This is a genomic window from Prevotella communis (genome assembly GCF_022024115.1).
Classification (GTDB): Bacteria; Bacteroidota; Bacteroidia; order Bacteroidales; family Bacteroidaceae; genus Prevotella; species Prevotella communis.
On record NZ_CP091792.1, the window covers coordinates 1 to 115,343 of the forward strand.

At 49.3% G+C, this 115,343-nt stretch carries 89 protein-coding genes, 2 pseudogenes and 1 riboswitch (1 of these 92 running past the window's edge); of the genes and pseudogenes, 49 read left to right on the forward strand and 42 right to left on the reverse strand.

What is annotated here, in order from left to right:
* Positions 1-587: 587 nt before the first annotated feature.
* The 3 genes from L6468_RS00005 (at position 588) to L6468_RS00015 (ending at position 3,697) form a co-directional block, all read left to right on the forward strand.
* Positions 588-1,670, forward strand: coding sequence for a hypothetical protein (locus L6468_RS00005; protein ID WP_237793895.1), 1,083 nt, complete (start codon positions 588-590; stop codon positions 1,668-1,670).
* Positions 1,671-2,024: 354 nt separating this feature from the next.
* Positions 2,025-2,627 (forward strand): DUF4254 domain-containing protein, encoded by a 603-nt coding sequence (locus L6468_RS00010; protein WP_091817679.1) that lies wholly within the window; start codon positions 2,025-2,027, stop codon positions 2,625-2,627.
* Positions 2,628-2,641: 14 nt separating this feature from the next.
* Positions 2,642-3,697: a glycosyltransferase family 9 protein gene (locus L6468_RS00015; protein ID WP_237793897.1), complete on the forward strand. Its 1,056-nt coding sequence runs from the start codon at positions 2,642-2,644 to the stop codon at positions 3,695-3,697.
* Here L6468_RS00015 and L6468_RS00020 read toward each other — a convergent pair.
* Positions 3,692-4,219 carry an RNA methyltransferase gene (locus tag L6468_RS00020; RefSeq protein ID WP_091817790.1) on the reverse strand — a complete coding sequence of 176 codons (528 nt, stop codon included), beginning with the start codon at positions 4,217-4,219 and terminating at the stop codon, positions 3,692-3,694. The genes L6468_RS00015 and L6468_RS00020 overlap by 6 nt on opposite strands.
* A gap of 433 nt (positions 4,220-4,652) precedes the next feature.
* Between L6468_RS00020 and nadA the strand changes: the two genes are divergently transcribed.
* Both nadA and L6468_RS14765 read left to right on the forward strand, forming a co-directional pair.
* Positions 4,653-5,645: a quinolinate synthase NadA gene (nadA, locus tag L6468_RS00025; protein ID WP_176756961.1), complete on the forward strand. Its 993-nt coding sequence runs from the start codon at positions 4,653-4,655 to the stop codon at positions 5,643-5,645.
* Between the two features lie 2 nt (positions 5,646-5,647).
* A complete protein-coding gene (locus L6468_RS14765; RefSeq protein ID WP_431356590.1) occupies positions 5,648-6,649 on the forward strand; it encodes an acyltransferase family protein in 1,002 nt (333 codons plus the stop codon).
* A gap of 16 nt (positions 6,650-6,665) precedes the next feature.
* Here the strand turns inward: L6468_RS14765 and porZ are convergent, their stop codons facing one another.
* Genes porZ through leuS form a run of 4 tightly spaced genes read right to left on the reverse strand, consistent with a single transcriptional unit; the run spans position 6,666 to position 13,193 of the window.
* Positions 6,666-8,708: a type IX secretion system anionic LPS delivery protein PorZ gene (gene porZ / locus L6468_RS00030; RefSeq protein WP_237793899.1), complete on the reverse strand. Its 2,043-nt coding sequence runs from the start codon at positions 8,706-8,708 to the stop codon at positions 6,666-6,668.
* Positions 8,709-8,717: 9 nt separating this feature from the next.
* Complete coding sequence (locus L6468_RS00035; RefSeq protein ID WP_237793901.1) at positions 8,718-9,338, reverse strand: non-canonical purine NTP diphosphatase; 621 nt, start codon at positions 9,336-9,338, stop codon at positions 8,718-8,720.
* A gap of 18 nt (positions 9,339-9,356) precedes the next feature.
* A complete protein-coding gene (locus L6468_RS00040) occupies positions 9,357-10,313 on the reverse strand; it encodes a YitT family protein (RefSeq protein ID WP_091817693.1) in 957 nt (318 codons plus the stop codon).
* A gap of 33 nt (positions 10,314-10,346) precedes the next feature.
* On the reverse strand, positions 10,347-13,193 hold the full coding sequence (leuS, locus tag L6468_RS00045) for a leucine--tRNA ligase (RefSeq protein ID WP_237793910.1): 2,847 nt from the start codon (positions 13,191-13,193) through the stop codon (positions 10,347-10,349).
* Positions 13,194-13,338: 145 nt separating this feature from the next.
* Between leuS and L6468_RS00050 the strand changes: the two genes are divergently transcribed.
* Together L6468_RS00050 and mutS are read left to right on the forward strand one after the other, a co-directional pair.
* Positions 13,339-14,922: a hypothetical protein gene (locus tag L6468_RS00050; protein WP_237793912.1), complete on the forward strand. Its 1,584-nt coding sequence runs from the start codon at positions 13,339-13,341 to the stop codon at positions 14,920-14,922.
* Positions 14,923-15,091: 169 nt separating this feature from the next.
* Positions 15,092-17,713, forward strand: coding sequence for a DNA mismatch repair protein MutS (gene mutS, locus L6468_RS00055; RefSeq protein WP_237793914.1), 2,622 nt, complete (start codon positions 15,092-15,094; stop codon positions 17,711-17,713).
* A 33-nt stretch (positions 17,714-17,746) separates the two neighbouring features.
* Here mutS and lgt read toward each other — a convergent pair whose 3' ends face one another.
* Positions 17,747-18,601, reverse strand: coding sequence for a prolipoprotein diacylglyceryl transferase (lgt, locus tag L6468_RS00060; RefSeq protein ID WP_237793923.1), 855 nt, complete (start codon positions 18,599-18,601; stop codon positions 17,747-17,749).
* A gap of 51 nt (positions 18,602-18,652) precedes the next feature.
* Positions 18,653-19,753 (reverse strand): redox-regulated ATPase YchF, encoded by a 1,101-nt coding sequence (gene ychF, locus L6468_RS00065; protein WP_091853341.1) that lies wholly within the window; start codon positions 19,751-19,753, stop codon positions 18,653-18,655.
* A 281-nt stretch (positions 19,754-20,034) separates the two neighbouring features.
* Between ychF and L6468_RS00070 the strand changes: the two genes are divergently transcribed.
* Positions 20,035-20,757 carry a hypothetical protein gene (locus tag L6468_RS00070; RefSeq protein ID WP_237793925.1) on the forward strand — a complete coding sequence of 241 codons (723 nt, stop codon included), beginning with the start codon at positions 20,035-20,037 and terminating at the stop codon, positions 20,755-20,757.
* 46 nt (positions 20,758-20,803) lie between these two features.
* Here the strand turns inward: L6468_RS00070 and polA are convergent, their stop codons facing one another.
* A complete protein-coding gene (polA, locus tag L6468_RS00075) occupies positions 20,804-23,572 on the reverse strand; it encodes a DNA polymerase I (RefSeq protein WP_237793927.1) in 2,769 nt (922 codons plus the stop codon).
* Between the two features lie 87 nt (positions 23,573-23,659).
* On the opposite strand from polA, the gene L6468_RS00080 reads away from it, so the two are divergent.
* Entirely contained in the window at positions 23,660-24,640 is a 981-nt protein-coding gene (locus L6468_RS00080) for a polyprenyl synthetase family protein (protein ID WP_091853337.1), read from the forward strand.
* 9 nt (positions 24,641-24,649) lie between these two features.
* Positions 24,650-25,261, forward strand: coding sequence for a hypothetical protein (locus L6468_RS00085; RefSeq protein ID WP_237793929.1), 612 nt, complete (start codon positions 24,650-24,652; stop codon positions 25,259-25,261).
* Between the two features lie 112 nt (positions 25,262-25,373).
* Here L6468_RS00085 and deoC read toward each other — a convergent pair whose 3' ends face one another.
* From deoC to mnmG, 6 genes are all read right to left on the reverse strand, one after another.
* The gene (gene deoC / locus L6468_RS00090; protein WP_431356524.1) at positions 25,374-26,255 is read right to left on the reverse strand and encodes a deoxyribose-phosphate aldolase; all 882 of its coding nucleotides are present in this window, start codon (positions 26,253-26,255) and stop codon (positions 25,374-25,376) included.
* Between the two features lie 27 nt (positions 26,256-26,282).
* Positions 26,283-26,627, reverse strand: coding sequence for a nucleotide pyrophosphohydrolase (locus tag L6468_RS00095; RefSeq protein WP_091853332.1), 345 nt, complete (start codon positions 26,625-26,627; stop codon positions 26,283-26,285).
* 48 nt (positions 26,628-26,675) lie between these two features.
* Positions 26,676-27,128 (reverse strand): D-aminoacyl-tRNA deacylase, encoded by a 453-nt coding sequence (gene dtd / locus L6468_RS00100; protein WP_237793938.1) that lies wholly within the window; start codon positions 27,126-27,128, stop codon positions 26,676-26,678.
* Positions 27,129-27,378: 250 nt separating this feature from the next.
* Complete coding sequence (uvrC, locus tag L6468_RS00105; RefSeq protein WP_237793940.1) at positions 27,379-29,229, reverse strand: excinuclease ABC subunit UvrC; 1,851 nt, start codon at positions 29,227-29,229, stop codon at positions 27,379-27,381.
* A gap of 86 nt (positions 29,230-29,315) precedes the next feature.
* Entirely contained in the window at positions 29,316-29,843 is a 528-nt protein-coding gene (locus L6468_RS00110; RefSeq protein ID WP_091817737.1) for an adenine phosphoribosyltransferase, read from the reverse strand.
* Positions 29,844-29,892: 49 nt separating this feature from the next.
* The gene (mnmG, locus tag L6468_RS00115; RefSeq protein WP_237793942.1) at positions 29,893-31,809 is read right to left on the reverse strand and encodes a tRNA uridine-5-carboxymethylaminomethyl(34) synthesis enzyme MnmG; all 1,917 of its coding nucleotides are present in this window, start codon (positions 31,807-31,809) and stop codon (positions 29,893-29,895) included.
* Between the two features lie 224 nt (positions 31,810-32,033).
* On the opposite strand from mnmG, the gene L6468_RS00120 reads away from it, so the two are divergent.
* The 14 genes from L6468_RS00120 to L6468_RS00185 all read left to right on the forward strand — a co-directional run bounded on the left by L6468_RS00120 (position 32,034) and on the right by L6468_RS00185 (position 52,371).
* Positions 32,034-32,573, forward strand: a complete 540-nt coding sequence (locus L6468_RS00120; RefSeq protein WP_091817742.1) for a hypothetical protein — start codon at positions 32,034-32,036, stop codon at positions 32,571-32,573.
* Between the two features lie 83 nt (positions 32,574-32,656).
* A complete protein-coding gene (gene ruvB, locus L6468_RS00125) occupies positions 32,657-33,697 on the forward strand; it encodes a Holliday junction branch migration DNA helicase RuvB (protein ID WP_091817744.1) in 1,041 nt (346 codons plus the stop codon).
* 78 nt (positions 33,698-33,775) lie between these two features.
* Positions 33,776-35,278, forward strand: a complete 1,503-nt coding sequence (locus L6468_RS00130; protein WP_237793944.1) for a HAMP domain-containing protein — start codon at positions 33,776-33,778, stop codon at positions 35,276-35,278.
* Positions 35,271-37,196, forward strand: coding sequence for a sensor histidine kinase (locus L6468_RS00135; RefSeq protein ID WP_237793954.1), 1,926 nt, complete (start codon positions 35,271-35,273; stop codon positions 37,194-37,196). Before L6468_RS00130 ends, L6468_RS00135 begins: the two co-directional genes overlap by 8 nt.
* Positions 37,197-37,260: 64 nt before the next feature.
* A complete protein-coding gene (gene coaD / locus L6468_RS00140; RefSeq protein WP_091853320.1) occupies positions 37,261-37,731 on the forward strand; it encodes a pantetheine-phosphate adenylyltransferase in 471 nt (156 codons plus the stop codon).
* 13 nt (positions 37,732-37,744) lie between these two features.
* Positions 37,745-38,155, forward strand: coding sequence for an rRNA maturation RNase YbeY (ybeY, locus tag L6468_RS00145; protein ID WP_237793962.1), 411 nt, complete (start codon positions 37,745-37,747; stop codon positions 38,153-38,155).
* Between the two features lie 40 nt (positions 38,156-38,195).
* Positions 38,196-39,815, forward strand: coding sequence for a tetratricopeptide repeat protein (locus tag L6468_RS00150; RefSeq protein ID WP_237793964.1), 1,620 nt, complete (start codon positions 38,196-38,198; stop codon positions 39,813-39,815).
* 468 nt (positions 39,816-40,283) lie between these two features.
* The gene (locus L6468_RS00155; RefSeq protein ID WP_237793966.1) at positions 40,284-42,263 is read left to right on the forward strand and encodes a hypothetical protein; all 1,980 of its coding nucleotides are present in this window, start codon (positions 40,284-40,286) and stop codon (positions 42,261-42,263) included.
* 53 nt (positions 42,264-42,316) lie between these two features.
* Positions 42,317-42,535: a hypothetical protein gene (locus tag L6468_RS00160; protein ID WP_237793968.1), complete on the forward strand. Its 219-nt coding sequence runs from the start codon at positions 42,317-42,319 to the stop codon at positions 42,533-42,535.
* Between the two features lie 477 nt (positions 42,536-43,012).
* Positions 43,013-44,407 (forward strand): hypothetical protein, encoded by a 1,395-nt coding sequence (locus L6468_RS00165; RefSeq protein WP_237793970.1) that lies wholly within the window; start codon positions 43,013-43,015, stop codon positions 44,405-44,407.
* A 59-nt stretch (positions 44,408-44,466) separates the two neighbouring features.
* Positions 44,467-46,152 (forward strand): InlB B-repeat-containing protein, encoded by a 1,686-nt coding sequence (locus tag L6468_RS00170; RefSeq protein WP_237793972.1) that lies wholly within the window; start codon positions 44,467-44,469, stop codon positions 46,150-46,152.
* A gap of 56 nt (positions 46,153-46,208) precedes the next feature.
* Positions 46,209-47,954, forward strand: coding sequence for a leucine-rich repeat domain-containing protein (locus tag L6468_RS00175; protein WP_237793973.1), 1,746 nt, complete (start codon positions 46,209-46,211; stop codon positions 47,952-47,954).
* A gap of 52 nt (positions 47,955-48,006) precedes the next feature.
* Entirely contained in the window at positions 48,007-49,461 is a 1,455-nt protein-coding gene (locus L6468_RS00180; protein ID WP_237793975.1) for a hypothetical protein, read from the forward strand.
* A gap of 210 nt (positions 49,462-49,671) precedes the next feature.
* Positions 49,672-52,371: an MBG domain-containing protein gene (locus L6468_RS00185; RefSeq protein ID WP_237793977.1), complete on the forward strand. Its 2,700-nt coding sequence runs from the start codon at positions 49,672-49,674 to the stop codon at positions 52,369-52,371.
* 123 nt (positions 52,372-52,494) lie between these two features.
* Here L6468_RS00185 and L6468_RS00190 read toward each other — a convergent pair whose 3' ends face one another.
* Positions 52,495-54,063, reverse strand: a complete 1,569-nt coding sequence (locus L6468_RS00190; RefSeq protein WP_237793979.1) for a S41 family peptidase — start codon at positions 54,061-54,063, stop codon at positions 52,495-52,497.
* A 197-nt stretch (positions 54,064-54,260) separates the two neighbouring features.
* Between L6468_RS00190 and L6468_RS00195 the strand changes: the two genes are divergently transcribed.
* The 4 genes from L6468_RS00195 to L6468_RS00210 are packed head-to-tail and all read left to right on the forward strand — an operon-like array spanning position 54,261 to position 60,646.
* Entirely contained in the window at positions 54,261-55,526 is a 1,266-nt protein-coding gene (locus L6468_RS00195) for an autotransporter outer membrane beta-barrel domain-containing protein (protein WP_237793981.1), read from the forward strand.
* 35 nt (positions 55,527-55,561) lie between these two features.
* Complete coding sequence (locus tag L6468_RS00200) at positions 55,562-56,815, forward strand: imelysin family protein (RefSeq protein WP_237793983.1); 1,254 nt, start codon at positions 55,562-55,564, stop codon at positions 56,813-56,815.
* 21 nt (positions 56,816-56,836) lie between these two features.
* Complete coding sequence (locus L6468_RS00205; protein WP_237793986.1) at positions 56,837-58,618, forward strand: di-heme oxidoredictase family protein; 1,782 nt, start codon at positions 56,837-56,839, stop codon at positions 58,616-58,618.
* Positions 58,619-58,627: 9 nt separating this feature from the next.
* Positions 58,628-60,646: a cytochrome c biogenesis protein CcsA gene (locus tag L6468_RS00210; protein WP_237793992.1), complete on the forward strand. Its 2,019-nt coding sequence runs from the start codon at positions 58,628-58,630 to the stop codon at positions 60,644-60,646.
* Positions 60,647-60,675: 29 nt separating this feature from the next.
* Here the strand turns inward: L6468_RS00210 and pnuC are convergent, their stop codons facing one another.
* From pnuC to L6468_RS00250, 9 genes and pseudogenes are all read right to left on the reverse strand, one after another.
* Entirely contained in the window at positions 60,676-61,257 is a 582-nt protein-coding gene (gene pnuC / locus L6468_RS00215; RefSeq protein WP_237793998.1) for a nicotinamide riboside transporter PnuC, read from the reverse strand.
* Positions 61,257-63,698 carry a TonB-dependent receptor gene (locus L6468_RS00220; RefSeq protein ID WP_431356690.1) on the reverse strand — a complete coding sequence of 814 codons (2,442 nt, stop codon included), beginning with the start codon at positions 63,696-63,698 and terminating at the stop codon, positions 61,257-61,259. The genes pnuC and L6468_RS00220 overlap by 1 nt, the downstream gene beginning before the upstream one ends.
* Before the next feature lie 44 nt (positions 63,699-63,742).
* Positions 63,743-63,837: riboswitch (TPP riboswitch) on the reverse strand.
* Positions 63,838-63,886: 49 nt separating this feature from the next.
* Positions 63,887-64,480: a TlpA family protein disulfide reductase gene (locus tag L6468_RS00225; protein WP_348535119.1), complete on the reverse strand. Its 594-nt coding sequence runs from the start codon at positions 64,478-64,480 to the stop codon at positions 63,887-63,889.
* A 45-nt stretch (positions 64,481-64,525) separates the two neighbouring features.
* A complete protein-coding gene (locus tag L6468_RS00230) occupies positions 64,526-65,305 on the reverse strand; it encodes a putative polyvalent protein kinase domain-containing protein (RefSeq protein WP_237794000.1) in 780 nt (259 codons plus the stop codon).
* A 65-nt stretch (positions 65,306-65,370) separates the two neighbouring features.
* On the reverse strand, positions 65,371-66,612 hold the full coding sequence (locus L6468_RS00235) for a S41 family peptidase (RefSeq protein WP_237794002.1): 1,242 nt from the start codon (positions 66,610-66,612) through the stop codon (positions 65,371-65,373).
* Between the two features lie 270 nt (positions 66,613-66,882).
* Positions 66,883-67,068: pseudogene (locus L6468_RS14770) on the reverse strand (L-serine ammonia-lyase, iron-sulfur-dependent, subunit alpha); the annotation flags it as partial.
* Between the two features lie 89 nt (positions 67,069-67,157).
* Positions 67,158-67,316: pseudogene (locus tag L6468_RS14775) on the reverse strand (serine dehydratase beta chain); the annotation flags it as partial.
* Positions 67,317-67,547: 231 nt separating this feature from the next.
* Positions 67,548-67,643 (reverse strand): smalltalk protein, encoded by a 96-nt coding sequence (locus L6468_RS00245; protein WP_237794004.1) that lies wholly within the window; start codon positions 67,641-67,643, stop codon positions 67,548-67,550.
* 223 nt (positions 67,644-67,866) lie between these two features.
* The gene (locus L6468_RS00250; RefSeq protein WP_237794006.1) at positions 67,867-68,418 is read right to left on the reverse strand and encodes an HU family DNA-binding protein; all 552 of its coding nucleotides are present in this window, start codon (positions 68,416-68,418) and stop codon (positions 67,867-67,869) included.
* Positions 68,419-69,038: 620 nt separating this feature from the next.
* Here L6468_RS00250 and L6468_RS00260 point away from each other — a divergent pair.
* Positions 69,039-69,278 carry a Rha family transcriptional regulator gene (locus L6468_RS00260; protein WP_237796692.1) on the forward strand — a complete coding sequence of 80 codons (240 nt, stop codon included), beginning with the start codon at positions 69,039-69,041 and terminating at the stop codon, positions 69,276-69,278.
* Positions 69,279-69,348: 70 nt separating this feature from the next.
* On the opposite strand, the gene L6468_RS00265 is transcribed toward L6468_RS00260, so the two are convergent.
* From L6468_RS00265 to L6468_RS00275, 3 genes are all read right to left on the reverse strand, one after another.
* Positions 69,349-71,373 carry a TonB-dependent receptor gene (locus L6468_RS00265; protein ID WP_237794008.1) on the reverse strand — a complete coding sequence of 675 codons (2,025 nt, stop codon included), beginning with the start codon at positions 71,371-71,373 and terminating at the stop codon, positions 69,349-69,351.
* 97 nt (positions 71,374-71,470) lie between these two features.
* Positions 71,471-72,136, reverse strand: a complete 666-nt coding sequence (locus L6468_RS00270; RefSeq protein WP_237794009.1) for a helix-turn-helix domain-containing protein — start codon at positions 72,134-72,136, stop codon at positions 71,471-71,473.
* Between the two features lie 64 nt (positions 72,137-72,200).
* Positions 72,201-73,673, reverse strand: coding sequence for an amidophosphoribosyltransferase (locus L6468_RS00275; protein ID WP_091853890.1), 1,473 nt, complete (start codon positions 73,671-73,673; stop codon positions 72,201-72,203).
* Between the two features lie 95 nt (positions 73,674-73,768).
* On the opposite strand from L6468_RS00275, the gene L6468_RS00280 reads away from it, so the two are divergent.
* Positions 73,769-74,959: an MFS transporter gene (locus tag L6468_RS00280; RefSeq protein ID WP_237794012.1), complete on the forward strand. Its 1,191-nt coding sequence runs from the start codon at positions 73,769-73,771 to the stop codon at positions 74,957-74,959.
* Positions 74,960-74,993: 34 nt separating this feature from the next.
* On the opposite strand, the gene L6468_RS00285 is transcribed toward L6468_RS00280, so the two are convergent.
* Entirely contained in the window at positions 74,994-75,965 is a 972-nt protein-coding gene (locus L6468_RS00285; protein WP_237794014.1) for a phosphatase PAP2 family protein, read from the reverse strand.
* Between the two features lie 39 nt (positions 75,966-76,004).
* On the reverse strand, positions 76,005-76,994 hold the full coding sequence (locus L6468_RS00290) for an NAD-dependent epimerase/dehydratase family protein (RefSeq protein ID WP_237794016.1): 990 nt from the start codon (positions 76,992-76,994) through the stop codon (positions 76,005-76,007).
* A 128-nt stretch (positions 76,995-77,122) separates the two neighbouring features.
* Between L6468_RS00290 and L6468_RS00295 the strand changes: the two genes are divergently transcribed.
* The gene (locus L6468_RS00295) at positions 77,123-78,124 is read left to right on the forward strand and encodes a leucine-rich repeat domain-containing protein (protein ID WP_237794019.1); all 1,002 of its coding nucleotides are present in this window, start codon (positions 77,123-77,125) and stop codon (positions 78,122-78,124) included.
* 32 nt (positions 78,125-78,156) lie between these two features.
* On the opposite strand, the gene L6468_RS00300 is transcribed toward L6468_RS00295, so the two are convergent.
* Positions 78,157-79,674 carry a sodium:solute symporter family transporter gene (locus L6468_RS00300; protein ID WP_091819149.1) on the reverse strand — a complete coding sequence of 506 codons (1,518 nt, stop codon included), beginning with the start codon at positions 79,672-79,674 and terminating at the stop codon, positions 78,157-78,159.
* Between the two features lie 30 nt (positions 79,675-79,704).
* Entirely contained in the window at positions 79,705-80,793 is a 1,089-nt protein-coding gene (locus L6468_RS00305) for an OprO/OprP family phosphate-selective porin (protein ID WP_237794021.1), read from the reverse strand.
* Positions 80,794-80,938: 145 nt separating this feature from the next.
* Between L6468_RS00305 and L6468_RS00310 the strand changes: the two genes are divergently transcribed.
* Positions 80,939-82,234, forward strand: coding sequence for a DUF2264 domain-containing protein (locus tag L6468_RS00310; RefSeq protein WP_237794023.1), 1,296 nt, complete (start codon positions 80,939-80,941; stop codon positions 82,232-82,234).
* 60 nt (positions 82,235-82,294) lie between these two features.
* Here L6468_RS00310 and L6468_RS00315 read toward each other — a convergent pair whose 3' ends face one another.
* The 4 genes from L6468_RS00315 to L6468_RS00330 all read right to left on the reverse strand — a co-directional run bounded on the left by L6468_RS00315 (position 82,295) and on the right by L6468_RS00330 (position 89,445).
* Complete coding sequence (locus tag L6468_RS00315; RefSeq protein WP_237794039.1) at positions 82,295-82,843, reverse strand: DUF3332 domain-containing protein; 549 nt, start codon at positions 82,841-82,843, stop codon at positions 82,295-82,297.
* 69 nt (positions 82,844-82,912) lie between these two features.
* On the reverse strand, positions 82,913-86,050 hold the full coding sequence (locus tag L6468_RS00320) for a DEAD/DEAH box helicase (protein ID WP_237794044.1): 3,138 nt from the start codon (positions 86,048-86,050) through the stop codon (positions 82,913-82,915).
* Complete coding sequence (locus tag L6468_RS00325; protein ID WP_237794052.1) at positions 86,047-87,924, reverse strand: AAA domain-containing protein; 1,878 nt, start codon at positions 87,922-87,924, stop codon at positions 86,047-86,049. Before L6468_RS00325 ends, L6468_RS00320 begins: the two co-directional genes overlap by 4 nt.
* A 3-nt stretch (positions 87,925-87,927) precedes the next feature.
* Positions 87,928-89,445, reverse strand: coding sequence for an RluA family pseudouridine synthase (locus L6468_RS00330; RefSeq protein WP_237794060.1), 1,518 nt, complete (start codon positions 89,443-89,445; stop codon positions 87,928-87,930).
* Positions 89,446-89,584: 139 nt separating this feature from the next.
* On the opposite strand from L6468_RS00330, the gene L6468_RS00335 reads away from it, so the two are divergent.
* Positions 89,585-90,415: an ABC transporter ATP-binding protein gene (locus L6468_RS00335; RefSeq protein WP_091853910.1), complete on the forward strand. Its 831-nt coding sequence runs from the start codon at positions 89,585-89,587 to the stop codon at positions 90,413-90,415.
* Between the two features lie 21 nt (positions 90,416-90,436).
* On the opposite strand, the gene trhA is transcribed toward L6468_RS00335, so the two are convergent.
* Together trhA and rnr are read right to left on the reverse strand one after the other, a co-directional pair.
* Positions 90,437-91,096, reverse strand: coding sequence for a PAQR family membrane homeostasis protein TrhA (gene trhA / locus L6468_RS00340; protein WP_091819157.1), 660 nt, complete (start codon positions 91,094-91,096; stop codon positions 90,437-90,439).
* Positions 91,097-91,124: 28 nt separating this feature from the next.
* Positions 91,125-93,305: a ribonuclease R gene (rnr, locus tag L6468_RS00345; protein WP_237794067.1), complete on the reverse strand. Its 2,181-nt coding sequence runs from the start codon at positions 93,303-93,305 to the stop codon at positions 91,125-91,127.
* Positions 93,306-93,416: 111 nt separating this feature from the next.
* Here rnr and dapB point away from each other — a divergent pair, with 111 nt between their 5' ends.
* The 7 genes from dapB to L6468_RS00380 all read left to right on the forward strand — a co-directional run bounded on the left by dapB (position 93,417) and on the right by L6468_RS00380 (position 101,233).
* Positions 93,417-94,130 carry a 4-hydroxy-tetrahydrodipicolinate reductase gene (gene dapB, locus L6468_RS00350; protein ID WP_091853915.1) on the forward strand — a complete coding sequence of 238 codons (714 nt, stop codon included), beginning with the start codon at positions 93,417-93,419 and terminating at the stop codon, positions 94,128-94,130.
* 31 nt (positions 94,131-94,161) lie between these two features.
* A complete protein-coding gene (lepB, locus tag L6468_RS00355; protein WP_091853917.1) occupies positions 94,162-95,676 on the forward strand; it encodes a signal peptidase I in 1,515 nt (504 codons plus the stop codon).
* A complete protein-coding gene (gene lepB / locus L6468_RS00360; RefSeq protein ID WP_091819161.1) occupies positions 95,677-96,198 on the forward strand; it encodes a signal peptidase I in 522 nt (173 codons plus the stop codon). It begins immediately after the preceding gene.
* Positions 96,195-96,818 carry a WbqC family protein gene (locus tag L6468_RS00365; protein ID WP_237794069.1) on the forward strand — a complete coding sequence of 208 codons (624 nt, stop codon included), beginning with the start codon at positions 96,195-96,197 and terminating at the stop codon, positions 96,816-96,818. The genes lepB (L6468_RS00360) and L6468_RS00365 overlap by 4 nt, the downstream gene beginning before the upstream one ends.
* 90 nt (positions 96,819-96,908) lie before the next feature.
* Positions 96,909-98,405, forward strand: a complete 1,497-nt coding sequence (locus tag L6468_RS00370; RefSeq protein WP_091819163.1) for a GH3 auxin-responsive promoter family protein — start codon at positions 96,909-96,911, stop codon at positions 98,403-98,405.
* A gap of 3 nt (positions 98,406-98,408) precedes the next feature.
* Positions 98,409-100,400, forward strand: a complete 1,992-nt coding sequence (locus L6468_RS00375) for an Ig-like domain-containing protein (RefSeq protein ID WP_237794078.1) — start codon at positions 98,409-98,411, stop codon at positions 100,398-100,400.
* A gap of 20 nt (positions 100,401-100,420) precedes the next feature.
* A complete protein-coding gene (locus L6468_RS00380; protein WP_371836499.1) occupies positions 100,421-101,233 on the forward strand; it encodes a DUF3108 domain-containing protein in 813 nt (270 codons plus the stop codon).
* Positions 101,234-101,282: 49 nt separating this feature from the next.
* Here L6468_RS00380 and L6468_RS00385 read toward each other — a convergent pair whose 3' ends face one another.
* Positions 101,283-103,295, reverse strand: a complete 2,013-nt coding sequence (locus L6468_RS00385; RefSeq protein WP_237794086.1) for a heavy metal translocating P-type ATPase — start codon at positions 103,293-103,295, stop codon at positions 101,283-101,285.
* Between the two features lie 120 nt (positions 103,296-103,415).
* Between L6468_RS00385 and L6468_RS00390 the strand changes: the two genes are divergently transcribed.
* Complete coding sequence (locus tag L6468_RS00390) at positions 103,416-103,838, forward strand: Fur family transcriptional regulator (protein ID WP_237794093.1); 423 nt, start codon at positions 103,416-103,418, stop codon at positions 103,836-103,838.
* On the opposite strand, the gene L6468_RS00395 is transcribed toward L6468_RS00390, so the two are convergent.
* Positions 103,835-104,299 (reverse strand): Lrp/AsnC family transcriptional regulator, encoded by a 465-nt coding sequence (locus tag L6468_RS00395; RefSeq protein WP_091819167.1) that lies wholly within the window; start codon positions 104,297-104,299, stop codon positions 103,835-103,837. The genes L6468_RS00390 and L6468_RS00395 overlap by 4 nt on opposite strands.
* A gap of 132 nt (positions 104,300-104,431) precedes the next feature.
* On the opposite strand from L6468_RS00395, the gene L6468_RS00400 reads away from it, so the two are divergent.
* The 7 genes from L6468_RS00400 (at position 104,432) to L6468_RS00430 (ending at position 112,015) form a co-directional block, all read left to right on the forward strand.
* The gene (locus L6468_RS00400; RefSeq protein ID WP_237794095.1) at positions 104,432-104,869 is read left to right on the forward strand and encodes a hypothetical protein; all 438 of its coding nucleotides are present in this window, start codon (positions 104,432-104,434) and stop codon (positions 104,867-104,869) included.
* 93 nt (positions 104,870-104,962) lie between these two features.
* A complete protein-coding gene (locus L6468_RS00405) occupies positions 104,963-106,978 on the forward strand; it encodes a TonB-dependent receptor plug domain-containing protein (RefSeq protein WP_237794102.1) in 2,016 nt (671 codons plus the stop codon).
* 21 nt (positions 106,979-106,999) lie between these two features.
* Entirely contained in the window at positions 107,000-107,338 is a 339-nt protein-coding gene (locus tag L6468_RS00410; protein WP_237794104.1) for a heavy-metal-associated domain-containing protein, read from the forward strand.
* 208 nt (positions 107,339-107,546) lie between these two features.
* Complete coding sequence (locus L6468_RS00415; RefSeq protein ID WP_237794106.1) at positions 107,547-108,842, forward strand: O-acetylhomoserine aminocarboxypropyltransferase/cysteine synthase family protein; 1,296 nt, start codon at positions 107,547-107,549, stop codon at positions 108,840-108,842.
* Between the two features lie 98 nt (positions 108,843-108,940).
* Positions 108,941-109,582 (forward strand): response regulator transcription factor, encoded by a 642-nt coding sequence (locus L6468_RS00420; RefSeq protein ID WP_237794108.1) that lies wholly within the window; start codon positions 108,941-108,943, stop codon positions 109,580-109,582.
* Positions 109,583-109,610: 28 nt separating this feature from the next.
* Positions 109,611-110,774, forward strand: a complete 1,164-nt coding sequence (locus L6468_RS00425) for a trans-sulfuration enzyme family protein (RefSeq protein WP_237794110.1) — start codon at positions 109,611-109,613, stop codon at positions 110,772-110,774.
* A gap of 41 nt (positions 110,775-110,815) precedes the next feature.
* Complete coding sequence (locus L6468_RS00430) at positions 110,816-112,015, forward strand: MalY/PatB family protein (RefSeq protein ID WP_237794118.1); 1,200 nt, start codon at positions 110,816-110,818, stop codon at positions 112,013-112,015.
* Here L6468_RS00430 and L6468_RS00435 read toward each other — a convergent pair.
* Positions 112,003-113,211 carry an anaerobic sulfatase-maturation protein gene (locus L6468_RS00435; protein WP_237794120.1) on the reverse strand — a complete coding sequence of 403 codons (1,209 nt, stop codon included), beginning with the start codon at positions 113,209-113,211 and terminating at the stop codon, positions 112,003-112,005. The two genes, L6468_RS00430 and L6468_RS00435, sit on opposite strands and share 13 nt — an antisense overlap.
* A gap of 178 nt (positions 113,212-113,389) precedes the next feature.
* On the opposite strand from L6468_RS00435, the gene L6468_RS00440 reads away from it, so the two are divergent.
* Positions 113,390-114,841 carry a CotH kinase family protein gene (locus L6468_RS00440; protein WP_237794122.1) on the forward strand — a complete coding sequence of 484 codons (1,452 nt, stop codon included), beginning with the start codon at positions 113,390-113,392 and terminating at the stop codon, positions 114,839-114,841.
* A 55-nt stretch (positions 114,842-114,896) separates the two neighbouring features.
* On the opposite strand, the gene L6468_RS00445 is transcribed toward L6468_RS00440, so the two are convergent.
* Positions 114,897-114,995: a smalltalk protein gene (locus L6468_RS00445; protein WP_176944347.1), complete on the reverse strand. Its 99-nt coding sequence runs from the start codon at positions 114,993-114,995 to the stop codon at positions 114,897-114,899.
* A 55-nt stretch (positions 114,996-115,050) separates the two neighbouring features.
* Positions 115,051-115,343: the 3' portion of an HU family DNA-binding protein gene (locus tag L6468_RS00450; RefSeq protein WP_237794130.1), read on the reverse strand. Its footprint extends 190 nt past the window's final position; 293 of the gene's 483 nt are visible here — the last part of the coding sequence; its start codon lies beyond the right edge, outside the window; it ends in the stop codon at positions 115,051-115,053.

A 115,343-nucleotide genomic window follows, 5' to 3' on the forward strand; every position in this document is an offset into this window, starting at 1 on the left:
TCTCAATCAGTAACTCGTCTATTTTCGACAAGAAAAAAAACGATTTACCCCCACCTCTCACTCCAAACGCCGGAAAAGCCCTACAGTAAAGGCTTTGAGACCAGTGAGAGGTGCTTTTGACATCTCACCCACCTCTCACTGACCTCTCACTCAGTAACTTTGAGATCGTATTTCAGGCATTTTGACCTCGTAACTCTATGATTTCCGTTTGCTAAACCATAGGTTTACGATGCCTTAGTCTATAAAATACGATGTCTTAACCTATGGTCTATCAGCCAGTACGTAGGGGACGTACTGAGAGTTCGCGGACGACGTACTAGGAGTACGTCAACGACGGATTTTTTTTCTCTCTAACTAGCCAGTAATTTTTCTCTAGTTAGCCAGTAAGAGAAACGTCGTATTGCTAATGGAGAAACGACGTATTGCCAATGGAGAAACGTCGAGTTGCTGATGGAGAAGTACACTCGATATTTATTCCTTTTCAAAGTTAATAATGTTAAATATCTTTCAACATTCAATAGTTTTATGTATATTTGCAGAAATTAATTAAGAACCAAAAACAGCAACTATTAAAAATGATAGCGACAATGAAAAATAAGTATTTGTTGATTGCCATCTCAGCATTCTTTCTGCTGACCTTTGCCACCTCTTGCAATAATTGTAAGGGTGCGAATGACAAGAGCGAAATCGAAGAGAATACAGAGAATTCGGACAAGGGTGATGCAGAAAAGAATGACTCGCTCATCCGCGATTTCATCACTAATATGTACGAGAACGAGCTCTACTACAATTATGATTTCTTAGAGGCACACTGTACAGCGAAGATGCTTAAATGCCTAAAAGATGAGTTTGAGTGTGAGTATGGTGGTGATGGCTATGCTGGCTATCTGTTCCGCACAGGTGCTCAGGATGACAAGCCTGGGGCAGAGGATATGAAGGATAAAGTGCTCAAAATCACCAAAGACAGCGAAGGCTGGTATCACTATACGTTTACTGATGGTGGCTGGCGTGGCGAGAACAAGATAAAGGTCCATGTGGAAAACGGCAAGGTGATGGTCGATGAAGTGGAGCGTGTCAATAACGAATATGCCGAAGCAGGTAATCGTGAATTTGAAGAAATAGAGTCATCGATGATTGATTCTTTATATTTTAATGAAAAAAGGGACCACGCATACATGATTGCCGATACCAAGAAAATTCCAGATATGGGAAACGGTCAGTATTCCGTTTGCTGGTATGTGGACACCGTAGAGTGGGGCTCTGACCTTAAGAAAAGTTACATCTATTCAAAAATTGAATTCAAGAAGGGCAATACTGTAATTGCATCATTCTGTGATGATGATGGATGGTCTTATATTATTGGTGATGAGAATTCCAAAGCAATAATGTTCAAATCATTTAAGCTTGATTCTAATCATACAGCCCTTGTGTTTAGGGGTGGTGTTTATTCTGACGGAGTGTCTACTTTGACAGTTTTCGTTTTGAGTGGCAATGAGGTAAAACTCGTATTTAACAAATTGTATGATATTGAGAAGATAGAAAAGGATAAGGTCTTTCTCGTTAGAGATAAATATGCTGAAAAGCCAATAAAATGTGGCTATCTGTCCTTCCTGGACGGACATATATCCATTGTATCAAAAGAGTATCCTAAAGGAAAAATAATCTTTTAAAATCCATGATTCTCTCAATGAATCAAAGGCCCTTTGATTTCTTGCGAAAAATTTCGTTGCGAAAAATTTCGCATTGATCCTTTCTTTAAAGAATGGATAATCAGAAATTGTAGATAAGCGAAAGCTCAAGATTTTAGAGCAGTGAGAGGTGAGTGAGAGGCGAGTGAGGGGTTGAAAGCACCTCTCACTGGTCTCAAAGCCTTTACTGTAGGGCTTTTCCGGCGTTTTGAGTGAGGGGTGGGATAAAACATTAATAAATGGTGAAAAATCTATAATTACAGGCAAAAAGTTGGCTATTTCAGAAAATCTGCGTATTTTTGCATGTTGAAAATAATACTTAGATCAATAGATTACATGGTTTTTACAGAAAAAGCAAACAAAATTTTCCAACAGGCTATCCGCGACTATCACTTGACTGATAATGTGGATACTGAGATGAAAAACCCGTACGACAGAGACAGCATTGAGTATAAACTCTATATGAAATGCTGGATTGACACTGTGCAGTGGCACTTGGAGGACTTGATTCGTGATCCGCATATCGACCTGAGCGATGCGCTGGCATTGAAGCGTCGTATTGACCACTCTAACCAGGACCGTACAGACCTGGTAGAGGAGATTGACACCTACTTCCGTCAGAAATATGCTGACATCACACCTATGGCCGATGCCCGTCTGAACACGGAGAGTCCTGCATGGGCTGTTGACCGTCTGTCTATTCTGGAGCTGAAGATCTGGCACATGCAGGAGCAGACAGAGCGTAAGGATGCCGATCAGGAACACCTGGCCCGCTGTCAGGCTAAGCTCGAAGTACTGTTGGAGCAGCGTGTAGACCTCTCTACAGCTATCGACCAGCTGCTGGAGGACTATCAGGCCGGACGCAAGGTGATGAAGGTATATCGTCAGATGAAGATGTACAACGATCCCAGCACAAACCCCGTACTTTACAAAAAGTAAAAAGATTAAAAAGGGTGAAGCATCAGCACATATTAGTAATACGATTCTCAGCAATAGGCGACGTCGCTATGACGGTGCCTATTGTCTGGGGTGTTGCCCAACAGTATCCTGATGTGAGAATCACGGTGCTGAGTCGTGCCTTTGCCCGTCCGTTCTTTGAGAACCTGGCTCCTAACGTGAACTTTATGGAGGCCGACCTGAAAGGTGAGTATCATGGTGTGAAAGGACTGAACAGACTTTACCGCCGACTGGCTGCAAAGCAGTTCACCCATGTGGCCGACCTGCACTCTGTGTTGCGTTCAAACTACCTGCGCCTGCGCTTTAACCTGAGTCATTTCAAGGTGGAGCATATCGACAAGCATCGCAAGATGCGCCACGCGCTGGTGAACAAGAACATGAAGAAAAAGGTGAAGCAGCAGTTGCCCACCTCTTTCGAAAACTATACGGAGGTATTTGCAAAACTGGGATTCCCCATAGAAAAAAACCTGTTCACCTCTATCTTCCCACCAGAAGGTGGCGACATGACACAACTGCCTGAGCTGTTCAGAGATAAAAAAGAGAATGAGAAATGGATAGGTGTTGCTCCCTTTGCTGCTCATCAGGGAAAGATCTATCCAAAGGAGCAGATGAAGGAAGTAGTACGTACAATGGTAGCCAACCATCCAGATTACAGCATCTTCCTCTTTGGTCGTGGTAAGGAAGAGGAAGAAACCTTTAATCAATGGACCAAGGAGATGCCACAATGCACCTTTGTATCGCAGCATATTGAAAACCTCCGTCAGGAATTGATACTGATGAGTCATCTGGACGTGATGGTATCAATGGACTCTGCCAATATGCATCTGGCATCATTAGTCAATACCCCCGTTGTCTCTATCTGGGGTGCCACACATCCTATGGCAGGTTTCCTGGGATGGAATCAGGATAAGGATAATACCATACAACTGGATATGGAATGTCGTCCATGCAGCATCTATGGTCAGAAACCCTGCATACATGGCGACTTCCCCTGTATGAAGAATATCCGTCCTGAAGTGATTATAGAGAAGATAGAAAAGGTTCTCCTATAATTGTGAATTCACAAAGTGCCAGATAACAATACCTGCCGTTACTGACACATTCATAGAATGCTTTGTACCATACTGAGGAATCTCCAGACAGCCATTGCTGGCATCTATGACTTCCTGGTGAACACCCTTCACCTCATTACCCATCACGATAGCATAAGGCTTGCCTGGTTCTGGTTTGAACTCAGGAAGTTTGGTACTGCCCTCAGCCTGCTCTATACTATAGACGGTGACTCCCCTACCCTTTAATTCCTCAACAGCCTCGAGTGCTGTCTTAAAATAGCGCCAGTCAACGCTATCCTCAGCACCAAGTGCCGTCTTGTGAATCTCTGCATGAGGAGGACAACCAGTGATGCCACACAGATAGACAGCCTCTAATCTGAAAGCATCGGCCGTGCGGAATACGCTACCCACGTTGTGCATAGATCGCACATCGTCCAATATTACTATCAACGGTGTCTTCTCGGCCTCATGATACTCCTCTACCGAGAGTCGTTTCATTTCTATAGTACGCAGTTTTCTCATAATCATTTCTATTGTTTTGCAAAGGTACAAATAAATCTTAAACCTCAAACCTCAAACCTCAAAATATTGTTGATAACTATGTGGAAAACCCTGTGGATAACTGTTGAATAACTATTGTATAATACACAGGCACCCCTCTGCAGGTGGATATCAACACCTTTATCCACGGCTTTTTTTGAAGATTTCCACACATTTTTGCTGAAAAAAGATATAAACTTTGTAATTTTGCACCGGATTTGGAAATTGTGGAAAACTATCGCACCTGTCTCATTTTCAATAAGAAAGAATTAACAGCAGTTGTGCATAACGTAAAACCACATGGGTATAACTAAATGAGCAAGGAAAAGACGTGTGAGTTTTGCACTTATCCACGCCACATCATACTACTCATTTTCTATTTTTAAAAAAGAAAAGAATAAAAAAATAAAATGATATGCTGTTGAAAACGGAATGGACAAAACAAGGATTTATTGATGAAGCAGTAGCCGAAGGTACTGACCTGAAGGCTGAGATTCGTAAACTTTGTAAGGAGAAAGGTGCTATAATCCTGGCCCACTATTATACTGTAGGAGATATTCAGGACATCGCCGACTTTGTAGGCGACTCGTTGGCTTTGGCTCGCAAAGCTGCAGAGACGGATGCTAAGATGATGGTGATGTGTGGTGTGCATTTCATGGCAGAGACGTGTAAGTTGCTCTCACCAGACAAGGTAGTGCTTTGTCCTGACCTGAATGCCGGTTGTTCGCTGGCTGACAGTTGTAAGGCTGAGGACCTGAAGAAATACAAGGATGAGCATCCTGGCTATCAGGTCATATCATATGTGAATACTACAGCAGCTGTGAAAGCATTGACAGATGTGGTAGTAACGAGTGGTAATGCCAAGAAAGTAGTAGATCAGTTGCCTAAGGATGGTAAATTCATCTTTGGTCCTGACTATAACCTGGGTAATTACATCAATGAAGTAACAGGCCGGCAGATGTTGCTCTGGAATGGTGGCTGTCATGTACACGAACGCTTCTCTGTGAATAAAATCCTGGAGTTGAAGAAACAGTATCCTGATGCCGTTGTGATGGCACATCTGGAGTGTAAGGGTCCTGTACTTGCTTTAGCTGATATAAAGGGCTCTACGGCCACAATGCTTACCTATGCACAGAATTCTTCAGAGAAGCAGTTTATCGTGGCTACAGAGGCCGGAATCCTGCACGAGATGCAGCGTAGCTGTCCTGACAAGGAATTTATCCCTGTACCGCCAGAAATAAGCGAGAGCGGCCTGGAATGCAGTTGTAACGAGTGTCAGTACATGAAGATGAACACGCTGCTGAAGATCTACAACACCCTGAAGTATGAATGGCCTCAGATTGAAGTGGATCCAAAGATAGCAAAAGATGCTGTGAAACCTATAGAGAGAATGCTGGAACTTAGCTAAGTATGTCTGTGCCTGTATCTAAAAGAGTTGAATGGCTCTCATTTCTTCGAGGACTTAATATTCTATTAGTTGTCATGTTTCATGTTCAACTAATAGATATGTCGACTGGACTAAATCATCAGTTTTGTAGCGATATATCGTATCCTTTTAATCCTTTAAGAATGCCATTGTTTATTTTCTGTTCAGGTGGATTACTATATCTTAGTAGAATATCAAAAAACTGGAGTGTAAAATCGTTGTATATTGATAAGGCAAAAAGAATTTTTATACCATTCATTTTCTTTTCTTTTATCTATTATTTTCTAAAATTACTAGTCAATAAATATGTAAAGACTCAGGTTGACTTTTCGCTTGGTAATTTCTTAGAGTCATTCATTATCTTCGAAGGTCATCCTACTGCTCCTTTATGGTTTCTCGCTACCTTAATGACGTTAATGCTGATGTATCCGCTTTTTCGTTTTTTATGTAATAAAGTTTTTTATGTAGTGTCTTTCTTTCTTTTTTGTGTAGTTTTTTATTATATTGACTTAACCTCACTTTTACCATATAATTTTTTCTATATTCTTAAAATAAACCATTATCTGATATATTTTTTCTTTGGAATTTTTTTCTTTAGGTTAAAAATCTATCAATTCATTGATAATTGGTATTATCTTTTTATTTTTATTACGCTTTATATTATTACTTATTATTATCATATAGATTTACTTTGTTCGATATTAGGCATTCTGTGGATGATATCCATGTCAATGATTGTTTCAGGGTATATTCCAAATTTGTTAAGTTCTTATAGGGAATACATTTATCAGATTTATCTGTTATCATTACCTTTTCAAGCTTTTGTAGAACTTATATTATGGAAAAAAATCTTTTATTGTGAATCTTTTTTCCTTGTTTTTTATATTCTTAGTATACTTATTGGTTTGTTTGTTCCTGTGCTTATTTCAAAAGCAGTAGAAAAAACAAATATAAAATATATGAAAATGTGTTTTGGTTTGAAATGATGCGTTTCATTTATAGTTAGTTGATGATGGCTAACTTACACACTATTCCTTTATTTCCATCGCTGGTCGCCGCAGCAACCATATAGACACCACTAGCCACTCGTTTACCTTGTTGGTCACATCCATCCCAAGTGAATGTGCCGCCATTAGAGCGTCCCTGAGCCACTAATCGGCCACTACTGGTGAGAATCTTCACGTCGGCATCGAAAGACAGTCCTACGACCGTTATAAGGCCTGTATAGCCTGGTTCTACAGGATTAGGATAGGCATAGACATTGTCTTTCTGCATATCATCGCTGGCAACAGTGGCATCGGCTATATAAGAACAGAGTCCTTTGTCTGTGAGGAAGAACACTTCGCCTGATGAATGATTGATAGATATGTATTGTACATTGTTTGACAACAAGGGGGAGTTCTCAGCGGTGAAATGCTGTAACTGCGTCATATTGTCTTCACTAACCAGAAAAACGCCGTTTCCGATGGTTGCAAACCATTTTCTGCCGCCACCATCAATGGCTATACCGTTGGTATGAATACCACTCAGCAGATAGTCGGCATAATTTGTACCATCATTACGGGGTACTTTTTCCTGATAGAGTGTCGCATTACTCTGACCTTTCTCTTCTTTTTTAATATAGAACGGTCCTTGATTTGTGGCTATCCAGATATTACCTTGATAGTCTTCTTGAATATCGTAAGGATAGCAGTTCTCATAGTTCGTACCATCTTGGTTGGTGAAGGAAGAGTATATGAGTACCTTATCCGTTGTCTTATCGTAACAGATGATGCAGGGAGAATTGAAATGTGTATTAATGAACCACAGTAATCCTTGACTATCAAATAATAGACAGCGCATAGTACTCATTGACGTATTATCCTTATAGCATAACTCATTCTTGTAGTGTGATATCCATTGCCCGCTTTTGGTAAATTCCAGCAGATTGACGTTATTTGCTTGACTATTCAGTACCCAAAGATTTCCATCGTTGTCGAACTTGATGCCATGAACAAGTGTATAGTCATCAGTAAGATATTTTCCTGTACTACTAGAAGTAACTGGACGTAGAGGGCTATTTTCTTTATAGTAGAAATTCTCTAGTACACCATTTTTGAATTCATAGAGTCCACAACGTCCTGCAGCCATTACACGACTATTATCTGTCGGGTCTATATCAACACAGTTGATATCCATATAGTTAAAGCCGGTTATCTCATTGATATTTGTTGGATAGATTGTCCAAGTATCAAAGTCATATTCCTGTATGATGCCAGGATTATTGAGTGCAATTTGTCCGGAACGGAATGCGCCACCCGTAGTATACAGTTTTCCATTGACGATTTTCGATTCGTAGAACTGGTTGTAGTATGGTCCATCTGGCTTCAGCGTCTTCACGATGTCGATATAGGCATCCCAGTCAGCTGTATCGGTAGTGAATGCGGGATAGGTATCCGTGGCGTTCCAGTTGGACTTGTCAATAAGGTTGGTACTCAGAAGAGCCGAATATACTGTACCCTGGTCGTTGCGCGCATAGATACTGGTATTGTCTATGGCAACAGCCTGGATATTTTGGTTCAGCATATAGGTCTCGCTAATCTCAGCACGCTCCATATTGACCTTGATCACACCAAAAGGCATACAGAGGTAGGCATACTGCTGATGGATATAGACGTTGTTGACAGTCTTGCTCTCTGTGAGTGTCTTGGTATAAAGGGAACTGATATTGGTAACGTTCTCCTGCAGGTCCATCAAGTCAATGTTGCCGTTCTGATAGACTATTATCAGTCGTTTGGCCTGCTGACTCCAGGCGATATAGGATATATAGGTATCGCTGAGTGGGTTGACCTTATCGTAGGTAGTGATGCTATGATCGTTGAGATGATAGCTGTAGAGACTGTTAGAAGCACGTACAAAGAGGGTGTTACTGCCTGCCTTGATAATCTGTTGGGGCTCGTAATACGACATGAAGGCCCTCCAGGTGCCTATCTGTGCAATTGACAATTGACAATTGATAATTGACAATTGTGCAATGAGAAATACTATGAGGGCCAGTCTCTTCATACCATATACTTATTTAAGGAGATAATCAGCCAGTTTCGCTGTAGCGCGTCCTCGATGACTGATACCGTTCTTTTGTTCGGCAGTCATATCGGCAAAGGTATGCTCAAAGCCATCAGGACGGAATATAGGGTCATAGCCAAAGCCCTCTGCCCCACTCCGCTCTGTGGTAATCTCACCATTGACGATACCTTCAAAGAGATGTTCCTGTTTGATGCTGCTGCAACCACAGGGACAGATATCTTTCTTCTGGATAAGGGCGATAACGGTGCGGAAGCGTGCCTTACGGTTATCTTTGTCCTTGAGCTCGCGCAACAGGCGCGCCATGTTGGCCTCGCTGTCATGACTGGCAGCACCAGATTCCATGCTGGCATAACGGGCGCTATAGATGCCAGGAGCACCATCTAAAGCCTCTACCTCAAGACCTGTGTCATCGGCAAAGCAGTCAATATGATAGTGGTCGTAGATATAACGGGCTTTCTGCAGGGCATTCTCTTCCAGTGTCTGGCCTGTCTCAGGGATATCCACGTCACAGCCAATATCCTTCAGGGAGAGCACCTCTACCCTATCGCCCAATATCTGACGTATCTCCTGCAGCTTATGCTGGTTGTTGGTGGCGAATACTATCTTCATACAGCGGTAGCAAATTTTTCACTTTTCACTTTTCACTAATTCCTTTTCGCTTTCCTTGATCTTCACGTTCATTTCGTCGAATCCCTCACCATAGACACCAATGACGGCACTCTGCGATACAAAGGCCTGAGGGTCTATCATCTTGATGAGACGGAAGATATTGGTGCTCTCGCGCTTTTTGGCGAGGATACAGAGCACCTTCATCTTGTTTCCAGTATACCAGCCGTGACCATCCAGGATAGTGACACCATGATTCATCTGCGTGCCGATGGCATTGGCTATCTCCTGCCATTTACGCGAGAAAATCATAAACTGCACAGACTGTCGGCTACGGTTCATCACATAGTCGAGCACGTAGTTCTCCATAGCCATCACGCAGAAACCAAAGGTCACCTTATGGGCACGCTCGATATAGTCGCCAAACTGCGGGAAGAACATACAGGAGCCAATGATACAGAAATCGACAGAAAAGAGCACGCTGCCAAGCGAGATATTGTTGTTATACTTATTCACGCTGGCAGCAATGATATCCGTACCACCCGTAGAGCCATTGTTATTGAAAACGGTGGCCAGGGCGATACCAGTGATGGTACAGCCGATAATCATTGAGATAAACTCCTGACCCTCGCCCATCAGTTTGAAAGGTAATCCGTTAGGCTGCTTTGGCAGTACATCCTGTGCAAATTTCAGCATCAGGGCAAGCATAAAGATAGCATAGATGGTCTTCATCAGGAACTTGTAGCCCAGTATTTTCAGGGCTACGATGAGCAACAGGCCGTTGATAATCAGATAGGTATTCTCCAAATGGAATCCTGTGGCATAATAGATGATAGCCGAAAGACCTGTCACACCACCAGCCACAATCTCATAGGGCATGAGAAAGACGGTGAAGGCGATGGTGTACATCAACAGACCAAGGGTGATGAACATATAGTCCTTGGTCTCGTTCCAAATGATTTTATGCTGTATAGTCATATATACTGGAAACTTTCAACAGTAAACCGTAAACTACTTAATCACGATATTCACCATGCGCTTTGGCACGATGATAACCTTTACTATCTGCTTGTCTTCTACGTACTTAGCCGTACGCTCGTCACCACGAACCAAAGCTTCGATAGAGGCGTTGTCGGCATCGGCAGAGACCTGAATCTCAAAGCGGGTCTTACCATTGAAGGCTACACCCATCTTTGCCTGACTCTCTACGAGGTACTGCTCATCCCATGTGGGCCACTGGGCGTCGCATACACTACCCTGCTCACCCAGCATCTCCCACAACTCTTCTGCAATATGGGGAGCGAAGGGTGCAATGAGGATAACGAGGTTCTTGATCATCTCCTTGCTCTTGCACTTCTGCTGAGACAACTCGTTGACGCAGATCATGAAGGCAGAGATAGAGGTATTGTAAGAGAACTGCTCGATATCCTGAGATACTTTCTTGATGAGCTTGTGGACGCTCTTCAGGTTGTCTGGGGTTGCGTCTGTTGCGACTGAGTCACAACATACAGAACTGCAGAGGTTCCAGAACTTCTTGAGGAAGCGGTGGCAACCATCAATACCGTTGGTATCCCAAGGCTTAGACTGCTCTACAGGACCCAGGAACATCTCGTAGAGACGCAGGGTGTCGGCACCATACTTCTCAACAATCATATCGGGGTTCACCACGTTGTACATAGACTTAGACATCTTCTCTACAGCCCAGCCACAGATATACTTGTCATCCTCAAGGATGAACTCGGCGTTGTTGTATTCAGGACGCCAAGCCTTGAAGGCATCGATATCCAGCACATCGGCAGAGACAATGTTTACATCGACGTGGATAGGTGTTGTCTCCTTGTAGTTCTTGCGCAGGTTCAGGCTCACGAACTTACCCTTGTCGGCACCTTCGTCCTCAATACGGTATACGAAGTTAGAGCGTCCCTGAATCATACCCTGGTTGACGAGCTTCTTGAAGGGCTCTTCCTCACAGGTATAGCCAGAGTCGAAGAGGAACTTATTCCAGAAACGAGAGTAGATGAGGTGACCAGTAGCATGTTCGCTACCACCTACGTAGAGGTCCACATTACGCCAGTATTCGTTGGCCTCCTTGCTTACCAGACCCTTGTCGTTCTGGGGATCCATGTAGCGCAGGTAGTAGGCTGAAGAACCAGCGAAGCCAGGCATCGTGTTGAGTTCGAGGGGGAATATGGTCTTATTGTCGATTGCGGAACAATCGGCCACACAGTTGTTCTTGGTGTCCCAAGCCCATTTCTTGGCGTGACCCAATGGGGGCTCACCAGTTGCCGTGGGCTTGTATTCATCAATCTCAGGCAGTTCCAGAGGCAGGCACTCCTTTGGAATCATATAGGGCATATCATCCTTGTAGTAAACAGGGAATGGCTCACCCCAGTAGCGCTGACGACTGAAGATAGCGTCACGCAGACGATAGTTCACCTTTACACGACCGAGGTTGTGCTCTGTAACGAACTTCTTCGTAGCTGCAATAGCCTCCTTTACGCTCAGGCCATTGAGTGAGAAACCATCGAGTGTGGTCTTTCCTTCAGCAGGTGAGTTCATCACCCTACCCTCTTTCGCATCAAAGCTCTCCTCTGACACATCAGCACCCTCAATCAATGGGATGATGGGCAGGTTGAAGTGCTTGGCGAAGGCATAGTCACGACTGTCGTGAGCAGGTACGGCCATGATGGCACCTGTACCATAACCGGCAAGCACATATTCAGAAATCCATACGGGAATCTTATCGCCTGTGAAAGGATTAACGGCATAAGAACCAGAGAAAACACCTGTGACGCTGTGGTCCATCTGGCGCTCGCGCTCAGTACGCTTCTTCACATAAGCCAGATATTCATCTACGGCAGCCTTCTGATCGGCAGTGGTCAACTCGGTCACGAGCTCGCTCTCAGGAGCCAGTACCATGAAGGTAACACCGAAGATGGTATCGGCACGTGTGGTGAAGATGGTGAAGTGCTTCTCGCTGTCGGCTACCTGGAACTCCATCTCTGTACCCTCAGAACGACCAATCCAGTTGCGCTGAGCCTCTTTCAAAGAGTCTGTCCAATCGATAGTCTCCAGTCCGTTGAGCAAGCGCTGAGCATAAGCCGAGGTGCGCAGGCACCACTGGCGCATCTTTTTCTGCTCCACAGGATAGCCACCGCGCTCGGAGACACCATTGATAACCTCATCATTGGCCAGCACGGTGCCCAGTGCTGGACACCAGTTTACCATCGTCTCGGCCAGGTAGGCAATACGATAGTTCATCAGTACCTCCTGCTTCTTCTTTTCAGAGAAGGCGTTCCATTCGGCAGCGGTGAAGTGCAGCTCCTCTGTACCCAGGGCACCACAGTTCTCAGTACCCATCAGTTCGAAGTGCTCAATCAGTTTGATAGTGGGCTGAGCCTTATGTGAAGAAGTGCTGTAGTAGCTGTTGAACATCTGCTGGAAGGCCCACTGTGTCCAGTGATAGTACTTGGGATCACAGGTACGCACTTCCCTACTCCAGTCGAATGAGAAACCAATCTTGTCCAGCTGCTCACGATAGCGCTTGATATTCTGCTCTGTGGTGATAGCGGGATGCTGACCGGTCTGGATAGCATATTGCTCAGCAGGCAGACCATAAGCGTCGTAACCCATGGGATTCAGTACGTTATAGCCCTGCAGGCGCTTGTAGCGGGCATAGATGTCACTGGCGATATAGCCTAGAGGGTGACCAACGTGCAGACCGGCTCCTGATGGATAAGGGAACATATTCAGCACGTAGAATTTCTTCTTCTTGTCGTCCTCAACTACGCGATAAATGCCGCTCTCGACCCATCGCTTCTGCCACTTTTTCTCAATTTCTCTGAAGTTGTATTCCATTTATTTTGTCTTTATTGTTGTTTCTTAACCTGCAAAATTACGATTTATCTTCGAGATAGCAAAATCTTTTGCCAAAAACTTTGTTGGTTCGATTTTATTTACTATTTTTGCAAACGAAACATATTAACTTAAATTTCAAATGCTTATGAATAAAATTTTACGCTTTTCGTTCGTGGCCTTATTGGCTATGATGGGTATGAATGTCAGTGCAGCAGATGTTATTGATGAGCTGACATGGGATAAATTATTGGAAGCTGGAAAGAGTAATACTTATCAGGATTTCAGTGAAAAGACTATTACTTCTAATGCAGTATATTCTGGTAATGCCTCTTCTGGTGCTGATAAATATATCCAGTTGCGCACAAAGAATAATAATGCAGGTATTGTCACTACATCTTCTGGTGGAAAATTGAAGTCTGTGACGATTACTTTCAATAAAGCGACAACAGATCGTAGTATTGACATATATGGCAGCAATACTGCTTATACAGCAGCTTCAGATCTTTATGGTGATAATGCAGGTACGAAACTTGGTACTATTGCATCTAATGGTGAAAGCATGACACTGACAGTTGATGGTGATTATACTTTCGTCGGATTGCGTTCAACTAAAGATGCCATCTATGTTGACAAGATTACTATTGTTTGGGATGGTGCAGGTTCTACACCAGAAACAAAGACAGCAACCAGCATCGAATTTGCTGAAGGTTACACAACCCGTTGCACACCTGGTAAGGACGAAACTGTTGCTCTGCCTGAAGCCACGGTGATGGCAGGTGAGACAGCTGTAGTAGGCGCTACTGTGACATGGGCTAGCAGCAATGAGGAAATTGCTCCTATCGTGGATGGTGTTATAAAGCCCGTAAATGGTTCTCAGGGTAGTGTGACAATTACAGCAACTTATGCTGGTAACGATAACTATAAGGCTAGTGCCAAGAGCTATACACTGAAGCTCTACAAGGGCTATGTAGTTTTTGCTGAATTGGTAAAAGACCTGAACAGTAGCAATGAGAAGTGGGATAATGGCGGTGAGCTGGCCAGCTTCTGGATGGGTGATCTGGTTGATGGTGAGTTTAAATCTGGTGAGACACTTGTTACTTATGCTAATGGAAATTATACTTACCTAAGCGATGGTACAAATCATATGCTGTTCTTTGGTAAGGCATCTGTTTTTGGCAATGATGAGCAGAAACTGAAGGCTGGTGATAAGATTACAATGGATTATGGTCATGAGCAGGGCTTTGATGCTATTTGGGGTACTGCTTATCGCTACAACAAACTGCCTGAGTTTAAGGTAGAGAGTATGGTTGTTCGTGTTAAATCTGAAAACAACGCTGTAAACTATACCACAATTTCTGTTGACCAGCTTGGCAATTACTTGAATGCTCCTATTAAGATTGAGAGTGCTCAGTATGACAGCATTAATGGAAAGAATCTTTATTTCAATGTAGGTGGAGTAAAACTGGCAGTTTATAATCAGTTCAGTGTTGACACTAAGAATATGGAGCTTGGTGCAACCTATACATTGTCAGGTATGGGTTGCGTTTATAAAACTACCAATCAGATTTATCTGACAGAGTTTGTGAAGACAGCTGATGCTCCTGCTGGTGTCAATACTATCAGCGCTGCAAAGAAGAATGGTGCTATCTACAACCTGGCTGGTCAGCGTGTACAGACAATGAGTCGTGGTCTTTACATCAAGGACGGCAAAAAGTTCATTGTGAAGTAAGGAATTAGATTAAAAATAGTAAAACGAGGCACTTCTGTTTGGGAGTGTCTTGTTTTTTTTATACCTCTGACCTTTGGTCTAAGGTACTCACGCTCGAGAAAACTCAAAATTCTTTTGGTTTTCTGCTCACTTAATCGTACCTTTGCATCTGTTTTAAATTTAGAAGACTATGGCAAAGAAGGATGGGGAACTGACCCCAATGATGAAGCAGTTTTTTGACTTGAAGGCGAAACACCCGGATGCAGTGATGCTGTTCAGGTGTGGCGACTTCTATGAGACTTACTGCGAAGATGCCGTCACAGCTGCTCGTATCCTGGGTATCACGCTGACTCATCGTAACAATGGGGCAGGGGGTAAGGGCGACGAGATGGCTGGATTCCCTCATCATGCCCTGGATACCTATTTGCCTAAACTTATCAGGGCTGGCAAGCGCGTGGCTATCTGCGACCAGTTGGAAGATCCTAAACTGACGAAGAAACTGGTGAAGCGAGGCATCACGGAACTGGTGACGCCTGGTGTGGCTCTCTCTGATAACGTGCTGAACTACAAGGAGAATAACTTCCTGGCCAGCGTGCACTTCGGAAAATCATCGCTTGGCGTGGCTTTCCTCGATATCTCTACGGGTGAATTCCTGACGGGCGAGGGTACAGCAGATTATGTGGAGAAACTGTTGGGCAGCTTCTCGCCAAAAGAGGTGCTTTTCGAACGAGGAAAGAAGCAGGACTTTGAACTGAAATTTGGCTCAAAGTTCTTTACATTCCAATTAGACGACTGGGTGTTTACGGATCAGACGGCTCGTCAGAAACTGCTGAAGCATTTCCGTGTGAAGAACCTGAAAGGCTTTGGCGTAGATCATCTGCAGAGTGGTGTGATAGCTGCTGGTGCTATCCTGCAATACCTGGAGCAGACACAGCACACGCAGATAGGACATATCACGTCTATCTCGCGTATCGAGGAAGATAAGTACGTACGTCTGGATAAGTTTACTATCCGCTCTCTGGAGTTGATACAGCCCATGCAGGAGGACGGTAAGTCGCTGCTCGACGTGATTGACCGCACGGTGAGTCCTATGGGAGGTCGTTTGCTGCGTCGCTGGGTAGTATTTCCACTCAAAGATGAAAAGCCTATCAACGAACGTCTGGATATTGTAGATTACTATTATCGTGAGCCTGAGTTCCGTCAGTGTGTGGATGAGGAGATTCATCGTATTGGCGACCTGGAACGTATTGTGTCTAAGGTGGCCGTGGGACGTGTATCGCCTCGTGAGGTGGTGCAGCTGAAGACGGCCCTGCAAGCTATCCAGCCCATCAAGACGGCATGTCTCTATGCTGATAACGCAGCGTTGAAAAGGGTAGGGGAACAGTTGAATCTTTGCGAGAGTCTTCGTGAAAGGATTGAGCGCGAGATACAGAACGATCCTCCTCAGCTGGTACAAAAAGGTGGCGTGATTCGTAGTGGGGTGAATGAAGAGCTCGACGAACTGCGGAATATTGCTTACAGCGGAAAGGATTATCTGCTGCAGATACAGCAGCGGGAGGCTGAACAGACTGGTATTTCTTCGCTGAAGATAGGTTATAATAATGTGTTTGGCTATTATCTGGAGGTGCGCAATATCTATAAGGATCAGGTGCCGGCAGAATGGGTGCGCAAGCAGACGCTGGCCCAGGCTGAGCGTTATATCACGCAGGAATTGAAGGAGTATGAGGAGAAGATTCTGGGCGCAGAGGATAAGATTCTCTCGTTGGAGGCCCGCCTCTTTAATGACCTGATTATGGATATGCAGGCTTTTATCCCTCAGATTCAGATCAATGCCAATATCATTGCCCATCTGGACTGTCTGCTGTCGTTTGCAAAGGTGGCAGAGGAAAACAACTATATCCGTCCGGTGATAGATGCCTCGGAGGTCATTGATATCAAGCAGGGACGCCATCCTGTGATTGAAAAGGAACTGCCCATAGAGGAACATTATGTGCCCAATGATATTCTGCTGGATAACGAGAAACAACAGATTATCATCATCACAGGTCCTAATATGGCTGGTAAATCGGCGCTGTTGCGTCAGACGGCACTCATTGTATTGCTGGCCCAGATAGGTTGCTTTGTGCCCGCAGAAGCCGCGAGAATCGGTCTAGTGGATAAGATTTTTACCCGTGTGGGCGCTTCGGATAATATCTCGCTGGGTGAGTCAACCTTTATGGTGGAGATGACGGAGGCCTCAAATATCCTGAACAACGTGTCGTCGCGCTCGCTGGTGCTCTTTGATGAGTTGGGTAGGGGAACGTCAACCTATGATGGTATCTCGATAGCCTGGGCCATCGTGGAATATCTGCACGAGAACTCGAAGGGGCATCCGCGCACACTTTTTGCTACGCACTATCACGAGCTCAACGAGATGGAGAAGAACTTTTCTCGCATCAAGAACTATAATGTCTCTGTGAAGGAGGTGGATGGAAAGGTTATCTTCCTGCGCAAACTGGAGCGTGGTGGCTCTGAGCATTCCTTTGGTATCCATGTGGCCGAAATTGCTGGTATGCCGCGCTCAATTGTAAAGCGTGCCAACGTCATTCTGAAGCAGCTGGAGAGCGAGAATGCCCAGGTGGGTGGGGTAGGGAAGCCTACCTCGGAAATCGCCAACAGTCGTGAGGGTATGCAACTCTCTTTCTTCCAACTCGACGACCCCGTGCTTTGTCAGGTGCGTGACGAAATCCTCGGCATAGACGTGAACAACCTCACGCCGCTTGAAGCCCTTAACAAACTAAACGATATCAAAAAAATAGTCTCAGGAAAATGACCTGAGACTATTTTTTATTTATTGTACAACAGATTAGGCAGAAGCTTTGTTTCTGGATTTTATCATGCAATAGACGCCTATTGCAATAAAGGGAATAGAGAGTATCTGTCCCATATCGAAGGGAAGGCCCTGCTCGAAGGCTTCCTGCACCTCCTTGAAGTACTCGATGAAGAAGCGGAAGGTGAAGATATAAGCCAGGCAGAGGCCGAAATAGAAGCCGGTGCCTACGCGTTGCGGCATCTTCTTGTAGAGCCAGAACATCAGCCCGAAGAGTAGGGCATAGGCGATGGCTTCGTAGAGCTGACCAGGATGGCGAAGAACCACTTGATGGGGACCGTCGTTCTGGACAAACCAGAAGGCCCAAGGCAGACTCTCGTCGGTAATCTTTCCTACGATTTCTGAGTTCATCAGGTTGCCAATGCGGATGCAACAGGCTGTGATACCTGTGGCAATAGCGATATTGTCGAGCACAACCCATGCAGGCACCTTGAAACGGCGCACATAGAGTAGGAGAGTGATGATCAGTCCCAGCGTACCTCCATGTGATGCAAGTCCTTGATAACCTGTCATTTTCCAACCACCTGCGGCATCAATATGGATAGGCAGGAACATCTCTATGACGCCCTTCCACGAAGTAAGGAAGTAGTCGGGCTGATAGAAGATACAATGTCCCAGACGGGCACCTATCAGGATGCCCATGAAGCAATAGATGAACAGGGGTTCAAATTTCTCGTTGGGGATGCCCTGCTTCTTATACAGCCAGCGCACCATCAGATAGGCCAGTGCCAATCCGATGAGCCACATCAGCGAGTACCAGCGGATGCTGAACGGGCCGATGCTGAAGGCTTCAAGCGAAGGGTTCCAGAGAATATAACTGAGGATATTCATATTTTTCTCTAGTTTTAACTAGTTCGGCTAGTCTGACAAGTAAAAACTAGCCTAGACATTGAATCTGAAGTGCATGATATCACCATCCTGCACCACGTAGTCCTTACCCTCTACGCCCATCTTACCAGCCTCGCGAACAGCAGCCTCAGAGCCGTATTTCAGGTAGTCTTCGTACTTGATGACCTCTGCACGGATAAAGCCTTTCTCGAAGTCGGTGTGGATGACACCAGCACACTGAGGAGCCTTCCAGCCCTTCTTGTAGGTCCAGGCCTTCACTTCCATCTCGCCAGCGGTGATAAAGGTCTCAAGGTTCAGCAGGGCATAGGCCTTCTTGATCAGACGGTTCACACCGCTCTCCTCCAAGCCCAGTTCCTCGAGGAACATCTGCTTGTCCTCGTAGCTCTCGAGTTCGGCGATATCCTCTTCGGTCTTAGCGGCGATGACCATAGCCTCGGCCCCTTCTTCCTTAGCCAGTGCCTCCACCTTCTTGGTGAAGTCGTTGCCACTCTTGGCATCAGCCTCGCCCACATTGCAAACGTAGAGCACGGGCTTTGAGGTCAGGAGGAAGAGGTTGCGGGCGCAGTCCTGCTCTTCTTTACTGTCGAACTCCACGATACGGGCGTTCTTACCCTGTTCCAATACCTCTTTATATGCCTTCAGTACAGTTACTTCCACCTTGGCGTCCTTATTGCCGGCGGCAGCAGCCTTCTCCGTCTTAGCCAGACGGGAGTCGATGGTCTCGAGGTCCTTTAGCTGTAGCTCGGTGTCGATGATTTCCTTGTCGCGTATGGGGTCGATACTACCATCTACATGGGTGATATTTTCGTCCTCAAAGCAGCGCAGCACGTGGATGATAGCATCCGTCTCGCGGATATTGCCAAGGAACTTGTTGCCAAGACCTTCACCTTTGGAAGCGCCCTTTACCAGACCTGCGATATCCACGATTTCACAGGTAGCAGGAACGATACGTCCAGGGTGTACTATCTCGGCCAGTTTGGTCAGTCGTTCATCGGGTACGGTAATCACGCCCACGTTGGGCTCAATCGTACAGAAAGGGAAGTTTGCTGCCTGTGCCTTAGCGCTCGACAGACAATTGAAAAGTGTGGACTTGCCGACGTTAGGCAGTCCCACAATACCACATTTTAATGCCATTTTCTTTTATAAACGTTTATAAACTGGGTGCAAAGGTACGATTAAGTGAGCAGAAAACCAAAAGAATTTTGAGTTTTCTCGAGCGTGAGTACTTTCGTTGAAGTTAAAGATACAAAAAACTTCGTTGTTTTCTACTTATGGTCTGAACAATTGTTCCTTTCGTCGAATACTTTAGAAAAGTTATTCGATTTTTCCGTTTTTTATTCTTACCTTTGCACCATATTAAATCGACTATGAAATCGTCCGGGTGACGACGGATATTAAATCCAACAACAAATGCTATGAATCAGCTTAAGAAACTAAGATTGAGATTTCAGGATTATTTTAGACATTATTCGCAGGCACATCATTATTATGACGGACCATACCACGGAGGCCAGTCTTTTTACTCTTATTATCTGGATGATGAGGGGATGCGCGTATTTGATGGTCCCTTTCGTTATCAGTTATCATCTATCAGTCCTTATGGAAAAGCCTTTCGTAACGAGGCTGAGGGCAGTTTCCTGAACGGTTTGAAGGATGGAAAATGGCATTATTTCTTTAAGAGTGATACCCACAGGATGAAATTGACCGTTGACTATGTCAAAGGCAATATTGACGGCTATCTTTACTATGAGGAGTATAATGCGAATATGGTACAGAATAAGGCCTCTAAGACCAAGATATCGTTTCGCTCCTCCAAGCGCAGACTAATAGGAGAGGTGGTTGGTTTGTTTCAGGGTCATAAGTTCAAGGCACGCCTTGATGCCGAGGGACTGCCTCATGACAAGTGGTCGACGGCCGTCAATGACAAGGAACACGGTGAATGGGAGGCTGTAGAGGTGTGGAACCACGGTCACTTGGAAAAGGCCGAGCGCCGTCTCTTTACCTATGGCAGAAAAGAGGCTATCACACCCTATATGTGTCAGAAACTGAATCAGATGATTGACGAGATCAACCACAGTATGCTCTGCATCGTGAAACACGGGTCGCTGGGTGGACTGTCGTATATCCCAGTAGCTTGATATATAAGTAATTAGCGCGTTAGGAATGCCTAACGCGCTAATTCTTTTAATGGGCCTCAAGCCAGTTGTTTCCAAAACCAGAGTCGGCCACAAGGGGCACGCTGAGTGGGAAGGCATGTTGCATCTCTTCCAGAACGATTCGTTCTACCAGCTCCTTTTCCTCAGGATAGACGGAGAAGTTGAGTTCGTCGTGTACCTGCAGAATCATCTTCGAACGGATACCCTCGGCCTTGAATCGCTGATAGATATGTATCATAGCTACCTTGATGATATCGGCAGCAGTGCCCTGAATCGGGGCATTGATGGCATTACGCTCGGCAAAGCCACGTACGGTAGCGTTCTGTGAGTTGATATCCGGCAGATAGCGACGACGACCGAAGAGGGTAGTGACGTAGCCCTGTTTGCGGGCAATCTCCTTCGATTGTTCCATATAGTCGTGAACCTGCGGGAAGGTCTGGAAGTAGCCGTCAATCAGCATCTTAGCCTCTTCTCGAGGGATATCCAGACGTTCAGCCAGACCAAAGACAGTGATGCCATAGATGATACCGAAGTTGGCCCGTTTTGACTTGGTACGCTCATCGCGCGTTACCTCTTCAATCGGTTTCTTGTAGATATTGGCAGCGGTGGCAGCATGCAGATCCTTGCCATCCTGGAACACATGCAGCATGTTTTCATCTTGCGACAAGTGAGCCATCACACGCAGTTCAATCTGACTGTAGTCTGCTGAAAAAAACAAACATCCTGGTTCAGGAATGAAAGCCTTGCGAATCTCCTTGCCGTCCTCACCGCGAATAGGAATATTCTGGAGGTTGGGGTCAGACGACGAAAGTCGGCCCGTAGCCGTGATGGTCTGATTAAACGACGTATGGATATGTCCTGTGCGAGGGTTAATCAGTTTGGGAAGTGCCTCCACATAGGTACCTATCAGTTTCTTTAAACCTCTGTGTTCCAATATGTCAGACACGATTTCGTGCTTGTTCTTCAGTTGCTGGAGCACCTCTTCGCTGGTGACATACTGCCCCGTCTTGGTCTTCTTGGCCTTCTCCACAATCTTGAGTTTGTCAAACAAGATTTCACCTACCTGTTTAGGTGATGCTATGTTGAATGCCTCTCCTGCAAGTTCGTAGATACGTTTCTCTATCTCATTCATTCGCTCCGTCAAAATCCTTGACGTCTCGCTGAGCGACTCCGTATCCAGGCACACGCCGTTCATCTCCATCTCAGCCAAGACAGGCATCAGCGGCATCTCTATCTGATAGAAGAGGTCCTCACACTCGTGCTTCTTGAGTTCAGGTTCCAGTTTGTTTTTCAACTGCAACGTGATGTCGGCATCCTCACAAGCATACTCATAGACCTGAGAGGGTGGGAGGTCGCGCATGGATTTCTGGTTCTTACCCTTCGCCCCTATCAGTTCATCAATATGAATGGTCTGATAGTTCAGATACACCTCGGCCATATAGTCCATGTTGTGACGCAGTTCGGGTTGGATGAGATAATGAGCAATCATTGTGTCCCACATCGGACCGTCGAGATGCACATCATAATTTCTTAACACCTCGAGGTCGTACTTCAGATTTTGCCCAATCTTTAAGATTTTGGGGTTTTCATAAAGCGGTTTAAAGATATTAACAATTCGCAACGCTTCTTCACGATTGGCAGGAATGGGCACATAAAAGGCCTTGTGTTCCTCTACCGAGAAGCTCAAACCCACCAATTCTGCGTTGATGGCCGAGGTTGAAGTGGTCTCCGTGTCTAGAACGAGAAATTCTTTTGTTAAGAAATAGTCACGAATTTGTTGCATTTCATCCTCATTTTCAACGAGTTTGTACTCGTGAGCCACCGTTTTAAGGGTCTCAAAACTCGAAAATTTTGAGTCACCTGCATCGTTGGGCGCAAATTCTGCAAACAAATCGAGCTGTGTATTATCAGTTTTTGGCTTCTTTTCAACTTTTTTAAGAACCCTGTTAGTCAGAGCCTTGAATTCCAGTTCGGTGAAGAGAGCAGTCAGTTTTTCCTCATCAGGTGACTGCAGTGTCAGATCGTCCAGGTTGAGTTCAATGGGAACCTCGGTGCAGATGGTTGCAAGGAAATATGACATACGGATATCCTCCACATGTTCCTCCACCTTTTTCTTAAGAGCACCCTTCAGTTCCTCCGTTCGCTGCAGCAGTTCATCAACCGAATTGAAGTCGTTGATGAGTTTGGTGGCCGTCTTCTCTCCCACACCCGGACAACCGGGGAAGTTGTCTGCCGAGTCGCCCATCAGTGCCAGGAGGTCGATGACCTGGAGTGGGGTAGTGATACCATATTTATCACACACCTCCTTGGGACCCATCACCTCATAACCGCCTCCATGACGAGGACGGTAGATGCTCACCTTGTCTGTGACCAACTGGCCATAATCCTTATCGGGCGTGAGCATAAATGTCTGCACACCATCGATGGAATCAGCCTTTTTTGCCAGTGTTCCGATAACGTCATCGGCCTCAAAACCATCTACTTGCAGTACGGGAATACGATAGGCAGCCAGCAGATCCTTGATGATGGGAACGGCTTTCTTGATATCCTCCGGCGTGGCTTCACGCTGTGCTTTGTATGCAGGAAACTTGTCGCTACGGAAGGTGGGTCCATGAGGGTCAAAGGCCACACCTAAGTATTTGGGTTGCTCCTTTTCGATAACCTCCTGGAGCGTGTTGACAAAACCTATGATAGCTGACGTGTTGAGCCCCTTGGAATTGATTCTGGGGTTTTTGATAAATGCGTAATACGACCTGTATATAAGGGCGTAGGCGTCGAGCAAAAATAGTTTCTCCATAATTATTTCAGAATTTTCGTGTAAAATTACTAAAAAATTTGGCAATATATGGATATTTTCTGTAATTTTGTAGCAAAAATATAAAAAATGGACCAATTATCGCTTATCAAACAACCAATTGACCAAGAATTTAATGAGTTTACAGCCCTTTTCAAGGAGTCGTTGACCCACGGCGACCATCTGTTGTCTGAGATGTTGACTCATATCCGTCAGCGAGGTGGTAAGCGTATGCGTCCAATCCTAACCCTGCTTATTGCAAAGAATTATGGTGGTGTGACAGCCGAGACACAGAATGCGGCTATCGGTCTGGAACTGCTCCATACGGCTTCTCTGGTTCACGATGATGTGGTGGATGAGAGTGAGGAGCGTCGCGGACAGGCTTCGGTGAATGCCACCTATAGTAATAATGCAGCCGTGCTGGTGGGAGATTTCATCCTTTCTACGGCCTTGCTCTATGTGTCTCACACAAATAACCAGCGCATTATCAGCAACCTGGCACAGTTGGGCCGCACGCTGGCTTCTGGCGAGTTGCTTCAGCTGTGGAACATCAGTAATACGGAGATATCAGAGGACATCTACTATGATGTGATCAAGCAGAAAACAGCCGTTTTATTCGAGTCGTGTGCAGCCATTGGAGCCCTTTCTGCAGGCGCTTCTGACGAGGAGGTGGAGAAAGCCAAGCTCTTCGGTCAGAACCTGGGTATCATGTTCCAGATTCGTGATGATATCTTTGATTATTACGATTCCAAGGAGATAGGAAAGCCTACGGGCAACGATATGGCCGAGGGTAAACTGACCCTGCCCGTGATCTACGCCCTCAACAATAATCCTCAGTATGAGGCAATGATGAACCTGGCCAGAAAGGTGAAGGCACGCACTATCAATACCGATGAAATTGCCGTTTTGGTGGAGTTTACCAAGCGTTCTGGTGGTATAGAATACGCCGAGAAACGCATGGAGGATTTCCATCAGGAAGCCCTGAAATATCTGGATGAATCCGTTAGCGATACGGCCATTCGCGATGCGCTGAAGGCCTATCTGGACTACGTGATTCGTCGTAATAAGTAAAACAATGTTATGAAGTCGTTCAGCAAGCGGACATGGTTAAAAATCGGCACGATAGGCATCGCATTCATGTGTGTGCTGATGTGCGGTCTGATGTATATCTCTTTCCGTCCCGACACCCTGAAGATGTTTCATTTCTTCAAGGTTTTCGGTTTGTTGGATTACCTGGAGGAATTGCAGCATAACCCTGCTCGCGTGCCCAGTTGGATACTCTATAACCTGCCCGATGGCGCCTGGCTGTTTGCCTACAGTATCCTGATAGCCTGCTTCTGGAATTTCAAGATAAAAGACTGTTGGATGTTCGTCCTGGTAATGCCGTTTATCTGCATTCCTCACGAGTTCCTCCAGGGTCTTGGCATCATGCATGGCACCTACGATCCTTCTGATGTACTGGCTTATCTGCTGGCTATCATGGCTGGTTTCACGTACATCTATATTGTTCATTCACTGGCATTTAAGGATGTGGATAGGGTAGAGCGACGTCGCAAGAGTACCACCAAGCTGGTGCTCACTTCGCTGTGCTTTGCACTCTTCGTGCTGCTGGCTATCGGCAGTGATGATACGGTAGGACGTATCAGTGCCGGAACGGGCGAGGTAAACGCCGTGGAAGAACTCTGGAAGTAAGGGTAAAAGGTAAAGTGAAAAACGAAAAATTTGCTACCGCAAATCTCAAATTAGAGACCATCGCGGTAGCAAATTTTTCACTTTTCACTATTCACTATTCCCTTCCTTCGGTTTAGAAGAACTTGACTTCTTTGCCTATAACCTCGCTGAGCAGCAGGTTGGCCAGGCGGCTGGTACCCATGCGGAACCATTTGTTGGTGAGCCATTTCTCGCCCAGAACCTCTTTCACGATGGTATAGTAAATCAGTGCGTCCATCACGCTGTTGAGTCCTCCAGCGGGCTTAAAACCAATCTGTACGCCGGTCTGTTCGTAATATTCCTTGATAGCCTGACACATCACGTAGGCAGCCTCTGGCGTAGCAGCTGGTTCCAACTTACCCGTAGAGGTCTTGATATAGTCGCCACCGGCATACATCGACAGGATAGAGGCAATCTTGATGTTCTTGGCGGTCTTCAGACAACCTGTCTCCAGAATCACCTTCATATCGTGCTCGCCGCAGGCTTCTTTCTGCTGCTGAATCTCGTCTACCACGGTCTCGTAGTCACCCTCCAGGAACTGTCCCACGGGCATCACGATATCAATCTCTGTAGCACCGTCCTTGATGGCCATAGAGGTCTCTACAGTCTTTACCTCAATAAGGCTCTGAGATGAGGGGAAACTGCCTGATACGCAGGCTACTTCTACGCCTTCTACCTCCAAGGTCTCGCTGACCACCTTGGCAAACTTAGGGTAGACGCAGATGGTGGCTACGTGGGGCAGGTCAGGGTAGGCCTCTTCAAACTGGTTGACCTTCTCGGTGAATGCCAGTACGGATGTATCGCTGTCGGTGGTCTTCAGGGTGGTAAGTTCCACGCTTCCCATCAGGAATTTCTTCACCTCTGGGGTATCGTTTTCGTGCACTTTCTCGGCAATGATCTTCTTCACTGCATCCTTTACTTCCTCGTCGGTAATGTCGAGGTTGTACTTGCTGAGCACTTGCTCAATCTTACTCATTTCTGCCATAGTTATTATATTTAAAAGTTACTTTAATTTGGGGTTGGAGAGATGTCTTTTTGCGTCTCTTTTCGTCTTTTTCTCGATGGATTTCTGGAGCTCTTCGGTCAAATTGATGCCTGTTTGGTTGGCCAGACAGAGCAATACCCACAGCACGTCAGCCATCTCTTCACCCAGGGCAGCCTTTCCGTTGTCGGCCTTTCGGGGGTCTGACGCTTTCCACGACTGTTCGCCATAGCGACGACTGATCACGCGGGCCAGTTCGCCCACTTCCTCGGTCAGCACGGCCATGTTGGTCAACTCCGAGAAATAGCGCACGCCGTACGCCTTAATCCATTCATCTACCGTATTTTGTGCTTCTTGTATTGTCATTTTCTTATCTAATTACTCCCCTCCATTCAGGGAGGGGAATGGGAGGGTCTACTCCTTATTCTTGGTGTCCATGCAGATAGTCACGGGACCGTCGTTAAGCAATTCTACCTTCATATCAGCGCCGAATTCACCTGTGCCTACAGGTTTGCCTATGGCGTCCGATAAATCGCGGCAGAAGGCCTCGTAGAGTGGGATAGAGTGCTCGTGAGAGCCGGCACGGAACCACGAGGGACGGTTGCCTTTCTTGTAACTGGCATAGAGCGTGAACTGACTGACTACCAGCGCCTCGCCCTGCACGTCCAGAATAGAGCGGTTCATCACGTCGTTCTCGTCGCCAAACACCCGCAGATTGGCTATCTTCTTCACCAGCCAGTCTACATCCTCCATGGTGTCTTCATCGCAGACGCCTAATAGGATGAGGAATCCCTGCTGGATGGCCGATTTTACGGTGCCGTTGATGGTGACGCTGGCGTAGGTTACGCGTTGTATGACTGCTCGCATGTTTTTGATTTTTCGGCAAAGATACGATAATTAGTTGATATTTCCAAATTTTGATACTCTATTTTGTGGTCATTTGGTCAAGGTCATTTGGTCAAAATCGATTTCGGGAACGCGGTCATTGCTCACTATATATAAATAATTTATTATTTATATATAGTGCCGATTTTGACAGTCTGTTTTCGATTTTGACCAAATGACCTTGACCAAATGACCACATTTTTTCTATGCCTGATTACTAACAGTAAAACGCCTATTTGCTATCAGCAACTCGGCCTTTCTCTTCGTGGAAATAGTCGTAGACGATTTTGGCTTTGGCAGCGCCTACGATGTCGGTGAGCGTGTCGAGGTTTGCCTCACTGATTCTCTTAACCGATTTAAGGCCATTTAGAAGCTCGTCACGCGTTTTGGGACCCACGCCCTTGATGTTGTCAAGCTCTGACTCTAAAGCGCGCTTAGAACGCTTCTCTCGATGGAAAGTGATGGCGAAGCGATGCACCTCGTCCTGCAATTGGGTGAGGACGTGGAATAGTTCGGAATCTGTCTTCAGTCCAATGACGCGTGGCGGGAAGCCGTAGAGCAGTTCGTTGGTGCGGTGACGGTTATCCTTGGCCAGTCCTGCAATGGGAATGTCCAGGTTCAGTTCGTCCTGAATCACCTCCCGGATCACCTCCATCTGTCCTTTGCCACCATCGGCCACGATGAGGTCGGGTAGGGGCTCTTCCTCTTCCAAAAGTCTGCTGTAACGACGGTGTACTACCTCTTTCATTGAGGCATAATCGTCGGGTCCTACCACCGTTTTGATATTGTATTTCTTGTAGTCTTTCTTACTGGGCTTCATGCTTTTGAAGACCACGCAAGCGGCCACGGCATCCGTGCCCGAGATGTTGGAGTTGTCGAAACATTCTATCTGGTAGGGCATCTTGGGCAAACCCAATTTCTCTTGTAGCTCCTTCATCAGGCGCACCTGTTTCTGCTCAGGATTCAGTTTTTCGGCCTGCTTCAGACGGTCGAATTTATACTGTTTTCCGTTCATGATAGACAGGTCTAGCAGGGTCTTTTTATCACCTCTCTGTGGCACGGTAAAGGTGATATTTTCTGAGATCTCGGGTATTTCTATGGGTACAATCACCTCTTTGGCGTCGCTCTTGAAGCGCTCCCGCAGTTCTACGATACCCAGTTGCAGCAGTTCCTCGTCGGTTTCGTCCATTTTCTTCTTGTATTCTATGGTAAACGACTGGTTGATACTGCCGTTGGATACGTGTATGTAGTTGATATACGCGGTTTTTTCATCGCTGGTGATAGATACCACATCCACGTTGTTGATGGTATGGCTTACTACCTCACTCTTGCTCACAAATGAGTCAATCAAGAGGTATTTCTGCTTGATTTCCTCCGCTTTTTCAAACTCCAAATTCTCTGCCAGACGCTCCATTTCCTCACGCATCTCGCGTAGAATCTGGCGGGTGTTACCCTTCAGTATCTCCCGTGCCTGACGGATATTTTCCTGGTAGTCCTCATACGACTGTTTGGCTACGCAAGGACCATAGCAGTTTTTGATGTGATATTCCAGGCAAACCTGGTATTTTTTGGCTGAAATACCCTCTTTTGTGATGGGTTGGCGACATGTACGGGGCTTGTAGAGCTTATTGATGAGCTCCAATACGGCGTACATTGAACCGATATGGGAGTAGGGACCGTAGTACGTGCCCCATTTCTTGTTGATGGTACGTGTCTTGAAAATGCGCGGAAAGGGTTCGTTGGTGACGCAGATACTGGGGTATGTTTTACCGTCTTTCAGCAAAACATTATATCTGGGGTTGTATTTCTTGATGAGTGAATTTTCCAGGAGTAGGGCATCTTCTTCCGTATTTACCACCGTGTATGAGATGTCGTGTATCTTGGAAACCAGTACTTTTGTCTTAAAACGATCTACTTCGGTGTGGAAATAGGACGAAACACGGGCTTTCAGACTCTTGGCCTTGCCTACATATATAATAGTATGCTCGTCATCATAGAATTGGTAGCTACCTGGCTTCTCTGGCAAACGTGCCACGATGCCCTTCAAGTACGTCAACCGTTTTTCGTTCTCTTCTTTCGTCATAGCCTTTATTTAAAGGTGTTTCGCAAATTCTTGTTTCACGTGAAACAAATACACCCTCCGTCTTTGGAGGGTGCTTTTAGTTCGTCTTAGATAGTTAGCAGGGTGGTCAGTTCGATGCCGTCAAACAGGTCGCGCCCATGTAATCCTTCATCCGTGATTTCAATGATGAAGTTCATGTACACCTTCTTCGGGTTGAAATGCTGCACCAGTTTGTAGGCAGCCTTTGCGGTGCCACCGGTAGCAAGCAGGTCGTCGTGAATCAGCACGACGTCGTCTGGTTCGATGGAATCAAGGTGCATTTCAATGGTATCTACGCCATATTCTTTAGAAAACGACTCCTTAATCACCGTTGCAGGCAATTTTCCTGGTTTACGAGCCAAAACAACGCCGCAACCCAATCGGCCGGCTAGGGCAGAGGCCATCACAAAACCACGACTCTCGATACCAACAATCTTGGTGATACCTTTGTCTTTGTAGAGTTCATACAACTCGTCGAGCATGATTTGCATACAGTAACCGTTCTTGTAGAGCGTTGTTACGTCACGGAAATTAATTCCCTTTTTTGGAAAATCAGGTATGCAACGCAGATTGTCCAGTAATACCTTGTTGTTCATTTTCAGCTAGTTATATATGTTACACAATCTAAAATGTTTCACGTGAAACTTATCGTCCCATGAGCACCAGCAGCACGTTGATGTCGCTGGGGCTAACGCCTGGAATACGACTGGCCTGTGCCAATGTTTCGGGATCTATGGCCGTTAGTTTCTGTCTGCATTCTGTGGAGAGCGACTGGATACTGTTATAATCAAAATGGCCTTTGATTTTGATATTCTCCAAACGGTGCATCTTTTCTGCTACCAGTTTTTCGCGCTCTATGTATCCTTTATATTTAATGCGTATTTCGGCAGCTTCGGCTATTTCTTCCTTGCGATTAGGCAATTTGTCGATGAATTCGCGTAATTGTGGGATAATAGGCATCAGGTTCTGGAAATTCAGTTGTGGACGTGCTATGAGGTCTTCCAACTTCACGCCAAACTGGAGTGGGGTAGTACCCAGTTTTTCCAGCGCAGGATTAATTTCCTTGGCTTTTATCGGGAAGTTCTTGCAAAATTCCACGATTTCTTCGATAGCCTGTTTTTTCTGCATCCACCAGTCGAATCGGTCTTTTTTGACTAATCCTATCTCGTAAGCACGTTCCGTCAGGCGCGCATCGGCATCATCCTGGCGCAACAGGATGCGATACTCGGCACGTGAGGTGAACATGCGATAAGGCTCGTCAACACCCTTCGTCACCAGATCGTCTATCAATACACCGATATATGATTCATCACGGCGCATCACAAATTCTTCGGTTCCAACGCACTTCAATGCAGCGTTAACGCCTGCCACCAGACCCTGTCCTGCGGCTTCTTCATAGCCTGTGGTACCGTTTACCTGACCAGCAAAGAAGAGGCCTTCAATTATCTTCGATTCCAACGTATGTCTCAGTTGGGTGGGGTCGAAGAAATCGTATTCTATGGCATATCCGGGACGATACACCTTGGCATGTTCCAGACCTGATATCTTGTGAAGGGCTTCTATCTGCACATCCATTGGAAGTGAAGACGAGAAACCGTTCAAGTACATTTCGTTGGTTTCAGCGCCTTCTGGTTCCAGGAATAGCAGATGCTGTTCGCGGTCAGGGAAGGTTACCAGTTTTGTTTCTATCGACGGACAGTAACGTGGTCCTATCGATTGAATCTGTCCATTGTATAGCGGTGAATCCGCCAATCCTGAGCGTAGCATCTCGTGAACGTCAGGGTTGGTATAGCACTCCCAGCATGGCAGTTGGGGTAATGTGCCGGAAAATCCGGACTTTCCGGGATAATACGAAAAGCGGTAAGGGCGCTGTTCGCCGTCCTGCTGGCGCAATTTCGAGAAGTCGATGCTGCGCTTGTCCAGACGCACGGGTGTACCCGTCTTCATGCGGTTTGAGCGGATGCCGTGCTGGGTGATGCTCTCCGTGAGCCGTTCGGCTGCAGGTTCTGCAATACGTCCGCCCTTCACCATCTTTCGGCCTATATGCATCAAGCCGTTGAGGAAGGTGCCGGCCGTAATCACCACACTCTTGGCATGTATCTCGGCTCCCCATATGGTGCGCACGCCAACGGCACGTTTGGTTGGCTGCGACTCAGCCGCAGCACTCGTAGCATCCTCAACCATCAGTTCATCTACCTGATCCTGCCATACATCCAGGTTCTCGGTATGATCGATGGTTTCGCGCCATTTCCAGATAAACTTACCTCTGTCGCATTGGGCTCGAGGACTCCATACGGCGGGTCCCTTACCTACATTGAGCATACGAAACTGGATGGCTGTGGCATCGGTCACCCGTCCCATCTGTCCGCCCAGGGCATCAATCTCGCGCACTATCTGTCCCTTGGCAATACCGCCAACGGCAGGGTTACACGACATCTGCCCGATTTTGTTCATATCCATCGTGACCAGCAGTGTCTTTGCACCCATATTTGCTGCTGCACATGCGGCCTCACAGCCAGCATGACCTCCGCCAATCACTATCACATCATAGTTTAATATCATCTTTCTGATTTGTATTTTCGTTTGCAAAATTACAAAAAGTTCGTGAATTAAGCATTTGTATTCCGAAATTTCGACTAAATATTTTGGTGGTTAGTATAAAATGACTAACTTTGCAGCCGTATGAAATAGACTCCCACAACTTTCGTAACAATACGCGATGTGACCAACACCGCCTCTGATGAGGTTGGTGATGGGTTGCTCTTTTGACTTATTGTTACACAACTATGCGAAAAAGATTTTATGGAGAATGGGTGTGCCGATGCATGCCCGATGGATGCGTGACGCATCTGGAAGCGCAACTGTTGCGCCAGTTGGTTAATCGTGAAATCCATCCTATCCGTTGTGCGGAGAGTTGTCGCAGGAAGGCGCAGGTGGCACTGAGACTTGGCAGTCTGTGTGCCGAGTCTGGACATCCGTGGTGGGCTATCAGGGTGTGGCGGTTAGGTCTGCAGCTGGTGGCCAGCAAAGACTACGACGACTGGCTTTGCGTCTGGTTCAACCCCGAGTGGGTACGGTTGAGCTGGGTGGTGTCCGAGGATCTCTGTCAGCTTCTGGGGCGCAGGATAGACCAGACGTGGCGAAGGATGGGGCATCCGGGGATGGCTGTCTATGAGCAGAAGGCTACTGCCGAGTACGACTGGCTATGGCTGGAGAAGTATGACTACTCACGACAGGAAATCGATGATTACTGGGATGAAATCCAGGACGACTACGAATCACAGTTAAAGACCGAGGCTATCTTCCGGGATGGTCTCGGTCTTTAGTGTTTATCTCCGTGATGGTGATAAATATACCAATTTTATTGGCTATATCGAAAACATTTCGTATCTTTGCCGAAAAATTGGCAATGGACGAAGATTTTGACATACGCGAAGAGCGGTTTGCCGGTAGTGGCGAGAAGGATTTTGAGAATGCCTTGCGCCCACTGCGATTTGGCGACTTCAGCGGACAGCAAAAGATTGTAGAGAATCTGGAGGTGTTTGTTGAAGCGGCCAAGTATCGTGGTGAACCGCTGGATCACACTCTGCTGCACGGTCCCCCCGGACTGGGAAAGACCACGCTCAGTAATATCATTGCCAATGAATTAGGTGTAGGGTTCAAGATAACGAGTGGACCTGTGCTTGACAAGCCGGGCGACCTGGCAGGTATCCTTACCTCGCTGGAGCCGCGTGACGTGCTGTTCATCGACGAGATCCATCGCCTGTCGCCTGTTGTGGAGGAGTATCTCTACAGCGCGATGGAGGACTATCGTATTGATATCATGATAGATAAGGGCCCTTCGGCTCGTTCCATCCAGATTGACTTGAACCCCTTCACGCTCGTAGGAGCCACCACCCGTAGCGGACTGCTCACGGCGCCTCTCCGTGCCCGTTTCGGTATCAATATGCACTTGGAATACTATGATCCTGAGACACTTAGCAAGATTATAGAGCGCTCATCGAATATCCTGGGTGTGCCCATCACGGAGGATGCCGCTATGGAGATTGCAGGTCGCAGTCGTGGAACGCCACGTATTGCCAATGCCCTGTTGCGCCGTGTGCGCGACTTTGCCCAGGTGAAGGGCAATGGTGCCATCGATACGAAGATTTCACGTGTGGCACTGACGGCCCTGAATATTGATAAGTATGGACTTGACGAGATAGACAACAAGATACTGCTCACCATCATCGACAAGTTCAAAGGTGGTCCTGTGGGTATCACCACCATCGCCACAGCCATTGGTGAGGATGCTGGCACCGTAGAGGAAGTCTATGAGCCATTCCTCATCATGGAAGGTTTCATCAAGCGCACGCCACGAGGTCGCATGGTCACCGAACTGGCCTACAGGCACTTCGGGCGCAATCCTTATTCAGGAAACATCATGGAGCCCAACCTTTTCGAGACGTAAGTATATGTGTAATTGTCTATTAATCAATAACTTAAAGATTGTTTTTCATAACGATAAGCCAACTCATACTACAACGATATGCAAAGACCATCTACGTTTTATAGGAAGCACTTATCACTAAGGCTCAGTCTGAGGGTAGCCTCGGCAGTTTGTTTGCTGTTGATGCTCACGCTCCTTGTCATGTTCTTCTATTCGCGCAAGGTGATGAAGGAGGACGCTTTGCAAAGAGCATCGCAAACGCTGGAAGGAGCGATGGTGAGGATAGACAATATCCTGCTGAGTGTTGAGGAGACAACGGGTAATATGTATTATCAGTTAAGGCCTCTCCTGAATAATCCTGATACGATACGTGCCTATTGTCGTATGGTTGTAGAGACAAACCCCTATGCCACCGGTTGTGCCATTGCCCTTAAGCCCGGCTATTATGCCGATCGTGACACGTTCATGGTTTATTATCACCGCACAGGAAACGTTTCTGACGCTCCTGCCGATTCTCTCATTGTCAGTGCAGATTCTTTCGGGAACATACCTTATACGGAGCAGGCTTGGTATAAGAAACCGATGACTCAGAACAAGGCCCTGTGGCTGAATCCTCTGGAGGGCATGGATACCGACGAGGAGCCGCTGGAATCCTACAGCGTGCCCATACCCGGTGATGATGGTGAGCCTATTGGTGTCATCAGTGTAGATGTGTCTATCAGTCTGCTGTCAGGCACCATTGCCAATATCAAGCCTACGCCCGACTCCTATTGTGCGGTGTTGGATAAAGATGGTTCGTTTATCGTCCATCCCACGGGTTTGCATCTGATGCAGCCCACTTCCCTTGGCTTACCTGACGAGACGTTGCAGCAGTTGTTGCAGCAGATTCAGTCGGGCAAATCCGGATATGTCCCCTTTAATTTCTCTGGGTTCGACTCTTACATCTTCTATAAACCCTTCAAGAAGGTCGATGTGCCTATGCGCTCAAAGGATGAGATGGGCTGGACAATGGCTGTGGCAATGTCGAAAGACAGTATCTTTGGTGAGTACAACCGACTGTATAATTACGCCGTCATCATCGCTATTGGCGGTCTGCTGCTGATGTTGCTGGCCTGTTGGGCAATCCTCTTCCTGCGCCTCCGTCCGTTGAAAATGTTGACAGAGAAAGCCCAGCATATTGCCGAAGGCCACTACGACGACCCTATACCCCATACATGGGGCCGCGACGAGATAGGCAGTCTGCAGCGCAATTTCATCCGGATGCGCAGGGCTGTGGCGTCGCAGATTGGTGAGTTGGAACAGCTGACGGATGCCATTCAACAGCGCAGTAAGGAACTGAAAAGTGCTTATAAACAAGCTCAGAAGGCCGACAAAATGAAAACGGCCTTCCTGCACCACATGTCTGATCAGATGTTGTTGCCAGCACAGACCATCGACAAGGATGTAGAGGCATTGCGCCATATTGAGGGGCAGGCCAAGTGGGAAGAAACGGCTAAACTGGTGGAGAATATCCAGAAGAATGGTAACACCATCGCACGGGTATTGAATCATCTGCTGAATCAGTCGGAAGAGGATATCAGAAAGGAGGTAGAACATGATTAAGATGAATATTCGCAGGTCGTTCTCAACGAAGCTCAGTCTTTGGGTGCTCATCATGGCTGTGCCTGTGTTCTGTGGCTCTGTGGGACTCCTTTTCTACCACTCTCAGGGCATGATTCGTGGCGAGGCCGTGCAGCGCGCCAATGTGATGCTCGACGTGTCGCTGCAGCGCATTCATCGCTACCTCATCACCATCGAGACGGCAACAAACAGTTACAGTTGGCTGATAGAGAAAAGTATGCAGCCCGACTCGCTGATGGCGATCTCAGAGCGTATTGTGCATTTCAACCCCTATTCCGATGGGTGTGCTATCAGTATCGAGCCAGACGTCATTCCACAATATCCACGCCATTTTATGGCTTATTCTATCCGAAAGGATAGCGACTCTATTACGACGGCGCAGGAAAAGGATTATAATTATTTCACAGAGGAATGGTACGCAACGCCGCGCGACAGGAACAAGCCGGCTTGGGTGGTCTATTATGACGAGACCAACCAGTTGAACCTGAATAAGAATGGCATGATTGCCACATATAGCCGACCGCTCTATAATGCGCAGCATCAGCATATTGGTGTTGTCTCTACAGAGATGTCGCTTCTGCATATCTCGGATATACTGGCAGAAGAGAAACCTTATCCTAATTCATACTTTATCCTGCTCGATGAAAAAGGTCGCTATGTGGGCCATCCGGATTCTACCCGTCTCTTCAACAAGACTATTTTCGGGGTGGCCAACCTGCAGAAGCAGAAAGACCTCATTGTCCTGGGTCACGAGATGACGAAAGGTAATCAGGGGGAGATGTCGGTGACGATTAATGATGTCCCGTCGCAGGTTTGTTATAAGCCTGTGCCTGGCACTTCCTGGAGTCTGGCTATCGTGTGTCCCGACAGTGATATCCTGAAAGATTATTATAGGCTTATCTTTATCGTCGTTACCCTCCTTATTGTCGCTCTGGTTTTCATTGCTTTCTATTGTTATAAGATGATGGCGCGCTCGCTAAGTCCGTTGCGCCAGTTGCTGCGTAAGACGCAGGAAATAGCAAAGGGCGATTTGAAGGTCGAGATAGAGCGCATCTCTCGTATCGATGAGATGGGATGTTTGCAGAACAGTTATGTGACGATGCTCGAGTCGCTTAGGCAATATATGGACAGTGTGCGTGCGGCCAGTGACAAGGCGCATAAGTATAATGAGGAACTGGAACAGGCCACGCTGCTGGTCAAGGAGGCCGACAGGCAGAAGACGTCCTTTATCCAGAATATGACGCACCAGGTGCGCACACCGCTCAATGTCATTATGGGATACGCGCAGATACTCAACTCGCCATCGGCTCCCATCCTGCCTTGCGACTGTGTGTCGGAGGATGAGATAAAGGGTCTGACGGCAACAATGGAGCACAACTCCAAACTGCTTACCCGACTGATTCTGATGCTTCTCGACAGTTCTGATGCCACTTTCTCCGAGACGGCTATCAGCAGGAATCGTGAGGCGGTGTCGGCCAATACGGCTATGATGGAGATGGTAGATTATGTCATGCAGCTCTATCCCGACCTTCGTTTCATTGGCTTTGAGACAGAGGTGCCCGACGATTTGCTTATCACCACCAACAGGCAGTTCCTGCAGTATAGTTTGGCCGAGGTGCTGCTCAATGCAGTGAAATATTCCGACGGACAGCATATCATGACGCGTATCACCCGTACTGATACGACGATACGCTTCATTATTGAGGATACAGGAAAGGGTATTGCCGAGGCCGACCGTGAGCGCATCTTCAAGTTCTTCACCAAGGTTGATGACTTCAGTGAGGGACTGGGATTGGGACTTCCTCTCACCAGGCGGCATGTGGAGAACCTCGGTGGCAAGTTCTGGCTCGACGCCAGCTATCATGATGGTTGTCGGTTTATCTTTGAGTTCCCTCTGTGATTTATAGACCACAAATTTGTGTACTTTACTTTTTTTGTGTAATTTTGCAGCCAAACTCTTTGAGATGAAAACAGGAATATTTGTCGGAACATTCAATCCCTTTACCATAGGTCATGATTCAATCGTGACCCGTGCCCTCCCGCTTTTCGACAAACTGGTCATTGGGGTTGTGGGCGATCATGTACAGAAGCCTGGTATTCCTCCTGCTGCAGAGCGTATAGAGGCTATCAGGGCGCTCTATGCTGACGAGCCCCGCATTGAGGTGAAGGCTTATTTCGGGCTGGCTGTCGACTTTGCCCGTTCTGAGGGGGCCCGTTTCATCGTGAAGGGTGTGCGCTCTGTGAAGGATTTTGAGTATGAGCGTGAGCAGGCCGATGTCAACCGCCAGCTGACAAATGGTGAGGTGGAGACTATCCTGCTCTATAGTGAACCTCAATATGCTTCGGTTTCATCGTCGATGGTGCGTGAACTGCAGCATTTCGGCGTAGATGTCTCATCTTATTTGCCTAGTCGTAATACCGATATATCGAAATAACGTAATACAACATATGATCAGTTATAATTGCGAGAACGTGAAAATGCCTGCCATCAAAAAGCGCGACACCACCGCCTGGATTCGTCGTGTGGCAGCTACTTATAATAAGAAGGTGGGCGAAGTGGGCTACCTCTTCTGCGATGATGAGCATATCCTGGAGGTCAACCGCGAATACCTGGGGCACGATTATTATACGGATATCATCACTTTCGACTATTGTGAGGATGATGTCCTGAATGGCGACCTGGTCATCTCTTTAGATACGGTACGCTCTAATGCGGAACTGTTTCATAAGACCTATGACGAGGAACTGCATCGTGTCATCATTCACGGCATCTTGCATCTCTGTGGTATCAATGACAAGGGACCCGGTGAGCGGGAACTGATGGAAGCTGCTGAAAATAAAGCATTAGCGTTGCGTTAAAAAAACTAGCATATTAATCAGCTATAAAGCTATTAAAACTATGCGCCAGATATTATACCTCATCATCCTGACAATAGCTCCGGTACTCCTCGTGGACTGTACGGGCAGCGGTGAACCGAGTGTCTTCTCGCCAGATGTCCGTGATAGCTCTTCCTTCGCTCGGATTATGGGTGAGGCCGACTCGCTCTACAGCATGATGCAGTTCAGGGAGTCCTACGACCTCTACCTGTCGCTGCTGGATAATGAAGAGGTAAAGACCGATGCCGACAAACGGATGGGTGTGCTCAATGCGCTTTGCTCTGTCAGCGAGCTCTCTGGTCACCAGATAGAGCAGAATGAATGGTTGCAGCAGTTGATAGACCTGTCCACTCAGTCGAACAACGACTACTATCACTCTTTGGCGCTGGTCGAGATGGGACAAAACGTCTTTTATGAGGGCGACCGCGAGTTGGGAATACGATATGTCAACGAGGCTGTGAACCTGATGGCAAAGACCAATCGTGCCGATACAGACCATCTGATGTATAATCACCTCATTATGTTGGCGCGTATGTATGGCGAGATGAAAGACTACGACAATGCGCTGAAGATCAACCAGCGCAATCTGCAGCTCACCACCGAGGGCACACGCTGGGGCTCGGCACCTAATCAGCAGCTCATCAACCGGCGCATGGTATTTGCTAAGATAGCGGCTTTATTAGCCAAGATGGGGCAATTCCAGCGGGCCGACTCGGCTTATGTTGCATGGAAAGCTATACACTATGAAGGCAATCACACGCGCGACTATTTCATCGTGGACTATATGAAACATCGTGGACGCTATCAGGAGGCTGTCCCCATCTATAAGACCTTGATTCAGCGCATAAGGCTGCAAGGCGACACGCTTGGCGAGATGATGAATACTGCTAAGTGGGGCCTGGCCGAGGTCTATCGGAAAATGGGCAACTGCGAACAGGCGGCTAAACTCTATGAGCAGGTGCTCGAGATTCAAGACACGTTGAGGGTGCGTAAGGCTGTGAAAACGGCTCAGGAACTGGCTGCTATCTATCACGACCACGAGCAGAATCAGATTATCATGAAGCAGCAGACTGATAACAACCGTCAGCGCTACCTGTTGAACAGCGTTCTCGGCGTTCTGATTGGTGTTCTTATCCTGGTCTTCGTCATTATCCGCAAGAACCGTATTATCAGCAGCAAAAACCTGTCGCTGGCCAACCAGATTAACGAGGCCATGATTTACAGGGAGAAATACATACAAGAGGAGTTGAAAAACACCGTTTCTCCCAGCGATATAACAGACATCAGCACCCTTTCCGAGGAACAGCTGTTCCGTTATATCAACGATATCATCGTGCGCGAACGCCTGTTCCTTAATAAGAACTTCGACCGCCAGACTATCATGGACCGTTTTAATCTGTCCAAGGAGCGTGTGGGTGCTGCTTTCTCAAAGGGTAGCCAGTATGCTAAGCTCACTGACTATATGCAGGAGCTCCGCCTGGAGTATTCTACGTTTCTCATGTCCACTCATCCCGATAAGAGTGTCTCTCAGATTGCTATCGACTGTGGTTTCAGCAGTTATGCTTATTATGGCAAATGTTTCCGCCATCGTTTCGGCATGACGCCCACCGAGTTCCGCAAGTCTGCCTTGCAGAATCAGTAACCGTTCTTTTTCAAAACGCAGTCTTTTCAGCAAACTAAACGCTGTCTTTCCGTATGCTAAATGCTGTCTTGTAGTATGTAATCTTGTCTGAAAATATATGTAATCTTGTCTGTGCTATTGCATAATATATAATTTTTATATATTTTTGCAGCAGAAAAAGCTAAACAACATATATTTTTACCTAATTTGATGACTACTACTATTATTATCCTGCTTTCGGCGGCCGTCGTGCTACTGATATTGCTCATAGCCGTTCTCTTTTGGCGATTATTTCACCAAAATGATGAACTTCGGCAAAAGAACGATGTCATAGTGCGCGAGGTCCGCCGAAATCAGTTTTTAATCCATCAGGGAACATTCCGAAAACAGTGCCTGTCATAGCACATTATAAAACACTAACCAACATATACCGAACAACAAACAAGTATTGTATAAACATCTTTATTAATATTCTAAACTATTAACAGTATGAAAAGAAACAAATTACTACTTTTGCTCGTGCTGCTCATGACGGCGGCGACGGGCGCTTGGGCGCAAGACGCCAAGCATTTGATTACGGCCACTTACCGCGAACAGACACGCTCGCTGGAGCAGCCGCTGCCCTACGCCACTACCATCGGCGAACTCTTTGAGGCGGTTACGGGTGAACAATTCAGTAATTTAATCAGCACTATGTCCTCTTTTGAAATGCCTCTTACCGGAATCAGCTCCAACAACACCAGCGCCGTCAACATTGGCGAATTAAACGGCGCAAGCACCCCGGTGACGGTTATAGCCGATGGCAAAGCCACCATCAGTATAAATTTTGGTAGTTATGCTCATGGCATCTTCGTCAGCGCCACCTCCCCCCTCTACGCTTACATGAAGGACGGCGTGAAGGATGCCGGCAAGTGGACGGTGAAGGTGGGCGAGGGCCAGGCCCAGGCGCTGCCCATCGGCGGACTGAAGGGCGACGGCTCGGAGACCGTGACGCTGCAGTACAACGGACGACTGAAGGTGAAGGGCGTGAAGGCTACAAGCGACGCGGCTGCTCCCAGCGTTCCCGACGGGGCCCTCAGCGGCGTTTTCAGCGTCAGCGACACGAAGCAGGTGTATTTCTCGAAGGGTAACCTGCGCTACGAATCGTCGAAGTGGAGCTTCTTCGACAACCAGTATGACTATTACACAAGCTACAGCGCAGACGCATGGGACAAGTTCGGCTGGAGCACATCTGCCACCACATACGGTATGAATACTTCTGCAGCCAACAGTGATTATTCCGGCGACTTCGTGGACTGGGGCGCAACGATGGGCACAGGCTGGCGCACGCTGACAAGTGACGAGTGGACATATCTGTTCAAAACCCGCAGTGCATCTACCGTGAACGGCACCGAGAACGGCCGCTATGCCAAGGCTATGGTAAACAATGTACGGGGCATTATCCTCTTCCCCGACACCTATACTCACCCCGACGGCGTGACTGCTCCGACAGGTGTCAACGATACAGGCAACACTGGCTGGAATGGCAACAGCTACACCGTTGAGGATTGGACCAAGATGGAGACAGCCGGTTGTGTGTTCCTGCCGGCTGCAGGCTACCGGAATGGCTCGAGGGTGAACAATCCGGGCTCGTACGGCGACTACTCGTCTGCTACGCCTTATGGCACGGACAAAACGTACGGAGTGTTCTTCGGTTCGGGCAGTCTGACTCCCGCGAGCGACGGCAGTCGTTTCTACGGGTGCAGTGTCCGTCTCGTTCAGGAGGCTACAAGCGACGCTCCGGCGGCGAAGGAACCGGCTACGGTGACGACGGCGCCGACGGGTGCGGCGATTGTTGGCGTTGGCAAGAGCACGGCGCTGGTGAGCGGTGGCGTGGCCGACGGCGGCACGCTGATGTATGCATTGACCACGACGAACACGAAGCCTGCCTCGACGGATGGCTTCAGCGAGGCGGTGCCCAAGGCTGAGACCATCACCGCCAGTGGCACGGTATATGTTTGGTATTACGTGAAGGGCGACGACACGCACAGCGACAGCGAGATTGCGGCTACGGCCATTGAGGTTCCCGTGGCCGACGTCATATGGGACGTTACGAACGTCAGCAAACTTTCTGTCTACGACACCGACGAGTATGAGATGGATGAGGTCAAGCTGCGTGGTAATGCCGAACAGGTAGAAGCCACGTGGAAAAATAGCTCAAATCCGACGAAGGTTGGCATCAGTTTCCGAGTGGACGCATCCGGCGGCTTTACCTTTACGGCACCGACCGGCAAGAAGTTCACAAAGATCGATATGAAACCCCAAGGTGCTGAAGGTTGGGATCTTGCAAACCTCGGCGAGGGATGGGCAATTAATAATACGACCATCACGTGGACGGGCAGTGCCGCCTCGACGGTTGATCTGCTGAAGGATACTAATAGGTTCAACGGCAAACATATAATATACATCGCCTTCTACCTGTCGGAGTAATCCCTCACGCGCGCGTATAAATATATAATGTATAGGAAACGAGAAAAAACGACGTGAACGATGACGACGATGGCGAGAAAGGCGTGCTCCAACGGGGCGGAGAAGCTCAGCCCGAGGCAAAAAACATGGATTTCCGCTGCGGAAATCCGCTGCCCGAGGCGAAAAAAACGGCTCTTCCGATGCGGAAATCGGCATTTCGGGGCAAAAAACTTGCTCTTCCGATGCGGAAATCGGCATTTCGAGGCAAAAAGCTTGCTCTTCCGCTGCGGTGAAGCACCGCCCGAGGCTCGAAACTCGGATTTCCGCCACGGAAATCGGGATTCGTCGAAGTTTTTCTAACACGAATTCTTGCGCTCCGTTGGTGCTCAGGCGCTTCGCGGAGTCCCACGAATTGAACACGAAGGCCGAAGGGCTCGCGAGCGACAGCGAGAACGAAGTGGCAATTTTTCATTCGCTCGACCTCTGGTCGCTTGGCTAGTCCAAGAATGATAATTAATGGGCAATTAATGGAACTCCGAGCTCTGCTCGCCTGAGCACCTATTAAAATAGGCAATGAGCGAAGAATTACATGTTAAAATAAAAAAGAAACAAATAAAATTATAAGTAATATGAAACAATTAAAGAAAACAATACTGACGCTCGTCGCGCTATTAGCCGTGACGACCGGAGCGTGGGCCGAGGAGAAAATGGTGACAATAAATTCTAGCACCATGTCCTCGGGAGCGGTTACAGCTACAGGATTAAATATAATGATGAATAATTGTTTATATGTAAATTCAAATACTGCAACCATCACAACTAGTGAAGGTGTTATCACCAAACTGGTTATCAAGAAATTCGACGGTACATATGGAGATAATTTCACTGAAGCCAACGTAGGCGTGACGCCAGGCACCATTACCTACGGCTCCGACGAGATTATCGTCACGGACATCAATGCCGAGAGTGTGACATTGTCGAGAAAGGGAGGTGACAACTGGTCTACATCCTCTGTTGATGTTTACTACGCCTCCCCCTCCGGCCCCAAGGTCGCCTGGGACAAGGCCAAGAAGACCGGCACGTTCACCATGCCCGGCGGCAACGTGACACTGGAGCCCGAGTACTACGACCTGGCTACTCTGGCAGACAATGGGCTGACCGCAGCAGTGGATGCTGCTGCCAAGACCGAGGCTCCGCTCGCTGTTTTGGCTGAGAACGCAGTCACCGGCGGCACACTGATGTACTTCGTCATCTACGACGAGAACTTCTCCCAGGCCGACGCCATCGCACTGGCCGAGGACGAGTGGGAAGCCGCCATCCCAACGGCTGAGACTATCGAAGCTGCAGGCACCTACTACGTGTGGTACTACATCAAGGGCGACGACGAGCATAGCGACACCGACCCCCAGCGCCTCGCAGTCACCGTGCTGCCCGAGCCCACCTACGCCGTTGAGTTCGCCGAGGGCACCGAAGAGTCCGACAAGTGGACCGCCATTCCCAACGCCGGCGTGAAGAAGGGCGAGACCGTCACCGTCACCTACACCGGCACGAAGAAAGTCATCGGCGTGAAGGCCGAGAAGAAGGCGGCTGCTCCGACATGGGACGGGCCGATTGCCTCTGAGGCTACGGCTGCGGACATCGGCAAGGTGGTGTGCGCCGCAGGCCACCTGCACGACGCTAAGACTACTGTTCCCGACGGCTGCACCGCAGTGGGCATCCTGGGCAAGGTGACGGAAACGGGCCACGGCCTGATTCTCGCCCTGCAGGACGCAACGAATCAGACATGGAACACCATCAACGGCTGGACGTCTGCCTCTTACGCCGGCACCACGCTGAAAGTGCTGCCCGATGCTGGCGCCCGCGGCAACCTGTCGAGCTACGAAACGCTGGGCGAGACCACCGTGTCTAACTGGGCCGTGGCACAGAAGAGCGACTACGAGGCGATATTCACCAACCTCGGCTCGACGGTAAGTGATAGTTACGGCACGACTTACGACGGCAATGTGAATGCCTATATCACCACAGTTGGCGGTACGGCAATTACTAGCGGCTATTGGTCTGCCACGTATGACGGTGGCAATTACTCATGGATATTCTCCAGCGAGTATTGGGACTCCTACATTAAGTCGAATAGCGTTCGTGTCAGGCCAGTCCTCGGCTTCTGACCGCCCCTCTCGCGCGTATATAATATAAAAGGTATAAACAACATAAAGAAATACAATATATGAAAACAATATCAAGATATATAATGACGCTCGCGCTGCTACTCACGGCAGTCACGGGCGCGTGGGCCACGGACGGCGTGATCCTTAAAGAGTTAACAGTGCCCTCGGAATGGAACAACGATGACACGCCTTTGACAGTCGACGACCTGCCAGGCTTCAAGGAATTTTCCTCATTGACCGATGACGAGGCCAAGGCCCTTCTCAATTCCGTCCCGGCGGACAAAGTTCTCATCATTTACGGAGCGGGCGCAAGCAGCAATTCATTTAAGTTGGTTCAAAATGCTGGGACCAAAGTAAATGTAGGTGAACTTCCACTTACTCATGAAAATTTATTTAGTGAAAAAGATAACTACAAGTTCTACTACACCACCAGCGACGCCATCGAGGTAACCCCCGTGGCCGAACCCGCCGCTAATACCAAGCAGTGGACCTTCACCATGCCCGGCAGCGACGTGGTGCTGACTCCTATCTATGCTCCTACCAAGGTGACCCTTGCTGCCAACGACGTCCAAAAGGGTAGCGTAAGCATGGGTGGCGAAACCAAAGTGGAATGGACGGCTGACACATGGAGCGGCTGGACGTTTAATACCAAGGAATATACCGTAGATGACATCACTATGACCAGCACCCAGGATGCATATATCAATGAGATCACTGAGGCTGGTGACTATTTGCATAGTCTTAGCTTCTTCGTTAACCAGTGGGAAGATAATTCTACCGTTACCTTCAGCACCACAGGCGACCCCTTCAGCCGCATCGAATTCACGATGATTGATAATTATGGTGAATATAACCCTAACATAAAGCCTAATGACAATTGGACCTTCGAGGGCAAGAGCGCCGTATGGGAAGGCGAAGCCACCAAGAGCCTCACGCTCCAGAGCTGCTCCACCGAAGTCAGCAAGATTACCTTCTATAAAGATGGCGGCATTCCCGAGGGCGTGACTGTCAACGGCGACGGTACCTTTACCGTGGCTCAGACGGCTACCGTCAAGGTGAAGGCCATACCTGCAGAGGGCTACAAACTGAAGGGCTGGAGCGATGCCTCCGACTGCACTGACCTGGTGCGCGAGATCACCATCGAACCCGGTGAGGAGGATATGATCATCACGGCCATCTTCGAGGAGATGACGTATACCGCAACCTTCACTGCTGCTAACGCCAACACCATCGAGAGTGGCAAGGCTACCGTTACTGTAGGTGGCGCAGCCGCCACCGTCACCGAGGGTAAGCTCGAGGGCGTGAAGATGGGCAGCGAGGTGAAGCTCAAGGCCGCCGACGGCTACAAGTTCCGCAAGGTGGAGGTGAAGAAGGGAGGGGCGGCGACGCTGGCCACCGCACTCGAGAACGGCGCAACGGTAGTCATCGCATTCAAATACAGAGATGACGGTACCTGCACCTTCACCAACAACAATGGCACGTTCACCTTTGTCAGCGGAACGGGCCAGCTTGGCGGTGGCAACGGTCCTAAACAGTTGTCTGTAGAGAATGGCAAGCTCATATTCAAGGGGAGCGGCACGAACTCCTTCACTGATAGATGGAGTTGGTATGGATTCCAGGTCACCTTCGACCCGACAGCCAACACCTACGAGGTATGGAAGGGTAGCGACCTTGATGTCGCATCCTTCACCAGCATCAGCGTGAACGGCACCGACATTACCGACCAGCTGTCGGAACTGAAGTAACCCCCTCGCGAATGTATATATATAAAAGGTATAAACAACATAAAGAAATACAATATATGAAAACAATATCAAGATATATAATGACGCTCGCGCTGCTACTCACGGCAGTCGGCGGAGCGTGGGCGCAGACGCAGTGGGAAAGCGGCGACTGCACCGTAACACTCAACAACGGCACGCTGACCGTCAGCGGCAACGGTGGCATGGCGGACTACCTTAACGGTTCCGACCGGCCATGGGACGGCAACAGTGGAGACATCACCAGCGTGGTGGTGGAGAGCGGCGTAACATCCGTGGGCTTTAATGCCTTCTACTTCTTCTCCAACCTGACCTCCGTCACCCTGCCCGAAGGTTTGACGGCCATCGGCCCTAATGCCTTCATGAGCTGCTTCAGCCTGACATCAGTCACCATCCCCTCGACGGTGACGAGCATCAGCGAAAGTGCCTTCAGCAGCTGCTCAGCCATGACCTCCGTCACCCTGCCCGAAGGTTTGACGGCCATCGGCGCTAATGCCTTCAGCGACTGCAGCAGCCTGACATCAATCACCGTCCCCTCGACGGTGACGAGCATCGGCCAAGCTGCCTTCATGGGCTGCTCAGCCATAACCTCCGTCACCCTGCCCGAAGGTTTGACGGCCATCGGCACTGGTGCCTTTGGCAGATGCAGCAGTCTGACATCAATCACCATCCCCTCGACGGTGACGAGCATCGGCGGTTATGCCTTCACGCTCAGCTCAGCCATATCGGACGTCAATCTCTACGCCAACCCGGACAACCTGACTTGGGGCAATACCAGCAGTGACTTCAAGTCAGGCAAGGCCACCCAGTGCCACGTGCTCGCCGAGCACCTGAGCACCTATCAGAACAACTTCAGCAGCGTCAACGTCACCTTCGTGGGCGACCTGGAGCCGCTGCCTACCCCCATCAAAGTGACCACCAATGCGGCAAGTGCCCAGGATCTATTCACTGAGGCATCGTTCACCATGCCCCCCTTCGACGCCACGGTGAACTACATGCTGGTGCGCGACATGCAGGACGAGACGAATCCCGTCATCTTCAGCGGACTGCCCAGCTCTGGCAACATCGTCGTGAAGAAGGGCAGCGACGGCAAGTATCAGCCCGCCGAGGCACTCACCATCCAGCTCATCGACCCGCTGGCCGCTGCTGAAGCTCAGAACATCATCGCTGCCGACGGCATCACCATCAAGGTGCTCGTGGGCGACGACTCAAGCCTACCCATCGAGTACGACCAGGACAACCCCATCACCCTCGAAGCCTTCCTTGCCGACATGAAGCCCGGCTACTACTGGATTAAGGCCGAGCAGACCGACGAGAACAGCCCCTACGACGGCACCGTTTACAGCAGCGAGTTCACCGTCGTGGAGAAGTACGACCTCGCTGTGAAGCCCGCCAACGACTTCTCGAAGGGCAAGGTTGAAAGCGTCACCGTAGGCAGCGGGTCCGTCACCATCGACGCCAACGGCAAAGCAAGCAAGACCGGCATCGACCCCGAAACCGAGGTGAAGATCAAAGCCAAGCACGGCTACGTCATCGACAAGGTGGAGGTGAAGAAGACGATGAAACTGCTGACCCTCACCGTCAACGGCGTTACCATCTACTATGCCGAGGGAGATAGCTGGGCCAACGCCATCAGTCGCGATGAAAATAAAGACTCAGGCTTATTCATCAGAGAAGGCAACAGAGTTCATCATACCAACTATGGACAACTTGTTGATTCGAATACTGAAGCAGTACTTCCTGAAGCAATAATCAACGCGAATGAATCCTATCGATTCATCAAGTAACCCCCTCGCGAATGTATATATTATAAGGTATAACATAAAAAGAATACAATATATGAAAACAATATCAAGATATATAATGACGCTCGCGCTGCTCATCACCGCAGCCACGGGCGCATGGGCACAAGGACCGTATACCGTGCAGTTCAAAGCCAACGGCAACACCAAGACGGTGGAGAACGTCACGCTGCCGTGGACAATCAGCTGTGATTATGACTATGGCAATGGAGAACTCGACCTGATAATACAGGAGCTTTATGCAATTAATGGAGAAGGCTGTGCAAGTGGATCTTATGGACCTCCTGTCTCCTCTGGCAGCGAGAAAGTAATTTGTGGTCTAACTGGATCTCCTTATGCAAACAACCATTTCATCACTATCAACGGTCCTTTCAATGGTACTGCTACGTGTACAGGAAAGTATTTTGATCCAAATAGCAAAGAATTTGACTACTTCCTCGAAATCACCATTCCCGGCTATATCGACGGCTCCGCAGTGAACCTCAACGCCGACAAGACCGAGGCATCGTTCAAGATGCCGCAGTACGACGTGACCGCCACCTACACCATCAAGCGCGACATATCGGTGGACGTGACCGCCACCATGGGCGACGGCACCAACGGCGTGCGCTACCGCGTGAAGAAGAGCGAGCAGGTTCCCGGTAAGTACGAACCCGCCGAGATGAACATGCTGCAGGTGCTGGCACTCGTAGCCGTGCACGACGACATCGAGCAGAAAGACCTCACACAGACCCAGGACTACTACTGCCGCATCTATAAGCTCGACGAGCAGACAAAGCAGCCCGAAGGCGACGGCGTAGAACTCGTCGACTTCGACTTCGCCCCCGGCCTCTACGCCCTCAAGGCCTTCGCCGAGAAAGGCAGCAACTACGCCGGCGAGACCGACCTCAGCAACACCTTCCAGCTCTTCCAGGGCTACCAGGTAGAAGTGGCCGCCAAGGAGTTCATCACCTACTATAAGGACGAGCCCCTCTACGCCGACACCGAGACATCGGCCGACGCCGAGCTCTACACCATCACGAGCGTCAACGCCGACCAGGCCACACTCAGCGCCGCTATCGAGACCGCGCCCAGCCGCACCCCGCTGCTCATCTTCAACAACAGCGACGAGGCCAAGACCTTCCTGCTGATCCCCGCCAACGAGGAGCCTAACCTGCAGCTCACCGTAGCACCTGAGTTCATCGGCACGACTGAGGCCACGACCATCGCCGCCTCAACCGACGACCAGACCAACTATGCCCTCAACGGCAAGGCCTTCGTCTTCGTGAAGAACGACCTCCCCGTCGCCGCCAACAAGGCTTGGCTGAGCATCAACACTGGCGTGCCCAGCGCACGAATCACGATTGTCTTCGAGGATGCAACGAAGATTGCGAACACGAATATCACGAATCTCACGAATGGCGACTGGTACACCATCGATGGCCGCAAGGTTAATGTTCCTAGCAAGAAGGGCATCTACATCATGAATGGCAAAAAAGTCGTGGTGAAGTGAGAGTGAATAAGAAACGAAGGATATGTTTAAGAAACTAATTGCCGTAATAAGCGTAATTTATTCATAATGGCCATAATATAATTCGTAATGGCCGTAATAAAAAATTATAATATTAATTATGAGCCAATTATGTGAATTACGGGAATTAGTTTCCAGAAAAAAACAAAGCCTTCGTTTCAGAAGAAACAAGAACATAAAACTATAAGATATATGAAAAAGAAGATATTTTCACTGCTCGCACTGCTCATGGTAGCAGTGACGGGCGCTTGGGCGGACGTTGTTTATGAACGCACGCTAACATCCTGGGCTTCGACAGATGTCAATAATGGTGCTGGAAGCTGGATTGCTAGTGCTGCCTCCGCCGACGCGGAGAAGGGACTCTATGTTTCTGGTACAGGAAATCGTGCGGCAACGCTGACGTTCACCCATACTGACCAGACCATCCAGACCATCGACCTGGTGTTTAATAATGCTAATAATACCGGTGATAACGGTAACTATTCTTACGTTGACATTGGCAATGCCATCCGCATCCGTTCTAATCAGCAGGCGCAGAATGGCTATGTGATTATCAATGGTGAGGAAACGGCTATCAGCCACTGTAATGTGAAGAACATAAACCGTGGTGGTGACCTGTGGACTATCCATGTAGAGATCAACACTGCTACGAATACGCTGACTGCTCTGACATTGTCGGGTAATGTGGGTGGAGCAAATGCTGCCTCATTCACGCTTGCAGAAGCAACATCACTCGGCTCTTCTGCCACCTACAGTACTGTAACGTTAGGTACTAACCGTGTTAAAGCTACTCCTGCTGCAGGTATTCAGTCTATTAAGATTGCCGAGGAGATTCCTGCTGTCGGTGATGCTTTCGACCTCAAGGTGGGCATCAATGATCACAGCACGATGAAGTTCTATGTGGGCCAGGAAGAGGTGACCTCAGCCCATGAGGGTCAGACCGTCAAGGTAGTGGTTACTCCCGACGAGAACTGGTCAATCGGCTACATCACTGGTCAGTGGATTGCCGCCATGGCAAAGGCTCCACGCCGTACAGCCAGCATCGGCCTGCTGCAGGATGTGGACGTGACCTTCGTTTCTGAGGACGCACAGACCGGCGCACATACCTACACCTTCGTGATGCAGCGCGCCAAGGCAGAGTTCAGCGTGGTGTACAAGAAGCATCTGGACCATCCGGACATCACCATCTCCAACATCCTGCCCGTGACCTACAACGCACAGGCACATACACCTTCCTTCACCGTGAAGGACGGCAGCAAGGTGCTGGTACTGGGCACGGACTATACCGTGACCTACTCTGACAATGTGATGGCCTGCGACAAGGATGCTGCGGAGAACGCTCCTACCGTGACCATCAAGGCCGTGGAGGGACATAATTTCTATGTGGGTGAGAACTCCAAGACGTTCACCATCCGTAAGAAGACGCTGGAGGACGGCTTCATGAGCAAGGTGGCCGACCTGACCTACAACGGAAAGGCGCAGGAGCCTGCTCCCACACTGACCTACGACGGCATCACACTGGTGGAGGGCAAGGACTATGTCTTCTCGTATATCAACAACAAGGACGTGGCCAGCACTACGGATGCCAAGGCTCCTGTGGTAACGGCCAGCGCCGTGAAGAACAGTAACTTCACCGGTGCGGCTACGCAGAAGTTCAACATCAAGAAGGCGCCGCTCACCGTCAAGGCTGCCGACGTGAACATCATCCATGGCAGCGAGGTGCCCGAGTACGAGGTATCCTACGAGGGCTTCGTGGCCCAGGAGACGGCAGACGTGCTGGAAGGCACGCTGGCCGTGGCCTGTGACTACACAGCAGAGAGTGCCGTGGGCAGCACCTACGACATCACCCCATCGGGTCTTACCGCCAAGAACTACGACATCACCTTCGTTCCCGGCAAGTTGACGGTCCTGGTGGACCAGGCTGCCGTTGACCAGGCTGCCGCCGACGCTGTCATTGGTAAGATATCGGCTATCGGCGAGGTGGCTTACACCACTGAGAGCAAAGCTCTGATCGACGCTGCCCGTGAGGCTTATAATGCCCTGACGGATGCCCAGAAGGCACTGGTGACCAACCTGGAGACGCTGACCACCGCCGAGACGACTTATGGCAACCTGAAGGCCGCTGCAGAGAAGGCTGCTGCCGACAAGGAGGCTGCCGACGCTGTCATTGCGAAGATTACCGCTATTGGTGAGGTAGCATACAATGAGACCAGCAAGGGACTCATTGATGCAGCACGCAATGCCTATAATGCGCTGACTGCCGACCAGAAGGCACTGGTGACCAACCTCAGTGTGCTGACGGATGCTGAGACAACCTATGCCAACCTGAAGGCTGCTGCAGAGAAGGCTGCTGCCGACCAGCTGGCTGCTGGTGAGGTCATCGACAAGATTATCGCTATCGGTGAGGTGGCTTACACACCTGAGAGCAAGGCCCTGATTGATGCAGCCCGCAATGCTTACAGCGAACTGACTGAGGACCAGAAGGCACTGGTGACGAATATCGAGGTGCTGACCGTTGCCGAGAGGACCTATGCCAACCTGAAGGCTGCCGCTGAGAAGGCCGCTGCCGACAAGCTAGCCGCTGATGATGTCATTGCGAAGATCAACGCTATCGGCGAGGTGGCTTATACGCCTGACAGCAAGGCGCTGATTGAGGCTGCCCGCAATGCCTATAATGCGCTGACTGCCGACCAGAAGGCACTGGTGACCAACCTCAGTGTGCTGACGGATGCTGAGACGGCTTATGCAGAACTGGCGCAGATAGCTACTGGCATCAGCACCATCAAGGCTATTGCCGGTAAGACCATCTACGACATGAATGGCCGCAAGGTCACCGTTCCTAGCAAGAAGGGTATGTACATCATCAATGGCCGCAAGGTCGTGATGAAGTAAAGACCCACCCCCAACCCCTCCCTGTTGAGGGAGGGGAGTAGTAAGAAAAGAAAAACAAGAACATAAAACTCCGGAGGCTTTTCTCCGGAGTTTTATGTTTCATAATAAAAAATGCAATTAATCCTATTGCAACAGTTCCAGTGCTTTGTTGACAATCTCGCTATCCTCGTTGAATACAGAGAAATATTCGCTCATATCCCACAAATCACGCGCCACAAGCGCTTTCAGCTGTAGTTTGAGGTAAGGTATCGTCTTCTCCAGTTCGAGGCTGTCCTTAGGCTTTATTTTCAGTTTTTCGCCCTCTGTGATGATGGTATCTATCAGCGACTGAGGAATCTCGAAGTTGGCCTTGAAGGTTTGGAAGTCGGGATATAGTTTCTTCAGTGCCTTACGGTTTTTGTCGATATAGCGCAGGTTCTGCTGTATCACGACGCTCTTTGCAGCCAGCTCACGATGGAACTTGGTATAGCGTGTGGTGTCGAGACCCACAAAATAGTCGGGCATGATGCCGCCACCGCCATAGACGGTACGTTTCTGTTTCAGGGTCTGATACTTCAGTGAGTCGGCAAAATGGATGCTGTCGGCAGTAATCAGTTCTCCGCTATTCAATCGGTTCAGGATATCTTTCTCATAGTTCTTCTTGTCGCCTTTCTCGTAAGGCTTCTGGATGCAACGTCCGGAAGGGGTATAGTAGTGGGCAATGGTCAGTCGAATCATCGAACCGTCGGGCAAATCAATGGGGCGCTGCACAAGACCCTTACCAAAAGTACGGCGTCCTACCACCATACCACGGTCCTGATCCTGAATGGCACCAGTCACAATCTCTGCAGCCGAAGCCGTATATTGGTCCACCAGCACAACGACACGTCCGTCGCGGAAACTGCCATGCTTGGGTGCCTTATAGTCACGACGATTGGTCACGCGTCCCTCTGTATAGACAATCAGGTCACCTGCCTCCAGGAACTCACCGGCCAGATCGGCAGCAGCCTGCAGATAGCCACCACCATTCTCCTGCAGGTCGAGCACCAGGTCTTTCATGCCCTGTGCCTTCAGTTTCTGCATGCTCTCCATGAACTCATCATAGGTGGTGGCACCAAAACTGCCTATGCGGATATAACCGATGCCTGGGCGAATCATATAGGTGGCGTCAACGGTATGTACGGGAATCTTGTCGCGTTTCACCTTGAAGGTGAGCAGGTCCTTGATACCAGGACGCACAACACGCAGGTCGGCAATGGTTCCTTTCGGTCCGCGCAGACGGCGCATAATCTCCTCCTTCGTCATCTTCACGCCAGCAATAGCGGTATCGTTCACCATCACGATGCGGTCGCCGGCCACGATACCTACCTTTTCCGAGGGACCGTTGATCACGGGCTGGATAACGATGAGCGTATCCTCCACCATGTTAAACTGTACGCCGATACCCTCGAACGAACCGTTCAGGGGCTCCGTCATCGCTTTTGTCTCCTTGGGTGTGGTATAAGTAGAGTGGGGGTCCAGTTTCTCCAGCATGCCGCGTATGGCATCCTCTACCAGTTTGTTCTCATCGACCTCGTCCACATAGAGTGCCTTCACTGCCATCTCTGCAATGCTCAGTTTGCGCAAGGGGTTATCATCGCGTGTCACGTTCATTTGTGCATAGCTTGAGAGCCCCATCATGGCTGCCGACAGCAGTATAAAAATCCTTTTCATATTTATAGTCTCATTAAAATTGGGTACAAAGTTAGTTATTTTTACCGAAATGCCAAAAGGAAGTTCGCAAAATCGCAATTTTTGAGTATTGCATGTTTTCTTCAGATGCTATACCTTTGCAGCCGGAAATTAATGAATGAATGATTTTAACCATGAACAGAAATTTTTGCGCATTGCTTGCGTTTGGATTATTCGGGATGGCAACGGTCTCTCATGCACAAGAGAGTGCTGCCGATAGTGTGATGAGTCATGCTGGTGGCAACCGTCTTAGCGTAGGAGGTTACGGAGAAGTGGTCTTCTCGCGCAACTTCTATAGTGACAACCCCTTTCGCTATAATGATGCTGCCAACCATAAAAACGACCCTTCACACAACCGTCTGGACATTCCCCATGCAGTAATCTACCTGAGTTACGACTTCGGTCGTGGCTGGACCTTTGGTACAGAGATTGAGTTTGAGCATGGCGGAACGGGTTCTGCCGAGGAACTGGAGGCCGACGAGTTTGCTGAATGGGAACAAGAGACCGAGAAGGGTGGTGAGGTAGAGCTGGAGCAGTTCTGGATTCAGAAGTCCTTTGCGCGTTGGGCCAATATCAAGGCCGGACATATCGTAGTCCCTGTAGGACTCACCAATGCCCATCACGAGCCTTTGCAGTTTTTTACGGTCTATCGTCCTGAAGGCGAGAACACCATCCTGCCCTGTACCTGGCATCAGACAGGTATCTCGTTCTGGGGTCGTCAGAAAGACTGGCGTTATGAGGTGCAGTTGCTCGCAGGTCTGAACAGCGATCAGTTTACCCGTAGCAATTGGATTAAGAACGGCACGAAGTCGCCCACGGAATACGAGGTTGCCAATAAGTTTGGTGTCAGCGCCCGTGTGGACAACTACAGCATTCCCGGCTTGCGCATCGGTTTGAGTGGCTATTATGGTCACAGCATCGGCAACAGCAGTCCCAACGAGGCCACCGGACTCACCACGATGTATAAAGGTGCCGTAGCCATTGGTGCTCTTGATTTCACGTATAAAGGTCACAACTGGATTGTTCGCGGACAGGCCGACTATGGTCATCTGGGCGATGCCGAGCATCTGATGGATATGTATAACCGTACCAACAAGAAGTCACCCTTCCACCATAGCAGTTCTATGCGTACGGTGAGCAGCGAGGCCTATGCTGTTGGAATTGAAGCCGGTTACGATATCTTCTCTCAGATCCGTGATATGAGAAAGCGGGGCGAGCGTCTCTTCCTCTTTGGACGCTACGAGCAATACGACCCTTATGCCAAACAGGTGGGTGCCAGCAGCTATGATTATTCTGTGGTACGCCGTATGGCAGTTGGTGTCAACTACTACCCCATGAAGCAGATAGCCGTGAAGGCCGAGTATTCTCATCGCTTCCTGAAAGGGCAGTACAACAACGAACCGAGTCTGAATATCGGTATCGCCTATGAGGGATTCTTTCTTTAGAGTTAAGAATTAAGAGTTAATAAAAATAGTGGTTTATGAAAACAATTTTTAAGTTCGCTCTTTCGTTTATGATAACAGGAGCACTGGGTATGGGATTTGTATCGTGCAGTAGTGACGACGACGATACCCCCGATTTCAACAACAAGGTGTATGGCCAGCAGGCTATGAATGCCTGTGAGGATGTCATCAACCAGTTGAACCTGGCTATGACCAGGATTGAGAAGAGTAATCTGACCGATGCTCAGAAAGCTGAGCTGCAGCAGATTCTGGAGAACAATGTTGACAATGTCATTGTGCCTACCTATAAGAATCTGGCTGACGCTGCCGAGAAGCTGCAGAAATCGCTGGGCGACCTCTCTGCCAACGAGATTACACAGCAGAACATTGACAATGCCTGTGCTGCCTTCAAGGAGGCTCGTGCCTGGTGGGAGAAGAGCGAGGCATTCCTGGGTGGTGCCGCCAGCGACTTCGACATCGACCCAGGCATTGACTCATGGCCTCTGAACCGCGACCTGCTCCACAGCTATTTCACCACTGGTGAGTTCAGCGAGGAGGCACTCGACGACCAGAGCATCCTGGGCTTCCATGCCTTGGAGTTCGTGCTTTTCCGTGATGGTAAGAACCGTACGGTGGCTGAGTTCCAGAGCAATGATACCTATAAAGGATTCACGGATGTGAAGGGTGCTGAGGAACTGAAATATGCAGAGGCTGTGGCCAAGGAACTGGTCCTCTCATGCTATAACCTGGAGGTAGCTTGGAGCGAGACACCCAACGCTGAACGTCTGAAGGCTGTACAGGATGCCGATCGTGACTACCTGACAAAGAAAGGTAAGAGCTTTGGCTGGAACATGAAGAACTCAGGTTCTACCGAGAGCACCTTCGACGGCCTGAACGATGCCCTCTCTCAGGTACTCAATGATGATGAGGGTAGTGCTGTAGCCATTGCCGACGAGGTTGGCTCTGGTAAGATTGGTCACCCCTTCCAGAGTGGTTATATCTTCTATGTGGAGTCACCTTACAGCTATAACTCGCTGACCGACTTCCAGAATAATATCCGTTCTATCGAGAACGTGTGGTACGGTAATACCAATGGCGCCAAGGGTAATGCCAAGGTGAGCCTGAGTCAGTGGTTTGCTAAGAACGACTCTAAGACCGGACAGGCCGTAGAGGCTGCCATCAGCAGTGCCATCAGTAAGATTGGCGCTATCCCTGGTCCGTTTGTGAAGTATGTCAGCACCATTTGGAACAAGTCATTTGAAGATGATGAAGTAGTGGAAATTCCGGAATAATACTAACAAATATATAACTGAATGAAAGAAACAAGATTACTGCTTTCTTTCCTTATTACAACCTCTACCTTGACCTTCTTGTCGTCCTGTAGTGATGACAAGGAGGTCAAGGAGACTTATAATTTGGAGGAGAAAGAAGACGCATTTGGCAAGGCTAATGACGTCTTTACAGCTGAGGAATGGTATCCTGGTGGCGAACTGGGCACTACCACCAAACGAAGCTACTCTGCACCAGCACCTGCCGTTGACCAGCTGGCCGACGGTCAGGAACGTTTTAAACATGGAGAGGATTTCTTCGAACATCTCTACACCCTGAACACAGAACCTCGAAAAGGTCTCGGACCGGCATGGGTTCGCTCAAGTTGTATTCATTGTCATCCTGGCTATGGCCACGGCAAGCGTCAGGAACAGTATCGTGCCAACGAGATAGGCAACGGCTATCTGCTGGTTATCTATCATAATCAGGATGGTCCTATTGGTACCGATGGCAAACCAGCCTACACGAAGAACAGCTATATCTCTGAGGTGACGGGTATGCCCCAGACGCAGGCTATGGCACCATTCACGCCTCCTATCGATGAGAATCAGATCAAGATAGAATGGAAGAAGGTGACAGAGATGCCTAGCGGTCTGTCCATGACTTTTGCCGATGGCGAGTCATACGAACTCATCTATCCTGAGGTGACCATTCCCCAGACAGCCTTTAATACCAATCCCAAGCCCGAGAACTACGAGGTGCGACTGGAGTCAACCATCGGTATCTATGGCACAGGTTTGCTGGATGCCATTACCGACGAGGATATGGAGGCACAGTGGCGCAATGAGAGTCCTTACGTAGAGCTGAATCCCGCCATGTGGGATAAGGCGAATAATAAGTTTGCTGCCTCTGCCTATTATTCAGCTGCCTATAACGACTTGGGCAAGCATCGCGGTGATCATGGTCCTGTGAAGCGTTTCACGTATGCTATGACACGTGGCTCGCTGCAGGATGGTGCTGGTGCCAATGCTATCTGGAATATCACCAACGTGACACGTAGCGATCGTCACTTCCTCTATACCACGCCTGCATGGGCCAAGGCTCAGAGCGAGGACCCCAACGTCATCAAGTATATCAAGGAGAATGGTGCCAGCGAACAGAGTCTGCTCCATCCTTATTATGCTGATGGTAGTGATGCTCAGATTGCTGCCCGTGTGAACGAGCTGTTGGGCGTGAACTCTATCGCCAAGAAAGAGACGTTCGACAAGCACCTCTTCAAGGATGGCAAGGAGGAGATGAGCGACCTCGACTATTATGACTTCATGATATGGCATCGGGGCCTGGCTGTGCCTGCTGCCCGTAACCTGGACGATCCCCAGGTGCAGCAGGGTAAGAAACTCTTCGCGCAGATTGGCTGCACCCGTTGTCACCGTCCTTCATGGAAGACGGGTTCCGACGATTATTGGGTGGATGCCAGCATCAAGGCCTACTGCAAGGAGAAGGGTCTGGACCCACAGAAGAGTCTGCCGCGCTTTGCCAACCAGACTATTTGGCCCTACACCGATATGGTGCAGCACCGCTTGTTTATGAAGAATGATATCCGTACGGGCTGGTGTCGTACCACGCCACTTTGGGGACGTGGCCTGTCGCTTCGCCTGACAGGTGCCGAGGACCGTCTGCACGACTGTCGTGCGCGCAACGAGGTGGAGGCAATCATGTGGCACGGCTACTCCAAGGACTCTGATGCCTATAGCACTGTTGAGGCCTTCTACAAACTGAGTAAGGCCGAACGTGATGCGCTGGTGAAATTCCTGCGAGCAATATAATTTTCCTATATGTTGAAGAAGATACTGGTCATATTATATCTTGTGGTGGTGGTCGTGATGGCTGCCGCCACATTTGCTGAACATCTGTACGGCATGAATTTCTATGCTGAGTGGTGGTTCACGGCCCTGTGGGCGCTGTTGGCAGCTGTCGCTGTGGTTTATTTCCTGTCAAGGCGTATCCGCAGACTGTCGGTTGTGGTGCTCCATTTTTCTTTCCTTGTTATCCTGTTGGGAGCACTCCTCACCCATCTTACTGCCAGTCAGGGCATCCTGCATCTGCGTCCCAACGAGACAGCCCTCTCGTATGTGCTGGCCGACGGCACCCTGCGTCCGTTGCCGTTCAGCGTCAAGCTCGACACCTTTATCGTTGTCTGTCATCCAGGTACCACGGCAGCAGCCGATTATGAGTCGCACCTGCGTATCAAGACCGCTGATGGTGAGCGTAGCGAGACCGTATCCATGAATAATATCTGTTCTGTGCAGGGGTTTCGCCTCTATCAGAGCGGTTATGATGACGATGGGCGTGGCTCGGTGCTTGCCGTGAATAGCGACCCCTGGGGCATTCCGGTGACCTATACGGGCTATGCTCTGCTGTTTATCGGACTGCTGTGGATGTTGATCGACCCCAAGGGGCAGTACCGCCAGGTGTTGCGTTCGCCCTTACTGAGACGTGGCACACTGGTGCTCGCCTTGCTGCTGGGCGTTGGTGAACTGTCGGCCGCCCCTCGCACCATTCCTCAGGAGACCGCCGACAAACTGGGACAGCTGAATATCCTTTATAATGACCGTATCTGTCCGTTGCAGACCTATGCCACAGATTTCACCAAGAAACTCTTTGGAAAGACTCACTACGAGGACCTCACGGCCGAACAGGTGCTGGCTGGCTATCTGTTCTTTGCTGATGACTGGAGTGGTGTGCCATTGAAGAAACAAAGTGATGATCGTAAATGGGCCATCTACGAACTGCAACACGGCTTTTCGCTGAAGGTGTTTCCTTATACCTCTCAGCATGGCGTCACCCGTTGGTATGCCCCTGTAGAAGAGATAGACAGTTTGGTAGTACCAGCCGAGAACCGTTTGCTGATGACGTCTTATTTTGATTTGCTTTATAGTGCTGTGGATGCTGACAACTATGCGATGGCCAATGAGTATCTGGATCGCCTGAAGGACTATCAGCACAACAATGCCGGCAGTTCCATCCCTTCCGACTTCCGTTTGAAGTCAGAGCGCATCTACAACACGATACCCTTTGCCACTATCCTCTTCATGGTGTGCCTCACCATGGGATTCCTGTCCTTCTTCATCTTCCTCTTCTGGCCTAAGAAGTGGGCATTCCGCCTGCAGTTTGGCGTGCTGCTGCTGTCGTTTCTGGCACTCACTACTTGTGAGGCTCTGCGCTGGATTGTCAGTGGCAATATACCGATGTCTAATGGTTACGAGACAATGTTACTTATGGCGTGGCTGGTACAGCTTCTGACGCTTTGCATGCAGCACCGTTTCCGTATTCTTCTCACCTTCGGCTTCTTGCTCTCAGGCTTCTTCCTGCTGGTGAGCCATATCTCCCAGATGGATCCCCAGATAGGTCATCTGATGCCTGTGCTGCGTTCGCCCCTGCTCACCCTTCATGTCAGCATCATCATGACAGCCTTTGCCCTGCTCAGTCTGACGTTTATCTGCGGCCTTACAGGTATTGTCTTTCATTACACCAAACGCAAGGAGCAGACCGACGTGCTGGCCACGCTCAGTCGGGTGTTTCTCTATCCGGCTCTGACCACGTTGGGCTTCGGCATCTTCATAGGTGCCATCTGGGCCAATGTGTCGTGGGGTGCGTATTGGAGTTGGGACCCAAAAGAGGTGTGGGCCCTCATCACCTTCATGGTCTATGCGGCGGTGGTACATACTCAGAGTTTCCGTGCTTTCCAGCGTCCGCTCACCTATCATATCTACGTGACGCTTTGTTTCCTCACCATTCTGATGACCTATTTTGGTGTGAACTATTTCCTGGGCGGCATGCACTCGTATGCCTAAGTGATAAGAAAATAGAGGGGAGGAAAACCTTACTTGGCGTCGGATGTCATCATCCGGCGCCATTTCATATAGCCAAAGATGGCGATGATGACGTAGAGGGCGTAGAGCGAGGCCTTGAAGGGAATGTCCTTGTAGAAGTAGAGGATAGACGTGACCACGTCAACAGCTATCCAGATAAACCATTGCTCCAGGTATTTATGTGCCAAAGCCCAGATGCCGACGAGGCTCAGAGCCGTTGTAAAGCTGTCTGCCAGCGGAACGTTGCTGTTGGTATAAGTTACCAGCAACCAGTAAATCAAAGCCCACACGGCCGCCATAATGGCGCTCCAGCGGACTAAAAGACGCAGGGGGATGTGGGTGATGGGAAGAGAATTCTTTGATGATGTCCCCCGCACCCATTTCCAGTAACCATAGACGGTCATGGAAAGATAATAGAACTCCATGCCGCAGTCGGCATAGAGTCCTTTCTGATAATAGAGTACAATTCCTAAGGCCTGCATGGCAAAGCCTACAACCCACATCCACAGACTTGCCCTATATTCCAGTAGGATATAGGCCAAGCCGAGGACGGTTGTTACGATATCAAGCCAATGGGCCATGAAGAAATCCATTAAAACTTCAGAGTTAAGTTAGCCATTGCCGTACGACCAGCCATGGGCACGAAGCCGATCTGGTAGTAACGGTTCTCGTTGGGGTGGGTATCCGAGAGGATAGCTGAGTATACCCAGCCGCTGGTGGCGTAATGGGCATCAAACAGGTTGTTGAACTGCAGGCCCAGCACCACCTCGTGCAGGGGCGATACCTTGGTAACCTTCGAGGTGTAGGTCAGTTTCAGGTCGCTGAAGCTGAAGGCGGGCAGCGAGCGGTCTTTATTCTCTGTGTTGTCCAGGTACTGGCGACTCACGTAGTTGGTGTGCCAGGTGGCCTGGAAACCCTCGTAGTTGAAATGAATCATACCGTTCAGGATGGCCGAGGGCGAGTAGGCCAGGGTAGAGTTGTCATAGTGGAACGTAGCTGCGTTCTTGGTCCAGTCCTTCTCCACCTTCTCGTCGAAGTCCTTGATCTTGTTCTGACTCAGGGCAGCATTACCCTCTACAGACAGCAGTTTGCAGATGTTCCAGCCTGCACTCAGTTCGATACCGGCACGATACGACTTGGCGATGTTGGTGGTCAGTTTCTCACCGATATCACTCAACTCGCCCGTCTGTACCAGTTGGTCCTTGAAGTCCATATAGTAGAGCGTGGCATCGAAATAGAAGTTGGGAGCTTTATAGCTGTAACCCAGTTCATAGTCAATCACCTGCTCAGCCTTTGGATTAGGATATTTGTAGTTGTCCGTGAAGTTGTTGCGCTCAGGCTCACGATGACTGATGGCCACCGTGGCGAAGGCGGTGTGACTGTACATATCGACGAGCTTCTTGAATGGGCTGTAGTGCCACTTGATACCCACCTTGGGGTTCACGAAGTTGTACTTCTCGTCGATGTCCAGCGTCTGGTTGTGCCACAGGCCGTCGGTACCCTCCACAAAACGGTCGTTGATACCATCTGTCTTGTAGTTCACACGACGGTACTGCACATCGCCCGTCAGATACCATTCATCAGCAGCCCAGTCGTTGGTCAACTGATAGTCGCCTTTCACATAGATGCTGCCATCAAACTTCTTTGCGTCAGAATCGTAGTATTTGTGGTCGCCATTGGCCAGATACTGCGTGCGCAGCGCCTCGTCCTTGATGTAGGTGATATAGCCGAAGTGGTTGCCATTGAACTGCTGTACAGAGAGGCCGCCCACCACGTTCCAGCGACTGTCGTTGTAGCGCAGGTGGCCCACCAGTCCGTAGGCATCCTGCTCCAGTCCCTTCTTGCGCACGAAGTCGGTCTTGGTGTTGGTGCTCAGTCCGAACTTCTCGCCAGCCTTCTTATGGTAGCGGAACTCGTTATAGTAGCCATAGCCGTGGGTATAGTGGAGCGAGGCTGAGGCCGACCATTTCTCGGAGAGCTGCAATGACAGCGAGAGGATGTTATGGTTCTGCCAGAAGTTATCCGTGGTTCTGGGCCAGTAAGAGCCGTCGGCCATCTCCCAGCGATGTGTTACGTAGTTGCCGTTGGCATCTTTCTCAAACAGATTGCCGTTGCTGCCGTATGTCAGCGTCTCGTAGAGCGTGTTATAGCGGCCCAGGCCAGCGTTGTAGAGGTCCTCATAGGTCTTGATACCTGTGGGCAGGTTATAGCTCCATGAACCGTCGTCCAGACAGCCATCCATGATACTATAGTCGTTGTCGCCGGCGGTGACGCCATTCCAGGCCTGACCCGTCTTCTCGAAATTGCCGATGTTCTTATAGCGGATCATGAAGTCATTGCCCAACCAGGTCAGTCCGCCGTAGTAGGAACCGCTGCGTCCGTCGGTGCCGTGGATAAAGCCATCCGTGTTGGTCTCATGATAGGCACCATCGAAAATCAGGTGGTTCCACAGCAGACCCGTGGAGAAGTTGCCACCCAGGTTATAGGTGTTGTAGGCACCGTACGAGGCCGACAGTTCGCCACCAGCCTTGCGCGAGGGGGCTTTTGTCTGCAGCGAGATGGCACCGCCAAAGGCACCGTCGCCATTAGTCGATGAGCCCACGCCGCGCTGAATCTCCACGCTGTTCAGTAGGGAGGCATAGCTGTTCATATTGGCCCAGAACACGCACTGGTCCTCGGGCGAGTTGAGGGGCACGCCGTCGATGGTCACGTTGATACGTGAGTCGCCAGCACCACGAATGCGCATATAGGTGGTTCCTGTGCCCAGTCCGTTCTCACTCCATGCCAACACACCGGGTGTGCGAGCAAAGAGGAAAGGCAGCTCCTGACCGGAGTTGGAGAAATTGCTCAGTGTTTTCTCTGAGAGATAGACATGTGGTGTCCCCGTCGTTCTCGAACGTACACCATCTACTGTTACGCCCTGCAGCTTCAGCAATTTGATGGAATCATTGGGAGTCCTCTTCAAATCGCCAGCGTTCTGGGCTGTTGCATTCATAGCGATGAATGCCGTTAATCCAAAAAGAATCTTTTTCATTCCCTTTTTTTTAATGTTTAATCTTTAATCTTTAATAAGGGTTTTTTTGATATGCGTTCCATCCCTACGCCGGCATAATCCGGATCAGGTTAGAGGGTATTATCTCAGCCCGAAACATCGGGCACCCCTTGAATCGGCTGCAAAGTTACAAAAAAATCCGCAAGCTACCAAGCCTGCGGATTAACTTTTTATTCTCCTAATACCTCTTGTAACTTAGCTTGTAGAGCTTCGCCACGCAGAGCACGAGCTACGATCTTGCCCTGTGGGTCAATCAGCAGGTTATCTGGAATGGAGTTGACCTTGTATATCTTTCCACCCACACAGTCCCATGCTTTCAGGTCAGAGAGGTTTATCCACGGCATGTTGAGCGTCTGGATAGCATTGAGCCAGGCGTCTTTTTTAGAGTCGAATGATATGCCAACGATGTCCAGTCCCTTGGCGTGGAATTTCTCGTAGGCTGCTGTCACGTGAGGCATCTCTGCTCTGCAGGGACCGCACCAAGAAGCCCAGAAGTCAACGAGCACCCAGCGACCCTTACCTACGTATTCGCTCAACTTGTGCATCTTGCCTTCCGTATCGGCCATCTCGAAGTCCGTGAACTGCTGACCTATGAAGGCTGTCTTGGCATCTTTCTCGGCCTTCACCTGTTCTAACGTCTTTGCAGATTTCCCCACCACCTTAACCTTCTGCATAGGCACCGCCTTCTTGGCATTGTCCGTTGTTTGTGCGCTTGCTGGCAGACCTGCCACCAGAAGTGCTGCTAACCATAATACTTTTTTCATCCTTTTCTTTGTGTTGATTTGTTTATGTTTCAATATAGACTGATATCATTTGGTATTTTTAAACTTCACAATGCAGTCAATACAAATTGCTTTTGAACTAACTTCGTCTATAAATACATTAGCGGGATGCATATCTTCTAGTGCAATTCGATCGGAGATGTAGTTTACACCTTGACCATCCCCGTTGTCGTGAAAGCCCTTTTCTGAAACGAGTGTGTCGATTTCCTGCTTGGTAGCCAGTCTCAGACAGCGAACGTATGGCTGTGTCAGTATGATTCTAAACAGATTGTCAGAGTCGCGAGTAAAACCAAAGGCATTCATTGCTGTCTCTGGAAATAGGCAATTGTGAAGTACAATAGCATCCAGCGCCTTGTCAGTAGTGGAATAAATAGATGTTCGCTCTTTGGTTACGGTGGGATAGCCTTCTTTATAGTACACTTTGGCCTCTGCACCTTGTGCAATCATGGGGCCATAGTTCTTCTGAAGGATGCTGTCAGAATTGTCAAACCACAATCCAGCTGCTCTTGCCCACTGCTCAATCAATTGCTCTTGTTTTTCGTCTATTTCCCAGTTAAATGGGTCTCCTTCGCGGCCTTCAGCATGGCAACTTGCTGTAATGCTTCTGCGCGCGTAGCTTGCGACGACGGACGCCCCAATGACAACCGCACCTGCCTTACAGAGGCCTGCATGCTCTTGTTCATTAAATCTAGAAAAATTTGTTCTTCCATTTTCTATATCGTTTATATATTCGTCTATAAGGTGTAGTGTTGACTTACTGAAGCCGTCAACATCAATCGCCTCATATATATCGTTGATATTACTCATGAATATTTACCATATTATTCTGAGTGCAAAGATAGTAATTTTTCTTTTATCTTCTAAAATATTCTCTATATATTTTCATTTTTATATTTCTTCGACTCCTCCAATATTCTGCGGAACACCCAGTCGTGATTGTAGAGAAAATCCTCAGTGTGCTGGCCGCCGTCGTAGAAGGTCTGGGTGCGCAGTTGCTCGATGGTCGGCCATACTTCTATCTCCACTTGGTCTTTGTAGTACGTCTCGGGATTGGCGGCATCGGCATCGGTTATCTCCAGCGTGATGGGATAGCGGTAGGAGAAGCGCGAATGGCGAAGGATGTCGCCCCACGGGGTGCCGCCGAGTCCGCCGAGGAAGCCGCTGGGTCGGCCTACGCTGACGAGGCGGTCGCTGCTGAGACAGGCGGAGAGAAGGGCGTAGGTGGAGGAGAAGATGTTGTGGTCAAACATGATGTAGATGGTGCCGCTGTAGCCGATAGTGCGGTCGCTGGGCTGCAGCGTGGTCTCGCTGTCCTCGTCGAGAAAGGCGGTGAGGCGGTCGCCATAGACCTTGATTTCGCGGGGGTCTGTGTATTCGCCACCGAGGACGCTGAGGTCTTTCACGGCCTGCCGGATGCTATAATGCAGGGGGCGGTCGATGATGGCCGAGAGGACGCGGTGCCACGTCATGTCGTTGCCGCCGCCATTGCCGCGCACATCGATGATGACGCGACGGATGGCCTTGCCCTTGTGACTGGCAATCTGGTTCTCAAGCCATTCGGCCTGGCCGATTTTCATCTCTGGGATGCGGATGTAGAGCGTGGAGTCGCGGTCGAAGTAGTTCACCTTGTAGGCTCCGTTGTCGGATTTGACGCGGGGTATGTTGTACGCCAGCCCCGTCATGTCGAAGGTCTGCGGCTTGCCGTCGATGACGACCGTCCACGTGAACTTGTCGGTCTTGTAGATGATGCGCGGGTCGAAGAGGCTGCTGGCCCACGCCTTCTTGTGCTTGAAGTCCCAGCGGTTGGCACTGTTCACACGGCTGTTGTACTTGGCCACGTACTTGTCAACGGGGATGCCGTTCACGTGGGTCAGTTCGGCGAAGAATGGGATGACCTCGGTGTCCTTGTCCTTGAAGCCAAGCGTCAGGTACTTGCCGTCGATGTAGAAAATGCCTTTGGCATTGGCATTGCCGTAGCGGAAGTGGTTCCTGTAGGCATCCATCGTATGAGCCATAGCCACGGAGTCACGGGTCTGGTTGGGGCTGATATGCTTGTCGTTGCAGGCGGCGAGGGCGCGGAAGATGACGTCGTAGAAACCGCCGTCGCAGGTCACGGTGTCGATGTCGTGCCGTATGCGCCGCAGTTCCTTGGGGATGTCGATGCCCGTCACACGCTTGCGCACGGCAAAGTGCGGCACCTTCGTGGTCAGCGTCGTATAGAGCTGGTCGTAGTCCTCCAGCATCTGCTGCTTGGTGAGGACCTGTGCCGTCGCGGTCAGGGTGGCGGCGACGAGGATGATTGTGGTAATCGTTTTTTTGTACATTGGTCGTTATCTGTCGTATATCCTATATAACGGAGAGAAGAGGCGTTTATTATAAAAAGCTCAAAGACCGCTCATCTCTTCCTCGTATTTCAATGCCAGTCCGCCCTGACTGGTTTCCTTGTAGAGTGATGGCAGGTCGTGGCCGGTGCGCTTCATCACCTGCACCACATGGTCGAACGATATGCGATGGGTGCCATCAGAAGTGATGGCATAGAGAATCGAGTCGGCAGCACGGGCATAGGCATACAGCATGCCACGCGTTTTGAGTGGCTCGCGGAAGTCCTGTGCCTTCAAATAGGTAGAGGCCGCCTTGCGTGGCAGTCCTAGCGGACCAGACCCTTGTCTGTTGCTGCCAGACTGCCATAGAGGGTTACTTCAAAACACTTTGCTTCAGGGTGACGTCCGGCGTAGATCTGCGCCGCTTTAGCTGGTCCCATCGTATGACTGCTTGATGGGCCTTTCCCAATACGGAATAGTTCTCTGAGTGATTTCATATGGGTTCATGTAAAAAAGAAGGTGCAAATTTACGAAAGACGTCTCGCACTGCCATGAACCGTATTTATGTTTTTTGTTAGAGATGCAGGGCTGCTGATAACTTGTTAGTAAACGGATAGGAAAAAGATGAATAGTATCAAGAATCGTGGTCTTTTCTTTCTGATTTGTCAGATGAGGCTTTAAAAAAAAGGCTGACATTCATGCTCGAATGTCAGTCCTACTTTTGTCGTTTACATGCAGCTGGTCACGCCGAGTGCAGTGGCAATTGCCGACAGAATACTAATCGTGGTTTGAATCACGAACTTCCATACTTCCTTGTTCTTCATGGTAATAATGTTTTAATTTCACACCGATAGATTATTTAAGTTCACACAGAAACCACAGATATCACAGAAATTGGCTGCGCCTCCAGTATTTGCAAAGCAAATAGAAATCACGGAAATCTTTCGACCACGGATTAATCGGATTCAGCGGATAAAGAATCGCTGGCGATTCTCATTTCTGTGATTTCCGTGATTTCTGTGTGAGATTATAACCTCTGTGCGAGGCTTAAGGATTGACGGGACCTCCGCCGTTGCCAGATTCGGAGCTAGAACTGCCGCCGCCGTTCTCCGTGCCTCCGTTGTTCCCTGACTCCGTGTTTCCGTTCTCCGTCTCTTCGCCCGTCAGCTCGCTGTACAGCTGGGTGCTCAGCGTAGCGCCCTGTCGCATGGCGGAAGCCTTGTAGGCAGACTTCTTGCTCTGGTCGGCCAGGAAGGCGATGCCCAGGCGGGTGACATTCTCAGAGGCGCTGAAGTCCTTCGCGTCAGCAACGCCCTTGGAGGTGAGGACAGGGTAGAGGGTTCCGATGCCGTCAAGCTTCACCTTGTAGCCGTCGGCCAGCATCTCCTGCATGCAACTCTTCAGCTTGGTGATCACACCGATGACCACGTCCTCGGTATAGATACTGCCGTGCTTCATGATGTGCTCGGCCATGTCGGTGAGTCGCATTGTGCCGCGATAGATAATCTTACCGTAGGTCTTCTTCACCTGCTGGCGCTGCTCGCCCTTCTTGCCCACAGTCACCTTGCGTTCCACCTTCTTAATTTCAATTGTTCCCATAGTTTTTAATTTTGAGGTTTAAGGTTTGAGATTTGAGATTTATTTGTGTCGTTTTGAGAGAAACGGCGTGTTGCTTTCAGCGAGCCGGCGTTTTGCTGTCAGCGATACGGCGTGTTGCTCATTTTTGACAATGCAAAGGTACTACATTTCCATTGCGGTCTACGAATACATATCCAAGATTATTTTGTCTATTTTTGTCTTGCGCGGTCATTTGGTCATTTGGTCATTTGTCAAAATCGAAAACTGACTGTCAAAATCCGCCACTATAATATAAATATTTATATTTATATATAGTGAGCAATGACCGCGTTCCCGAAATTGATTTTGACCAAATGACCTTGACCAAATGACCACAGATTGTAAAATGATAAAAAGCCACTTTTTTGGAGAAGAAATCGGCGCAAAGATTCCAACCTTCTTCTCGCTTAAAACAACTCAAACAATGAAAACAAACATTATTAATCATACAGTACAAACAATCACGTCGCTCGAAATTGCTGAGCTGACAGGTAAACAACATTTTCATCTCATGCGCAACATTAGAAAGATGGAGATTGCATGGGAAAAAGTACAAGGGTCCAAATTTGGACTCTCGTCCAGAACCTACCAATTGCCGAACGGTGGAACGAAGTACCAGTCCCCGTGGCATCTTCAAGGCTATCCGAAAGATGGAACCTGCATGGATAAAAATATGTGGGTCGATTTTTCGGCTGACATCCAGAACCATCAAACAGCCTAACGGTGGAACTCGTGAAGTACCTTGCTACTCGCTTACTAAGACCGAGTGTCTCTACATCGCCACGAAGTTCAACGACGAGGCACGCGCCAAGTTGGTGCTGCGCGACATGGGCATCCAGTGATGACAGTACCAGTCCCCGTGGCACCAGTCCCATTTTCTCTGTATAGCAGACTGAGCCACCATGCGAGGGCTTATTTGCCCTGAAGGATTCCTGTCTCTGTATCCCGATGGTTCATGGTGCGTTGGATATCACGGTATTTACGGCCAGAGGAAAGATGCCACGTGAGGTTAAAGGTCAGCATGTTGCCCAGATCCCGGCTGTGCTGTGACACCTCCTTGTGGATATATCGGCTAAGAACCTCTGTCTGATGATTGAGCGGATTAGAGCATAGGGGATGCTGGGCATACAGGGACAGGGTGATGTTTTTCAGTTGATAGGAAGCCGTAAGATACCACGCTGCTGCCTGATGCCCACGATGTTCTCCCTCCATGAAGTTCCATCCGTTGTCGGCGTAGGCGGTCAGCGTCCATTTCCCAAGATAGGCTTCGGCGCTGGCACCGCCATTGAATGCCGTATAGGTATGGCGATAGGTATCGGTAAAGTTGAAAAAGCGGTAAATGCCAGCGTAGAGGGTGAGGGAAAGATGCTCTGGTATGGCCTCCCAACGGTTCTCGCTCTGGATATAGAAGAAACTGCACTCGTTGTCGGCATTTGTCTGCGTCTGATAGAAATGGCCATCCTTGCGGTAGTATTTCTCCATGTTGCAGTTGGCATTCAGTCGCCAGTAGCCCTGCAGTTCGCTCATGATTCTCGGCGTGGAGTATATCAGGCGGAGGTCGTGCGAGGTCACACGATTGGGGGTTATCTCTGGATTGCCCACGAGCGTCTCCATTGCATTCTGTTTGATGCTGACATCGCTGACGAGCGCAATCTGCGATACGTGTTGCGACACCTCAAAGTCGTATTTTATCTTCAGGCTCCTGGCCAACGGATAGGCAAGGGTCATCTTAGGACGGAACAGCAGAAAACGGTCATTCCATTGGCCTTGCCGGTAATATCGGGAGCTCACGCCTAAGCCACCCATGTAGGCGAGCTTGCCAAGACGACCTTTCAGTTGCCCGAAGAAATAGAGCATGGATGACCGCATGGCGTTGGAGGCATCGGCATCACCCGAATACGCATTATTGATATATTTCTGTCCATACTGGGTACCCAAGGAGAGCGTGAAAGGTTTCAGGCGGTTCTCATAGACGGCCTCCGTCCAGAGCGAATAAGTCTTACCTGTCACGTCGTAGGCATAACTGCCACCCTCGTTGTGCTCAGCGTGGCTGTCGGTCTTGATATACGTTCCTACGGCATTGGCTGTGAGCGACTGATGTGCCCCAAAGTCATGATGGAAATAGAGGTCGAGCACGGGCGATGAGGTACGCGATGAAGAAAGATCTTCGTAGCCTTCAAACCTTGAAAACAAGCGGTTGGGCTGGATGTCCCGACGGGCTGAGAGTTTCGACTGGAACACATAGTTGGAATCACTCAGGCTGTAGGTCAACTGGATTTTTTGGTCAAGGTTTTTGTTCTGTCCCTCTAACTGTTGGCGCAGGACGTTGTATGCTGTTCCCGACTCCAGTTCGTAGGTCGCCGTTTCCTCATATTCCGACCCCTTGAAGTTACGATAGTCCAGCGAGTAGTTCACGCCAAACTCGCTCTTTCCATAGTTAAACTTCCCATAGACGGTCTCGTCGCCATTAACGGCCGTGAGCGTATTTGTCAGGTCTGCTCCGATGTCATATCCGCTGACAGGCCGTTTCACGATGATATTGATGACGTAGGCAATACCCTCACCATATCTGACTCCTGGATTATCGATGTAGTCAATCTGCTGTATGGCCTTCATGTCAAGCGAAAGCAGGTCCTCCTTTGATGCCACGATATCGTTGATGCGCACCTGCACACTCCCAAGATTGGAAAGAGCCGTGACGGTATGCATCACGGGGTCGATACGCAGGTGGGGTAGGGTCAGTTTCGACAAGAGCGAATAGCCGTTGGACGAACTCTCCAGTTGCTGGCGCGTGGGATAGATGGTCTGACCATCTACCCGTTGGACAACCTTCGACCCTTTTACGGTGACCTCGTGAAGCATTTCTCCCTCCTTGATGTCCTGGGCATGAACTGCAATCATAGTGGCGAGAAGGGGCATAAAAAACAATCTCTTCATACGTTTGCTGTTTTTGATTGCAAAGATATGAAGAGATTGCCTGTTAGCCGAAAATACTTCCTGACATTTGTCTGACAATTGTCTGACAGATTTCTATCTATCTGATTTTCAGGCTGTATGACTTTCCTCTGTCTGACTCGATTTTGAGGTCGGATTGTTCTTCTATGATGGGTTTCAGTCGTCGGATCAGCGTGTAGAGTGTCTCGCTGGCATCGGGTTTCTTGGGCCAGAGGGCATCACATATCTCTGCTTTCGACAGCTGATGTGAGGGTGACTGCCACAGCATTTCCATCAGTTGCTGCTGCATGGGGGTCAGTTTTACTTCGCTGCCCTTAGCATTGACAAATCTTCCTTCTTGCAGGGCCAGACCGCCATACAGTCCTAATACAGACAGTCGTCTGTGCTGATACAGACCGAACAGTCCCCACAGCAGTGCCATCGACCAGAGAATCATCGAAGGACGCTGGTCAGAGAGTGAGAGAATCGTCGCTGTTGATACCTGTGGCCGCGGACGGAATCCTTTCTTGGTGTCTACAGCCAGAACAGCATTTCCTCTCAATCCTTCTATTTGCAGATGATTGTTGAACACCTGAATCGTATCAGCGCTGATAACGTCCGACTGCTGTTCTTCCAGAGCCTTGGCCAGTGCCTGGTTCATATCGGCAGTCACCAGCACCTCCGTTGCCTTATAGCTGTTCAGGCTCATCATGCCCGAAGCGATTGTCAGTGCGAGAAACACTACTCCTACATATCGTTGTTTCATTGTTGTGAATTAGAACATCTGTGATGATAGCCTCGGTCGCTTGCTTATGTTGTTTCAGTTTCTTTTATCCAAAGAATTCGCCGTCGCCCTGCTGGTCGTAGCTGCTGCCGTCGAAGCAGTGGGTGCAGACTTGGCTCTTGGGCAGGCCGATAGACTCGATGAGGTCCTCGATATGAGCGAACTTCAGGGAGGTGAGACCCAAGCGGCGGGCAATCTCCTCTACCATGCGCTTATATTCAGGTGAGTCGGTCTTGGCATACTGGTCGAGCTTGGCCTTGTCGTCGCCCTCGAAATCGCGGATGATACGACGGGTGATGAGTTCCAGGTCGCTCTTACTGTTGGTGAAACCAATAAACGGACAGCCATAGACCAGGGGAGGACAAGAGATACGTACGTGTACCTCCTTGGCGCCGTTCTGTATGAACTCGCGGGCATTGTCGCGCAACTGTGTGCCACGCACGATACTATCGTCGCAGAACACCACGCGCTGGTCCTTCAGGAGGGCTGCGTTGGGAATCAGCTTCATCTTGGCCACGAGGTCACGACGACTCTGGTTGCCAGGCGTAAATGAGCGAGGCCATGTAGGCGTATATTTCAGTACGGCACGCTTGTAGGGAATGCCAGAACCTTCAGCATAGCCCAGGGCCATACCTACGCCAGAATCGGGGATACCGCAAACGAGGTCGGCCTCGATATCGTCTTTCTCACCCATCATACGTCCGTTTTTCTCACGAACATACTCGGTGTTGATACCTTCATAGTTGGATGCGGGGAATCCGTAGTAAACCCACAGGAACGAGCAGATCTGACAGCGCTTGAAGGCTGGCTGCAGTACCTCGAAACCATCGGCCTTGAGGCGTACAATCTCGCCAGGACCCAGGTCGCGCACGGGCTTATAGTCCAGATTGGGGAAACTGGTGGTCTCGCTACTTACGGCATGCGCCTTGACACAGTCGTCTGTGCCGATGGGCGAGAGCTGATGCGTCTCCTTCTTACCAATCACGATAGGTGTGCGTCCCAGTACGTCGCGCGCAGCAATGATACCATCTTCTGTAAGAATCAGCATGGAGCATGAGCCCTTGATCTTACGGTATACCATGTTGATACCCTCAACGAAGGTGGAACCCATATTAATGATAAGTGCCACCAACTCTGTCTGATTCAGGTTGTTGGCACTTTGTTCGCTGAGGTGCATGCGCTGGGCAAGCAGTTCATCGGCAATCTCGCGCAGGTTGTTGATCTTAGCAACAGTCACCACGGCATAACGGCCCAGATGTGAGTTGATGATGATTGGCTGAGGGTCGGTGTCGCTGATAACACCCAGTCCCTGATTACCACAGAAATCATGGAGTTCGTCCTCGAACTTTGAGCGGAAATAATCGCGTTCTAGAGAGTGGATACTACGGCTAAAGCCTTTCTCCTTGTCGAAGGTCACAAGACCTGCTCGTTTAGTACCAAGATGTGAATTGTAGTCTGTGCCGTAAAACAAATCGTTTACGCAGTCACGTGTGGAAATGGTTCCGAAAAATCCGCCCATAGTTGTTATCGCTGTTTAATTTGGGCGCAAAGGTACGAATAAATTATGAAATACAAACGAAGTATTACGATTTTTTTAGTAATTTTGCAGCCATCATGACACAAGACAAACTTTGGAATGCGAACTACTGTAAGGTGATGGCGGCGAATTTCTCGCTGTTTTTTGCCTTTTATGTGCTGACGCCACTATTGCCGCTGTATCTGAGTGAGCACTTCGGAGCCACGAAGGATGTGATTGGCATGGTGCTGTCGGGCTATACCATCACGGCCCTGCTGGTACGTCCGTTCAGCGGGTATGTGGTAGATACGTTTCCTCGCAAGAAGGTGCTGCTGATTTGTTTTACGGCCTTCGCCATCTTCTTTGCAGGCTATCTGGCAGCGTCGACACTCCTGCTGTTCCTGATAGTACGTACGTTGCACGGCGGTCCCTTTGGTGCCTTGACGGTGGCCAATTCGACGGTGGCTATCGACGTGTTGCCCAGCAGTCGGCGTACAGAGGGCATCGGCTATTACGGTCTGTCCAACAACCTGGCGATGGCTATCGCCCCCACTATCGGCATCTTCGTCTATCAATGGAGTGGCAGCTTTGAGTTGCTGTTCTGGATAGCGCTGGCAGTGGCAGTAGGGGGACTGATGGTTGATAGTACGGTAAAGACCCGCCCCCAGCCCCTCCCTAAAGGGCGGGGAGTGATTACCCTCGACCGCTTCTTCCTTCTGCGCGGCTGGCTCTTAGGCGTCAATATGGTGGCCTTTGGCTTCAGCTTTGGCGTGCTGAGCAACTATCTGGCTATCTATGGCAAGGAGGTGATGGGTATCACGGGTGGCACTGGCACGTATTTCATGCTGTGCAGCGTAGGACTGATACTGTCGCGCATACAAGGTGGCAAGGCGTTGCGTAAGGGTAGGTTGACGCATAATGCGGGTAGCGGCATGGTGATATCGCTCATCGGCTACACGCTGTTTATACTGGTGCCTAATATGGTGGGCTATTATGCGTCGGCTTTGCTGATTGGACTGGGCAACGGTCACATGTGGCCTGCTTTCCAGAATATGACGATCAACGTGGCGAGCAACAACCAGCGCGGTACGGCCAACTCTACCATCCTGATCTCCTGGGATATCGGCATGGGACTGGGCATCCTCGTGGGAGGTGTCATCGCAGAGCTCATCAGTTATGGAGCCGCTTTTTGGACCGTAGTGCTTATCAACGGCTCAGGCGTTGCCCTGTTCTTCCTGGCAACAAAACAGTTCTTCCTGAAAAGGAACCTGAATGAGACGGTGTTCTAAAACTATCGTCTTAACTCCTTTAACTCCTTAACTCCTAAAAAACTTTATACCCCCACTTCAGCGCGAAATAGAACAGGGTGCCGAAGAAGAGGCCGGCAATGGCGTCGATGGCGTAGTGGGCCTGGATGTAGAAGGTGCTGAAGAACAGCAGCACGGCAAAAGGCAGGCAGGTGAACAGCACCTTCCTGTTTTTTGTTTCCCATGCCAGCCACATCACTATCGTGGCCACACCCACATGACTGCTGGGAAAGGCTGCGGTGGGGCGCTCGCCTGCATCGTGGGCCATGATGAGTAACTTATACATCATGCCGTCTTCCCAACCGGGAATGGGCAGGATGAAGTCGCGATTATGGACGTCAAACTGTATGGTGTTAAAGTAATCGCCTATATTGGGGAAGATGCCCTGGGCTATCTGGTCTACACCCACAGCCTTGAAATAGAACTGCGGACCTGCTACGGGCAGGAAATCGAAGATGAGATAGAACAGGAAGAATGAGCCTACAACGATGAAGGCCGTGCGTTCGAAATGCTCGTAGCGACAGAAGAAATAGAAGAAGACGATACCTACAAACAGCAGATAATAGCTTACATAGCCCATTGCCATCAACTCGCTGAAGATAGGATGCGAGAAGGTCTGACAGAACGTCAAAGCGGGTTGGAAGCCAAAGAGCGACTGCTCATAGCCTGCAAACAGGTGGTCGAGGTTGGGAAAGATACGGTTCAGTTCGTAGGTGTCAGGATACCACCACGACAGCAACAGCAGCTGACCGATGACACGAAAGAGGGTTGTCAGGCGACTGGGATACAGTCGGTAGACGCCCCAAAGGGCCAGGGTGAGAATGACCGACTGTGCCCTGAACCAGAGCATATCAACGGGATGCGCCAGTCGCACCCATGTAACAAGGATAAACAACGTGGTGAAAATGGTGTAAGCCAACATGATCCACTCCACCGCCATCAAGCCCTTCCTGGACTTCTTCTCTACAGCAAATATCTTCTTAATCAACTTTTAACTCTTAATTCTTAACTCCTCACTCTTAACTCCCTACAGCCATCCGTTTTCTTTGTACCACTTGATTGTCAGGGGTACGCCTTTCTCCAACGTGTATTCTGGCTCATAGCCCAGTTCGCGACGGGCTGGTTCGATATCGCATCGCCAGTTGCGCTGCTTCAGGATATGGTATTTATCATTATTCAGGGCTGAGATCTTGCCTGTGATATGTCCCCACTTATCGCCAAAGAAGGTGATGACGCGCAGCACCCAGATAGGTGCCGTGATGCGTACCCACCAGGGATTGCCTAACTCCTTGCGGATGAGGTCGGAGAACGTGGTTGACTGATACACCTCGCCATCAGAGAGGAAGTACTTCCTGCCTGTCTGTCCCTTCTCGCAAGCCAGGAAGACAGCCTGCACTACGTCGAGCACATAGACGAAGGTGATGTCCTGCTGCTGATAGCCCACAGCGAAATCAGAATGCTGCTTGATACTCTTTGCCATCAGGAAATAGTCGCGCTCACGAGGGCCATAGACGCCTGTGGGACGGAGAATGACGTAGGGGAAATCTAATTTCTCCAGCCACTGCTCTGCCTCCAGCTTACTCTTACCGTATTCCGTGTTGGGCTGAGGCGTGTCTGTCTCCTTGATTTCCACGTAGGGCTGCTGTTCATGAATAGCGCCAAAGACACTCAGCGAACTGAGATACACGAAGCGCTTCAGGGGCATCTTCAGGTTGATGAGCGCACGCACCAGGTTCTTCGTACCCTCTGTGTTGATACGATAGAAATCGCTGGTATTCAAGCATTTCGTCACGCCGGCAGCATGCACCACGTAGTCGAACGAATGTTCCTTCAACTGCTCTTCCAACTGCGTCTGATTGCTCAGGTTCAGTTCTATGAAATGGATACGCTCGTCCTGCAGGAAGTCTCTCTTACTACTTCCCCTGACGGCAGCCCACGTCTCAAACCCGCGCTTCAGCGCCTCTTCCACGATAAACGAGCCAATGAATCCGCTGGCTCCTGTAATGAGTATCTTCATAGGAATTTCGAAATCTGGGTGCAAAATTACGGCTTTTTATTGGATTAATGCAAAAAAGTGTCCTTTTTTTGTATAATTCGCAAAAATCTTCATACCTTTGCAGCCGATAGATTCTTAACCATAAGTACATGATTATCAGAAAGTCAATAATGAAACTGGGTGTAAAATTACTAATCGGTGTGATTCTCTGTGCTGTTGCCAGTGCATGTATGTCGAAATTTGACAAGGGTGGCAGCGCCTATGTGGTGCGTCCATATATCAAGGATGGCTATTATACTGATGGCACACTGTATTTCGAAATTGATAAGACAGAAGCTATTCTGATTGGTACGGCAGAGAAGGTACGTGAGATTGTGATACCTGATGCTGTGGGTATCAATGAGGTGGATTATCCGCTGACGAAGATTCAGAATCTGGGTGTGTTTGATAAGGAGGAATACGAGACAACGAAGCGTCCCAATGGCAATGATGTGCTGACATCGCTGGTCATAGGCGGCAATGTGAAGTCGTGGGGCGAGACGGTGTTTTTCACGGATTATTACGAGACTTATAGTGATGGTGAGGACCTGGCACGTCGCTTCCCTCGTCTGGAGAATATCTATGTGAAGGCTGGCAATCCTGTCTACGACTCACGCAACAACTGTAATGCGATAATCAAGTCCGAGAATCGTGAGCTGTATCTGGGTGGTAAGAATACGGTGGTGCCCGAGGGCGTTGAGAAGATTGGCGCTTCTGCCTTTCGTGACTGTGAGGGCTTGAAGAGTATCTCTTTCCCCAAGACGCTGGACGTCATTGGTGCCTATGCTTTCTCAGGTAGTCATCTGCAGACATTGACCCTTCCTGAGAACCTGGCATACGTTGGTCAGGAGGCATTCTATGGTTGTGACTCCCTGCTCACTGTCTCCTTGTATTGCAGTAGTGTCGTCATAGAACAGAAGGCTTTCAAAAAATGCGCATTGCTGAAGGAAGCTGACAGTGAGGTGAGATGCTATACGCCTTATATCTCTGTACCATCACCATCAAAGGTGTTTGACGAAGGATACAACTGTCTGATGATTCCTAAAGGGCAACGCTCGTCGTTTAACGGCTGGGAGAAATGTTTCCTGACGATAAAGGAAATGGAGAAGTAAAATTTTACTCCTCCATTTCTATAGAAATATGCTTACTTGTAGCATTCGAATATCTGATCCACATCCTTTTTGGACATGTGGGGCGTCATCGTGCTGACAATCAATACGATGGGGAAGCCACCAATCATGGCGATGGCACCGCAGTTGATAGGATTGATGGGGTTACCAAGGAGCATGTTGATAACTGTCAGGCCTACGCCCCATACGAAGCAAGCCCATACAGAGGCGGTGGTGACGCGCTTCCAATAGAGACCCAACATGAAGGGAGCCAGGAAAGCACCTGCCAGCGCACCCCAGGAGATACCCATGAGCTGGGCAATGAAGGTGGGAGGATTCAGGGCGATGAGCAGGGAGATAGCGATGAAGAACATAATCAGTACGCGCATCACCACGACCTTACGACGCTCAACTTTTTCGGCAACAATATCATCGATGGTGCCTTCTTCTACTTCACCAGGCAAAGACTTCTTATCACGATAAATGAGGTCGAGGGTCATCGTTGAACTTGACGTGAGTACCAATGAGGCCAGTGTGGACATAGATGCCGACAGCACCAATAGCACCACGAGGGCGATGAGCACATCGGGCAGGGTGATAAGCATGGCAGGTACGATGGAGTCGAAGGCTATTTTGCCATTGGCACCAATCACGGGGTCGTAGAGACGTCCGAAGCCACCAAGGAAATAACATCCGCCAGCCACGATGAAGGCGAAAACGGTGGAGATGACGGTGCCGCGCTTGATGGCGCTCTCGTCTGTGATAGAATAGAACTTACCTACCATCTGGGGTAGTCCCATGGTGCCCAGTGAGGTGAGGATAACAACACCCAACAGTCCCCAGGGGTCAGGTCCGAACCATGAAGCAAAGACACCTGTAGCGCCTGTATCATCGGCGGGAATCTCTGCCAGTCGCTCTACGGCTGTTGTCAGACCGCCATTATTAGCCAGTACAGCCCAGATAACGGCCACGATACCAAAGAGCATGATGATACCCTGAATGAAGTCGTTCATGGCTGTAGCCTTATAGCCACCCAGAATAACGTAGACTGCGGTGAGGATAGACATAATCACCACGCAATACTCGTAGGGAATCTCGAAGCCCATCTCGAAGAGACGCGAGATACCACTATATACACCAGCGGTATAGGGAATCAGGAAGACGAAGGCGATGATAGAAGCTGCCACACGCAGGCCCTGACTCTGAAAACGGGTGCCAAAGAAATCGGGCATCGTGCGACTCTCGATATGCTGTGTCATCAGTTTGGTGCGACGTCCCAGGATAATCCAGGCCAGCAACGAACCAATCACGGCATTACCAATACCAATCCAAGCGGACGAGAGACCGTATTTCCAGCCAAACTGTCCTGCATAGCCAACGAAGACGACCGCAGAGAAATAACTGGTGCCAAAGGCGAAAGCCGTGAGCCAGGGACCTACGGAACGTCCGCCGAGCACGAATCCATCAACACTGCTGGCCTGTTTGCGGGTGTAGAGACCTACACCAATCATGACGGCCAGGAAAATAATCGTTAAGAGAACTTTGATTAACATAATTATCAATTGTCAATTTTCAATTACCAATTAGAATGCTACCTGCACCTGAGCCTGCAACCAGTTGTAATCCTTTGAGGAGATTTTCTCGCCGCAGAGGCAACGGGTATACTGCAACTGCACGCGGCACTTCTTATAGAACCAGTACTGGACGCCCAGGGTCAGGTTGGTCTGATCCCATCCATCCACCTTGGTGTTTCTATCGAAAGTCTCGCCAGATGCTACCACGTCGAGGGCATCATAGACAGGAATACAGGTGGTGACATAGCCACCGCGACTGCCTACTTCACCATCTTCACCGCCCAACCACTCGGCTCGGATGCTGGCAGGACGGGCTTCTTTGTATTCGCCCTCAGAATAGGGGGCCGTCTTATATTCTACACCTACGCTATAGCGGTTGCGCTTGTAGTTGTCACCTTTCTGGATGTCAGGATTCCAAGCGGCAGTACCCATTGCATTGCCTGTGCCCAGATAGCCGGAGCCTACAATACGTAGACCATCCATCGGCCGCAGTTCCAATTTGGCGATGAAATCTTTCTGGTTGTTCTGGTCTTTACGGTTGATACCCTGTCCGCTCATCAGCGCCAGCTCATAGTGTACCCTATTCTTCAGGATATCACCAAAGATCATCAATCCCTGGTCGCGACCATAGTTCACACCATTCAGTGGGTCAGGACCTTCGCCAGCCAGATAGAGCACAGCCTGAGAATAGACGTCAATCAGTTCCAGTTGAGTAGGAGACATGGGGTTTTCCATGGTGTAAGAGTGCTTGAACTGTCCCAGGCGGACGGTCAGCGCGTTATTCTTAGTCACGCGAAAATCGGTATAGAACTCTTGTGGAACACTGGAGAAGTCGTGCATAAAGAGAAACGACCAGCGGTCTGTGATACGGGCTTTTGCCCAAAGGAGCGTACGCTTCAGATTGTAGGAGTTGGTCTTCTCACCGTTGAGGTCCTGATAGGACCAGCCGCCCTGTGCATAGCCGTTCAGGGTGATACGACTGGTAAAGTCCTCCATCCAAAGGGGAGTGTCTTTCTTCTTTTGTCCCATAGCTGCCGTACTGCTAAAAACGGCCAGCACTACGGCTAAAGTTGCCGCCATCCATGTCTGCTTTTTCATACCGTGCGATTAATTTAGTAATACCAATGTTTTAGTTAAAAAAATAAAATATGGTTGCAAAGGTAAGAAATAAATATGAATTAAGAACCATGAACTATGAATTATTTTTTAACTTTGCAACAATATTCAATTTATTTCTTACAAAATGAAACGTTTTATACTTGTATTGGTTTCTATTTGTGCTTTTTCTGTACTGCTTCCTGTAGAGGCAAAGAAGAAGGCAACAAAACAACTTTCTGATCGTGAGTATTGGTGTGAGCAGGCCTATAAAATGGCACAGCCGGTATTGGAAAACATGGCTAAGGGTGAACTGCAGAAGAATATGCAGACGGAGTTCTCACCCTCGTTTGACAACCGTAATCGCAAGGTGGTGTATATGGAGACCTTTGGCCGCCTGATGGCTGGTATTGCGCCTTGGCTGGCCCTGCCCGATAGCGTGTTTGGCAGTTCTGCTGCCGAGCAGAAAGAACTGGCACAGGTTCGACAGTTGCGTGAGTGGGCCTTGGCCTCGTATAAGAACTCGGTAGATCCTGAGAGTCCTGATTATCTCTGTTGGGGTGTGGCTGGCCAGAACCTGGTGGATGCTGCCTATATTGCAGAGTCGTTTATCCGTGGCTATGATGCCTTGTGGGTACCACTCGACAAGGTAACGAAGGAGCGCTATATCAAGGAGTTCAAGAAGTTGCGCTCCATAGAGCCGCCTTATACCAACTGGTTTCTTTTCTCTTCAACGATAGAGAGTTTTATTGCCAAGGCTGCAGGCCTGAGGGAATATGACGACTTCCGTGTGATGATGACGATTCGTAAGGTTGAGGAATGGTATGTGGGCGATGGCTGGTATGCCGATGGTCCTGTGTTTGCTTTCGACTACTACTCCAGTTATGTGTTCCATGCCATGTATCTGGAGACCCTTCAGAATATGATTGATGCGAGGGCAAATACCCGTTTGGAGTATAGGAAATATTATGACCGTGCACTGAAGCGCGCACAGAAATTCTCGATTATCCTGGAGCGCTTTATCTCGCCAGAGGGAACATTCCCTGTGATTGGTCGCTCCACGCCTTATCGTATGGCAGCTATGCAACCATTGGCTTTGATGGCCTGGTATCAGAAACTGCCTCGGGAACTGAGCAACGGACAGGTACGTGCCGCCTTGACGCAGGTGATGCATCGGATGTATGACCAGCAACAGAATTACAATGAGGGTGGCTTCCTTACTATCGGCTTCTGTGGACACCAGCCGGAGACAGCCGACTGGTACACCAATAATGGTTCGCTCTATATGACCAGTCTGTCGCTGATGCCTCTTGGACTGCCTGCCAACCATGATTTCTGGACTTGCAAGGCTGAGCCTTGGACGCAGGTGAAAGCCTGGGGTGGACAACCTTTCCCTAAAGACCATCGCTGGGCAGACGATATCCAGACTAAAGACCGCTGGTAAGAAAAAGAAAATGGAGAGCACGAGTGGCTCTCCATTACTTTTTTATTGATGTAGGCTTGCTTAGCGCAGAGCGAAGCAGTTGTCATTATAAACAGCCTCGCGAACCTTCTGCATACCAGCCTGGTCGTTGGTAACAGTCAACTTCTCGCCATTCTGCAGGGAAGCCTGGATGGTGCCATCAGCATTGAAACGGATAATCTCCTTAGTCACACCGTTCTGAGAGATTGACCATGACTCTGTCTTGCTGTCGTGAATGAAGAGGGTAATCTCACCGTTAGGAGCCTTTACCTCGTAACCATTCTTCAGCGTCTTTACGGCATAGTAACGGCCGTCCTGACCCTTCACGGTCTGCACCTTGTTTACAGCCATAGGATTGCTGCCTGTCCAGAACTCGATGGTGTTGAGTACTACAGCGTCTACGAAGAGGCATACACCACCTACGATAGGCTGCAGAATCAGACCTACGATACCATTAACGTACTTGTTGCTGGTCATGTTGCACTGCCACTTCTCGTACTTATTGAAGAGACTGAAAGAACCAATACATGAACTGCACAGAAAACTACCTGCCAGCAGCACACAGGCTGCACTTAAACTAATCTTTTTCATACCGTTTTATTGTTAAAGTCATAAAAACTGCGTGCAAATTTACACATTTTCTGTAAATGGCATCCTGTTTTATACAGAAAAATTATCGATTAACTGACGATAGAGGGTGTTTTGACGCAGAATAGATGAGCATCCTACGATAATCATCTGCTTGCGAGCACGTGTCAGGGCCACATTGAGTTTACGGTCCACTGTCTGTCCTTCGTCGTCTGTAAAGGTGCTGGCAGTCAGGAAATCCAGTTGGTACTGACGACTGACGCCTACGTCATAGATGATGACATCACGCTGTGAACCCTGATAACGCTCCACGGTATCAATACTGATATCAGGAAGAACCTCCCGGATGGCTGCTATCTGATGGCGGTAGGTCACGATGATGCCAAGGGTCTTCTCTGGATTAAAGTGGTCGCCATAGAAACGACGGATACGCAGGGCGAGATCGATGGTGTTGGGTGTTGAGTCGAAGAATACGATGCGATGAGTCTTGAGAATATCATCAATGGCATCTTGTGAGGGCAGGTCGTAGCCGATGGCTGTTTCCTGCTGATGGGGCAGGGGAACGGGTTGCAGCCAGGCATGATAGAAATGGTTGCTGGCAAACGATGCCACATCAGGGTGCATGCGTCCCTGACGGTGAAGGGTGCCGATAAATTGCGTGCGCTGTTGTCGCACCTCCCAGTTGTAAAGGCGCTGGAAGAGCGACTGCCTGCAGTCGTTCAGTCCGATACTTCTGAGTAATGGGTCGTCAATCCGTGCTTCCTCCGGATTCTGCTGTACCACGGCAGGCAGTTGCTTGTGGTCACCAACGAGTACGAAACGGTCTATCTGGTCGCTACTCAGTAATCCGATGAGGCCTGGCTCTAATACTTGCGAGGCCTCGTCGATGATGGCCAAGGAGAAATGATGACCTTCCAGGAGGAACGGTCGTGCCTGCATCATCGACGTGGTACCTGTGAGGATACGTTCATCGTCAGCCAGACAGGCATCTTCAAGCATGGAGCGAATCTCTTCGACGGCGCGATTGGTATAGGCCATCAGAAGGATGGATGACGTATCGATACCCTTTAGTTCTTCTTCCACCATGAAGCGTAGGGCCATAGAGGTCTTACCTGTTCCTGGAGGACCAACCAGAAGGAAGTAGTCGCGAGCCTGTTTGACCTTCAGAAGGATATCGTCATAATAAGGGTTGTAGGACTGTGACAGGACGAGTGAGGTGTCGGCCTCAGGTGTACGCTGTCCTAAGAGCAGAGCCTTCTTCTGGGGCGAGGATTGTATGAACTGGTGAATACTGCGGATGTTACTGTTGGTACCCACATCGCTACCACCATGTTCTATGGCCCAGGTCTTGTCTGATAGGGCAAAGACAGACTCGTTCTGCTGACCGTCGTTCAGAAGGATGATGACCTTGCCGTCATGGATATCCTCGATACTGCCCTTGTAGAGAATGCTCTTCCGGACATTCGGCTCTTCATCGTATTGATAAAGATAGATCATATCGCCCTTACGGAAATTGAGGGTGCCCAATGGGGACGCATTGGGAACATTGCTGAAACGAAGGGTGATGCGGTTATAGCCACCATCTGGGTCTGTTTTCTCGCGCTTGATGATATGGAGGGGCATGATGATGTTACCCTGTTCTTGTTTCTCGTTGAGGGGCATCAGCCAAAGGTCGGAACTGCATCCTCCAGCATGATGGAGTGTTTGCTCACTACTGCCCAGTTTCTGTGCCCTTTGTTCACGATAGACAAAGGTCATCATGCGCTCGTAGTAAGCACGTTCAAGAGAGTCGAGAGTTAAGAGATAAGAGTTTAGAGTTAAGAGTTCTGGCAGGATATAACGATGGAAATAGCCATCGCGGGCAACACCTTTATATATAATATCAGCATTGAGCAGGGGGATGATGCGACCAAATCCGTCGCGAGCGATAAGCAGTTCGGTAGCAACAATCTGGTTACGCAACTTGATGGCCTCGCGAAACAGGGTGCGATAGTAGTTGACCGCTATCAGTCCTTTCTCTGGCGCATAGCGTGAATAGAGCAGACGGGTATCTACTTGATTATCACTTTTGTTGAAATTATAGCGCAGGATGCCATAATAGAGTAGCAACTGCACATAGTGACTCTCCAGTTGCAGACCATGGGCATCATGACTCTGGTATTCTATCTTCTGGTTCTTGCCTGATTTCTGTTCTACAAGCAGACTCATATCGGCCGTCATCAGGTCCACACGTCCTTGAAGACCAAGGTGCTCGCAGACAAACGAAGGCTCGAGTAGGGAATTATGAATTAAGAATTCAGAATTAAGAATTAATGCCGTCTGGCGGATATTCTCCATCTGCGCAGCCGCAGCCTGTTCAAAGCTCTCTTTATTGAAGTCCTCGCATGCAGCAAAGCGGTCGGCCTGTTCGCGATAGGAACGTTGCAATGACTGTTGTAGCGTGACCTGCGGGTTGTGGATGATATCGTCGAGAGCCGTGCCGGCAAAGTTACCTAATAGTGTGGCTTGCGTGTTGGGACGTGGCTTCAGACGACTGACGGTGTAGAGTAGGGGATGATGCCCGTAGGCTGTGAAACAGGCCGCCAGAGACGAGATGTCGAGCATAAAGTCGGGCTCTACCACGATGAGACCTGGAACGATCTTTTCGTCATAGTGGCAATCCAGCAGGTTCAGCTGCATACCCTCGCGGAGTATTTTTTGCAGATAGGCAAAATCGCGCCCCCCGTCAGTATTGCCATAGTCAATGACAATCTCCCCCTCTTCGCTGTCTGCTGTTATCGTCTTGTCGTCGTACGAACGGACAATACAGCGGATATAGCGCTTGTTGATGTTGAGTTGCGTGGGTTGAGGCTGTAGGTTGACAGGCAACAGTTGCAGCAGACTGCCAGGCACATCCTCATGGAAGATGGTAGAGATAAGTAGAGTTACTGCTCGCAAATCGTAGTGCCACTCATCGAGAGACAACGTTTCATTTCCATTGGAATGGCGACGAGCCTGTTGGATAGCCCATTTCTGTTGCGCTTTCAATCCATAGTGCTTGCAGACATAGTCTATCTGCGAGAAAAGGTTGCCAAAGGTTCCCCCTTGTGAGCGACAGCCTTCTGCTGCACAGAGTTTGATGACTTCGTGCAGTTGTCGCAGGTTGACTGTTGACGGTTTGCCAGCAGCCAGTTCCTGAAGTATATCATATTGTTCCTTAGCGTTGATCATTCTTCACCTTTCAATGACTTCACATATTGGTATAACTTACGATAGAACGGATGGCGTGTCAACGTGTTGCTATCGCCCAGGATGATGACTTTCATTCGTGCTCTGGTGATAGCCACGTTCATGCGTCGTAGGTCGCGTAGGAATCCAATCTGTCCGTCGTCGTTAGAGCGTACCAGGGAGATGACGATAATGTCGCGCTCCTGTCCCTGGAATCCGTCAACGGTATTCACGCTGATGCGTGTGCGGAAGGGCTTCATCCACTCCTTCTTACGGATTTGTGAACGCAGATACTGCACCTGGGCACGGTAGGGTGAGATGATGCCCACGTCGAGTCGCTCGTCCAGGATACGCTGTTTGCCGATGAGTTCGAAATAGGCTTGCAGGGAGAGCAGGGTCAGTTCGGCTTCCGTCTTGTTGACACGACCGAAGGACTCTCCCACGAATTCCTCCTTACCATCATATTGTGAGGTGTCAATCCACATCATAGGCAGATCGAGGTCTAGGATGCTGCGGTGTTTTACCTCGGGTGCCGCCACCATCTGGTGATGGTAGAACCAGTCGGACGAGAACTGCATGATATCTTCGTGCATGCGGTATTGTATGCGCAGAAGGGTCACCACCTCAGGCTTCTGCTCGGCGATACGTTCCATCAGCGTGTGACCTAGTCCGCCTTTCAGGGCTTCATAGCATTTTACCGTAGGGGGCAACTGACAATGGTCGCCTGCCAGGATTACACGACTGGCCCTGCGGATGGGTATCCAACAGGCTGCTTCAAGGGCCTGGGCGGCCTCGTCGATGAAAAGGGTGCCAAACTTCATGCCGTCGAGCAGACGGTTGGCAGAGCCTACCAGGGTACAGGCTATGACGCGTGCCTCACCAAAGAGTTCGGCATTGATGCGTATCTCCAGTTCGGTGGCACGACTCTTCAGGCGATCCATCTTCTGGTGCCAGTTGTCTGTACGTTTTCTATGACTGCGCAATTCACGGATAGCCTTGCGGATAGCCCATAGCTGGGGATAGTCAGGATGAGCCTCGAAGCGACGCTCGTAGGTAAAGGAGAGCATCTTATCGTCTACCCTGACGGGGTTTCCTATACGCAAAACGTTCAGACCTCTATCTACGAGTTTCTCCGATATCCAGTCTACCGCCGTATTGCTCTGGGCGCATACCAGTACCTGACTCTCGCGACGCAGGGTCTCATAGATGGCTTCTACAAGGGTGGTTGTCTTTCCTGTGCCTGGAGGGCCATGTACAATGGCTACATCCTTGGCTCGCAGCACTTCGTTGACAGCATGCTGCTGGGTTTCATTCAGATACGAGAAACCGATGTCAGGAAAAGAAAATGTCTCGGCTTTCTGATGCGAGTAGAAAAGGTCGCGCAGATAACCCAATCGGCCTTTGGCACGCATGGTGCGGTCGATGGCATCGAACATCAGGCGATAGGAGGTCTCGTCGAAGAAGAGTTGGATGCCTAGCTGACCATCGGTGATCTGTAAATCCCCAACAGGAAAGCCGTCGGGTATGCTGACCACCATACGGTCGCCATCGACATAGCTCACGCTACCAGTGGCATGGAAGAAATGAATCTCTTTCTCCTTTTGTACGAAGAATTGGACTGGTCGTCCGAATTCAAAGTTATGGTCTGTGTCATCGTCTGCCTGGCGGAATACCTCCACGCAATATTGATTCAGGGAGTTATAGTACGACTTGCCAACACGCAAAGGCATCCAGGCATCACCACGTTTCACCCTTCGCAGCATGCCGAGGGCTTCGGTCTGCTGTTGGAAGGCGCGCTTCTCTTCATCGTATTCCATCTGCAACAAAGCACGCTGGCGTTGCAGTTCAAGTATAGGGGATGTTATTTCTTTGCTCATAAATTAAAATGGTGCAGGATAGCGGAACGTTAGCCGTTCGTTTGTTTCCGGGTCATTAAAGGACAGCAGTTCGGCGTGCAGATACAAGCGGTCGGCTTTCTGTCGTCCATAAAGAGGATCGCCCTTGATAGGATTATTGAGACCTTGCTCGTGGGCACAATGCACACGCAACTGATGGGTGCGACCAGTATGGGGAGTCAGTCGGATACGACAATCGCCTAAGGCCTGATATTCTGTCAGGGCAGGCTTGCCGTACTCAGTATCCACCACCTGACGGGGACGGTCTGTCAAGTCTGGTCGTAGGGGCAGACTAATGGTGCCGCTCCCTTGTATCTCTTTTTCCAATATCGCGACATATTCTTTCTGTACTGTTCGCGCTAAGAACTGGTTTTGCAAATGATGGTAGGCCTCTTGGGTCAGCGCCACGACCATCACACCCGAGGTATCCATATCCAGACGATGTACCATATAGATTTCCGAATATTGCTTCTTGAGAAGACTTTCTACTGATGGGGCATCAGAGAGACCAGGAACGGATAGTAGGCCAGCTGGCTTGTAGATAACGAGGAAACCGGATGCCTGGTGTATGATGATAGGTTCCAGGGACTTGTGGGCCTCATTGGTTTCCATGGGGAGCATCCATCCTAGGATAGGTCTGCATTTACCCCGACAAGCAGGATAGTAGTGGTTATGATGACGTATCTCCATGCGAGGTGACCTGCCTTGCCAGAATTCTGCCATACTCAATGGACGCAGTTGATGGGTAAAGGCATACTGGAGTAACTTAGGGGCACAGCATTCACCTGAACCAGAGGGAGGCACTCCTTGAGGCGTTTGGGAAAAGATGTTGGTCAGCGAGCGATATTTATTCTCGCTATTCGCCATCATGAAATGGTCAAATAGCCAACGTTGCAAAGCATCAGAGCGCTGTTTCCGCTCAGCTTTCAATGAGGCAATCTCTGCGGAGAATGGTTGCAGGCGTCTCTCAATGGTATCCATTTGCTCCTGCCAACGTTTCTTCAAGCGGCGTAGTTCGGCTTTCTGAAACTGACTCTCGCGAATTATCGTCTCAGTCTCACCATCTTTTTCCCGTTGTTCATCACGTCGCTTTTTTGACTGTTGCATCAGTTGCTTATAGGCTGCAATTTCCTGGTTGGCCTGTTGGTTGACCTGCTGCCATTCTGCTTGTAGGGCCAGGTGCTCATTGTTCTTTTCTAATGCCTCCACCTGTTGATTGATGGCAGAGATACGAGCCTCCTCTTGTTTGAAATAACCATCGGGCTGCAGATAGTCGAAGATAGCTGGCACAAACCAAGGCCAGTCTTCGCGTCCGCCAATCTGCCCGCTATAAGCTGCAAGGAAACCAAGTTGGCCTTGCTGATTCTCGCACACCAAGACACCAAACATCTTTCCTGCCTGTATCTCTTCGTCCCATTTAGGGTGCTGCTTTAGGTATGCACGCACCTCATCGGCCGCCTCCAAACAAAGTGGATGCGGCTCGTAGCAAAACGGATTATTCATCTGTTTTGGACGTGGTGTCAGGGTGTGTAGAAGATGAAACGGCATTTGAATGCAAAAGTACAAAACTTTTTCGATATTACTTGCTCACATCAAAAAAAAAGCATACTTTTGCACGGAGAATGTCAAGACTTCCGACAAAATGAATAGCAATATATCTGTCACGCTGAACGACCTGAGTATAGGTTACAGGAATAAGCAGGGCACCAGGGTGGTGGCTGAACATCTTACGGCCAACATTCATCAGGGGTGTCTTACTTGTCTGTTGGGTGAGAATGGTGTGGGTAAGTCGACATTGCTCAAGACGTTGTCTGCCTTCCAGCCACAACTGGGTGGAAGTATCTGTATCCAGGGACGTGAGTTGGGACAATACACTGAGCGCGAGCTGGCTCGTACTATTGGTATTGTGTTAACAGAGAAACCTGATGTGCAGCAAATGACGGCGATGGAACTGGTAGAAATGGGACGCGCGCCTTATACTGGGTTCTGGGGACGACTGAATGATGATGACCGAAGGGCTTGTGAGGAAGCAATGGCTTTGATAGGCATTGGTCATCTGAAAAACAGGATGATTGAGACTTTGAGCGATGGCGAGCGCCAGAAGGTCATGATAGCGAAGACACTGGCGCAGCAGACACCTATCATTTATTTGGATGAGCCTACAGCCTTCTTGGATTATCCCAGTAAGGTGGACATGCTTTTGTTGCTGAGTCGTATCAGTAGGGAGGCACAGAAAACGGTGTTTCTATCGACCCATGATTTGGAACTGGCTTTGCAGGTGGCTGACGAGATATGGCTGATGACTAGACCTCACACAGAAATCACTGAAATCACAGAAAGAGGAGCAAAGCTCCTGATAGGAACACCACACGAATTGGCACAGAGTGGTGCCTTGAGCCAGTTTGTTGAACGAGGCAAAGGTATCGAGTTTAATAAAGCTACACTCAGTGTCAGGGTCAAGAAATTTCTGTGATTTCAGTGATTTCTGTGTGACCTAGAAAATGTCACGTATCAGAATATCCCATACTGCAACGATATGACAGATACTACCAGCCAATACGCAGAAATGGAATACCGTATGCATATATTTCTTTTTGTTGAACGAATAGAACACAGCACCCGTGATATAAAATACTCCCTCGAGCACAATCCAGACGAAAGCATTCGTTGAAACTGTGTCAACCAATGGCTTAAAGGCAGCCAATACGCTAAGACCCATTATCACAAAGCATGCCGTTTCGATATTTGAGTGGTCTTTCAGTTTGATGAAACTGATCAGGGTACCTATGAGGGCGCAGACCCATACAAAGGTGAAAAGCGTCCATCCCCAATATCCTTCATTGCGTAGTGCCATCAGTGTGATAGGCGAATAGCTGCCTGCTATGTGCCAATAGATGGCTGCATGGTCCCACTTCCGGAAATGTTCTCGCCATGGATTCCTGAGTTTCAGGGCGTGATAAATGGTAGATGCCAAATAGCTGCCCAGCATACCGAAGAGGTAAAGCCCAACACCAATAGCTGCCCATGAGCGGTCGTTATTGCCTAATAATACGACGATAAAAAATGCGATGCCCACTGCTCCGGCCATTATAGCACCGCCAGCATGACTCCATGAATTCCAAACTTCCTCCTTGTGTGTGTATCTTATTGCCATTTTTGGTTTGAGGTTTGAGAGTTGAGGGCTAGTCAACTAGGACAAAGTCGAGCTGGCGTTTCTCTATGTTGGCACGAGCCACCTTGATACGGACGGCATCGCCAAGCTGATATTTCTGATGATGACGGCGGCCTACCAGACAGTAGTTGCGCTCGTCGAACTCGTAATAGTCGCCATCGAGGTCATGCATACCCACAAGTCCTTCGCAGTGGTTCTCATCAATCTCGCAGTAGATGCCGTATGACTGGACACCACTGATATGGGCATCAAACTCCATACCTACCTTATCGGCCATGAATTCCACCATCTTGTATTTGATAGAGTCGCGCTCTGCATTCTGGGCGGTCTGCTCCATCTGACTGCAGTGCTCGCAGAGTTCCTCGTAGTGATCCTGGTTCACAGAACGTCCACCATCCTGATAACGGGTGAGCAGACGGTGCACCATCGTGTCAGGATAACGACGGATGGGGGAGGTGAAGTGCGTGTAGTAGTCAAAAGCCAGTCCGTAGTGCCCAATGTTGTGGGTCGAATATCTGGCTTTCATCATCGCACGCAGGGTCAGCGTCTCTACGAGTTTTTGTTCGCGCTCGCCTTGTGCTTCCTCCATTAAGTTGTTGAGATTCTTTGAGATAGCACCCTTTGTGCCGCTGGTTTTCACCTTATAACCGAAAGGAGCCAGGGCTGTGCGCAGACTTTCCAACTTTTGAGGATCGGGCTGGTCGTGGATACGATAAACGAAAGTCTTGCCTTTGGAGGGCTTGCCAGAATCCTCTTTTTTAGCCTTTCCTGCCTTACCGATGAATTCTGCTACCGTGCGGTTGGCCAGCAACATAAACTCCTCAATGAGCTGTGTGGCATCTGTCGACTTCTTGAAATAGCAGCGGGTGGGCTTGCCATCGTCATCAATATCAAAGTGCAGTTCTTCACGATCAAACTTCACAGCACCATTCTTGAAACGGCGCTCGCGCAGACGTTTGGCCATCTTGTCAAGGATACGCAATTCGTCGGCGTAGTCACCATCTTTTCCTTCCAGAATCTCCTGTACTTCCTCATAGGCGTATCGGCGGTTGCTCTTGATAACGGTATGGGCCAGGTGCCAGTCTTTGATATTGGCATCATCGTCCAGGACGAAAATGACACTATAGCAGAGTTTTTCCTCATCAGGACGGAGTGAACAGACAAAGTTACATAGTCTTTCTGGTAGCATAGGAATGGTGCGGTCAACAAGATAGACGCTGGTAGCGCGCTGTTCGGCCTCACGATCGATGATACTGCCTTCGGTGACATAATGGCTCACATCAGCAATATGGACGCCCACTTCATAGAGGTTTGAGGTTTTATTTTTTTGACTTGTGACTTTTCTGATGCTCAATGCATCGTCAAAGTCCTTGGCATCTTTGGGGTCGATGGTGCAGGTGAACACCTCACGGAAGTCCTCACGACGGGCGATTTCTTCCTCGGAAATCTCTGCGTTAATCTTCAGAGCAGCATCCTCTACACGTTTCGGATACTTATAAGGCAGACCATACTGCGCCAGGATGGCATGCATCTCAACATTGTTTTCGCCTTGTTTGCCAAGCACGTCAATGACTTCACCGACAATATTCTTTGATTCTGCCGATGGCCACTGCGTGATTTTTACAACGGCCTTCTCGCCAGTCTTGCCTCCCTTGAGCTTCTTCTTGGGAATCAGAATGTCGTGAACGAAGAAGTTGCCTTCAGCATTGAGAAAGGCAAAGTCTTTCTCTACTTGCAAGATACCTACGGCCTGGTCGTGCTTGCGTTCCAGAATATCTGTAACGATGGCTTCTTTGATATGGTTCTGACGGCGTGCCATATAAGCTACTCTTACACGGTCGCCATTAAGAGCGAACATCGAGTTACGCTCTGCTACAAAGACGGGCTTGCCGCCATCATCAGGCTGGAACGAGTTCTTGCCGTTGGCTTTACGGATGAAAGTACCCTCCTGCACCTGCGTCTTCAGATTCAGTTTATAAGCGCTGTCACCTACTTTCGACAGATAATCATCCCATGCCATCTCTTCCATCACGTCGATAGCGAGCATCTTCACGGGATGCGTATCAAATTTCAGTGCCTTGAATATCTGTTTGAAACTGAGCGTCTCGCCAGGATGAGCCTGAAACAAGGCTTGCAAAGCGTTTGCAACATCACGCTTATTCAACCGTTTTCCACCTCTTTTCTTTCCCATAATTGCAAAAGTATTGGTTTTTACGTGGGCAAAGATACAAAAAATTCTTAATTGTTGAGCCTTAATGGGCAAAAATTACTATCTTTGCAACGCAATTTAATTCGAATTAAAATGAAAATAGCATTAATCGGCTATGGCAAGATGGGCAAAATGATTGAAGAAATAGCCCGTAGCCGTGGCCATGAGATTGTTAGTATCATCGATATAGACAATCAACAGGATTTTGAGAGTGAGGCCTTCGCATCAGCTGATGTGGCCATCGAGTTTACAGCTCCTCAGGCTGCCTATGGTAACTATTTGAAAGCGTGGGCTAAAGGCGTAAAGGTTGTGTCTGGTTCTACAGGTTGGATGAAGGAACATGGAGATGATGTCCGTCAGGCTTGCGAGAACGGCCAGACGTTGTTCTGGGCTTCAAATTTCTCTATCGGCGTGGCCATCTTCTCTGCCGTTAACCGTTACTTAGCCAAAATCATGAACCAGTTTCCGCAGTACGATGTGGAGATGGAAGAGACGCACCATGTGCATAAGCTCGACCATCCCAGTGGTACGGCTATCACGCTGGCCGAGGAGATTGTGGAGAATATCGACCGCAAAGAAGCCTGGGCAGAGGATACCACAGACCCCAAACTGCTGCGTGTGGATCATATCCGCCGTGGTGAGGTGCCTGGTATTCATACCATCCGCTATGACTCTGATGCTGATATCATCACGATAACTCATGACGCTCATTCACGTCGTGGCTTTGCCCTTGGTGCAGTATTGGCTGCAGAATATACCAAGGATCATCAGGGATTGCTGACAATTAGTGATATGTTTAAGTTCTAGGAGTATTAGAAATATCAGATTACGTGTTGGTATGGAAAAACGCGAAAAGAAGAAACTGAATATGAAAAAGCAGTGGACCAAGTTTGTCCTGGTGATGGTGTGCTATCTGCTTTTCCTCTATTGGGTGGAGTCATGGTTGGGCCTGCTGGTCGTTCCCTTTATCTATGATGCTTATATCTCAAAGAAAATCAATTGGAAATGGTGGCAGGACTTGGAAGGTCCGATGCGCTCGGTGATGTCGTGGGTCGATGCTATCGTGTTTGCATTGGTGGCCGTCTATTTTATCAACCAGTTCTTTTTCCAGAACTATGTCATCCCATCCTCTTCATTGGAGAAGTCGCTGCTCACGGGTGATTATCTTTTTGTGAGTAAGGTGAGCTACGGACCTCGTATTCCTGAGACCCCGCTGACGGTGCCCCTGACACAGCATACCTTGCCTATTGGCGATTTGAAGTCATACATTGAGTGGCCTCATTGGGAATACCGTCGTGTGCCTGGATTGGGTAAGGTGGAACTCAATGATATCGTGGTGTTCAATTATCCCGCTGGTGATACGATTTGTCAGAATGTGCCTTATCAGACGGAGTATTACAATATGTGCTATGGTTATGGACGTCAGATATATGAGCAGAACTATCCTATGGCTTATCCTGTTGACTCGCTATCGAAGGTTGAGCAGAGAGCGCGTTTTGAGGCGTATTACAACTTGGGACGACAGTATATCTCTGCTAATGCGCAGGAGTTTGGTGGCATTGGCTATCGTCCCACAGACCGTCGTGAAAACTACGTGAAGCGTTGTGTGGGTCTGCCTGGTGATACCCTGCAGATTATCGAGCATGTTGTTTATCTGAACGGTAAGGCCAATAAAGAACCGGATAACGTGCAGTACACATACGATGTTTTGTTCAATGATGGTGCTATTCTCACCAATGATTTCTTGAAAGAGAACGGCATCACCTGCGAGGATCTCGGCCTGAGTAGTGCCGACAAGGCCTATTTCAAGAGCGAAGGTCAGATACAGCTGACACAGCAATTCCGCAATAACCGTATCATCATGCCGATGACGAAGCAAACGGCGGCATTGCTGAAGAGCAGAAAGGACCTGGTACAGGCAATGGCTCCTGTTACAGGAGGTAATCCTGCAGAGGTCTATCCTCTTAATATGGTGAAAGACTGGACTCGCGACAACTACGGTCCTGTCTGGATTCCTAAGAAGGGTGAAAGCATTAAGTTGTCTCTTGACAACCTGCCTATCTACGAGCGTCCTATCAGGGTTTATGAACATAACGACCTGGAGGTGCGTGATGGTAAGATATTTATCAATGGTGAGCAGACGGATAGCTACACCTTTAAGATGGACTATTACTGGATGATGGGTGATAACCGTCATAACTCTGCCGACTCACGCTATTGGGGTTTTGTGCCTGAAGATCATATCGTGGGTAAGCCCATCTTCATCTGGTGGAGTAGCGATCCCGATCGTGGTCTCTTCGGAGGAGGCATCCGTTGGAGTCGTCTGTTCCGATTTGTCGACAACATTAAGTAAATGAAAAAGACCCTCCGATTCCTATTGGCATTCCTGATAGCCTTCGCAATTATGATGGTTGTCAGGATGATAGGCGTCACTCTCTATACTATCAGCGGCACCGGCTCGGAACCGGTGTTCCAAGCCGGTGACCGCGTGATGGTAAACAGATGGAGTTACGGCCTGAGGGTAGGAGGGAAAGATTGTTTCTTTGGCTATGGACGCATAGCCCGACAGTCTGTTGAGAAAGGTGATTTGGTGGCTTTTGAGAATCCACAGAATAACGACCAGATTCTTATCTATCGCTGTAAGGGACTACCTGGAGACACCATTGTTCATGAGGGAAACACATTTGTGGTGCCCAGCCTGAGAGACTGTGCTGACGCAGATTATTACTGGTTGGAGACGCTTGATTCCCATCAGTTGGGTTTTATTGCTGAGGAATACCTCATAGGGCGTGCCTTCATGGTTGTATATAGTCGTGACCCGTTAGAACCTCTGTGGAAAGGGTGGCGTTCAAATAGAATCCTTCTGCCTCTATGACCAGCGTACTCCTTTCTACCACTTATTTCGGTCCTGTGCAGTGGTATCAGAAGTTATACCGCTATGATTCTGTGTCCATAGACCTACAGGAGACTTTCCTGAAGCAGACCTATCGTAATCGCTGCCTGATAGCAACGACGCAGGGTGTTCAGGCCTTGACGGTGCCTGTGGTCCATGATGCAAGTAATGCGATAGGTGATATCCGGATTTCCGACCATGGCAACTGGCGTCATCTGCATTGGCAGGCTTTGCAGACAGCCTATGGTGATTCCCCTTTCTTTGAGTATTACGAAGATGACCTGCGCCCGTTCTTTACGGAGCGCCATTGGGAGCGACTGAAAGATTATAACATGTCTATCTGTCAGAAGATGTGTGAGTTGCTGGATATACAGCCGACAATAGTACAGACTTCAGACTTCAGACTTCAGCCATCTTGCCCCCCATTCATCAATCCTGATGATTTCCGTTTGGGCATCAACCCCAAGCATCCGCTTGAGGATGTCGATTTTCAACCCAAACCTTATTATCAGGTTTATCAGCAGAAACATGGTTTTCTGCCCAACCTCAGCATTCTGGATCTTCTGTTTAATATGGGCCCGGAAAGCATCTTTTATCTATAGATAAGCCCCCTATTCCTATTAAAAAACGTAAAAACTTGCGTGTATTACAAAAGTTTGCAGTAACTTTGCAGGATATAAAGAAGTAACAAGATGAGTCTGACAGGAATTGTAAGACCGCTGTTTGCTAAGCGATGGCGGGAACTGGAGAAACATAATACACAAGGAGAACAGTTGCAGCGTGAGGTGCTGGCCCATTTGATCAGTAAGGCCAAGGACACAGAGTATGGTCGTGAGCATCTCTTTGCAGCAACAAAGGGTTATGATGATTTTGTACGTAATAACCCCGTCAATACTTATGAGGAATTGAAAGGTGATATCGACCGTATGCGTCAGGGTGAGGCTAATATCCTTTGGCCGGGCCGTGTCAAGTGGTACGCCAAATCAAGTGGCACCACGAACGATAAGTCGAAGTTCATCCCTGTTTCGTCAGATGGTCTGAAACATGTTCATTATAAGGGTGGTGCCGATGTGGTAGCTCTCTATCTGCGTAATAATCCCCAAAGTCGTATGTTTGATGGAAGGGGATTGATTCTGGGTGGAAGTCATGCGCCCAACTATAACCTTCCTGGTTCTTTGGTAGGTGACCTCAGCGCTATTCTTATTGAGAATATCAACCCCATCGTCAATCTGGTACGTGTGCCTTCAAAGCAGACGGCCCTGTTGAGCGACTTTGAAGTGAAGCGCGACCGCATAGCCCGTGAGGCAATGAACAAGAATGTAACCAACCTCTCTGGTGTACCCTCGTGGATGTTGTCAGTACTGAATCGCGTGATGGAGCTCTCTGGAAAGACCCATTTGGAGGAGGTATGGCCTAACCTTGAGGTATTCTTTCATGGTGGTGTGGCCTTTACGCCTTATCGTGAGCAGTACGAGAAACTGATTACCAGTCCGAAGATGCATTATATGGAGACCTATAATGCCAGTGAGGGCTTCTTCGGTATTCAGGACGATCCTGCTGACAAATCCATGTTGCTGATGCTCGACTATGATGTCTTCTATGAGTTTCAGGAGATGGGCACGGATACAATTGTACCGTTGTGGGGCGTGGAGACTGGTAAGAACTATGCGATGCTCATTTCTACCTCCTGTGGTCTGTGGCGTTACATGATTGGCGACACGGTGCAGTTCACCTCTACGAATCCCTATAAGTTCTTTATCTCAGGACGTACCAAGTCATTCATCAATGCCTTTGGTGAGGAACTCATCGTTGATAATGCGGAGCAGGGACTGAAATACGCATGTGAGGTGACAGGTGCCCAGGTCCTTGAATACACGGCGGCTCCTGTCTTTATGGACCAGAATGCAAAATGCCGTCATCAGTGGCTTATCGAGTTCTCTAAGGCTCCTGAGAATCTGCAGCAGTTTGCCGAAATCCTCGACCGCAAGCTTCAGGAACTGAACAGCGACTATGAGGCTAAGCGTTTCAAGGATATCACCTTGCAGCATCTGGAGATTATCCCAGCCCGTGAGAATCTCTTCAACGACTGGCTGAAATCAAAAGGAAAATTGGGCGGGCAGCATAAGGTGCCTCGTCTCAGTAATAGCCGCAACCAACTTGAGGAGTTGCTCGCGTTAAATGAGAAATGAAAAATGAAAGATATGATCAAATCTGGTAGAAATAAATCGTGGAAAGATATTCTGGGGAATATGGTTCTCATATCCCTCGTCTTCCATCTTTCATCTTTCATCTCCTCCTGTGCCCGCATGGGGACTCCTGACGGTGGATGGTATGATGACACACCTCCCAGTGTAGTCGGTTCCATACCCGACGATAGGGGAGTCAATGTGAAGGCACATAAGGTGACCATCAACTTCGATGAATACATCAAGATAGAGGATGCCCAGAATAAAGTTATTATCTCACCGCCCCAGATAGAGCAGGCCGAGGTCAAGGCAGCCGGTCGCAGGATTATTGTGGATCTGAAAGACTCGCTGAAGGAGAATACTACCTATACCATTGATTTCAGCGATGCTATCACGGATAATAACGAGGGTAACCCTATGGGTAATTATACTTTCAGCTTCTCTACGGGCGACCATATTGATACGCTGGAAGTCTCGGGCTATTGCCTGAATGCAGAGAACCTGGAACCTATCAAGGGCATGCTGGTGGGGTTGTACGACTCTTTCGAAGACTCTCTCTTCCATAAAAAGCCCATGATGCGTGTCTCACGCACGAATGGCAGTGGCCGGTTCACGATTAAGGGCGTTGCTCCTGGCACCTATCGCTGTTTTGCCTTGCAGGACGCCGATGGCGATTTCCTGTTTGGCCAGAAGAGTGAGATGATAGCCTTCAATCATGACAGTATCGTTCCCTCATGGCGCCCGGATATTCGTCAGGATACTATCTGGCGTGATTCCCTTCATATAGCCAATATCCTGCAGGTGAACTATACCCATTTCCTGCCCGATGATATCACATTGCTGTGTTTTCAGGAGCCTCAGACCGATCGCTATCTGCTGAAGACGGAACGTAAGGACCCCAATCGCCTGGGTATCTTCTTTACTTATGGCAGTGACTCGCTACCTCGTCTTCGTGGCTTGAATTTCGATAGCGAGAATGCCTTTATCCTGGAGGCTTCGCAGAAAAATGACACACTGACCTACTGGCTGGCTGATACCACGCTTGTGAATCAGGACACCCTGACCATTGAGAAAACATTCCTGATGACAGATTCGCTGGGTAACCTGGTAGAGTTTACGGATACCACGGAGTTTGTGTCAAAGGTGCCTTATGCCAAGCGTTTGAAAGAGCGGCAGAAGGAGTATGACGAGTGGAAGAAGGAACAAGACAGGAAGAAAAAGCGCAAGGAGCCTTATGATTCCATCATGCCTCCGAAGTATATGAACATCAAGTGGAGTGTAACAGGACAGATGGATCCAGGACAGCGTATCTATTTTGATGCACCAGAACCTCTCCGTCGTTGTGATACCACAGCTGTGCATCTCTTCTCAGTGGTTGACTCTGTAGAGACGCCTGTGCCTCTCTCCCTGCGGCAGATAGGGGTAAGACGCTATGAACTGTTGAGCGAGCGCGAGCAAGGTGTAGACTATAAACTGCTCATCGATTCGGCAGCCTTCGAGAGCATCTATGGTCAGATTACGAAGAAGATAGAACATAAGTTCAAACTGCGTCCTGAGGAGGAATATGCTTATCTGACTGTAGAAATCAGCGGATGTCAGTCTACTGACTCTGTCATCGTACAGCTGATGGATACACAGGACAGGGTGCAGCGTCAGGTGCTGGCCGATGCATCGGGCGTGGCAGAGTTTATGTATCTGAAGCCGGGCAACTACTATCTGCGTGCTTATATCGATAAGAACGGCAATGGTCAGTGGGATACTGGTGTCTATGACCAGGACCTGCAGCCCGAGCCTGTTTATTATAACCGTCAGATGATTGATTGCAAGGCTAAATGGGAGGCCACGCGCCAGTGGAATCTCACAGCAACGCCTCGCTATAAGCAGAAGCCCATGGCTATCACCAAGCAGAAGCCTGATAAGGAGAAACAACTGCGTAACCGCAACCTCGACAGAGCAAAGTCAAAGGGTATTGATTACCTGAATCAGAATCATAAATAAGAACATTAAACCTGATGAAAATGAAGAAATGTTTGTTTATCCTATTTATGCTGCTCCCACTGAGCATGAGTGCCCAGTCTAAGTGCGGCATTGAGAATACAGCCTTCAATGGTGGTGAGTTCTTAGCTTACGACCTCTATTTCAATTGGAAGTTCGTATGGTTTAAGGTGGGTACGGCATCTATGTCTACTGTGACTTCCACATTCAAGGGACAGAAGGCCTATCGCACCAGCCTGACCACCCGTGGCAACAGTAAGTTGGATGGCGTCTTCGTGATGCGCGACACCTTGTTGTCTTATTGCAGTGCGAAAGACCTCTCGCCACTCTATTTCCGCAAGGGTGCCCTGGAAGGTAAGCGCTATTATGTAGATGAACTGTGGTATACCTATCCCCGTAATAACTGTCATCTGCGTATGCACCGTATTGATGCCGATGGTGAGGAACACTGGAACGATAAGGAATATGCTGAGTGTATCTATGATATGATGAGCATCTTCTTGCGTGCGCGCAACTTTGATGCTTCCGGCATGAAGAAGGGTGATATCATCCCTCTGCCTATCAGCGATGCCCGTAGTCTTACCAATTCGTGGATGACCTATCGTGGTAAGGAGAACTATAAGATTGACGGTACAAACGAGAAGTTCCGTTGCCTGGTATTCTCTTTCTATGAGCGCGAGGACGGCAAGAACCACGAGTTGATCCGTTTCTATGTGACCGACGACAATAACCATATCCCAGTACGTCTGGATATGTTCCTTAGCTTCGGTAGTGCCAAGGCTTTCCTGAAGACCTACAAGGGTGTGCGAGGTCCTATGACATCGAAAATCAAGTAACCTATAAAAAAGAGGTTTCCCATACAACATCGGGAAACCTCTCTTTTTTTTATGCCTTGAGTGCTCGCATGGCATTGAGCACAGCAAGTACCGTGACGCCTACGTCGGCAAATACGGCAAGCCACATGGTCGCGATGCCGAAGGCAGCAAGAATCAGTACGGCAACCTTCACGCCAATGGCAAACCAGATATTCTGACGTGCAATGCCTATCGTACGACGTGCTATGCGCACGGCTGTAGCTATCTTTGACGGCTGGTCGTCCATCAACACCACATCCGCAGCTTCTATTGCAGCATCGCTTCCTAAGCCTCCCATGGCAATACCTACATCGGCACGTGCCAGAACGGGTGCATCGTTGATGCCGTCGCCTACGAATGCGAGTTTAGATGGCTGATGGCTGATGGCTGATATCTGAGTGACTTTGTCAGTAGGCAGCAGTTCTGCGTGATATTCATCGATACCCAGTTGCTGGGCTACACGACTGGCCACCTCTTCACGATCGCCTGTCAGCATAACGGTCTTCTTCACACCCAGTTTCTTCAGTTGGGCAATCGCTTCAGCACTGTCGGCTTTCACCTGATCATTGATAACGATATGACCGGCATAGACATAAGGCGACAGGTGATGGGTGACAGGTGACAGACGATGAGGGGTAGATGATTCCTCTGCTATAGCCACATGTACGATGGTTCCCTCGTCGCCATGCTCGCATTGGTGCCATTCCACGCCTACGAGTTCCATCATCTTTGTATTGCCTACGCATACCATTTTCTCGCCTACCTTGGCTCGGATGCCTTTGCCGGCAATCTCTTCTACATCTGTAACCTTGCAGCCGTCTGTACCCTCGTTGGGAAAAGCATCACGAAGGGCGGCACCAATGGGGTGGCTGGTAGAATGCTCCACATGGGCTGCCAGGTGCAACAGCTGGTATTCGCTGCATATCTCGGGGTGTACGGCTTGAACGGCAAAGCGCCCATGCGTCAGCGTGCCGGTCTTGTCGAACACCACGGTATCTACCTTCGACAAGATATCCAGGTAGTTGGCTCCCTTCACCAAAATGCCCTTTCTTGATGCGCCACCAATACCACCGAAGAAGGTGAGGGGAACGCTGATTACCAGGGCGCAGGGACAACTGACCACAAGGAACATCAAGGCACGATAGAGCCATGTAACGAAACTGCCTCCGAAGAGTGTGGGAATGATGACGATAGCCAGTGCCAGGAATACCACGATGGGTGTGTAGATACGGGCGAATCGTGTGATGAAGGCTTCGCTCTGCGACTTATGTTCACCGGCATCTTCAACCAGTTTGATGATTTTTGATACCGTGCTCTCGCCAAAGGTCTTGGTGGTGCGCAAGGTGATAACACCGCTCAGGTTGATGCAGCCAGAGATAATCTCGTCGCCCTCGTTGACCTCAAGAGGTACGCTCTCGCCTGTCAGGGCCATTGTGTTCAGACTGGAAGTACCGCTGACGATGGTACCATCCAAGGGTACTTTCTCACCTGGACGCACCTCGATAATGGTGCCCACGGCCACCTGCTCAGGACTGACAGTCTCTTCAGAACCCGCTACACGTGCTATGTCGGGACGGATATCCATCAGGTGCGAGATGCTTGTGCGACTCTTTCCTTCAGCGTAGCCCTCGAAGAACTCACCTACCTGAAAGAACAACATCACGAAGACGGCCTCTGGAAATTCCGTCTCGGCACCAGGCATAAACCCGATGCTGAGGGCACCGATGGTAGCTACCGACATCAGGAAATGTTCGTTGAAAGGGTCGCCATGGGCCAGTCCCTCTGCAGCTTCCTTCAGTGTGCCGGATCCTATTAAAAGATAAGGAACCAGATAAACCAGTAGCAGTTGCCAGGTAGGCAGACTTGTATTCTTCTCAATGATAACGGCTCCTGTCAGAAGGAGGATGGTGATGCCAATGAGCCACAGCTGACGATGTCCGCTATGCTCGTGATGATGGTGGTGATGCTCGTGCTCATGATGCTCATGATGATGATGCTCATGCGTGCAACACTCATGTTCATGATGATGATGTTCGTGTGCCATAATTTCAATATATTTTTTTCTGGCTGCAAAATTACGATAAATAAATTGCAACTTGGTTGCAAAGCTTATTTTTTTATTCCTTTACTCTGTTTCTTTCTTCTTTTTTATTAACTTTGCACCATGTTAAACCAACAAGAATGTGAACAACTGCTCCTTGAGCACGGCATTAAGCCTACAGCTAATCGTATCGTCATAGTGAAGACACTAGCCGATGCCGAGAATCCTATGTCGCTTACTGAATTGGAGTACAAGATTCTGTCAATTGACAAATCTGGCGTATTTAGAGCGCTGACTCTTTTCCGTGAGCACCATTTGGTACACGTCATAGAAGATGGTGGCGATGGCGTGCGCTATGAACTTTGTCATAGTCATAGTGATCATGAGCATGATGACGACCAGCATGTGCATTTCTATTGCGAACGTTGTCATCGCACATTCTGTATTTCAGATGTTCCCATTCCTGCCGTACAATTGCCGCAGGGCTATCAACTGCATAGCATCAACTACATGGCGAAAGGTATCTGTCCGGATTGCCAGTCTTAGATATTCAGTCCATAACTTTGTTTGATTTCGCTCATTACGAAGGTGCTCTCAATGGCGCTGATATTCTCAATATCGCCCAGTTTGTTGAGCACAAACTCCTGATATTGCTTCATGTCGCGTGCGCGTACTTTTAATAAGTAATCGTAGGCACCCGAGGTGTTGTAGCACTCGGTGACCTCAGGGATACGCATGATGCGACGCGTGAACGAGTCGGCCATCTCGTGGTTAATCTGCTGGAGTTTCACTTTGCAAAAGACTAACAGGCCCTGATTCAGTTTCTCTGGATCAAGGATGGCTACATACTTCTTAATAAACCCTTTCTTCTCCAGTCGTTTCTGACGTTCGAAGACTGGGGTAGGGGTCAGATGGACGGCATCGGCCAACTCTTTTGTGGTCAGTTTCGCGTTCCTCTGCAGCGTTTTCAGTATCTGCAGGTCGGTTTCATCTAAGATTTCAGCCATAGCATATATTCTTTTGTTTGGTGCAAAAGTATGGATATTTTCTGAGGTGCACAAGGAATTTGGAAAATAAAACTTAATTTTTCGTCCAATTTGCCTGCTAAATAAGACATATTTTGTATTTTTGCTGCCGCAATGAAGAGAAAGGCAAGCAGAGTCCAAAAGTTATGCACGGCATTTGTGGCGGTGCTCCTCGCGCTATTGGTAGTACAAGTTGCGGGAGGGGTGACGCTGGTTCGTTGTCTGCATAGCGGAAGGGTTCATATTGCCTCGCTGACGGAGTTAGCCACGCGTTCACACGACACGATGTATGTCGATGAAGACTGCATCGGTATGGATGAGATGGACATGCAACAATGCATGGAATACAATGTGGAACAGTTGTCCGCATCGGTTCAGCCCCCCGTGCTACACCCCGACTTCACTGTTGTCCAGCCCGTTTTATTCACTATTGCGAGTCTCTGGTCAGATATGCCGGAGATTGTTGCCAAGCCCCAGGACCTGTTCTGCCCTGACAAGGTGCCGATACCCCCGCGGGCATATCTGGCGAAAATCCGCATCCTTCTTATTTGATTCTCACGACGTTCCTTTTATAAGGCAGGGCATGGTGTGTCCTGCCACAAAAGTCGTAAGTATCAATTAAATAATAAGGATAAAAAACTGGAAATGAACATACATATCTATAAGGTGCTGGCCTGTGTGCTTGCCACCTTTTCCCTACCACAAAATGAACTCTTGGCACAAACGGACAGTACGGCGACAATCAAGGACCAGACACTCAAGGAGGTGATGGTGGTGAAGCGTCGCTCGGGTACTATCAAATTGCGTAATGTCGATAATGCATCGCTCATCACAGGACAGGAACTGCTGAAGGCGGCCTGCTGCAACCTTGGCGAGAGTTTCACAACGAACCCTTCTGTTGACGTGAACTATAGTGATGCCGCAACAGGCGCCAAGCAGATTAAGTTACTGGGTCTTTCAGGCACTTATGTGCAGATGCTCACTGAGAACCTGCCCAACTTTCGTGGTGCTGCAGCACCCTATTCGCTGGGCTATATCCCAGGACCCTGGATGAAAAGTATCATGGTGTCGAAGGGCGCCTCGTCGGTACGCAATGGCTACGAGTCAATAACCGGCCAGATTAACGTGGATTATCTGAAACCGGAGGATGAAGAGGGAGCCACTATTAATCTCTATGGCAACACGAAGAGCAAGATGGAAGCCAATGCCGACGGTAACATCCATCTGGGTAAGGTGAACACAGAGATACTGGGCCACTACGAGAACGACTGGGGACACCACGACGACAATGGCGATGGATTCCTGGATCAGCCCAATGTACGTCAGGTAAACCTTCAGAACCGTTGGCAGTACGCCGGACAAACCTATATCTTCCATGGCGGACTTGGTTTGCTGGACGAGCAGCGCGATGGTGGTCAGACCCACCATACGGCACCCCACGTCCACAACCCCTACGAGATTGGCCTGAAGACCCGTCGCTATGAGGCCCACATGAAGCATGCCTTCATACTGGATGCCGAAAAAGGTACGAATGTCGCGCTGATGGCCAGTGGCTCACTCCACAATCTCGAAGCTTTGTATGGCAAGAAGACCTATGACGTGGACGAGAAAAACGGTTACCTGCAACTGATGTTCGAGACCAATCTGACGAAGTTGCATAACCTCTCAGCTGGCCTGTCGCTGAATCACGACTATCTGAAGGAAAAGTTGAATGTGACCAGTGAAACACAGACTGTCACCAAGGAGACGACACCTGGCGCATACCTGCAGTACACATTGAATATCAACGATAAGATCGTGGCAATGGCTGGCTTGCGTGCCGACCATAGCAGTCATTACGGAACGTTTGTCACGCCCCGCCTGCACTTGAAATATGCCCCGTCCGATGTCCTAACCCTGCGCGTATCAGCTGGTAAAGGCTATCGCACACCTTTTGCACTGGCCGAGAACAACTATCTGCTGGCCAGCGGACGCACACTGGTTGTTGACGACCTGAAGCAGGAAGAGGCGTGGAACTATGGCATCTCTGCTGCATGGAGCATCCCACTTGCCGATAAACTGTTGAAGGTGAATGCCGAGTACTACTACACGCATTTCCTGCAGCAGATGCTCATCGACTACGACAGCAATCCACAGCAGATTCGTCTGGCCAACCTCGATGGCAAGTCGTATTCACATACCTTCCAGGTTGATGTGAGCTACCCCGTGGTAAACGGACTGGAACTGACGGCAGCCTATCGTCTGAATGACGTGCGTGCCACCTATGGTGGCGAGTTGCGTGAGAAGCCTTTGCAGAGCAAATACAAAGGTCTGCTTACGGCCAGTTATAAGACACCGCTCGGTCTGTGGCAGTTTGATGCCACGTTCCAGCTCAATGGCGGTGGCCGTATGCCCGATCCCTATCAGAAGACCGACGGCACACTCTCCTGGGACCGCCGGTTCCCAGCCTATGGACAGTTGAACGCGCAGGTGACGCGCTGGTTCCGCCATTTCTCTGTCTACGTTGGTGGCGAGAACCTCACGGGCTACCGTCAGGAGAATTCCATCATCGGCGCCTCCGACCCATGGGGCAGTGAGTTCGAGCCAACCATGGTGTGGGGACCCGTTCACGGACGTATGTTCTATGCCGGCATACGCGTAAACTTAGGAAAGAAACTTTAAAAACAAAAAACCAATACGATTATGAAGAAAGCATTCGTTTCATTCGCCCTGATGCTTATGGCACTGGGCGTATCGGCCAAGGACATCAAGACCCTCGTCGTAACCACTGAGCCACAGATGCATTGCGCCAGCTGTGAAAACAAAATCAAGGGCAACCTGCGTTTCGAGAAAGGTGTCAAGGGTATTGACTGCAACATTCCCGATCAGCGTGTCACCATCACCTATGATGCTGACAAGAACAAGCCTGAAAACCTCATCAAGGCCTTCGAGAAATTCGGATATAAGGCCACTCTGGTGAAAAAAGACGAGAAAAAAGAAGAAAAAAAGCAGGACGATAAGACGAAAAAGACCGATAAATAAGGCGTTTTGCAGCATGTAGAAGAATATTATTCTGCAAAGTTGGTGTAAAGTAACACTATACGGAATAATCTTCTGCGAAATTTAATATTATAGAGATATCTTCTGGATTTCGAAAGAAATTTGGGAGATATTTCTTTTTGCCGTACCTTTGCATCGTCGAAAAGATAAAGAAAATATGTATAATTAAATAATAGAAAGGAAAAAGATTATGGCACAGAACAAGAATTACCGTTTCGAGACTTTGCAACTCCACGTAGGCCAAGAACAGGCTGACCCCGCAACCGACGCCCGCGCCGTGCCCATCTATCAGACCACGTCGTATGTGTTCCGTAACTCACAGCATGCTGCCGACCGCTTCGGTCTGCGCGATGCAGGTAATATCTATGGTCGTCTGACCAACTCTACTCAGGGCGTGTTTGAAGACCGTGTGGCTGCCCTCGAGGGAGGTGTGGCTGGTCTGGCTGTGGCTTCTGGTGCCGCTGCTATCACCTATGCCCTGCAGAATATTGTGCAGGCTGGCGATCATATCGTAGCTGCCGACAACCTCTATGGTGGCTCTTACAACCTGATAACCCATACGCTGGCTACACAGGGCATCTCTAACACGATTATCAACGTGAACGACCTCGACGCCCTGGAAGCAGCAATCAAACCCAACACAAAAGTAGTATATGCCGAGACCTTCGGCAACCCCAACAGTGATGTGCTCGACCTGGAAGGCGTGGCAGCAGTAGCCCACAAGCACGGCATCCCCTTTATTGTCGATAACACCTTTGGTACACCTTATCTCATCCGTCCGTTGGAGCATGGTGCAGACATTGTTGTGCATTCTGCTACCAAGTTCCTGGGCGGCCACGGCACCAGCCTCGGTGGTGTGATTGTAGATGGCGGTAAGTTTGACTGGAAGCAGAACGATAAGTTCCCCACGCTCTCTAAGCCCGATCCCTCGTACCATGGCATCGTATTCGCTGATGCAGTAGGTGCTGCCGCTTACGTCACCCGTATCCGTGCCGTTGTTCTGCGCGACACCGGTGCCGCTATCTCACCTTTCAACGCTTTTATCTTGTTGCAGGGTGTTGAGACACTGAGTTTACGTGTGGAGCGTCATGTAGAGAATGCTCTGAAGGTTGTTGATTTCCTGGCTAAGCATCCCAAGGTGGCTGCCGTACATCATCCTGCCCTTGAGAATCACCATGACCATGCCCTCTATCAGAAGTATTTCCCCAATGGTGGTGGCAGCATCTTTACCTTCGAGGTCAAGGGTGGTCAGGAAGAGGCCTGGAAGTTTATTGATGCCCTGCAGATCTTCTCACTGCTTGCTAATGTGGCCGATGTGAAGAGTCTGGTGATCCATCCCTACACCACCACTCACTCACAGCTCTCGCCCGAGGAACTGGCCGAACAGCACATCACGCCTTCAACCATCCGTTTGAGTATTGGTACGGAGCATATTGATGATATCATTGAAGATTTGTCACAGGCACTGGACAAAATTGATAATTGACAATTGATAATTGACAATTGACAATTGATAATTGACAGTTGACAATTGGTAATTGATAATTAATTCGTACTTTTGCACCCATAAATGTGAACTGGACAATGAATTATATCTTAGCAGACAATCAGGAATTGACTCGTTTTGCGTTGGAAAATCTACTCCAACAGGACGAAACAGCAGTAGTGTATCGTGCATTCGACAAGGCCGGACTGGTGGCCTTGCTCAAAGAGCATGAGAGTGCCATTGTGATTCTAGACTACACGCTGTTTGATTTCACCGACGAGGATCAACTCCTGATTGTCGCTGAGCGTTTCGCTTTATCTCATTGGGTGCTTCTCAGCGAAGATCTGACTTCCCGTTTCCTGCGTCGTGTAGTCTATTCGTCACATCAGTTTAGTGTCGTCTTTAAGGATGGACCCATGCAGGAGGTCCGTGAGGCTCTGCAATCGGCTAGTCGTCATAACAGATATATCAGCCAGCGTGCGCTGGAGGCTATTATCAGTCAGCAGCAGGAGGAGGACGAGCAACCCAGTGTGCTGACAAATACTGAAACCGAGATTGTGAAGGCCATTGCTCAGGGAAAGACCACGAAGGAGATTGCCAGTGAGCGTTTTTCGAGTGTTCACACAATTACTACCCATCGTAAGAATATCTTCCGTAAGCTTGGTGTAAACACTGCTCATGAGGTTGTGAAATATGCGTTGCGAGCGGGACTTATTGACTCGTCAGAGTTCTATATATAAAAATATTAAGGTAAAAAAATTGGTAAGGATGAACAAACAGACAGTTGCAATCAACAACCCTTTTGTACGGCCAGATGTCTATGGAGCACTGGCCGTACCTGTGTATAATAATGTTGCTTTTGAATTTGATGATGCTGCAGAGATGGCGGATGCTTTCTGTAACCGTATCAAGGCACCAGACTATGCTCGTGTGGAAAATCCCACGGTGACAAATTTCGAGCAGCGAGTGAAGGCATTGACGGGTGCCGACCACGTGACGGCCTTCAACTCGGGCATGGCTGCCATCAGTAACACGCTGTTGGCCGTGACCGCACAGGGCCGGAATATCGTATCGTCGCATCACCTCTTTGGCAATACGCTGGCTCTTATCTCCACCACGCTGAAGCGCTTTGGCGTGGAACCGCGACTGCGCGATCTCACCAACCTGGAGGCTGTGGCCGAGGCTATCGACGACAAGACTTGTGCCGTGTTTCTGGAGGTGGTGACCAATCCGCAGTTGGAGGTAGCCAACCTGAAAGCGATAGCAGAGATAGCCCATAAGAAGGGGGTACCTGTGATAGCCGACTCTACCGTCATTCCCTTTACGGAGACAAATCTAAAAGCGCTGGGTGTTGATGTGGAGGTGGTGTCGAGCACCAAGTATCTCTCGGGTGGCGGCACCTCGCTGGGCGGACTCGTCATTGACTATGGCACCTTCCCTGAGATTAATAAGCGGGTGAAATATGAGCTGCTCTTCAACCTAGGTGCCTATATGACGCCACAGGCCGCCTATATGCAGACATTGGGACTGGAAACGCTCGACGTGCGCTATCAGCGTCAGGCCAGCAACGCCCTGTGGCTGGCACACGAGCTGAGTAAGGTGGTGAAGGTCAACTATGTGGGGTTGGAAAACAATCCCTACCACGCCCTCGCCCTGCAGCAGTTCGGCCCTACTGCAGGTGCTATGTTCACCATCGACCTGGCATCGAAAGAAGCATGTTTCCGTTTCCTGAACCGCTTGCAACTGGTACATCGTGCCACCAACCTCTTTGACAGTCGCACGCTGGCTATCCATCCTGCCTCGACCATCTTTGGCAACTTCCCTGAGGAGCAGCTGGCAGAGATGGACGTACGTCAGACCACCATCCGTCTCTCCATCGGATTGGAAGATAAAGAAGATATTCTTGCCGACATCAAACAAGCACTTGGTTGAGGGAAAAGTGAATAGTGAATAGTGAAAAATTTGCTTCCGCTATGAGTATACAATACGATTTCGATAAAATTATAGACCGTACGGGCAGTGGCGACCTGAAGCACGAAGTGCTGCAAGAGCGCTATGGCCGCAGCGACCTGCTGCCCCTGTGGGTGGCCGACATGGATTTTGAGACACCCCGTTTCATTACGGATGCGCTGCGCCAGCGACTGGAGCACTCGCTCTTTGGCTACACGGTGGTACCCGATGCGCTGTGGACCAGCATCACTCAGTGGATTCAGGACCACCACCAGTGGGAGGTGAGACGTGAGTGGCTCACCTATATACCTGGCATCGTGAAGGGCATCGGTATGGCTGTCAACGTGTTTGTGAAGGAGGATGAGAAAGTGATTATCCAGCCACCCGTATATCACCCCTTCCGACTGACGCCTGAGGGCAACGGACGTAAGGTGGTGTATAACCCGTTGAAAGAAGTCAACGGCACCTATGAGATGGACTTCGAACAATTGGCCGAGGTCGTCGACGACAAGTGCCGCCTGCTGATTCTGAGTAATCCGCACAACCCTGCCGGTATCTGCTGGTCCAGGGAGACGCTGCAGCGCCTGGCCCATTTCTGCTATGAGCACCATATCATTGTGATATCCGACGAGATACATGCGGATATGGCACTCTTTGGCCATCAGCACGTGCCCTTCGCTTCTGTGAGCGATGAGGCTGCCCAGATCAGCATCACCTTTGGTGCCCCGTCAAAGACGTTTAATATCGCCGGCATCGTGAGCAGCTATGCCATCGTGCCCAACGACTCGCTGCGCCGTCGGTTCTACACCTGGCTGGAGGCCAACGAGCTCAACGACCCGCCACTCTTCTCGCCTATCGCCACCATTGCGGCCTATACGCAGCAGGGTGAGGACTATCGTAGGCAGATGCTCGGCTATATCGAGGAGAATATCCGCTTCGTAGAGGACTACTGTCGCGAGCATCTGCCAGGCATAAAACCCTGGCGTCCTCAGGCTTCGTTCCTGGTGTGGCTCGACTGTCGCGACTTGGGACTCAGTCACGATGCACTCGTAGACCTCTTTGTCAACCGTGCCCATCTGGCCCTGAACGACGGGGCGATGTTCTTTGCAAAACAAAGCGGTAATGACGGCTCTGGCTTCATGCGTCTCAACGTCGGCACACCCCGTGCTATCCTCCGTCAGGCGCTGGAGCAGTTGCGAGCGGCAGTCTCTCAGAATGTGTAGTGCATCACGTTGGCAGGCGCCCTGTCGTTGTCCAGCTCCTGTTTCATAAACGCGAAATAGGGGGCTGAGTGGTCAAAGAACTGTCGATAGCCGGCGCATAGCCAGTTCAGTCCAGGGTTGCCGTAACGGTCCTTCATGAATCGGTTTCTTGGACATTCTCCATGACATATATTCAAGTGTTTGCATTCGCGGCATTGCTGAGGCAGTGTCGCTTTTTTATTGATGCCAAAGGCCGTTTGCCGTGGGCCGTAGAGCATCTCCGTGAGCGTCTGCTGGCGGATGTTGCCCAACCGGTATTCTGGGAATACGAAGTGGTCGCAGCTGTACAGGTCGCCGTTGTACTCCATCACACCGGCATGACCGCAACTCTCAGCCATGGCGCATACACCAGGCGCTACGCCTGCATAGTTGGCCAGTGTGGCGTCAAACAACTGTATGAAATACGTGCCTACATCCTGCCGTACCCATTCGTCGAATATCTCACAAAGGAATCGTCCCCATTGCCCGGGCGTGACCGAGAAAGGAGCCAGCGACAGCGCCTCCTCATCGGCCAGCGATGCCAGATGCCGGCCGTCCTCGTGGCCCTTGATACGTTCCACCACGGGCGTAAACTGGATATAGTGACAGCCTATCTCCTTGAAGAAATGATAGAATGCCAGCGGCGCCTCCGCATTCAGGTTGTTGACCACCGCCATCGCGTTCCAGTCCACCCCGTGCCTGTTGAGTATCTCAATGCCCCTCATCACCTGATGGAACGTTGGTTCTCCGCCCCGACTCCTGCGATAGGCATCGTGAAAAGGCTCGGGACCGTCTATCGAAACGCCCACCAGCATGTTGTGACGCTTGAAGAATGCCGCCCATTCATCGTTAATCAGCGTACCGTTGGTCTGAAAACAGTTGTTGATAGTCTTACCCCTGCCATACTGCTGTTGCAGACGGATAGCCTTCTCGTAGAAACTGATGGGACGCAGCAGTGGTTCTCCTCCATGCCAGGTAAAGAGAATCTCGTTCATGGTCTGCGCCTCGATATACTGACGTGTGAACCGCTCCAGCACCTCGTCGCTCATCACCTGACGCGCGTCGTCCCTATACAGATGCTTCTTCTCCGTATAGTAGCAGTATTCGCATGTCATATTACATGATGCGCCTACAGCCTTTGTCATCACATACATGGGATGTGAGAAAGGGGCAATCATATTACTACAGTTCCTTTCTTGTTAGTAGTTGCAAAAATACTAGAAGATTTGGATTCCACAAAATTTTTCTATGGAAACCTTCCCGTTAGGTTAAAAAACAATAAATTAGCCTCCGATAATTTTGACTTTTACCTCTCTTTCTGAGTCTGATAAATATAAACTAAAAATCTTTTTCCTAATGATACGATTATTGACAATCATAGTTTTGCTGGCCTTTGCAAATATGATGCAGGGCAAGAACGATGTAGAGATGATTACCATCAATGTTGACTCACCACTCAATGCTCAGCAGAAAGTAACGGCCCACATGAAGGCAGGCCACTACGATGGTACCATCGGCATAAAGTTGCGTGGCAACAGTTCGCTGTCTTTCAATCAGAAGAAATACACCATTGAACTGCGCGATGGCGAAGGCAAGGAAATAAATGCTCCCCTGCTGGGTATGCCGGCCCATAGCGACTGGGTGTTGCTGGCTCCTTATAACGACGTATCTATGGTGCGCGATCCTTTGGCTTTCCAACTGTGGCGCGACATGGGACACTGGGGGCCACGCACGCGGATGGTGGAACTGACGCTCAATGGCGAGTATCGCGGCATCTATATCCTCTCAGAGGCTATCAAGCGGGGGGAACATCGCGTAAACATCAGCAAACTGAAAAAGAGTGATGTGGAGGGACGTGATGTCACGGGTGGTTATTTGCTCCGTATCGACACCTTTGACGAGGATGATGCTACCTTTAAGTCGAAGGTGCCTGGCATCGGCGATGGCATCATGACCAGTGAGATTACTTGGTCGTGTATCTATCCAAAGAAAAAGAAACTACAGCCAGAGCAGCTGGACTATATCCAGCGTTTCATTGATACGATGGAGCAAGTCATCCAGTCAGACTATTTTGCCGACCCTAAGCGTGGCTATGCCAAGTATATAGATGTGCCGTCGTTTGTGGACTATTTCATCCATACCGAACTGAGTCTGAATGCTGATGGTTATAAGCGGAGTGCCTATTTTTATAAGGAGAAGCAGCATGCTGACGGCACTGGCGGCAGACTGGTGGCCGGACCTGTTTGGGACTATAATCTGGCATACGGCAATTGTAATTTCTGCAATGCCAATAATATTGAGGCTTGGTGCTTTGAAGGTGGGAATACCAATCCGACACCTGCTTTCTGGCAGCGCTTGCTTCAGGATCCAGCTTTCCGTAAGGCGGTAAAGGTACGCTATCAGGCTCTAAGGAAATCGGTGTTGAGCAACAAGGCCATCAACAGTTATATTGATCGTCATGCCAAATTATTGGCTCCCTATATAGATCGTCACTTCGAACTATATCCAGAGCTCTTTGGTACAGACGCTCCATCAGCACCGGGCGGTTTTCCTGGTTTTGGCGGCTTCCCACCTATGGGGCAGATGCCTGCTTTCGGTGGAGGAAATATGATAAGTTGGTTTGCAGCCTATCGCGTGCAGTCTTATGATGAAGAGATTCGAATCCTTAAACAGTGGTTGGCCGACCGTTTGTCTTTTCTTGATCGTAATATCGCTCGTTTCGATAAAGACTGGCAGCCCCGCATCCAGCAACCTAGGGAAATCAAAGCAGCTCCGTTTGGCGGCTTTGGCGGTTTCGGTGGCAAATAAAAGAGGGCACCCGAATCTCTCCGGATGCCCTTGGCTTCTTGCGGTCTGCAATTTTTCACGCCATACAACTAGTCACTCCCAGTGCCGTTGCGATGGCCGACAGCACACTGATGGCTGTCTGAATCACGAATTTCCATACTGCTTTGTTCTTCATGGCTTAGAATTTTAATGTTTTAGAATTTTAATGTTTCATGTTTAATGTTTAATCCTTAGGGATTCACCGGTCCGCCGCCGTTGTTCCCTGACTCCGTGTTTCCGCTCTCAGGGTTGTCCTCGCCGCCCACCAGCGTGTTGACGTCGCGGAACTGTGCCTGCGAGGTGAGTATCTGGGTGGCATACTCGCTCTCCTTCGACTTGTCGCCGAGGAACTTCAGGCGCACGGCCTTGATGTTGGAGGCGGTGAACTCCTTAGGGTCGGCCTCGCCCTTGGTGGCAATAGAGAGGTAGAAGGTGCCCAGCCCGTTGAGCTTGATCTTGTGACCCTCGAGCAGCAGCTCGTTGA

Excerpts from the sequence above, each read along its gene's own strand:
- mnmG (WP_237793942.1), bottom strand. The coding sequence starts at position 31,809 with ATGATATTAAACTATGATGTGATAGTGATTGGCGGAGGTCATGCTGGC.
- L6468_RS00245 (WP_237794004.1), bottom strand. The coding sequence starts at position 67,643 with ATGAAGAACAAGGAAGTATGGAAGTTCGTGATTCAAACCACGATTAGT.
- L6468_RS00170 (WP_237793972.1), top strand. The coding sequence starts at position 44,467 with ATGAAAACAATATCAAGATATATAATGACGCTCGCGCTGCTACTCACG.
- L6468_RS00310 (WP_237794023.1), top strand. The coding sequence starts at position 80,939 with ATGAAACGTTTTATACTTGTATTGGTTTCTATTTGTGCTTTTTCTGTA.
- pnuC (WP_237793998.1), bottom strand. The coding sequence starts at position 61,257 with ATGGATTTCTTCATGGCCCATTGGCTTGATATCGTAACAACCGTCCTC.
- mutS (WP_237793914.1), top strand. The coding sequence starts at position 15,092 with ATGGCAAAGAAGGATGGGGAACTGACCCCAATGATGAAGCAGTTTTTT.
- L6468_RS00195 (WP_237793981.1), top strand. The coding sequence starts at position 54,261 with ATGGCAACGGTCTCTCATGCACAAGAGAGTGCTGCCGATAGTGTGATG.
- L6468_RS00130 (WP_237793944.1), top strand. The coding sequence starts at position 33,776 with ATGCAAAGACCATCTACGTTTTATAGGAAGCACTTATCACTAAGGCTC.
- L6468_RS00020 (WP_091817790.1), bottom strand. The coding sequence starts at position 4,219 with ATGAGAAAACTGCGTACTATAGAAATGAAACGACTCTCGGTAGAGGAG.
- L6468_RS00305 (WP_237794021.1), bottom strand. The coding sequence starts at position 80,793 with ATGAAAAAGCAGACATGGATGGCGGCAACTTTAGCCGTAGTGCTGGCC.
- L6468_RS00300 (WP_091819149.1), bottom strand. The coding sequence starts at position 79,674 with ATGTTAATCAAAGTTCTCTTAACGATTATTTTCCTGGCCGTCATGATT.
- leuS (WP_237793910.1), bottom strand. The coding sequence starts at position 13,193 with ATGGAATACAACTTCAGAGAAATTGAGAAAAAGTGGCAGAAGCGATGG.
- ruvB (WP_091817744.1), top strand. The coding sequence starts at position 32,657 with ATGGACGAAGATTTTGACATACGCGAAGAGCGGTTTGCCGGTAGTGGC.
- L6468_RS00330 (WP_237794060.1), bottom strand. The coding sequence starts at position 89,445 with ATGAATAATCCGTTTTGCTACGAGCCGCATCCACTTTGTTTGGAGGCG.
- L6468_RS00010 (WP_091817679.1), top strand. The coding sequence starts at position 2,025 with ATGGTTTTTACAGAAAAAGCAAACAAAATTTTCCAACAGGCTATCCGC.
- L6468_RS00410 (WP_237794104.1), top strand. The coding sequence starts at position 107,000 with ATGAAGAAAGCATTCGTTTCATTCGCCCTGATGCTTATGGCACTGGGC.
- L6468_RS00380 (WP_371836499.1), top strand. The coding sequence starts at position 100,421 with ATGAAGAAATGTTTGTTTATCCTATTTATGCTGCTCCCACTGAGCATG.
- lepB (WP_091819161.1), top strand. The coding sequence starts at position 95,677 with ATGAAAAAGACCCTCCGATTCCTATTGGCATTCCTGATAGCCTTCGCA.
- L6468_RS00295 (WP_237794019.1), top strand. The coding sequence starts at position 77,123 with ATGATTATCAGAAAGTCAATAATGAAACTGGGTGTAAAATTACTAATC.
- L6468_RS00315 (WP_237794039.1), bottom strand. The coding sequence starts at position 82,843 with ATGAAAAAGATTAGTTTAAGTGCAGCCTGTGTGCTGCTGGCAGGTAGT.
- ybeY (WP_237793962.1), top strand. The coding sequence starts at position 37,745 with ATGATCAGTTATAATTGCGAGAACGTGAAAATGCCTGCCATCAAAAAG.
- polA (WP_237793927.1), bottom strand. The coding sequence starts at position 23,572 with ATGGAGAAACTATTTTTGCTCGACGCCTACGCCCTTATATACAGGTCG.
- coaD (WP_091853320.1), top strand. The coding sequence starts at position 37,261 with ATGAAAACAGGAATATTTGTCGGAACATTCAATCCCTTTACCATAGGT.
- lgt (WP_237793923.1), bottom strand. The coding sequence starts at position 18,601 with ATGAATATCCTCAGTTATATTCTCTGGAACCCTTCGCTTGAAGCCTTC.
- L6468_RS00365 (WP_237794069.1), top strand. The coding sequence starts at position 96,195 with ATGACCAGCGTACTCCTTTCTACCACTTATTTCGGTCCTGTGCAGTGG.
- L6468_RS00335 (WP_091853910.1), top strand. The coding sequence starts at position 89,585 with ATGAATAGCAATATATCTGTCACGCTGAACGACCTGAGTATAGGTTAC.
- ychF (WP_091853341.1), bottom strand. The coding sequence starts at position 19,753 with ATGGCATTAAAATGTGGTATTGTGGGACTGCCTAACGTCGGCAAGTCC.
- L6468_RS00435 (WP_237794120.1), bottom strand. The coding sequence starts at position 113,211 with ATGATTGCCCCTTTCTCACATCCCATGTATGTGATGACAAAGGCTGTA.
- rnr (WP_237794067.1), bottom strand. The coding sequence starts at position 93,305 with ATGGGAAAGAAAAGAGGTGGAAAACGGTTGAATAAGCGTGATGTTGCA.
- uvrC (WP_237793940.1), bottom strand. The coding sequence starts at position 29,229 with ATGACGAAAGAAGAGAACGAAAAACGGTTGACGTACTTGAAGGGCATC.
- deoC (WP_431356524.1), bottom strand. The coding sequence starts at position 26,255 with ATGAGTAAGATTGAGCAAGTGCTCAGCAAGTACAACCTCGACATTACC.
- L6468_RS00005 (WP_237793895.1), top strand. The coding sequence starts at position 588 with ATGAAAAATAAGTATTTGTTGATTGCCATCTCAGCATTCTTTCTGCTG.
- L6468_RS00405 (WP_237794102.1), top strand. The coding sequence starts at position 104,963 with ATGAACATACATATCTATAAGGTGCTGGCCTGTGTGCTTGCCACCTTT.
- L6468_RS00120 (WP_091817742.1), top strand. The coding sequence starts at position 32,034 with ATGCGAAAAAGATTTTATGGAGAATGGGTGTGCCGATGCATGCCCGAT.
- L6468_RS00325 (WP_237794052.1), bottom strand. The coding sequence starts at position 87,924 with ATGAGCAAAGAAATAACATCCCCTATACTTGAACTGCAACGCCAGCGT.
- L6468_RS00040 (WP_091817693.1), bottom strand. The coding sequence starts at position 10,313 with ATGACTATACAGCATAAAATCATTTGGAACGAGACCAAGGACTATATG.
- L6468_RS00320 (WP_237794044.1), bottom strand. The coding sequence starts at position 86,050 with ATGATCAACGCTAAGGAACAATATGATATACTTCAGGAACTGGCTGCT.
- trhA (WP_091819157.1), bottom strand. The coding sequence starts at position 91,096 with ATGGCAATAAGATACACACACAAGGAGGAAGTTTGGAATTCATGGAGT.
- dtd (WP_237793938.1), bottom strand. The coding sequence starts at position 27,128 with ATGCGAGCAGTCATACAACGCGTAACCTACGCCAGCGTCACCATCAAC.
- L6468_RS00095 (WP_091853332.1), bottom strand. The coding sequence starts at position 26,627 with ATGACAATACAAGAAGCACAAAATACGGTAGATGAATGGATTAAGGCG.
- L6468_RS00110 (WP_091817737.1), bottom strand. The coding sequence starts at position 29,843 with ATGAACAACAAGGTATTACTGGACAATCTGCGTTGCATACCTGATTTT.
- L6468_RS00395 (WP_091819167.1), bottom strand. The coding sequence starts at position 104,299 with ATGGCTGAAATCTTAGATGAAACCGACCTGCAGATACTGAAAACGCTG.
- L6468_RS00445 (WP_176944347.1), bottom strand. The coding sequence starts at position 114,995 with ATGAAGAACAAAGCAGTATGGAAATTCGTGATTCAGACAGCCATCAGT.
- L6468_RS00070 (WP_237793925.1), top strand. The coding sequence starts at position 20,035 with ATGAATCAGCTTAAGAAACTAAGATTGAGATTTCAGGATTATTTTAGA.
- L6468_RS00035 (WP_237793901.1), bottom strand. The coding sequence starts at position 9,338 with ATGAAGATAGTATTCGCCACCAACAACCAGCATAAGCTGCAGGAGATA.
- L6468_RS00400 (WP_237794095.1), top strand. The coding sequence starts at position 104,432 with ATGAAGAGAAAGGCAAGCAGAGTCCAAAAGTTATGCACGGCATTTGTG.
- L6468_RS00385 (WP_237794086.1), bottom strand. The coding sequence starts at position 103,295 with ATGGCACACGAACATCATCATCATGAACATGAGTGTTGCACGCATGAG.
- L6468_RS00370 (WP_091819163.1), top strand. The coding sequence starts at position 96,909 with ATGAGTCTGACAGGAATTGTAAGACCGCTGTTTGCTAAGCGATGGCGG.
- L6468_RS00270 (WP_237794009.1), bottom strand. The coding sequence starts at position 72,136 with ATGAAACAACGATATGTAGGAGTAGTGTTTCTCGCACTGACAATCGCT.
- L6468_RS00135 (WP_237793954.1), top strand. The coding sequence starts at position 35,271 with ATGATTAAGATGAATATTCGCAGGTCGTTCTCAACGAAGCTCAGTCTT.
- L6468_RS00290 (WP_237794016.1), bottom strand. The coding sequence starts at position 76,994 with ATGAAGATACTCATTACAGGAGCCAGCGGATTCATTGGCTCGTTTATC.
- L6468_RS00415 (WP_237794106.1), top strand. The coding sequence starts at position 107,547 with ATGGCACAGAACAAGAATTACCGTTTCGAGACTTTGCAACTCCACGTA.
- L6468_RS14765 (WP_431356590.1), top strand. The coding sequence starts at position 5,648 with ATGTCTGTGCCTGTATCTAAAAGAGTTGAATGGCTCTCATTTCTTCGA.
- L6468_RS00185 (WP_237793977.1), top strand. The coding sequence starts at position 49,672 with ATGAAAAAGAAGATATTTTCACTGCTCGCACTGCTCATGGTAGCAGTG.
- L6468_RS00265 (WP_237794008.1), bottom strand. The coding sequence starts at position 71,373 with ATGAAGAGATTGTTTTTTATGCCCCTTCTCGCCACTATGATTGCAGTT.
- L6468_RS00175 (WP_237793973.1), top strand. The coding sequence starts at position 46,209 with ATGAAAACAATATCAAGATATATAATGACGCTCGCGCTGCTACTCACG.
- L6468_RS00230 (WP_237794000.1), bottom strand. The coding sequence starts at position 65,305 with ATGAGTAATATCAACGATATATATGAGGCGATTGATGTTGACGGCTTC.
- L6468_RS00425 (WP_237794110.1), top strand. The coding sequence starts at position 109,611 with ATGAACAAACAGACAGTTGCAATCAACAACCCTTTTGTACGGCCAGAT.
- L6468_RS00155 (WP_237793966.1), top strand. The coding sequence starts at position 40,284 with ATGAAAAGAAACAAATTACTACTTTTGCTCGTGCTGCTCATGACGGCG.
- L6468_RS00080 (WP_091853337.1), top strand. The coding sequence starts at position 23,660 with ATGGACCAATTATCGCTTATCAAACAACCAATTGACCAAGAATTTAAT.
- L6468_RS00220 (WP_431356690.1), bottom strand. The coding sequence starts at position 63,698 with ATGAAAAAGATTCTTTTTGGATTAACGGCATTCATCGCTATGAATGCA.
- L6468_RS00430 (WP_237794118.1), top strand. The coding sequence starts at position 110,816 with ATGAGTATACAATACGATTTCGATAAAATTATAGACCGTACGGGCAGT.
- L6468_RS00210 (WP_237793992.1), top strand. The coding sequence starts at position 58,628 with ATGTTGAAGAAGATACTGGTCATATTATATCTTGTGGTGGTGGTCGTG.
- nadA (WP_176756961.1), top strand. The coding sequence starts at position 4,653 with ATGCTGTTGAAAACGGAATGGACAAAACAAGGATTTATTGATGAAGCA.
- L6468_RS00250 (WP_237794006.1), bottom strand. The coding sequence starts at position 68,418 with ATGGGAACAATTGAAATTAAGAAGGTGGAACGCAAGGTGACTGTGGGC.
- lepB (WP_091853917.1), top strand. The coding sequence starts at position 94,162 with ATGGAAAAACGCGAAAAGAAGAAACTGAATATGAAAAAGCAGTGGACC.
- L6468_RS00180 (WP_237793975.1), top strand. The coding sequence starts at position 48,007 with ATGAAAACAATATCAAGATATATAATGACGCTCGCGCTGCTCATCACC.
- porZ (WP_237793899.1), bottom strand. The coding sequence starts at position 8,708 with ATGAAGAGACTGGCCCTCATAGTATTTCTCATTGCACAATTGTCAATT.
- L6468_RS00200 (WP_237793983.1), top strand. The coding sequence starts at position 55,562 with ATGAAAACAATTTTTAAGTTCGCTCTTTCGTTTATGATAACAGGAGCA.
- L6468_RS00390 (WP_237794093.1), top strand. The coding sequence starts at position 103,416 with ATGTTAAACCAACAAGAATGTGAACAACTGCTCCTTGAGCACGGCATT.
- L6468_RS00280 (WP_237794012.1), top strand. The coding sequence starts at position 73,769 with ATGACACAAGACAAACTTTGGAATGCGAACTACTGTAAGGTGATGGCG.
- L6468_RS00150 (WP_237793964.1), top strand. The coding sequence starts at position 38,196 with ATGCGCCAGATATTATACCTCATCATCCTGACAATAGCTCCGGTACTC.
- L6468_RS00440 (WP_237794122.1), top strand. The coding sequence starts at position 113,390 with ATGATACGATTATTGACAATCATAGTTTTGCTGGCCTTTGCAAATATG.
- L6468_RS00275 (WP_091853890.1), bottom strand. The coding sequence starts at position 73,673 with ATGGGCGGATTTTTCGGAACCATTTCCACACGTGACTGCGTAAACGAT.
- L6468_RS00420 (WP_237794108.1), top strand. The coding sequence starts at position 108,941 with ATGAATTATATCTTAGCAGACAATCAGGAATTGACTCGTTTTGCGTTG.
- L6468_RS00190 (WP_237793979.1), bottom strand. The coding sequence starts at position 54,063 with ATGAAAAGGATTTTTATACTGCTGTCGGCAGCCATGATGGGGCTCTCA.
- L6468_RS00205 (WP_237793986.1), top strand. The coding sequence starts at position 56,837 with ATGAAAGAAACAAGATTACTGCTTTCTTTCCTTATTACAACCTCTACC.
- dapB (WP_091853915.1), top strand. The coding sequence starts at position 93,417 with ATGAAAATAGCATTAATCGGCTATGGCAAGATGGGCAAAATGATTGAA.
- L6468_RS00225 (WP_348535119.1), bottom strand. The coding sequence starts at position 64,480 with ATGAAAAAAGTATTATGGTTAGCAGCACTTCTGGTGGCAGGTCTGCCA.
- L6468_RS00375 (WP_237794078.1), top strand. The coding sequence starts at position 98,409 with ATGAAAGATATGATCAAATCTGGTAGAAATAAATCGTGGAAAGATATT.
- L6468_RS00085 (WP_237793929.1), top strand. The coding sequence starts at position 24,650 with ATGAAGTCGTTCAGCAAGCGGACATGGTTAAAAATCGGCACGATAGGC.
- L6468_RS00165 (WP_237793970.1), top strand. The coding sequence starts at position 43,013 with ATGATGAATAATTGTTTATATGTAAATTCAAATACTGCAACCATCACA.
- L6468_RS00050 (WP_237793912.1), top strand. The coding sequence starts at position 13,339 with ATGAATAAAATTTTACGCTTTTCGTTCGTGGCCTTATTGGCTATGATG.